Below are 115,343 nucleotides of genomic sequence, written 5' to 3'. Positions count from 1 at the left end.
GACCACTTCATGCCGCCGTCGCTGCTGCCGTCCCAGCTCGCGACGCTCGAGCCGCTGGAGGACGACGAGGACGGGGTCGTCGTGCCGATCGGTGCGCCGCCCGCGCAGGTCGTCGACGACGCGTTGCGCGCGCTGGGGCTCGCCGCCGACCGCTGACGCCGCGGGCTCAGTGTGCGGGCGGTGCCGTGCTCTCGCGCACGACCAGCTCGGTCGCGAGGTCGATCCGCAGGTTCGCCGGCGTGGACCCGCCCGCGATCTGCAGGAGCATCCGTGCGGCGGTCGCCGCCATCTCCTGCAGCGGCTGGCACACCGTGGTCAGCCCGGGCTGGACCCACTCGGTCACGGGCAGGTCGTCGTACCCGACGACCGACAGGTCGCGCGGCACGGACAGCCCGAGCTCGCGCGCGGCGCGCACGACGCCGAGCGCCTGGAAGTCGGCGCCCGCGAAGATCGCGGTCGGCCGGTCCTCGCGGCTGAGCAGCTCGCGGCCATGCTTGTAACCGCCGTCGACGAAGAAGTTGCCGTAGCGGACCAGGTCCGGGTCGAATGGCAGGCCGGCCTCGTCGAGCGCGGAGCGGTAGCCGTCGATGCGCGCGCGCGAGCACAGGACGTCGCGCGGGCCGGAGATCACGGCGATGCGGCGGTGACCCAGGCCGAGCAGGTGGCGCGTCGCGGCGAGGCCGCCCGCCCAGTTGGCGGAGCCGACGACGGGCACGCCCGGGGCTGCTCGCCCGCGGTGTCGACGACGACGAACGGGATCGAGCGCGACTTGAGCTGCGCGTGCTGCGCGGGGTCGAGCTCCGACTGCACGAAGATGACGCCCCGCGGCCGGCGCGCGAGCACGTCGTCGAGCCACTCCTGCGGCGGACGGTGCTCGCCGCCGAGCTCGGACAGCACGACGCCGATGCGCGCGGGCCCGGCGACGGTCTCGACTCCCTTGATGATCTGCAGCGCCCACGGCGAGTCGAGCTCGTGGAAGACGAGCTCGATGAGGCCGGAGCCGGTGCCCGACGAGGAACGCCGGCGCCGGTAGCCGTGGCGCTCGATGACCTCCTCGACGCGTGCGCGCGTCGCCGCGGCCACGTCGGCCCGCCCGTTGAGCACCTTCGACACGGTGGGCACGGAGACGCCGGCCTCGGCGGCGATCGCCGCGATCGTCGTCCCGCCCCGTCCGCCAGCGGCGCCGTCGCCGGCAGCGGTGCCGGGCGTGGGCGTCGTCGCCTCGTCCGGCTCGGTGGTCGTCATCTCGGGTTGCCCTTCCGCTGGTCCGACACTTTCGAGCGCGACGTTAGCACCGTGCGCCCCGCCGCCGTACCGGGCTCGCGGGACGACTCGGACGCGTCGTCGCGCGGGTCCCGGCCTGCGAGGATGGGCGCGTGCTCCACCTCGCCTACTTCGAGCCGCGCATCCCGGGCAACACCGGCAGCGCCATCCGTCTCGCCGCGGGGACGGGCGCCACGTTGCACCTGGTCGAGCCGCTCGGCTTCGACCTCAGCGAGGCCAAGCTCAAGCGGGCGGGATTGGACTACCACGACCTCGCGCACGTCGTCGTGCACCCCGACCTGGAGGCGTTGCTGGACGCGCTGCCGGGCCGCGTGCTCGCGTTCACGACGCGCGCCACCCGCTGGTACACGGACGTGGAGTACCGCGACGACGACGTGCTGCTGTTCGGTCCGGAGCCGACGGGTCTGCCCGACGAGGTGCTCGCGCACCCGCGGGTCGATGACGAGGTGCGCATCCCGATGCTGGCGGGCCGCCGCTCGATGAACCTCACGAACGCGGCGGCGGTCGCGACGTACGAGGCGTGGCGCCAGCTCGGCTTCCCGGGTGGCGCGTGATGACGCAGCCGCAGGAGCAGGGCTCGCCCATCGAGAGCGTGGACCGCGCGCTGCAGGTGCTGACTACGCTCGCGGAGGCCGGGCCGCGCGGGCTCGTCCTGGCGGACCTCGCGGCGCGTCTGGGGGTGCACAAGACGACGGTGCACCGCACGCTCGCGGCGCTGCGGCACCGGGACTTCGTGACGCAGGACCCCGGCGGTGCGTACGCGCTCGGGGGGGCGTCGGTCGCGCTGGGGGAGACGTACCTCGCGGGCGACAACCTCGCGGTGCTGCTGCACCCGGCGCTCGTCGCGCTGTCGAAGGACGTCGCGGAGCTCGTGCACCTCGGCGTGCTGGTGGGCACCGAGGTCGTGTACCTCGACAAGGTCGAGCCGGACCGTCCGGTGCGTGTGTGGTCGCAGGTGGGGCGCACGATCCCCGCGGCGCGCACCGCGCTGGGGCGGGCGCTGCTCGCATTCCGGGGCACGGACCGGGTGGCGCTCGCGGGGTACGCGGGGCCGGGGGACGCGGCGCGGGTGTGGGACGCGCTCGAGAGCGCGCGGGCGACGGGCCGTGCGGTCGAGAACCAGGAGAACGAGCCGGGCATCGGGTGCGTCGCGGTGCCGGTGCTGCGCGGCGGGGTGCCGGTCGCGGCGGTGAGCGTCACGGCGCCGGTGGAGCGGCTGGACGACGAGCGTGTGGTCGAGGTGCACGAGCGCATGCGCGCGGTGCTGCCCCCGCTCCTGCCGGCCGGGCTGCACCTGCCCGCCTGACGTCCGGCGTCGTCGTCGGAGCGTCCGCCGGGTTCCACGCGGCCTGGTGACGTCGCGCGCGCGAGATGGCAGGATGTTGCGCGTAGCGACACCAGTGTTTCGCCTAGCGCAACGGAGCCTTTGTGGACGTCCTCGCCGAGCTCGCCCGACACCGCCTCGTCCCCGTCGTCGTGATCGACGACGCCGCCGACGCCCCCGCGCTCGGCGACGCGCTCGTCGCCGGCGGGCTGCCGGTCGCCGAGGTCACGTTCCGCACCGCAGCCGCGCCCGACGCGATCCGCGCGCTCGCGGACCGGGGCGACGTGCTCGTCGGCGCGGGGACCGTGCTGACGCCCGCGCAGGTCGACGCCGCCGTCGCGGCCGGCGCGCGGTACGTCGTCTCGCCCGGCACGAGCCGCGCCGTCGTCGAGCGGTGCGCCGAGCACGGCGTGCTCGCGCTGCCCGGTGCCGTGACAGCCACCGAGGTGCAGGCCGCCCTCGAGCTCGGCATCTCGACCGTGAAGTTCTTCCCCGCGGGGACGAGCGGAGGCGCACCCGCGATCGCCGCGCTCGCGGCCCCGTTCCGCGACGTGCGCTTCGTCCCCACCGGCGGGATCGGCCGGACGAACCTGCACGACTACCTCGCCCTGGAGTGCGTCGCGGCCGTCGGCGGGTCCTGGATGGTGCCGCGCGACCTCGTCGCCGCCCACGCGCACGACGCGCTGCGCACGCTCGCCGCGGACGCCGTCGCGCTCGCCGACGCTCTGCGCCCGCTCACCCCCGCCTGACCCCGCCCACCACCCGAAGGACCGACAGTGACGCACACCCGCCTGACCCTGCGCCCCGCCGACAGCGTGCGCTACGACGTCGTCGCGCTCGGGGAGGTGATGCTGCGGCTCGACCCCGGCGAGGGGCGCGTGCGCACCGCGCGCCAGTTCCGCGTGTGGGAGGGCGGCGGGGAGTACAACGTCGCGCGCGGGCTGCGCCGCGCGTTCGACCAGCGCGCCGCGGTCGTCACGGCGCTCGCCGACAACGAGGTCGGCCGCCTGGTCGAGGACCTGGTCCTGACGGGCGGGGTCGACACCGCGTTCGTCCGGTGGGTGCCGTACGACGGCGTCGGCCGCGCGGTTCGCAACGGCCTCAACTTCACCGAGCGCGGGTTCGGCGTGCGCGGCGCGGTCGGCGTGAGCGACCGCGGGCACACCGCCGCGTCGCAGCTGCGGGCCGACGACGTCGACTGGGACCACCTGTTCGGCGAGCTCGGTGTCCGGTGGCTGCACACCGGCGGCATCTACGCCGCGCTCTCCGAGACCTCCGCGGACACCGTGCTCGCCGCCGTCCAGGCCGCGCGCCGCCACGGCACGGTGGTCTCGTACGACCTCAACTACCGGCCCTCGCTGTGGAAGGCGATCGGCGGGCAGGCCCGTGCGCAGGAGGTCAACCGCGCGGTCGCGCCGTTCGTCGACGTCATGATCGGCAACGAGGAGGACTTCACCGCGGCCCTCGGGTTCGAGGTCGAGGGCGTCGACGAGTCCCTGTCGCACCTCGAGGTCGACGCGTTCGCCGCGATGATCGACTCCGTCGCCCGCGCCTACCCGAGCTTCCAGGTCATCGCGACGACGCTGCGCACGGTGCGGTCGGCGACCGTGAACGACTGGGGTGCGCTCGCGTGGTCCCGCGCCGAGGGCCTCGTGCAGGCCACGCACCGGGAGCGCCTGGAGATCCTCGACCGCGTGGGCGGTGGCGACTCGTTCGCGTCCGGGCTGGTGTACGGGCTGCTCGAGGGGCTGCCGCTCGCGACCGCGGTGGAGTACGGCGCCGCGCACGGCGCGCTCGCCATGACCACGCCCGGCGACACGACGATGGTCACCAAGGCCGAGGTGCTCAAGCTCGCGGGTGGCGGCTCGGCCCGCGTCGACCGCTGAGCCGACCGCGACGGAACCGGAACGACGAAGCCGGGCACGACGAGCCGGGCACGACGAAGGGGCCCCGCCTGACGGCGGGGCCCCTTCCTTCGCAGGCAGTGGCCGGGAATCACTGCCCGATGGCGGAGCTCACCTCGCTCGTGAACTGCTCGGCGGCCTTCTGCGGTGTGAGCCGCTCGAACAGCACCTCCTGGTTGATGCGCTTGGTGATCGCGGCGACCTCGCCGGCACCGTTCGGCGGGACGGGCGGGCCGTCGACGATGTCGTCCGCGATGTCCGCGAGGAACGCGGCGGCCTGCTTGTCGGTCTCGTTGAACAGCGGCTCGACGGCGGCGCGCACGTCGGTGTTCGCGGGCAGTCCGCGGTCCGACAGCAGGAGCTCGCCCGCGGCCTGCGAGTTGACGAGGAAGTCGACGAACAGCGCGGCCTCCTCCGGGTGCTGCGACTTGGCGGACACCGAGTAGAACATCGCGGGCTTGAAGTACATCCCGGTGCGCTCGCCCTCGGTCTCGCCGGGCACGCGCAGCAGCTCGAGCGGGTGTCCCGCGGCGCTCGTGATGGCGGTGAGCTGGTTGGTCCAGAACCACGCCATCGCGCCCTTGCCGGTCGCGACGACGGACTGCTCCGGGCCGCCCGCGTCGATCTCGACGCTCTGGGCCGCGCTGGGGGTGCCGCCGGCGGCCTGCATGTCGAGCGAGTACTGCCACCACTGCGCGAGCGTCGCGTCGTCGTACCCGAGCGTGCCGTCCGGCGCGTACAGCGACTGCCCGCGCTGCCGCGCGAAGATCGAGAACCCGGGCTCGTTGAACCCGTAGTCCTGCGCGCCGACCACGGAGCCGCCGGACTTCTCGGTGATCTCGTTGGCGAGGTCCACGTAGTCCTGCCACGTCCACGTCTCGTCGTCGGGCAGCTCCACGCCCGCCTTCTCGAAGGCGGTGGGGTCCGCGACGACGACGTACGCGTTGACGCCGGTCGCGACGCCGTAGAGCTTGCCGTCGATCGTGCCGGAGCCGAGGATCGACTCGTCGATCTTCGCGGTGTCCAGGCCGAGCGAGCCGAGGTCGGCGAGGACGCCGCGCGACGCGTAGTCGGTGAGGAAGCGCTCCTCCTGCGTGATGACGTCGGGTGCGTCGCCGCCCGCGACGGACGTGCTGAGCTTGTCGAAGTACGAGTCCCAGTCGGTGTAGTCGGGTTCGACGTGGATGTTCGGGTGCTCGGCCTCGAACGCGTCGATGACCTGCTGGGTGAGCTCGTGGCGGGTGTCGGAGCCCCACCAGGAGAAGCGGATCGTGACCTGCTCCTCGTCGGTGGAGCCGCCGGTCTGTGCGGAGCTGCCGGGACCGTCGTCGCTCCCGCAGGCGGTCAGCGCGAGCGCGCCTGCGGCAGCGAACGCGGCCACCTTGAGAAGGGTCGGGCGTGGGTGTCGCATGGTTCTCCTTCGTGACGAGACGCCGTCGTGCTGGTCACCCCGAGCGAGGCTCGGGTGGTGCCGCGCCGAGGGCGGTGGCAGTGCGGGTGCCGCCGACCCCGGCGCGAGTTCGGAGTGCTACTTGATCCCGGTCGTGGCGATGCCCTTGACCAGGTACTTCTGGCCGAACAGGAACGCGAGGAACACCGGTACGAGCGTCACGATCGACATCGCGAACATCGGCCCCCACGAGCTCTGCCCGCTGGAGTCGAGGAACGTGCGCAGCGCGACGGGTGCGGTGTACATCGAGGGTTTGGTGAGGAAGATCAGCTGGCTGAAGAAGTCGTTCCAGGTCCAGATGAACGTGAAGATCGCGGTGGTCGCGAGCGCCGGCATCGACAGCGGCAGCATGATCCGCGCGTAGATCCGCAGGTGGCCGCAGCCGTCGAGGCGGGCGGCCTCGTCCAGCTCGCGCGGGATGCCACGGAAGAACTGGACCATGAGGAAGATGAAGAACGCGTCGGTCGCGAGCAGCTTCGGGACGATCAGCGGCAGGAACGTGTTGATCCACTCGAGCCGGGAGAACATCACGTACTGCGGGACGATGATCACGTGGATCGGCAGCATGATCGACATGAGCATGATCGCGAACCACAGCCGCCGACCCCGGAACTCGAGCCGCGCGAACGCGTACGCGGCCATCGAGCATGCGACGAGGTTGCCGAGCAGCGAGCCGAGCACGATCACCGCGGAGTTCAGCAGGTAGCGCCCGAACGGGTACGTCAGCGCGTTCCAGCCGTCGGTGTAGTTCGACAGGTCCACGTCGGTCGGGATGACCGACAGGTCGCGGAAGATCAGGTCGTTCGGCTTGAGCGAGCTCGCGAGCAGCCAGATCAGCGGGTAGAGCATGACGAGCGCGAGCGCGATCAGCCCGGCGTGCTTGAGCGTCGAGCGCACCGCGCCGCGCCAGCGGGGGTGCCGCCGGACGCGCGGCGCGGGGGCCGTCGAGGTGCGGGAGTCGGCGCGCGACGCGTGGACGCCGGCGGCGGGGTCGGGTCGCATGTCGAGGTCAGTCACCGTAGAACACCCAGTACTTGGAGGCGAGGAAGTTGAGGGCGGTCATGGCGCCGACGATGAGCAGCAGCAGCCACGCCATGGCGGACGCGTAGCCCATGTCGAGGGACGCGAAGCCCTTCTGGTACAGGTAGAGCGTGTAGAAGAGGGTCGAGTCCGCGGGGCCGCCCGTGCCGCCGGAGACGACGAACGCCTGCGTGAAGCTCTGGAACGCGCCGATCACCTGCAGCACGAGGTTGAAGAAGATGATCGGCGTGAGGAGCGGCACCGTGATGGAGAAGAACTGGCGCACCTTGCCGGCGCCGTCGATCGACGCGGCCTCGTAGTACATCTCGGGGATCTGCCGCAGCCCGGCGAGGAAGATGATCATGGGCGCGCCGAACGTCCACACGTGCAGGATCACGAGCGTGCCGAGCGCGGTGTCGGGGGACGACACCCAGCCCTGTCCCTCGATGCCGAACAGGGCGAGGAACGCGTTGACGAGCCCGTCGACGCCGAACACCTCGCGCCACAGGATCGCCACGGCGACCGAGCCGCCGAGCAGCGACGGCAGGTAGAACACGGAGCGGTAGAACGCGAGCCCGCGCATCCCGCGGTCGAGCAGCATCGCGAGCCCGAGGGCGACGACGAGCTGCAGCGGCACCGCGGTGAGCACGTACGTGAACGTGACGACGAGCGCCTTGTGCAGCCGGGGGTCGTCGAGCATGCGCGTGTAGTTGTCCAGGCCGATCCACTCCGGGGGCTGGAGCAGGTTGTAGTCGGTGAACGACAGGTACGCCGAGGCGGCCATCGGCCCGATGGTGATGAGCACCAGGCCGAGGAACCACGGCGCGAGGAAGACCGCGGCCATCCTCCCGTCGCCTCGTCGGCGCGGCCGCGCGGCAGGCGCGCCGTCGCCGGCGGACGTGCCGGACGTCCCGGGAGGGCCGCCGCGACGCGGTCCTGAGACGCGTCGCAACTCGGACACCACGGACATCGTCGATCACCTCTTCGTGAGTCGCGCATATCGGGGAAACCGGTTCCTTGGCGGGTACCGTAGCACCGTGCCAGAGTGTTGGGAACCGGTTTCCCGTCGTGTATGTTCGGGTTCGAGCCGACCACCGGTGGCGGCCCGGGGCGAGGGTGCTCCGCGGCCCACGCGCTCCCGGAGGTCGACGCGACGAGCCCTTCCCAGGAGGCTGCAGTGACGCAGAACGCGTGGGCCAGACCGGCGCCCACGATCGCCGAGGTGGCGCGAGCCGCGGGTGTCTCGCGCGCGACCGTCTCGCGCGTCATGAACGGCCGGGTCACGGTCGACGAAGAGCTCGCGCAGCGCGTCCGCGAGGTCGCCGAGCGTCTGCACTACCGCCCGAGCACGGTCGCGCGGAGCCTGTCGCTCGGGCGCACCAACACCGTGGCGGTCGTCGTGCCGGACCTCGCGAACCCCATGTTCCAGCAGGTGCTGCGCGGGGTGTCCGCCGCCGCCGGCGAGGACGGGTACCGCGTGCTCGTCGCCGACACGTCCGAGACCGCGTCCGACGAGCGCCAGGTCGCGCTCGACGCCCGGCTGCGCTGCGACGCGCTCGTGCTCGTCTCGCCGCGCATGCCCGAGGCGGAGCTGCGCGCGGTGCTGCCCGAGGTCGGGCCCGTCGTCGTGATCAACCGGGAGCCCGACGGCACCACGCCGACCCTCGCAATCGACTACGCCAGCGGCATCGAGGAGATCGTCGAGCACCTCGTCGGGCTCGGGCACCGCCACCTGCTCTACCTCGCGGGACCGCCGCAGAGCGCGTCGCACGCGGCACGCCTCGGCGCGCTGCGCGTGGCCGCGGCACGCCGCGCGGAGGTCCGGCTGTCCGAGCGGGCCGCGGGCTCGTCGGTCGAGAGCGGCTACGCCGCCGCGGGCGACGTGCTCGCGTCGCGTGCGACCGCCGTCGTCGCCTACAACGACCTCGTCGCGTTCGGCCTCCTCGCGCGCCTCAACGAGCTGGGCGTCGCGGTGCCCGGGGACGTGTCCGTCACCGGGTTCGACGACATCGAGCTCGCGCGGTTCTCGGTCCCGTCGCTCACGACCGCGACCGTCCCGCAGGTCGACCTCGGCCGCGCCGCGTGGGCCCGCCTGGGCGCGCTCGTCGGCCTCGGCTCGGGCGTCTCCCCGCTGCCCGACGAGCCCATCCGCCCGCGGCTCGCGGTGCGCGCGAGCACGGGACCCGTACCGCCGGCCGTGCGCTCGTCGGTGACCGACCACGCACCCGCCCGCACGACCTCGGAGGTGACCCACGTGCGTTGGCGGAACGACGGCGACGTCCTGCGGCTCGACGGCCGCACCGGCGAGGGCGACGGCCTGCCCCTCGCACGGTACGAGACGGGTGAACGCGTGCCGCAGGTGCACGCGCCGCGCCCGTACCTGCACCCCGTGCGGTCCGCCGCGGGCGTCGACCTCACCGAGACGAGCCCCGTCGACCACCGGCACCACTACGGCGTGTCCATGGCGGTGCCGGTCGTCAACGGGACGTCCTACTGGGGCGGACGCACGTACGTGCGCGACGAGGGTCCGACGCTGCTGCCGAACCACGGCCGGCAGGTGGGGCTGGGCGCGCGCGTCTCGTCCGACGGGCGGTCCGCGCTCGACGACGTGGCCTGGTACGACGAGCACGGCGACGTGCTGCTGCGTGAGACGCGCACGCTCGAGGCGGCGCCCGCGGCGGGTGGCTGGACGCTGCGCTGGACGTCGGTGCTGCGCGCGAGCGAGCGCGACCTGCTGATCGAGAGCCCCGGCACCAACGGGCGCGCGAACGCCGGGTACGGCGGCCTGTTCTGGCGGCTGCCGGGCGCGCACTCGACGCTCGCGCTCGGCCGCGGGCTCGTCGGCGAGGCGTCCGTGCACGGCAGCGACTCGCCGTGGCTCGCGTTCGTGCAGCGTCGCGACACCGCGGCCACCACGCTGCTGCTCGTGCAGGACCCCGGCACCGTGCGCCCCTGGTTCGCGCGCGTCGCCGAGTACGTGGGCGCCGGACCGGCGCTCGCGTGGGACACACCGCTGCACGTCGCGCACGGCGACGAGCTCGTCGTGCGGATGGCGGCCGTGGTGCTCGACCGGGCGGTCGACGCCGACGAGGCGGACGCGCTCGCGGCGGGGGCGTGGTCATGACGGACGTCCCCGCGGTCGCGGTCGTCGGCGTCCACGGCCACGGCCACACGCACGTGCGCCACGTGCTGCGGCTCGCCGAGAAGGGCGCTGCACGGCTCGCGGCCGTCGTCGACCCGCGGCCCGTCGACGACCTCACGTACGTCCCGGCCGGCACGCGGTGGGTGTCGGCGCTCGACGACCTGCTCGCCGGGCCGGACCGGCCCGACGTCGTCGTCCTCGCGACGCCCATCCACACGCACCTGCCGCTCGCGCGGGCCGCGCTGCGGGCCGGGTGCGACGTGCTGCTCGAGAAGCCGACGACCGCGTCCCTCGCGGAGCACGCCGAGCTCGTCGCGTTCGTCGAGGAGACGGGGCGCCGCTGCCAGGTCGGGTTCCAGTCGTTCGGGTCGGCCGCGGTCGACGAGCTCGAGCGGCTCGTCGCGTCGGGTGCGCTCGGCGAGGTGCGGGTCGTCGGCGCGGTCGGGACGTGGGTCCGCACGGCCGCGTACTACGCGCGCGCCCGGTGGGCGGGGAAGCGCCGGCTGGACGGCGTGGACGTGGTCGACGGCGTCGTGACGAACCCGCTCGCGCACGCCGTCGCGACCGCGCTGCGCGTCGCGGGGGCCCGGACCGCGGCGGACGTGCTCGACGTGCGCCTCGACCAGTTCCACGCGCACCCGATCGAGGCGGACGACACGTCCTCGCTCGTCGTGCGGACCGCGGGCGGGGTCACGGTCGGCGCCGGGCTCACGCTCGCCGCCGCGGAGCGGACGCCCGCGCGCGTCGTCGTGCGCGGCACCGCGGGCGAGGCGACGCTGCTGTACGAGCACGACGAGCTCGAGGTGCACACCCGCACGCAGTCCTGGCGGCGGACGTTCGCGCGCGTCGACCTGCTCGACGACCTGCTCGCCGCGCGCGTCGACCCGTCGGCGCGGCTGCGCTGCGACGTCGCGTCGACCGGTGCGTTCATGCGCGTGCTCGAGGCCGTGCGGCTCGCGCCCGACCCGCGTCAGGTCCCCGCCGCGCACCTGCGCTGGCGCGGGGTCGGGCAGGACCGGCACCCCGTGGTCGGCAGCATCGCCGCGTGGTGCGAGCGAGCCGCGCTCGAACCCGCGACGTTCACCGAGCTGGGCGCGCCGTTCGCGCTCGCGGCGGCGCAGGCCGAGCCCGCGGCCGTGACCGCGCCCCTCGCCCGCCCGTAGGCCGGCAGGCCGTCAGGAGGAACCGTGCACGAGCCGAGCGACCAGAACCCGACCGCGCCGCGCCCGGCGTCGCACCGCGCGACCGTCCCCGGGGCGGGCGTCGTGCCCGACTACGCGCCCGCACCGCCGGGCGAGCGGCTGCGGTACGCGGTCGCGGGGACCGGGCACCGCGCCGGGATGTACGTCGACGCGATCACGGGCGAGCACGCGGACGTCGCGCAGCTCGTCGCGTGGCTCGACCCCAACCCGGGGCGGATCGACCACTACGACGCGCACGCCGCGCGGCGCCTGGGCCGCGACGAGCCGCTCGGCCTGCCGCGGTACACGCCCGACGGCCTGGAGCGGATGGTGGCCGACGAGCGGGTCGACGTCGTCGTCGTGACCTCGCCCGACCGCACGCACGCGGACCTCGTCGCGCGTGCGCTCGACGCGGGCGCGCACGTCGTCGTCGAGAAGCCGCTGACGACGACGGTCGAGGGCTGCCGCACGATCGCGGACGCGGTGCACCGCAGCGGCAACGACGTCGTCATGACGTTCAACTACCGCTACTCGCCGCGGAACTCGACGCTGCGCCAGGTGGTCGCGTCGGGCGAGATCGGCACGGTGACGTCGGTGCACTTCGAGTGGGTGCTCGACACCGTGCACGGCGCGGACTACTTCCGGCGCTGGCACCGGGACAAGGAGTGGTCCGGCGGGCTGCTGGTGCACAAGTCGAGCCACCACTTCGACCTGGTCAACTGGTGGCTGGGCGACGTGCCCGCGCGCGTGTTCGCGTCGGGCGGGCTGCGGTTCTACGGCGACGAGAACGCCCGCGCGCGCGGGCTCGGCCCGCGGCCCGAGCGCGGGACGGGAGTGCAGGGCGACCCGTTCGCGCTCGACCTCACGCGCGACGCGCGCCTGAAGGCGCTGTACCTGGATGCCGAGCACCACGACGGGTACCTGCGGGACCGTGACGTGTTCGGGCCGGGCATCACGATCGAGGACAACGCCTCGCTCGTCGTCGACTACCGCGGCGGGGCGTCGATGACGTACGCGCTCAACGCGCACAGCCCGTGGGAGGGGTACCGGGTCGCGGTCAACGGGACGGCGGGTCGCGCCGAGCTCGAGGTGGTCGAGCGCGGGGCGATCGCGGTGGACGACGAGGGGCGCGCGGTGCTCGACCCGTCGGCGACGCCCGTGGCCGCCGGCGGGCAGCGGGTGCGCCCCGAGGGGGAGCGGCTCGTGGTGCAGCGGCACTGGGAGGCGCCGCGCGAGGTGCCGATCCCCGCGGGGATCGGCGGGCACGGGGGCGGGGACGCGATCCTGCTCAAGGACGTGTTCCGCCGGCACCTGCGCGTGTCCGACGACCCGTTGGGGCGCAGCGCGGGGATGACGGACGGGCTGCGCGCGGTCGCGGTGGGGATCGCGGCGAACCGGTCGCTCTCGACCGGGCAGGCGGTGCTGGTCGACGAGCTGGGCCTCGGTCTCGGCTAGCGGAAAGCGCTTGCCGAACCGGGCGCCCTCTGCCACGATCGGGACGCGGGGCGCGGTCGCGTCCCGCTCTCCGACGGCTCGACGACGAGCCCGACGACGAGCCCGACGACAGAGGGGACGGCCCGTGGCGCGCGTCGCACTCATCACCGGCGGCAACCGGGGCATCGGGCTCGGCATCAGCCGACGACTCGTCACCGACGGGTACGCCGTCTCGATCCTCGCGACGCGCGAGGAACCCACCGACGTGCTCGCCGAGCTGCGCGAGGTCGCCGGGTCCGACGACGCCGTGCGCTACGTCCGCGGCTCGGTCGCCGACCCCGCCGACCACGTCCGCTACGTGCAGGACGCGCTCGACGCGTGGGGCCGGCTCGACGTGCTCGTCAACAACGCGGGCGTCGCGCCCGCGCAGCGCGCCGACCTGCTCGAGGCGACCACCGAGTCGTTCGACCGCGTGCTCGGCATCAACCTGCGCGGGCCGTACTTCCTCACGCAGGAGTTCGCGCGCCGCGTCATCGCGCTGCGGGGCGAGCTCACCGCGCCGCAGCAGGAGCCGGTCGCGACGATCGTCAACGTCTCGTCGATCTCCGCGACGACCGTCTCGACCGACCGCGGCGACTACTGCGTGTCCAAGGCGGGCGTCGCGATGGCCACGCAGCTGTGGGCCGTGCGGCTCGCGTCCGAGGGCATCGTCGTGCACGAGGTGCGGCCGGGCGTGATCGCGACCGACATGACCGCGGGTGTCGCGGGCAAGTACGACGCGCTGCTCGCCGACGGCCTCGCGCCCATCGCGCGCTGGGGCCGACCCGCCGACGTCGCGGGCGCGGTCGCGCTGCTCGCGTCCGGTGCGACGCCGTACTCGACGGGCGAGGTCTTCCACGTCGACGGCGGCATGCACGTCCCGGTCCTGTGACCGACCCCATGACCAGCGAGGTACCCGACCGCAGGAGCCGACGATGCCCCACCGCCACGACCCCGTGCTCGTCCGCATCGGTGAGACCGACGTGCCGGTCGTCACGGCGAACACCGTCGTCGTCGGGACCGGCTCGGCCGGGTTCTGCGCCGCCGACCGCCTGTGGGAGCTCGGCCAGGACGACGTCGTCATGGTCGCGGACAAGGTCAACGCGGGCGCGTCCCGCAACGCGGGCTCCGACAAGCAGACGTACTACAAGCTCACACTCAGCGGCGGCGACGGCGACTCCGTGCGCGAGATGGCGCAGACGCTGTTCGCGGGCGGCGCGATGGACGGCGACAACGCGCTCGCGGAGGCGGCGCTGTCCGCGCGCGGGTTCCTGCGGCTGTGCGACCTGGGCGTCCCGTTCCCGCAGAACCGGTACGGCGAGTTCATCGGCTACAAGACCGACCACGACCCGCGCCGACGAGCCACGTCCGTCGGTCCGTACACGAGCCGCACCATGGTGGAGCGGCTCGAGGCGAAGGTGCACCGCAACGGCACGCGCGTCTTCGACGAGTGCCGCGTGGTCGACCTCGTGACGGTCCCCGCGGACGGCGGGGGCCGCGCGGTCGTCGGGCTGCTCGTCCTGCGGACCGACGTCCGGCACGACGGCGAGCAGTCGCCGTTCCTGCTGTTCCGCTGCACCAACGTGGTCTACGCGACCGGCGGCCCCGCGGGGATGTACGCGACGCGCGTGTTCCCGCACGGGCAGTGGGGCGCCTCCGGCGCGGCGTACCGCGCGGGCGTGCACGGCAAGAACCTCACCGAGTGGCAGTTCGGGCTCGCCTCGACGCACCCGCGGTGGAACGTGTCCGGCACGTACATGCAGGTCATCCCGCGGTTCGTGTCGACCGACGCGGACGGCGGCGACGAGCGCGAGTTCCTCACCGAGGCGATCGGGGACTACGGGCGGCTGCTGTCCCTGGTGTTCCTCAAGGGCTACCAGTGGCCGTTCGACGTGCGCAAGGCGCGCGACGGCTCGTCGCTCGTCGACCTGCTCGTGTACCGCGAGACCGTGCTGCGCGGGCGGCGCGTGTTCCTCGACTTCCGCCGCAACCCCATGCGCGACGAGCTCGACCCCGCGGCGCTCAGCCCCGAGGCCCGCGACTACCTGGAGCGCGCGGGCGTGCTGTTCGGCACCCCGGTGCAGCGGCTGCGGCGCATGAACGAGCCCGCGTACCAGTTCTACCTGCCCAAGAACCCGTACGTGGACCTCGAGACCGACCTGCTCGAGGTCGACGTGTGCGCGCAGCACAACAACGGCGGGCTCGTGGTCGACGCGTGGTGGGAGTCGAACGTGCGCGGGCTGTTCCCCGTGGGCGAGGCCGGCGGCGCGCACGGCGTGTACCGCCCCGGCGGCGCGGCGCTGAACAGCGGGCAGGTCGGGGCGACGCGGGCCGCGCAGATGATCGTCGCACGCCGCACGGACCCGCCCGTCGCGCTCGACCGGTACGCCGCGGCTGCCGCGCCGGTCCAGGCGGCCGCGACCGGGCTCGTCGCCGCCGCGGCGGGGCGGGCCGCGGACGGGTGGGACGAGGACACGGGCGACCTGCTGCGCCGCGTCCAGGAGCTCATGAGCGCCAAGGCCGGGCCCGTGCGCTCCGAGAAGTCCATCCACGAGGCGCTCGACCAGGTGCACGCCTGGCTCGCCGAGTACGAGCGGACCGTGAGCGCCGACCCGTCGTCGCGTCGCTCGGTCAACCGCGTGTTCCTGGTCCGCGACACCCTCACCGCCGCGTACGTGTACCTGTCCGCGATGGCGGACTACGTCGCGCACGGCGGCCGTTCACGCGGGTCGGTCCTGTACTCCGACCCGGCGGGCGAGCTGCCGCGCGTCGGGTACGGCCCCCGGTCCGACGACGAGCTCGACCTGCCCGAGGTGTTCCGCTTCCGTCTCGACGAGGGCGCGCTCGACGACGAGGTGCAGGAGGCCGCGTGGCGGCCGCCGACGGCCGCGGGATCGTCGTCGCCCGCCGAACCCGGCGAGGGCTGGCGCGGGGTCGTCCGACGCGCGCCCGACGACCCCGCCGGCGAGCCGGTGCTCCGGTGGCGGCCGCGCCGCCCGCTGCCCGAGGACGACGACTTCTTCGAGAACGTCTGGCGCGAGTTCCGCGACCACGGCAACGTCCACTGACGGACCCGCCGCCGGCACGGTGACGGCGCGCATCCGAGGGGTGGACAGGGGTGGGGGCGAAGGGGGCAGACCGGACTACGGTGGGCCCGTTCCGTGACACGGGGTGCCGCACAGCGCGGCTGAGATCACACCCGTCGAACCTGATCTAGGTAGCACTAGCGAAGGGATGTCGCGCATGACCCGCATGCGTCCGCACCGCACGCCTCTCTCCCCGAGACCGCCCCGCGAGCACCTGCGCGCGTAGCCGCCGCGCGCTCCTCGCCCGCGCGAGCCGGACGTCCACGCCGGTCCGCGCCACCCGCCGCTCCGTCCGCGGCGACGGATGCAGCGACGAGTGCAGCATGCCCCGCCTTCCCGGCGACGGATGCCGCACCCGTCCCTGCACCGACAGCGCATCCGGCTGCGGATGCGGCCTTCGCGCGCGCTCGTCGCGGGCTGCTGCGCCGTGCGCGCGACCGCCGCGGCGTGCTCGGTCCTTCTGCTGAACGAGGTCCTCGATGTCTCGCACCACCGTCCGGGCGCGGGTTGCCGCGCTGCTCGTCGTCGCGTCGCTCGCCACCGGGTGCGCCGGTCCGTCGTCGGGCGACGACGACGGGCTCACCCGCGTGCGGTTCGCGCTCGACTGGACGCCCAACACCAACCACACCGGCCTGTACGTGGCGCTCGCGCAGGGCTGGTTCGCCGACGCGGGGCTGGACGTGCAGGTGCTGCCGTACAGCGACACCGCGCCGGACCAGCTGGTCGACGCGGGCGCCGCCGAGGCGGGGATCAGCACGCACGACTCGTCGCTCATCGCGCAGGCCGCCGGCGCGGACGTCGTCGCGGTGCTCGCGGTCCTGCAGCACTGGGCGACCGCGATCGGCGTGCGCGCCGACGACGAGCGCATCACCAGCCCGCGCGACCTGGACGGCCTGATCTACGCGGGCTTCGGCGCGCCCGGTGAGGTCCCGCTGCTGCAGGAGGTCATCCGCGCGGACGGCGGGACGGGCGAGTTCACGACCGTCGTGCTCGGCTCGTCGGCGTACGAGGCGCTGTACGCCGGCGAGGCGGACTTCACGATCCCGTACGTCGCGTGGGAGGGCATCGAGGCGGAGCGCGCGGGCACGCCCATGCGCTACCTGGAGTACACGGACCACGGCTTCCCGGACGCGTACGCCGTGGTGGTGGACGCCTCGCGGCAGTGGGTCGCCGACGAGCCCGAGGCGGCGCGCGCGTTCGTCGGGGCTCTGCAGCGCGGGTACGCGTGGGCGGCGGAGCATCCCGACGAGGCCGCGGCGCTGCTCGTCGAGCAGAACCCGGACGCGTTCGCCGACCCAGACCTGGTGACGCAGAGCCAGCGGATGCTGTCCGCCGACTGGCTGCGCGCCGACGACGGCTCGGTCGGCACCATGACGCTCGACCAGGTCTCCGGCTACGGGGACTTCCTGTTCGACGCGGGCATCCTCGCGGGGCCGGACGGCGAGCCGCTCGCCGAGCGTCCGGACTGGTCGACCACGTTCACGACGAGCCTGCTGGGGGAGCCGTGACCCGCGGCGCCGCGCGGGCGCTGCCGGTGCTGCTCGTGCTGACGGTGCTCGGGGCGGTGTGGCAGGTCGCGGCGCTCAGCGTCGCGAACCCGCGGCTCCTGCCGACGCCCGGTCGGGTGGCCGAGCAGGCGTGGGCGCACCGCGACGTCCTGGCAGAGCACACCACGGCGACGCTCGGGGTGACCGCCGCGGGCTTCGGGGTGTCGGTCCTGGTCGCGTGGGCGCTCGCGCTGCTGGTCGACCTGGTGCCCGCGGTCGGGCGCGGGATCGTTCCCGTGCTCGTCGCGTCGCAGACGATCCCCGTGGTCGCGCTCGCGCCGCTGGTGGTGCTGTGGTTCGGGTTCGGGCTGCTGCCCAAGGTGCTCGTCGTGACGCTCGTGACGTTCTTCCCGCTCGTCGTCGGGCTGGTCGAGGGCCTGCGCGCGGCCGGCCCGGGCGCGACCGCGCTGCTCACGAGCATGGGCGCCTCGCGGTGGCAGCAGCTGCGCTGGGTCCGCCTGCCCGGGGCGCTGCCGCGGTTCTTCACGGCGCTGCGCATCGCGGTCACGTACGCGGTCGTCGGGGCGGTGTTCGCCGAGTACGTCGGCGCCGTGCGGGGGCTCGGCACGTACATGAACATGCAGCGCGCGGCGTTCCGCACCGACCTGGTGCTCGCGGCCGTCGCGCTGTGCGCGCTCGTCAGCGTCACCCTGTACGGGCTGACGTGGCTGCTCGAGCGCGTGACCGTGCCGTGGGCGCACCCCCGGGCGGTGGCCCGTGCGTGAGCTCGAGGTCCGCGACGTGCACGTCGCGCGCCCCGGCGCGCGCGGACCGCTGCCGGTGCTCGGCGGCGTCGACCTGCGCGTGCGACCGGGCGAGCTCGTGTGCGTCGTCGGGCCCAGCGGGTGCGGCAAGAGCACGCTGCTGTCGGTCGTCGCGGGACTGCTGCGACCCGACCGGGGCCGCGTGCTCGTCGGCGGGCTCGACGTGACCGGCACGCCCGCGCGCACCGCCTTCATGCCGCAGCAGGACCACCTGTTCGCCTGGCACACCGTGTGCGACAACGTCGCGCTCGGCCTGCGCGTGCAGGGCGTGCGACGACGCGACGCGCGCGCCCGCGCCCGCGACGTGCTCGCCGAGTTCGGGTTGGAGTCCTTCGCGGACGCGCGGCCCGACGAGCTGTCCGGCGGGATGCGGCAGCGCGCCGCGCTCGCCCGCACCGTGCTGCAGGGCCGGGACGTCGTGCTCCTCGACGAGCCGTTCGGCGCGCTCGACGCGCTCACCCGTCTCGACGCGCAGCGCTGGCTCGCCGCGACGTGGGCCGCGCACGGGTGGACCGGGCTGCTCGTCACGCACGACGTGGGCGAGGCCGTCACGCTCGGCGACCGCGTGGTGCGCCTGTCCGGCCGCCCCGCGGTCGTCGCGCACGAGATCGCGGTCGACGACCCGCGCCCGCGAACGCCCGGCGTCCCCGACGCGCGCGTCACGCGCGCGGTCCTCGCCGGCCTCGGCGTGGGCGACGAGCGCGTGCCCGACGAGCGCGTGCCCGACGAGCGTGCGGTCGACGAGCGCGTGCCCGACGAGCGCGTGGCGCTCTCGTGACGCGGCTCCCGCGCGCGTGGCGGCCGTGGCTCAGCACGGTCGGTCTGCTCGCCGCCTGGGCGGCCGCCGGTGCGAGCGGGCGGCTCGACCCGCACGTCCTGCCAGCGCCGGGTGCGGTGCTCCGGGCCGCGCGGGACCTGGTCGCGGACGGTTCGCTGCCCGCCGCGCTCGCGGTGAGCGGCACGCGCGTGGCCGTCGGTGCGGGAGCAGGTGTCGCGGTCGGGTTGCTGCTCGGGCTGCTCGCGGGGCTGTCGAGGGTCGCGCACGACGTCGTCGACCGGCCCCTGCAGGCCGTCCGGGCCGTGCCGTTCACGGCGGTCACGCCGCTGCTCGTCGTCTGGGTCGGTCTCGGTGAGCCGCCCAAGGTGCTGCTCGTCGCGGTCGCCGCGCTCGTCCCGACGTACCTCGCGACCGTCGGCGGTGTGCGCGGCGTCGACCCGCGGCTGCGCGAGCTCGCCGCGGCCTACGGCCTGGGCCGGCGTCGCACCGCGACGCGCGTGCTGCTCCCCGCGGCGCTGCCCGCCGTGCTCGTCGGGCTGCGCCTCGCGCTCGGCACCGCGTGGGTCGCCCTCGTCGTCGCCGAGAGCGTCAACGCCGCCGAGGGCGTGGGTGCGCTGCTCACCGACGCGCGGACGTATGCGCGCACGGACGTCGTCCTGCTGTGCGTGCTCGTCTACGCGGCGCTCGGCCTGGTCACCGACGCCCTGGTCCGCGCGCTCGAACGCCTCCTGCAGCCGCCGCCCGTCGTCGGGCGCCATCCGTCCGCCACGCCCACGACCCCGACCACGTCCACCCCGACCCTCGCGTCCGTCACCCCTGGAGCCCAGCACCCATGACCCGAGCACGCCTGACCCGATCCCCCCTGACCCGCGTCCGACCTCGCGCCCTCGCCGCGCTCGCGCTCGCGGCCGCCCTCGCCGGGTGCGCCGCGACCGCGGACGGCACCACGACGACCGCGCCGCCCGACGTGCCCGTGCGCGTGGGCGTCCTCACGACGCAGAACCTCCTGACGCTCGCGGCCGGCGACCGCACGCTCGACGAGGCCGTCGCGAGCGTCGGCGCGCGGGCCGAGACCACCGAGCCGTTCGCGGCGTTCGCCCCCGCGGCCGAGGCGATGGCCGCGGGCCGGGTCGACGTCACGTCGGGCTCGACCACGGCCGTCGTCGCGGCGCTCGCGGGCGACCCGGACCTCGTCGTCGTCGCGGTGGAGCGCACCGACGGCGACACGCAGGGCATCGTCGCGACGCCCGCCAGCGGCATCGCGGACGTCGGCGACCTCGCGGGGCACTCCGTCGCGGTCAACCAGGGCGGCACGGGGGAGTACCTGCTGCGCCTCGCTCTGCGCCGCGCGGGCCTCACGCCGGACGACGTCGAGACCGTCTACCTGGCCCCGCCGGACGCGGCGGCGGCGTTCGCGGCGGGCAAGGTCGACGCGTGGGCGACGTGGGACCAGTACCTCGTGGGTGCGCAGGTCGACGGCGCGCGCACGGTCGCGCTCGCGCGGGACCTGGGCTCCGACAACGCGAGCGTGCACGTCGCGCGGCGGGACTTCGTCGACGCGCACCCGGACGTGGTGCGCGCGGTCGTGGACGCGCTCGCGGCCGAGGCCGACGCGCTCGCCGCCGACCCCGCGCCGCTCGCGGACGCCTACCGGGACGCGGGCGCGTCGGACGCGGTCGTCGCGGGGCTCACCGCGCTGGCGACGCCGCGGCTCGCGTACGCCGACGAGGACCTCGCGGCCGAGCTCGCGCGCGTCGCCGAGCTGTACGTCGAGGAGGGGCTGCTCGCGGAGCCGGTCGACGTGTCGCGCGCGTGGCACGACGTGCGCGGGTGACCGTGCCGACCCGGGACCGGGCCGTGTCGCGGGCGCCTGCGGCGGTCCGGGTACGGGGGCTGCACCGCGTGTTCGCGGACGGCGCGCCGCCCGTGCTCGCGGGGCTGGACCTCGACGTCGGCGCCGACGAGCTCGTGGCGGTCGTCGGGCGCAGCGGGTGCGGCAAGTCGACGCTGCTGCGGGTGCTCGCCGGGCTGGACGGTGCTGCGCACGCCGACGTCCTCGTGCGCCCCGAGCGGGTCGGCGTGGTGTTCCAGGAGCCGCGCCTGCTGCCGTGGGAGCGCACGTGGCGCACGGTGCTGCTCGCGGACGCACCCGTGCGCCGCGCCGACCGCCCGCGTGCGGTGGCGGCGCTCGCGCGGGTCGGTCTCGCGGACGTGGCGGACCAGCGTGCGGGCACGCTCAGCGGGGGTCAGGCGCAGCGCGTCGCGCTGGCCCGCGCGCTCGCGCGCGACCCGGACCTGCTGCTGCTCGACGAGCCGTTCGCGGCGCTCGACGCGTTGACCCGCCGCGAGGCGCACGCGCTCGTGCGCGAGGTGCGCGCGGCCCGCCCGGTCGCGACGGTCCTGGTCACGCACGACGTCGACGAGGCCCTCGCGCTGGCGGACCGCGTCGTCGTGCTCACCGACGGACGGCTGGTGTGCGACACGGGACCGCACCGTGGAGCCCGGGAGCGAATCCTCGCGAGCCTTGGCGTCTAGCGGGTCGTCTCTGAAGTCGTCCGACGGTGGCTCTTGTGAGGATGTCGTCGGCGGTCTTGCTCGTCCGGGCCGTCGATGACGAGATCACGTCGGACCGCCAGGACGCCTGTACTGACTGCGGTGTTCGGTGTTCGGGTCTTTCCGAACACCGAACACCTGGCTAGACTGTGGCAATGCCTGCTCGTGCGGACGAAGCCGCGGCACTGTTGCAGGACGCCTTCGAGACGACGGGAGTCCGTGTATCGCGGCGGTCCGACGCGGCGAGCGATCTTGAGCTGCTCGTCGGAGGCGCGCGCGTCCCGGTGCAGGTCAAGCGGTGGTCCGTGTTTCCGGAGCACGCGGTCCGGACCAACCCCGCCTTCCGTCCAGGCGCGACGTCGCCGGGTGTACGCGTCGTCGTCGCGGACAGAATCGGTGTCGACGCCCGTCGAGCGCTCGAGGCAGCGGGCTGGGGATGGCTGGACCTGCGCGGGATGCTCCACGTCGAAGGTCAGGACTTGTTCATCCATGCCGAGGTTCCGGCGGTGCGAGACCGACCGCGGCCGCGCGATCCCCTCGGCGCGCCCGCCGGGCTCGAGATTGCCTGCGCCCTGTTGTCCTCCCCAGCCGAGGATCACGCTGTTCGCGGCCTCGCGCGTCGCTTGGGACGCTCGCCGAGCACGGTCTCGGAACTCCTCAGCGCGCTCAGAGACGCGTCGCTGGTGGAGGGATCGACGTTCCGGCCGGCCCCTGAGCTCTTCTGGAGCGTCGTGGACGTGTGGCCCGGGAACCGTGTCGGCCTTGCCAGCGCCCCCGGTCCTGGGATGGGCGCCGCCTACGAGGTGCTCGGGCTGGGGTTCGAGGACGTCGCGGCGACAACCGGATGGGCTCTCACTGACACGCTCGCCGCCGCCGCTTACGGCGCGCCCGTGGCCGCGCGTGCTGACCGGCCGGCGGACTTCTTCGTGCCGACCGAGGTGTCGCTGCGGCGCGCTCGCAGTCTCCTCGGCGTCGCGAGGTCGCCCGCCGAGGTGCGATGTACGGTGCGCGTCGCCCCCGTTCCCGAAGTCTGCCGCGTCCGAGTGGATGCTGCGGATCTGTCTGTCGAGGCTGATGCACTCGCTGCGCCGGTCTTCGTCGCGCTGGACCTCGCTCAGGACGCCGGGCGTGGCCGGGAGATCCTCGATGACTGGACACCCCCGGAACCGTGGACCCGTGTCTGGTGACGTGCCACATGTCGTGCTCGTGGGCGACGAGACGCGGCGCCTCGTCGATGCGATCGGGGTAGTCGCCGGCGTGCTCGGCGAGCCGCCGACCATTGTGGGTGGCGTCGCCGTGCTCTGCCGGGTACAGCGAGCGCACCGCGCGACCTCCGACCTTGATGCGCTGGACCTGAGGCGCGTCGAGCGACCAGCAGACCACGACAGTCAGGCCGGTCACCCCACTCGGAGCATCCTTGAGCTCCTGCGCGCTTCCCCCGGTGCCAAGCCGGTAGCGCCAGCCGCTGCGTCGGTGATCACGCCGAGCGGCCCAGTGCGGGTAGATGTCATCGACGTCCTCGAGGTGCCGGACTCTGCCAACATCGAAGACCCGACCGACAGGCTCTACGAGATGGCACACGCCTGGGCCTTTCGGACGGCGACCGAGGTGCGCATCGACGCGTGGGGCTCGGATGGGTCCGTCTCAAGCTCCGTTGCGCGGGTGGCGGAGGCAGGTCCGCTCGTGGCCATGAAGCTGCAGTCCGTGCTCCTTCGCTCGACCGCCAAGGAGGGCACCGACCTGCATGACATCGTGACGATCCTGCTGGACCCTGTCGCCAGGGATGCGGCGCTCTCGCAGCTGGTGGACTGTGACCCGACCATTGCAGCCGATGCCGCTCTGCACGCCGAGAGGTGGTTCGTCGCACAGGTCGACCGAACGCTCCGGCTCATCCGTACCGCGGGAGCGTTCGACGTGGGTCGTGACGACCTCGACCTCGTCGCCGACCTGCTCAGGGTTGCCACGCGACGTTGAGCAGGTCGCCGGGGTCGGCCGTGGGAGCGCCGGAGTCTCAGTCGGCAGGTGAGATGGTCTACGAGTCTCCTTGGGGCTAGATACGGGCCGGGTCCGCTACACGTAGGGGAGCACGTGCCGCACGTAGCGCTCGACGAGCGTCGCGACGGTCTCGTCGCCGGGTGCGTCCCACACCGTCTCGGCGAAGATCTCGACCTCGACGTCGCCGGTGTACCCGGCGTCGCGTACCCAGGTCGTGATCGCGGCGAAGTCGACGTACCCGTCGCCCACGTGCCCGCGCGAGTGCAGCGCGGTCGGGGACAGCGGCAGCACCCAGTCGCACACCTGGTACCCCGCGAGCCGTCCGTGCGCCCCGGCGCGCGCGACCTGCCGCGCCAGGTCCGGGTCCCACCACACGTGGTAGGTGTCGACGACGACCCCGACGACCGCGGGGTCGAACGGTGCCGCGAGGTCGAGCGCCTGGCCGAGCGTGCTGACGACCGCGCGGTCCGCGGCGAACAGCGGGTGCAGGGGCTCGAGCACGAGCCGCACGCCGTGCTCGGCGGCGAACGGTGCGAGCTCGGCGATGCGGTCGGCGACGCGCGCGCGGGTCGCGACGAGGTCGCGCGCCGGGTCGGCGGCGGCCCCCGTGGGGTACGGGGACGCGGCGGCCTCGGGTCCGGGGGCGGCGGTCAGGCCGCCGACGACCATGACGAGCTCGCGCGTGCCGAGCGTCGCGGCCTGCTCGACGGCGCGGCGGTTGTCGTCGAGCGCCCCGCGTCGCCCGCGCTCGTCGTCGGCCGTGAGGAAGCCCCCGCGGCACAGCGACGAGACCCGCAGGCCCGCGTCGGCGACGATCTTCGCGGCGCGCTCCGCGCCGATCTCGTCGACGCGGTCGCGCCACAGCCCGACGGCCCCGAGCCCGGCGCGCGCGGCCCCGGCGACCGCCTCCGCGAGCGTCCACCGCTTCGTCGTCGCGGTGTTGAGGGACAGGCGCGAGAGGTCGGGAGCCGCGTCGGTGCTCACAGGACGATCTCCGGGACGTCGAGCCGGCGACCCTCGGCCGACGACCGCAGGCCGAGCGACGCGAGCTGTACGCCGCGCGCCGCGGACAGCAGGTCGTACCGGTGCGGGCGGCCCGACGCGACGTCCGCGAGGAACTCCTCCCACTGCAGCTTGAAGCCGTTGTCGATGTCGCCGTTGTCGGGCACGTCGAGCCACTGCTCGCGGAACGGCTCGGTGACGGGCAGGTCCGGGTTCCACACGGGCTTGGGGGTGTGCGCGCGGTGCTGCGCGACGCAGCGGCGCAGCCCCGCGACGGCGGAGCCGTGCGTGCCGTCGACCTGGAACTCGACGAGCTCGTCGCGGTGCACGCGCACGGCCCACGAGGAGTTGATCTGCGCGACGACCGGGTCGCCGCCGGGCGTGACGACGTCGAAGATCGCGTAGGCGGCGTCGTCGGCGGTCGCGTCGTACGCGCGGCCCTGCTCGTCCCAGCGTGCGGGGATGTGCGTGACGGTGGTGGCGGTGACGGTGCGGACCGTGCCGAGGATGCCTTCGAGAACGTAGTTCCAGTGGCAGAACATGTCGGTGGTCATGCCGCCGCCGTCCTCGGCGCGGTAGTTCCACGACGGGCGCTGCGCGCTCTGGTGGTCGCCCTCGAACACCCAGTACCCGAACTCGCCGCGCAGCGACAGGATCCGCCCGAAGAACCCCTCGTCGACGAGCCGGCGCAGCTTGACCAGGCCGGGCAGGTAGAGCTTGTCGTGCACGACGCCCGCGGTGACGCCGGTCTCCTCGCGCAGCCGGGCGAGGTCGACGGCCTCGGCGAGCGTCTCGGCGGTGGGCTTCTCGGTGTAGACGTGCTTGCCGGCCTTCATGGCGTGGGAGAGGGTCGCGGCGCGCAGGCTCGTCATGGACGCGTCGAACACGATGTCGATCTCCGGGTCGGCGATCAGTGCGTCGAGGTCGGTGCTCCAGCGCTCGACGCCGTGACGGCGCGCGATCTCGCCGACCTTGTCCGCGTTGCGGCCGACGAGGACGGGCTCGACCTGCACGCGCGTGCCGTCGGGGAGCGTGATGCCGCCCTGCTCGCGGATCGGCAGGATCGAGCGGACGAGGTGCTGGCGGTAGCCCATCCGGCCGGTGATGCCGTTCATGGCGATGCGCAGGGTGCGGGTGGTCACGTGGTCCTCCGGTGCGGTCGTGGAATGCGCTTTCCATCGTTCCGCACGACTGCCCGCCCGGTCAACGGGTCTCGTCCGGTCAGCCGGGTCGCCGGGTCAGCCGGTGCCGTCGGGTCAGCGGACGGGGAACGACCTCAGTGCCGAGGTCACGGCCGCCCGGAACGCCGCGTGCTCCGCGAGGTCCGCGCCGAACACCGCCTCGACCCGCAGCAGCCGGTCGGCCAGGCCCTCGACGGGTCCCTCGGCTGCGTCCGCCAGCGCGCCGGCCAGCGGGTCGTCGAGCGTCACCCCGCGTCCGGCGACGACGAGCGCGCCCGACGAGGCCGCGCGCACGTACGCCATCCACGCGGCGACGACGAGCGCCGCGTGCTCGGGCACCGCGCCGGCCGCCAGGCGGTCGCGCACCGTGCCCAGCAGCCGCTGCGGCAGCTTGACCGAACCGTCCATCGCGACCTGCACCGTCGTGTGCCCCGTCGCCGGGTTCGCGAACCGGTGCAGCAGCGAATCCCGGTACGCGACCAGGTCCGCACCGTCCGGCGCCTCGAGCGTCGGCAGCACGTCGGTGTCCGTGAACGCGGTCGCCCACGCGCGCAGCTCGTCGTCCTCGACGGCCTGCGCGATCGTCACGTGCTCCCGCAGCGCACCCGCGTACGCGAGCAGCGAGTGCGTCGCGTTGAGCAGCCGCAGCTTGGCGCGCTCGTACGGCTCGACGTCCGCGGTGAGCGTCGCACCCGCCTTCTCCCACGCGGGCCGCGGCCCGGCGAACGCGTCCTCGACCACCCACTGCGTGAACGGCTCACCCACGACGAGCGCCTCGTCGAGCAGCCCGAGCAGCCGCTGCGCGCGCTCGCGGTGCTCCGCGGTCGTCGCGGGGACGATCCGGTCGACCATCGTCGACGGGAAGCGCACCGACGCCGCGACCCACGCGCGCAGGTCGTCGTCGCCGGTCGCGGCGAGCAGGTCGTCGACCATGCGCGCGAGCACGCGGCCGTTGCCCGTGAGGTTGTCGCAGCACACGACCGTCAGCGGCCCGGCGTCCGCGCGCCGCCGCCGGTCGAGCGCCCGCACGAGCAGCCCCGTGGCCGAGCGGGCCGGGGCGTCGCTGCGGCCGCGCAGGGCCGCGAGGTCGGCGAGCACGCCCTCGTCGGACAGGTCCGCGCGCCCGTCCGCACCCAGCCGGTAGCCCTTCTCCGTGACGGTCAGCGTCACGACGTGCACGTCCGGCGACGCGACCGTCGCGAGCACGCGCGCCGTCCCGGACCCGGGCGGACCCGGGAAGGCCGCCTCGCGCAGCGCGGCGACCACGCGCAGGTCCTCGCGGTCGCGGTCGAGCGTCAGCACCCCGTACAGCCCGTCCTGCGGCGCGACCTGGTCGACGACGCGCGCCGAGCGCTGCGTGACCCCGAGGATCCCCCAGCGGTCGTCGTCCGCCGCGGCCGCGGCGTCCTCGGTGAGCACGGCCTGGTGCGCGCGGTGGAACGCCCCGAGGCCCAGGTGGACGATGCCGGTGCGCGCGGGCACGAGCGGCGGGCCGCTGACGCCGGGCCGTGGGAGCGCGTCGGCGAGCGTGGCGCGGGACAGGCGTGCGGTCACGACAGGGCCTCTCGGGTGGGTGCGGTGGTCGGCGCGGTGGTCGGTGCCGTCGACGCGCGCACGACGAGCTCGACGGGCAGCGGGACGTCGGGGCCGGGGTCGTCGTCGAGCAGGCGGTCGACCGCCGCGCGGCCCAGGCGGGCGAGCGGCACGGCGACCGTCGTCAGGCGCGGGCTGCCGAGCACCGCGACCGTGTCGTCGTGCCCGACGACCGATACGTCCTCGGGGATCCGGACACCGCGCGTGCGCAGCCGGTCCAGCAGCGCGAGCGCGACGAGGTCGTTGTGCGCGAGCACCGCGGTCACCCCGGCCGCCGCGACGACGTCCGCCGCGGCGGTGCCGCCCCCGGTCGTCGCCGGGAAGGCGCCGAGGTCGACCACCTCGAGCCGGTGCAGCCCGTGCGCCGCGACCTCGAGCCCGTCGCGCCGCCGCGCGTCCGACCACGACCCGGCCGGCCCGCCCGCGAACCCGATGCGCCGGTGCCCGAGCGCGTGCAGGTGCCGCACGGCCTGGCGCATGCCGTCGGTGTTGTCGACGACCACCGACGCGTGCGCGTCGTGGCGGCGGTTGACCAGCACGAACGGCCGGTCGTCGGGCAGGCGCGCGACCTCGTCGTCGGACATCCGGGGCGAGGCGAGGATCGTGCCGTCCGCCTGCGCGCCGACCTGCGCGACGAGCTCGGCCTCGAGGCGCGGGTCGTCGTCGGCGTCCGCGACGAACACCCCGCACCCGAGCTCGCGCGCGCGGGCCTGCACGCCCTTGACGAGCCCCGCGAAGAACGGGTTGGCGATGTCGGGGACGACGACCGCGAGGTTGCCGGTGCGGCCGCTCGCGAGCTCGCGCGCGGCGCGGTTCGGCCGGTAGTCGAGAGCCGCGGCCGCGCGCTCGACGAGCACGCGGCGTCCGGGAGCGACGAGCTCGGGGTGCGTCAGGGCGCGCGAGGCGGTCGCGGGGGAGACCCCGGCGGCTCGCGCGACGTCGCGCAGCGTCGTGACCACGTGGACCTCCTCGGGGCGGTCGTCGTCGACCGGTGGATCAGGGGTGCCGGACGCCCTCGTCGGGCCCGGATGTCGATGAACGCGATTTCATCACGGCACACCCTAGCCGGGGAAGCGCTTGCCGTGTAGCGTCTGCCGTGCTTGAGACGCGCGGTCGACCACGTGAATGCGCGTTCAGGATGTTTCAGAGCCGCGATGTCCCGAGAGGCGCGAGCATGACGACGACGACCCGCACGCTGCACCCCGACCGCGCGCTCCCCGCAGACCCGACGCTGCGTCCCCTGGCCCGCGAGATCTTCGAGCAGACGCGCGACCTGCCGCTCGTCTCCATGCACGGGCACGTCGACGCCGCGCTGCTCGCGGACGACGAGCCGTTCCCCGACCCGGCCGCGCTCCTCGTCGTCCCCGACCACTACCTGGTCCGCATGCTGATCTCGCAGGGCGTCCCGCAGGACGCGCTCGGAGTGCCGCGCCGCGACGGCGTGCCGGTCGAGACCGACCCTCGCGCGATCTGGCGCACGTTCGCCTCGCGCTGGCACCTGTTCCGCGGCACGCCCACGCGGCTGTGGCTCGAGCACGAGCTCGTCGAGGTGTTCGGTGTCACCGAGCCGCTGTCCGCCGCGTCGGCCGACCGCGTCTACGACCACCTGGTCGACCGCCTCGCACAGCCCGAGTACCGGCCGCGCGCGCTGTTCGAGCGGTTCAACCTCGAGATCCTGTCCACCACCGACCCCGCCGACTCGGGCCTCGAGGACCATGCGCGCCTCGCCGCCGACGGCTGGGGCGACCGCGTCGTGCCCACGTTCCGCCCCGACGCCGTCGTGCACCTCGACCGGCCCGGCTGGCGGGCCGCCCTGCGCGCGCTCGAGGCCCGCGTGGGCTACGAGATCTCGTCGTACCGCCTGCTGGTCCAGGCGCTCGAGGAGCGGCGCCGCGCGTTCAAGGCCGCCGGCGCACGCTCGTCGGACCACGGCCACCTGCGCGCCGACGCGACCCCGCTGACCGACGCCGAGGCCGAGCGCATCGTCACCGCCGCGCTGCGCGGGCAGGTCGAGCCCGCCGCCGCCGCCGCGTTCGCCGGCCACATGCTCCACGAGACGGCGCGCATGGCCGGCGAGGACGGCCTCGTCCTGCAGCTGCACGCGGGCGTCCTGCGCGACCACGACCCCGCGGTCCACGCCGCGCGCGGACCCGACGTCGGCTACGACATCCCCGTCCCCACCGAGTTCACGCGCGCCCTGCGCCCGCTGCTCGAGTCGTTCGGGCACCACCCGAACCTGCGCATGGTCCTGTTCACCGTCGACGAGGACGCGTTCTCCCGCGAGCTCGCGCCGCTCGCCGGCGTCTACCCGGCCGTCCGGCTCGGCGCGCCGTGGTGGTTCCTCGACACCCCCGACGGCATGCGTCGCTTCCGCGAGGCCGTCACCGACACCGCGGGCTTCTACAACACCACGGGCTTCGTCGACGACACGCGTGCGTTCTGCTCCATCCCCGCTCGCCACGACCTGGCGCGTCGCATCGACGCCGGCTTCCTCGCCCGGCTCGTCGCCGAGCACCGCCTCGACCTCGACGAGGCCGTCGAGACCGCGGTCGACCTGGCCCTGCACCTGCCCCGCGAGTCCTACGCCCCCTGTTGAGACGCGCGCCCGGTGCCGACCGGGCGCGCGGCCGCGCGGGCGGGCTCGTCGCACTTCCTCCTCTGGCACGACGAGCCCGCCCGCACCCTTGCCGCCGTCGAGGGCCTCGGCTCAGGTGACTGCGCCGAGCTGCCAGGGGACGAACTCGTCGGCGCCGAGGTCGAGCTCCTCGGAGACCGTCTGCCGGCCGGACGCGACCTCGACGACGAGGTCGAAGATCTCCTGGCCGACCTGCTCCAGGGTCGCGGTCCCGTCGACGATCCGTCCCGCGTTCAGGTCCATGTCCTCGGTCATGCGCAGGTACGTCGCGGTGTTCGTCGCCACCTTGATGGACGGGGTCGGCTTGCAGCCGAGCACCGAGCCGCGGCCCGTGGTGAACACGACGACCGTCGCGCCGCCCGCGACGAGCCCGGTGACGGACACCGGGTCGTAGCCGGGGGTGTCCATGAACGCGAGGCCGCGGGTGGTGACGCGCTCGGCGTACTCGTAGACCGCGGTGAGGTCCGCGGTGCCGCCCTTGGCGACCGCGCCGAGCGACTTCTCGAGGATCGTCGTGAGCCCGCCTGCCTTGTTGCCGGGGGAGGGGTTGTTGTCGAGGGTGCCGCCGCCCGCGGCGGTGTACTGCTTCCACCAGTCGATGCGGTCGAGCAGGCGCTGTGCGACGTCGCGGGACACCGCACGGCGCAGGAGCAGGTGCTCGGCGCCGAACACCTCGGGCGTCTCGGCGAGGACGCTCGTGCCGCCGTGCGCGACGAGCAGGTCGGACGCGCGGCCGAGCGCGGGGTTGGCGGTGATGCCGGAGTAGCCGTCGGAGCCGCCGCAGTTGAGGCCGAGGACGAGCTCGGAGACGGGCGCGGGTTCGCGGCGCAGCGCGTCGATGCCGGGGAGCATCTCCTCGATCGCGGCGACGCCCGCGCGCACGGTGCGTCGGATGCCGCCGGTCTCCTGGATGGACAGGACGCGCACGGGCTTGTCGGCGGGCAGGTCGAGGCCGTCGAGGACCGCGGCGGGCGGGAGCATCTCGCAGCCGAGGCCGAGCACCAGGAGCGCGGCGATGTTGGGGTGGTCGGCGTAGCCGCGCAGCGTGCGCAGCGTGAGCTGCGCGCCCTCGCTCGTCGGGACCAGGCCGCAGCCCGTGTCGTGCGTGAGCGCGACGACGCCGTCGACGTGCGGGTACGCGTCGAGGACCCGGCCGCGGAACTGGTCGGCGACGAGGCGTGCGGTCGACGCGGAGCAGTTGACCGAGGTCACGATGCCGACGTAGTTGCGCGTGCCCCAGCGGCCGTCGGCGCGGCGGTACCCGTCGAACGTGCGGGGCTGCGCGGGCACGGGCAGCGGGGTGCGCGCGGTGCCGACCTCGTAGGTGCGCTCGTCGTCGGCCATGCCGAGGTTGTGCGTGTGGACGTGGTCGCCGGGTGCGATGTCGCGTGTCGCGCGGCCGATCGACTGCCCGTACTTGTGCACGGGACCGCCCGTGGGGACCGCGCGCAGCGCGACCTTGTGCCCGCGGGGGATGCCGTGGCGGACGACGAGCGTCGTACCGCCCGGCAGCGGCACGGCGGTGCCGGCGGGCAGGTCGCGCGTCGCGACGCCCACGTGGTCGTCGTCGCGCAGCACGAGCACGCCGGCGGAACGTTCGGTCATCGTCATCCTCGGGGGTGAGCCGTGCCGAGTGGGATCGCCCGAAGGATACCGCTTTCCCGTCGGGCGGTCCCCTAGTCTCGTGCGCATGGCCGGACCCGTGACGCTGAGCGACGTCGCCCGCGAGGCAGGCGTCTCGCTCGCCACCGCCTCCCGCGCGATCAACGGCAGCCCCACCCGCACCGTCGGGCCGGAGCTGCGTGCGCGGGTGCTCGCCGCCGCCGAGCGCCTGCGCTACTCGCCGGACGCCAACGCGCAGGCCATGGCGCGCGGCCGCACCACGTCCGTCGGGCTCGTCGTGCACGACATCGCCGACCCGTACTTCTCGACGATCGCCCGCGGCGTCGCGCACGCCGCGGGCCGGGCCGGGCTGCAGGTCATCCTCGCGAGCACCGAGCAGGACCCGTCGCGTGAGGTCGACATCGTCGGCCTGCTGCGGCGTCAGCGGGCCCGCGCGATCGTCATCGCCGGGTCCCGGTACGACGACGAGGGCGCGACGACCGCGCTGCGCGACGCGCTCGACGGGTACATGACGTCGGGCGGTGCCGCAGCGGTCATCGGCCAGCCCGTGCTCGGCACCGACGCGGTGCACATCGCCAACGTCGAGGGTGCCCGCGCGCTCGCCCGCGCCGTGCACGAGCGCGGCTACCGCGACGTCGCGGTGCTCGGCGGGCCCACGAACCACCTGACCGCACGCGAGCGCCGCGACGCCTTCACCGCCGAGCTCGCCGCGCTCGGCGCACCCGTCCCCGACGAGCGGGTGCTCGTCGGCCGGTTCGACCACGAGGGCGGTGGGCGGGCCATGACCCACCTGCTCGAGTCGGGCGAGCGCCCGCAGCTGGTGTTCGCCGTCAACGACGTCATGGCGCTCGGCGCGCTCGCCGCGGTCCGTGCCGCGGGCCTCGTCGTACCCGACGACCTCGCGCTCGCGGGGTTCGACGACATCACGACGCTGCGCGACGTGGTGCCCGGCCTGACCACGGTGCGCATCCCGCTCGAGGACGTCGGGGCCGAGGCGATGCGGCTCGTGCTCGAGGCGGGCCACGGTGCGCCGCGCGTCGTCGAGGTGCCCACGCACGTGGTGCTGCGCGAGTCCACACCGTCGCGCACCTGAGGTCCGGGCCCGCGCTCGGCGTCGGATAGCGTGCTGAGGCACCGCCCGACGAGAGGACCCACCCCCATGGCCACCGAGCCCGCCTACCGTGCCGACGAGACGCGCTACGACGCGATGACGTACCGCCGGGTCGGGCGCAGCGGGCTGCGGCTGCCGGGCCTGTCGCTGGGGCTGTGGCACAACTTCGGGCACGGCACGCCGCTGGACACGCAGCGCGCGGTGCTGCGCCGCGCGTTCGACCTGGGCGTCACGCACATCGACCTCGCGAACAACTACGGCCCGCCGTACGGCTCGGCGGAGGAGAGCTTCGGGCGCGTGCTCGCCGCCGACCTGCGGCCCTACCGCGACGAGCTCGTCATCTCGAGCAAGGCCGGCTACGACATGTGGCCCGGTCCGTACGGCGACGGCGGCTCGCGCAAGTACCTGCTCGCATCGCTCGACCAGTCCCTCGCGCGGACGGGCCTGGACTACGTCGACATCTTCTACTCGCACCGCATGGACCCCGACACGCCGCTCGAGGAGACCATGGGCGCGCTGCACACCGCTGTCACGTCGGGCCGGGCGCTGTACGCGGGCATCTCCAACTACACGCCGTCGGCCACCCGCGAGGCCGCGCGGATCCTCGCGGACCTGGGCACGCCGCTGCTCATCCACCAGCCCAGCTACTCGATGTTCAACCGGCACGTCGAGCAGGTAGGCGACGGGCAGAGCGAGACGCTGCTGGACGCCGTGGGCGACCTGGGCGTCGGGATGATCGTGTTCTCGCCGCTCCAGCAGGGTCTGCTGACCAGCCGGTACCTGTCGGGGTCGGTGCCCGCCGGGTCGCGCGCGTCGGTCGGGCACTTCCTGACGCCCGACGCGATCTCGCCCACCTACCTGGAGCGGGCGCGCGCGCTCGCCGAGATCGCCGCGGGGCGCGGGCAGTCGCTCGCGCAGCTCGCGCTGTCCTGGGTCCTGCGGGACGCGCGCGTCACGTCCGCGCTCGTCGGCGCGTCGTCGGTCGCGCAGCTCGAGGACAACGTCGCGGCGCTCGCGGCCCCGCCCCTGACCGACGACGAGGTCGCGGCGATCGAGCCGTACGCGGTCGACGGCACGCACGCGGGTGCCTGAGTGGCGACGCCGGACTTCATCCTCGCGCTGCGGGACAAGATCGGCACCGACCCGCTGTGGCTCACGGGCGTCACCGCGGTCGTCGTGCGCGACGTGCCCGGCTCGTCGTCCCGCGAGGTGCTGCTGGTGCGCCGCGCCGACAACGGTGCGTGGACTCCCGTGACGGGCATCGTCGACCCGGGTGAGGAACCCGCGGTCGCGGCGGCGCGCGAGGTGCTCGAGGAGGCTGCGGTGCACGCGCGCGCGGTGCGTCTCGCACTGGTCGAGGTCGTCGCGCCCATGACGTACGCGAACGGCGACCAGGCGCAGTACCTCGACCTCGTGTTCCTGCTGGAGTGGACGGGCGGCGAGCCGCACCCGGCCGACGGCGAGAACCTCGAGGCCGCGTGGTTCGCGCTCGACGCGCTGCCGCCGCTGTCGGCGTCGATGCGCGACCGCCTCGACGCGGCGCTGGCGGACGAGGTGGCGACCCGGTTCCGCACCGCTCCCGCGGCCGTGCTGCCGCAGTCCGCGGGCGGTGACCACCGCGAGGCGCGCCCCGCGTCCGACGAGCGCGTGCTCACGCGCGTGGCGGTGCGCCGCGCGGACCCGCGGGACGCCGTCGCCCTCACGCGGCTGCGCCGCGTCATGCTCGCCGCGATGGACGTGCCGGGCGCCGACGAGAGGGCGTGGCAGGACGCGTGCACGCGGTGGTTCGCGCAGCGCCTCGCGGCGGGGACCGTCGTGGCGTTCGTCGTCGACGGGGAGGCGACCGACGGGAGCAGCGGCCCGGTCGCGTGCGCCGTCGGTGACTTCCAGGACCACGCGCCCGAGCCGTGGAACCCGTCGGGCCGGCGGGGGCACGTGTTCAACGTGTCGACCGAGCCCGCGCACCGGCGCCGCGGCTACGCGCGCGCGTGCGTCATGACGCTGATGCGGTGGTTCCACGACGAGACCGAGGTGACGCGGGTCGGACTGTCCGCGACACCCGACGGACGCGCGATGTACGAGCACCTGGGGTTCGCCGAGCCGTTCGGGCGCGAGCTGGTCTGGCGCATCGCGCGCTGACCGGCCCGACGAGGCACCCCGACCCGCGTCACGAGCCGAGCAGCACGTCGCCCCCGTCGACGGTCACGCGGTAGACCCGCAGGTCCTGCGGGTCCTTGCCGACCGGGTCCAGGCACTGCCCGGTCTCGAGGTCCCACACCTGCTTGTGCATGGGCGAGGTGAGCGTGGGCCGCCCACCGCGGTCCCCGACGATGCCGCGGGACAGGACGTTCGCGCCGCTGAACGGGTCACGCTGCTGCACCGCGAGCACGCGGTCGTCGGCCAGACGGAACACCGCGACGGGCACGGACCCGCCCACCAGCACGCCCGCGCCCCGCTCCGGCGTGAGGGCGTCGAGCGTGCACACCCGCTCGGCCACGGCGGTCGTCGCCCGGCCCTCCGGCGGCGCGGCCACGACCTCGAGCGGCAGCGGCACCCGCTGCCCGCGGCGCGGGACGTACGCGAGGTCGGGGTCCGTGCGCTCGGGCGCGTTGAGGTAGGGCGTGAACTGCGCGACCTTCGCGGGGTCGTCGAGGGTCGCGCGCCACTCGTCGACGTACCCGGCGACGTGCCGCTCGATCTCGGCCTCGAGCTCGGCCGCGACGCCGTCGCGGTCCTCGACGACGACGGCGCGCAGCGCCGCCATGCCGCCCGGGTACGCCGCGACCCACGGCGCGGTGCGCTGGAGGCGGTCGGCGGAGCGGATGTACAGGGCGAGGAACCGGTCGATCACGCGCACGAGCGTGTCGTCGTCGAGGTCCTCCGCGAGGAGCTCGGCGTGCCGGGGCGTGAACCCGCCGTTGCCGCCCACGTACACGTTCCAGCCCTGCGCGGTCGCGATGACGCCCACGTCCTTGCCGCGCGCCTCGGCGCACTCGCGCGCGCAGCCCGAGACGCCGACCTTGAACTTGTGCGGGCTGCGCAGCCCGCGGTAGCGCAGCTCGAGCCGCACGGCCATGGACGACGAGTCCTGCACGCCGAACCGGCACCACGTCGAGCCCACGCACGTCTTGACCGCTCGCAGCGACTTGCCGTACGCCTGCCCGGACTCGAAGCCCGCCTCCACCAGCCGCCGCCAGATCTCCGGGAGCTGGTCCTGGCGCGCGCCGAACATGCCGAGCCGCTGCGCGCCGGTGACGCGCGTGAACAGCCCGAAGTCCGCGGCGACCTGCGCGAACGCGAGCAGCTTGTCGGGCGTGACCTCACCGCCCGGCATGCGCGGCACCACGGAGTACGTGCCGTCCTTCTGGAGGTTCGCCAGCAGGTGGTCGTTGGTGTCCTGCAGCGCCGCCTGGTCGGGCTGCAGCACGTGCCCCACGCCGAGCGAGGACAGGATCGAGGCGACCACGGGCCGGCAGATCGCGCAGCCGCGGCCCGTGCCGTGCGCCGCCACGATCTCGCTGAAGGTCCGCTCCGCGCCCGCGCGCACCAGCGCGAACAGCTCGGCGCGCGGCATCGCGAAGTGCTCGCACATCGCGTTCGACACCGCGACGCCCGCCTGCTCGAGCGAGCGGTTGACGATCGTCGTCACCATCGGCACGCACGAGCCGCAGACCGTGCCGGCACGCGTGCACGTCTTGACCTCGCCGACCGAGCGGCAGCCGTGCTCGGTGACCGCGCCGCGGATCGTGCCGGCGGTGACGTTGGCGCACGAGCAGACCACGACGTCGTCGGGCACGTCGAGCGTCGCGGGCGCACCGCCCTCGGGCGCGAGGAACGCGGACGGGTCGGCGCCGAGCGCGCGGCCCAGCAGTGGGCGCAGCGACGAGTACAGCGCGATGTCGCCGACGAACACGCCGCCGAGCAGCGTGCGCGCGTCGTCGGACACCACGAGCTTGCGGTACGTGCGCGCGACGGGGTCCGCGAACGTCACCTCGAGCGCGCCGGGGGTCAGGGCGAGCACGTCGCCGAAGCTCGCGGCCTCGACGCCCACACCCTTGAGCTTGGTGCCGTCCGCGGGCCGCTCGTACGTCGTCGTGCCGCCGAACAGCTGGTCGACGACCACGTCCGCCATCGTGTTGCCCGGCGCGACGAGGCCCGCGCACTCGCCGTCGTGCGACGCGCACTCGCCGATCGCCCACACGCGCGGGTCGGACGAGCGGCACGTCGGGCCGACGAGCACGCCACCGCGCTCGCCGATGCCCAGCCCCGACTCGCGCGCGAGGCGGTCGCGCGGGCGGATGCCGGTGGAGAACACCACGACGTCCGCGTCCAGCACCTCGCCGGTCGACAGCTCGAGCGAGGCGACCGTGCCGTCCGGCCCGGCGAGCACACGGGACGCCGCGGTCGTCGTGCGCACGTCGATGCCCGTGTCCCGGACCAGGACGCGCAGCGCCTCGCCGCCGCCCGCGTCGAGCTGCACCGCCATGAGCCGGTCCGCGAACTCGACGACCGTCGCGCTCGCGCCCAGGTTCTGCAGCGCGGCGGCGGCCTCGAGCCCGAGCACCCCACCGCCCACGACGACGCCCCGGACCGGGCGGCCGAGCTCCGCGCGGCGGCGCGCGACCCAACCGGTGATGGCGTTGATGTCGTCGAGCGTGCGGTACGCCAGGACGCCGGGCAGGTCGGCGCCGTCGGTGCGCGGCACCCACGGCCACGAGCCGGTCGCGAGCACCAGGTCGTCGTACGCGACGACCCGGCCCGAGCGCGTCGTGACGGTCTGCGCGTCGCGGTCGAGGGTCGCGACCGCGTCGCCCGTGACGAGCTCGACGCGCTCGTCGTCCCACACCGACGGGTCGAGCGTGAGGTCCTCGACGCTCGCGCCCGTGATCGCGTCGGACAGGTGGACGCGGTCGTACGGCGCGTACGGCTCGTCGCCGACGACCGTCAGCTGCCACCCCCCGCCGCGCGCGACCATCTGCTCCGCGAACCGGTGCGCCACCATCCCGGCCCCGACGACGACCACGCGCCCGGGCTCCTGCTGCTCCCTCATGCGGCCATTTTCGACGACGGGGGTCGTGCTTATCGGGCCGTACGGCCCACGTGGACGCACAGCGCCCACGGGCCTGCTGTGAGGTCGCCGGACGCGGTGCGCGGCCGGGTCCTGGACCACCACGTCCGGACGCCGCCCGGGTTGTCTAGGCTCGTCCCGGGCTCGACGACCAGCGCACCCGGCGCGGCGGCCCGGCAGAGCGGGGAGATCATGGGTTTCTTCACCAAGGACGTCACGGGACCGCAGGAGGGCCTCGCGCCGCTCAGCCGCGACCGGATCACCGCGAGCCTCGACGCGCGCGAGCTGAACTACGGCATCGACGACGACGGTGACGTCGGCGGCGTCTGGGACGGCCACCTGTTCTACTTCTTCGTCCTGGGCCAGAAGGGCGAGTACCTGCAGACCCGCGGCCGCTGGAACCGGGTGATCGGCGTCGAGCACCTCGACGAGGTCACGCGCGTCGTCAACGCGTGGAACGCGGACCGGCTGTGGCCCAAGGGGTACGTGCGCGTCGAGGACGACGTGCTCGGCGTCTACGCGGAGCACACCGTCGACTACGAGCACGGCGTGAGCGACGCGCAGGTCGACCTGCACCTCGCGTGCGCGATCTCGACGAGCCTGCAGCTGTTCGAGCACCTCGACGAGAAGTACCCCGAGCAGGCCGCGGCCGCGCGGGCCCAGCAGGAGGCGGCCGAGCAGGAGCAGGGCGGCGCGTGAGCGAGGACCTCACCGCCGCGGGTCGTGCCTTCCAGGTCGACCTGCGCGGCGTGGTCGACCTGCTCGCCCGGCACCTGTACTCCGGCCCGCGCGTCTACGTGCGCGAGCTGCTGCAGAACGGCGTCGACGCGATCACGGCCCGGCGCCTGCACGACGCGGACGCCCCGGCCCGGGTGCGGCTGCGCCCCGGGCCGGGCGGCACGCTCGAGGTCACGGACACCGGGATCGGGCTCACGCCCGCGCAGGCGACCGAGCTGCTGGCGACCGTCGGCCGCTCGTCGAAGCGTGACCTCGACCTCGGGCTGGGCCGCGAGGAGTTCCTCGGGCAGTTCGGCATCGGCCTGCTGTCCGCGTTCATGGTGGCCGACGAGATCGAGCTCGTCTCCCGCTCCGCGGTCGAGACCGACGAGCCGCCCGTGCGCTGGGTGGGGTACGCCGGCGGCCGCTACGACCTGACGGTGCTGCCGCGCGACGCGGACGTGCCCGCCGGGTCGACCGTGCGGCTGCGCGCGCGCCGCGACGCCGAGCACTGGCTGTCGGCCGACACGGTGGTCGCCCTCGCCCAGGAGTTCGGCAGCCTGCTGCCCGTGGACGTCGCGGTCGAGGTGCCGTTGCCCGACGTCACGGGCGGCGCGCCCGCCACCGCGTGGCGGCGGGTCTCCGAGCCGTCCCTGCCGTGGCTCGCGACCTACCCCGACGAGGCCGCGCGCACCGCCGCGCTCGCGGCGTACTGCGAGCGGACGCTGGGCTTCACGCCGCTCGCGCACATCGACCTGTCGGTGCCCCTGGCCGGGCTCACCGGGGTCGCGTTCGTGCTGCCCACCGCGGTCCCGCCCGGGGCCGGCAGCCGCCACCGCGTCTACCTCAAGCGCATGCTGCTCGGCACGCACGTCGACGACCTGCTGCCCGAGTGGGCGTTCTTCGTCCGGTGCGTGGTCGACACGAGCGTGCTGCGCCCCACCGCGTCACGCGAGCAGCTCTACGGCGACGAGCTGCTGCTCGCGACCCAGGAGGCGCTCGCCGCCCAGGTGCGCGCGTGGACCGTCGCGGCCCTGACGGCGTCGTCGACCGGCCTCGCGGGCTCGTCGGACCCCTACCTCACCGCCGCCGCGGGCATGCCGCCCGCGACGACCCGACGCATCGTCTCCACCCACCACCTCGCGCTGCGCTCGCTCGCGACCACGGACGACGAGGTGCTGGACCTCGTCGCGCAGGTCCTGCCGTTCGAGACCACCGACGGCGCGACGACCCTCGCGCAGGTCCGCACGGACGTCGGCGAGGTGCTGCACACCACGCGCGTCGAGGACTTCCGCCGCGTCGCCCCCGTCGCGCGCGCACAGGGCATGACGGTCGTCAACGCGGGCTACGTGTACGACGACGAGCTGCTCGCCCGGCTCGCGCTGCGCCCCGGCTGGCAGGTCCGTGAGCTGCGCGCGCAGGACGTCGCGCAGGTGCTCGGCGCCGTCGAGCCGCACCGAGAGCTCGAGGTGCTCGACCAGGTGCAGGCCGCCGCCGCGGTGGTCCGGCCGCTCGACTGCGCGCTCGTCCTGCGCAGCTTCGAGCCCGCCGAGGTCCCCGCGGTGCTCCTGCAGGACCGCGACGGCGAGCACCAGCAGGACGTGCGTCGCACCGTCGCCGCGCAGGACGACCTGTGGGGCGGCGTCCTCGCGGGCTTCGTCAGCGGCGAGGACGAGCCCGCCCGCCGGCTCGTCGTGAACGACGCGAACCCCACCGTGCGGCGGCTGCTCGCCGCCGACCCGGCCGACCCGGTGCTCGCCGCGGGCGTCCGGTCGATGTACGTCACCGCCGTGCTGCTCGCGGGCGAGCCGCTGCGCGCGCGTGAGGCCGAGCTGATGAACGACGCCATGAGCGTGCTGCTCGAGGCGGGGCTGACGCGGCCCGGTGCCGCCCTGCCCGACGAGACCCAGGAGGACGTGTGACGCGCTCGACCGACGAGGCGAACCGGGAGATCTCCCGCGTGCGCAAGATGCCGTACGGCATCGCCCGCACGCAGGCCGCCGAGCAGCAGGTGCGGCTGGTCGAGGCCGAGGGGCCCGACGAGGTCCGCGCGTACGCGCTCAACGTGCTCGTCGAGTCGTTCGTCTGGGGCGGCGAGGTCGAGCGCGCGTACCTGCCGTTCACCAAGGCCGTGCGCTGGTACGACGAGCACCCGGAGCACTTCGACGCCGAGGACACCCACGGGTTGTTCTGGTCGTTCAAGTGGATGGTCGGGCACCTGTCGGACTTCCCCGACATCCCCGCGGAGCAGATCGAGGCGACGCTCGCCGACATGGAGCGCCGCTACGCGCTCGCGGGCCTCGGGAGGGACGCCGTCGCGTTCGAGGCGTTCGGGTGGGCGCGCCTGCGCGGCTCCGACGACGTCGACGCGCTCTACGAGGAGTGGGTCCGCACACCGCGCGACGACTACTCGCAGTGCCGCGCGTGCGACCCCGGTGACCGCGCGTCGTACCTCGTCGCGCGCGGCGACCACGACGAGGCCGTGCGGCTCATCCAGCAGACCCTGGACTCGGGTGTCACGTGCGCGACCGAGCCGGCCGACATGCTCTCGACGCTCGCGCTCGTGCACCTCGACGCGGGCAGGGCCGACGAGGCCGTCGCCGCGCACCGGCGCGCCGTCGCGGCGCTCGCGGGCTCGCCGTCCGACATGACCGGCGCCCGCGGCGCACGGTTCGTCCTGCTGGCGCGCGGCGGCCAGACCCGCCGCGCGCTGCGTGCCCTGACCGAGGACGCGCACCTGCTGCTCGCGGCGGACACCCCGAACGCCCGGTTCGACTTCCTCACCGACGTCGTGGCCGGCACCGCGGCCCTGCTGCCCGGGGCCGGTGCGGAGCCGGTCGCGTTCGAGGGCGTGGCCGCGTCCGACGTCGCCGGGCTGCACGCGTGGTGCGTCACGGAGGCGGCCGCGCTCGCGGCGGCGTTCGACGCGCGCAACGGCACCGACCGGTTCGCCCGGCGGCTCGCCGAGGCCCGCGAGACCCGACCCGCCGACGTGACGCTCGACCTCGCGGTCATCCCGACGGGCGCGGCGGCGCGGCCCGTCCGGCCCGCCCCCGAGGTCGTCCTGACCGACGCGGGCGCCGGTCCGCTCGGCGCCGACCCCACGTCGCTGCCCGGCGGTCTGCTCGACGGCTCCGGGCTCGTCACCGCCGTCGAGTCCGGCCCGGACCGTGCCGAGCGGCTCGTCCGCGAGGGCGACCTCGTCGCGGCCGCCGCCGTGTGGCTCGAGGAGTCCGCGTCCGCCGAGGCCGCCGGCCGTCTGGCCGACTCGGGGCTCGCGCTGGCCGAGGCCGCGCGCTGCGCGCAGGAGGCGGGCGACGACGAGGGCGCCGCCGCCACCTACCCCGCCGCGGTGGCCCGGATGCGTGCCGGGGGAGTGGGCGTCGAGGTGGTCACGACCGTTGTCGTCGCGTGGGCGCCCGTCGCGGCCGCGACCGGCGACGCGCAGGCCGTCCTCGCGGCCGTCGACGCGCTGCTCGCGGAGCTCGACGCGTCGGACGTGGCCGGCGCCGACACGGGCGCGCCCGCGGACACCGGTGCCGAGGTCGCCGGGGCGGGCCTGGCCGAGCGCCGCGAGGCGGTCCGGCGCCGGGCGCGCGCCGACCTCGACGACACGGCGGCCCGGGTCCTGGCGTCCACGGGCCCCGAGCGCGCCGCCGAGGCCGCCGCACGCGCCACCCGCGCCGCGGAGGCGTACGCCGGTGCCGGGCACGTCGCCGACGCCGCGCACGCGTTCTGGCTCGCGGGCCGCCTGCACGACGGCCTGGGCCAGGTCGACGACGCGGTGTGGAACCTGGAGTCCGCGGTCGAGGGCTTCTCGATCGCGCACCAGGCCGCTCCTCGCGGCGAGGCGGCCTCGGCCCTCGTCTCGGTGCTCCGCGCCGCGGGCCGCGACGACCGCGCCGAAGAGGTCCTCCGCACCCTCACCCGCTGACCCCGCCGCTTCCGCCCCGCCGGGTCGCGCGTTCCTCGCTAGGTCGTGCGTTTCTCGGTCAGTCGTGCGTTCATCTGCACGGCCTACCGAGAAACGCACGACTCCGCGAGAGACGCGCGACTTTCGCGGTGGGGATGTGGGTGGGGGGCGGGAGGGTTGGGGGGTGGCTGACGAACTCCCTGTGCTGCTGCTCCCCGATGCCGTCGCCTGGCGGGCGTGGCTCGCCGAGCACCACACGCAGACGACCGGCGTCTGGCTCGTGACGCACAAGAAGGGCGGCACGGTCACCGAGCTGACGTACGACCAGGCCGTCGACGAGGCGCTGTGCTTCGGCTGGATCGACGGGCAGCGACGCAGCCGCGACGAGCAGAGCAGCCTCCTGCGCATGACCCCGCGCCGCCCCCGCAGCGTCTGGTCGGCGGTGAACGTCGAGCGCATCGCGCGGCTCGAGCGCGAGGGACGCATGCGCGACGCGGGCCGCGCCCAGGTCGCGGCCGCGCAGGCGGACGGCCGCTGGGACGCCGCCTACCACGGCCCGGCCCGCATCGAGGTGCCCGACGACCTCGCGGCGGCTCTCGAGGGCGTGCCCGCCGCGCGCGCCTGGTTCGACGCGCTGACCTCGGCGAACCGCTTCGCGGTCCTGCTGCGCGTCACCCAGGCCAAGCGGCCCGAGACCCGGGCCCGGCGCATCGAGGCGTTCGTCGCCGACCTCGCCGAGGGCCGCACCGTCTACCCCCAGAAGCGCCGCCCCGACGGCATGTGACCCGGCTTCACGCCGCTCGTCGTCGGCTACCGCTCGACCGGGTCGGTCACCGGGAGGCCGAGCTCGGCCGCGACGGACCTCATGGTCGCGTCGTGGCTCGCCACCGTGACGGGCTCGCCGATCAGCAGCGCGGTCGCGAGGTGCAGGGCGTCGAGGGTCTTGATGTGCGACTGGATGGACTCGGCGACGACGAAGGTCTGAGCGGTCATCTCCAGGATGCCGACCCGGTCGAGCAGCGGAGCGCCCTCGACGAGCGGGCGACGTTCGCGGCGCAGCACCCGGACCACCTCGGTGCGCAGCAACCGCGACGAGACGAACGTGTACCCGGGGGTGTCGAGCCATGACCGCAGGCGGGCGCGCTCGGGTACTCCCAGGATGGTCCGCAGCGCGACCGAGGAGTCCAGGTACACGAGCGACACGTCAGTGTTCGCCCTTCAGCTCGTCGAGCAGAGCGTCCACCTGCGCGTGCGTGTATTCGGGGCCACCGTCGTGCCAAGGAGCGGGTGACGCCGACGGCGGCGTGTACCGGCCCTCGCGGATGAGCCGGGACAGTCCCGCGGCGGGCTCGGTGTAGGCGGTGACACGCCAGCGGGGCTCGCCGCGCTCGGTCACGACGACCTCGTGGGTGGGCGTGACCTGCTCGAGCACCTGCGCGGTGTGCTGGTTGAGCTCGCGCTTGGTGACGGTCGACACGAAGCAAATGTACTACGCATGTCTGACGTGGTGCCGGGCGCAGGTGATCCGACAGATCACCGCGGGCGGTGTCCCGGTCTCGTCGTCCTTCCCCGCGCCACCTGCGGCCCCGGACCGACCGGGGCGTGCGTCTCTCGCGGAGTCGTGCGTCTCTCGCGGAGTCGCGCGGTTGACTGCGCGACCTGACGAGAGACGCACGACCTCGCGAGTTGCCGTGGTGCGTGCGGGTCAGCGGATGATGCAGCTGGCTCCGTTGAGGGTCGCCGCCTTGACCGGGGCGGGCGTGCCCGAGCCGATGAAGCCGAACGACACCGCGTTGTGGTGCGCGATCGTCGCGTTCCACGCGACGTTCTTGGCGGTGACGACCGAGCCCGACTGGGTGGCGTTCGCGTTCCACGCCTGCTGCACGGTCTCACCGTTGGCGAACGTCCACGTCACCGTCCAGCCGTTGACGGGCTGCATCGTCGCGTTGAACGCGGTGACCGTGCCCTGGAACCCGCCCGGCCACGCGTTGGAGACGTCGACCTCGATCTCGCACTGGCCGTCGGTCGGCGCGGGCGTCGTGACGGTCGGGGTCGGGGTGGGCGACGGGCTCGTGTTCGGCGTGCCGGTCGGACCCGGCGTCGGGGTCAGGGTGGGCGTGGGGGTCGGCGTCGGCGTCGGGGTGGGCGTCGGAGTAGGCGTCGGCGTGGAGGTCGTGCCGCTGAAGTCGACGTCGACGCAGTTGTAGAACGACTCCGGGCTGTCCGTGCGCTCCCAGATGTTGAACAGCACGTGCTTGCCGGTCTTGTTCGTCGGCAGCTTCACGTCCCAGTAGTACTCGGGTCCGGCGACCCCGCCCTCGCGCAGCGGCGGGTTGAGCACGCGGTCGAACGGCGCAGGCTCGAGGTCGTCCCAGCCGATCGGCTCGGACGGGTTCCAGCCGTCCTTCGTCACCCAGGTCGTGAAGTAGCCGGGGTGCCGGGCGACGGCCGCGTACTTGAAGGTGAGCTGCTGGCCGGGCTTCACGCTCGTCGTCGGCCACGCGGAGGACGGCGTGTTGTAGGAGGCGAACTTCGCGTCCGGGCCGCACAGCTTGCCGTCGGGGATCGTCTCGTGGCGGCCCGCGATGGTGCCGAGCAGGTTGCCGTACCAGTTGTAGAACGAGTAGTTGCCCTCGTTGGTGAAGGCGTTGACGCACGCGGCGTTGCGCGGCTTGATGTTGCCGGCCTCGCCGGCCGCGGCGCCGCCGGCCAGGCCGTCCTGGTAGCAGGCCCACGTGCGGGTCGGCGGGTCGGTGAGGCCGCCGTGCGCCTGCGCGGCGCTCGGGATGACGGCCAGTGCGATGGCTCCGGCGACGACCGCGGCGAGGCCGCGCCCGGTCCGGAGGATGGTGCGGTGCCGTGTCATGTCGGATCACCCTCGTTCGTGTGCGCGGCGTCCTCGCCGCAGGGTCAGCTACACCGGCTGGGGCGGTGTCCGTACAGGCTGCGGAGCCGACGAGTGTGCGACAACGGGCCGAATCGTTTCGGAAACTCAGCTCAGGCGCACCGTCCGGTCGCGCGTGACCAAGCCTGCGCTGACGAACCGGTCGATGCACGTCGGGCGGCGCCGGTTCGTCTCGACCACCTCGACCATGAAGTCCACGAACTCATCACGAAGGCCCGCGTCCTGAGCCGCGGTGCGCATCGCGACGAGCAGCCGCGCCGCCGCGGCGTAGCTCTTCGGGCCTGTCGTGCTCAGGACCTCGGTGACGATCCTGCGGTAGTGGGGCAGCGTCTCACCGGGATGCGTCCGCGCGCGCAGGCGGCACAGCTGCGGCCAGTCGTGCCGTGCGGCGTGCGGATCCGCGGTGGCGAGCGCCCACGCCTCGTCGTCGCGGCCGTCACGAAGCAGGACCGACAGCAACCCTGCGGGGTCGGCGCCGCGCAGCAGCTCCTCGGCCTCGGACTCATGCGCCGCCCACGTCCCTGCGGCTCGAGCCTGGTCCCGCAGCGCCAGGAACGTCGTCGCGCTCGGTTGCCGCTGCAGGTGTGCCGCGCGCATCTCGACCGCCTCGCTCACGGCGCCCGCCTCGAGCGCGCCGCGCACGGCCCGGTCGACGAGCCGCGCGTGCAGGTGGCCGGCGGGCATCGCCAGGCCCCGCCGAGCGTGTGCGACTGCCTCCGCGGAGAATCCGGCGTCGTCGAGACCCCTGACCACCTCCACCGCGGCCGCCTGCCCGGGCAGCCCGCGCCCGAAGGTCGCGACGATCGCGTCGACGTCCCGGTCCAGCACCGCGAGCCTCTGGCGCGCGTGCAGCACCGCGAACTCGTCGGTGCCGGATGCGTCCGCGCCGTCGACCAACCGGCGGTACTCGGACACGCCGTCAGCGCCCAGGGCGTCGGCGTACCGGTCGACCTCCGGGTCGAAGTCGTCCTGCTTCCCGTCGAACCGGAATCGGAACAACCAGGTCGCCACACGTTTGCGGTCCTTGGCCGACACCATCACGCCCGGCGCGTTCGCCACCCGCGCATGGACCGCCAGCAACCGGTCGACCACCATTCCGTGGCCGCCCGACGACGTGTCGCTGCGCAACGCCGCCCGCGTCACGAGCGTCAACGCGCGCTCCACGGCCTTCAGCAGCTCAGGCGTCGCTGAACGCTCCGCGACGTCTTCGATGGTCTCGACGAGGTCCAGCGCCGCGTCGGCGTACGCCTGAGCGGCGCCGTACTCGTAGAACGACCGACGCGGCGTCAGGACCGCGTCGACCTCCGCGGCGAGCCGTGCGACGTCGGCGCTGATCGTCACGTAAGCGCGCGAGAGCAGGTCCGCCACCTCCGGCAGCTGGTCGCGCGCCGCGTCGAGCAGAGCACGCAGCGCGGGTGCGTCGAGCGCGTCGAGCCAGCCCGTGATCTCGTCGGACTCCGCCGGCTCGTGGGCCCCCTGCCCGTCGTCCGCGAGCACGACCACGACGGCCGCCACATGCTTGCACAGTGCCCCCGACCCGCCGACAGGGCAGGTGCACGCGTAGTCCTGCAGGTCAGGGCGGATGTGGACCCGGTACAGATCGCTGCCCTGGACGTCGGCCTCCACCCGACCGCGGCCCGAGCGCAGCACCGTGACGCGCCCGCTGCGGGCGTACGCGCGGCCCCGCGACGCGGTGACCGCGTCCCACGCGGCGATGTCGTCGATGGTCAGCACGTGCACATCCTGCCGCGCGAGGCATGGCTCATAGCCGGGCGAACGGGTCGTGACGCGACGAGCCAGGGCCACCGTTCTCCAAGTTTGGTCCAAGCAGCACCAGATGTTTGGAGCAGTTCAGTCGGCGGGGTGCAGGCGATCCGGTAGGTCGCCGGGGGCCGACCAGGCAAAGTGCTTGCCCTCGCGGCGTCGGACCATGAGCCCCGCGTCCTCGAGTGCGTGCAGGTCCTGGCGGGCCGTCTCGATCGTCACGGCGTGACTCGTGGCGTGCGAGGTCGTCGTGTACGTGCCGCCCGGCGAACGCAGAGCGTGCTCGAGCAGGGCCAGCTGTCGGTGGTTGAACCGACCCTGCATCGTCCGGATGTCGCGTCGGGCCACCTGCATCTCCTCGGCCTTCGTGGCGAGGTAACGGTGCAGGTTGTCGATGGCGCGGTGCAGGACCTCCAGTTGGTGGAGGGCGAAGTAGGTGAGATCGCCTCCGTCCTGCTCGGTCAGCAGGAACGAACGCGCGTACTGCGCCGGCGCAGCCTTGAGGATCTGCGAGATCGTCAGGAACTCCGCGAGCCAGAACCCCTGGCGCAGCATGCTCCAGTAGAAGATGGCTCGGGCCGTGCGCCCGTTGCCGTCCTCGAAGTAGTGGTCGTAGCCCATCATGAAGTGCAGGACCACGGCCCGCAGGACCGGGGGGAGGTACGCGGTCCCGCTGTCGTCGTTCGCAAACGCGCACAGTGCGTCGAGGCGGGCGGGAAGCTGCTCGACCGGTGGCGGCCGGTGCAGGAGCTGGTCGCCGTCCCCCCACACGGACACCCGACGGTCCTGGTCGTCCTGGACCCGCCCCGCGGCCTCGGGGTCGTCCAGCGTCCCATCGGTCACGATGCGGTGGATCTCGAGCACCAGCTCGGGCGTCAGCTCGGTACCGCGCAGCTCGGTGACGCGTTGCATCGCGCGGTAGTTGTTCAGGATCATCCGCTCGCTGCGGTCCACCGGCGGGCGCCCCGAGCGGATCATCTCCTTCGCCACCCGGCGGCTCGTCGCGGCACCCTCGAGCTGGCTCGAGGTGATGGCCTCCTCGATGAGCGAGGACACCACATAGCGGTTGCGCGTGGCGGGGTTGGTGACCTGTGCGCTGACGCTGATCGAGCCCGAGGCGTTCCGGTTCACGACGTCGACCAGGCGCAGCACCTCGTCGGGCAGTGCATAGACGAACGGTCGGCCGGAGACGTCGCGCAGCGTCGGCAGCTCGCGCTGGACCTGGTGCCGGGCCAGCCTGACGGCGAGCCACCACTCGTCGTGCGTGAGCCCGTCAGGTGGTGTGCGGAAGCGCAGTTTGTCCCACGGGGCGTACTCGTCCGTGAGAGGCCGCGGGTCGGCGTCGAGCACGGCGGGGAGCCGTCCGGTGCGGGCCCCGTGCTCGAGGAGCACGTTGAGCGGCGGGGGAACCGCGGGCACCTTCATTGAAGCCTCCCGTGGTTGAGTGCGCTGCCAGTCGGCAGACTAGCCGTGCTCGGAAGTTTGCTCCAAGTGCTTGGAGTTGTTTGGAGCAAACCTGGAGCAGTCGCGGCCGACGCTGCCGACGAGGCCCCAGTAGCCGCCGACCACCCGGCGACGCGATGTCGAGCGGGCGGACCAAGGCGGGCAGGTGACGGGCCGTGCGAGGCGGGATGGGCGCCGTGCGCAGTCCCGGGCGGACGGCGACGCGCCGGTCAGCGGGCCGGATGCACCAGCGAGCCCAGGAGGTCGCGTGTCTCCGCATCCGTGGAGTGGATGAGGGTGCCGCGCATGCCTCGCGTGAGCAGGACCTTGTAGACGTTGCGGACCAGGTGTGCGAACTCGTCGTCGGACACGGTGGTGCGGCTACGGAAGTCCGGGTCGCGGTTGTGCTCACGCCGCGCGAACCAACCTCCCTGCGCACCGCGCCAGACGAGGTCTGGCCCCAGGATCACCCCGTTCCAGTCGTACTCCAAGCCCTGTGCGGTGTAGACGCAGCCGACCTGCCCGAACCCCGCCGGGTCGCTGGCCCACAGCGTGGCGGGCGGCGCACCGCCGACCGCCCGGTCACCGCGCAGGTTCCACGGCCGCGACCAGCCGTCGACGCGCACGTCGGACCAGTGAGCCGTCCGAGCGGGGGTCGGACCACGGCCAGCAGTACCCGACGGTCATGCGTGCCCCGTACCCGGCGTCGCGGTACGCGCCGAGCCGCCCCTCGAGCTCGTCGGGGGAGTCCACCACGTCGACGACGAAACCCGCGTCACCCACCCACGGCACGGGACCGACGCCCGGCTCGCGAAGCCCCAGCAGCCGCAGCACCCAGTCGATGTACGCCTGCGAACCACCCGCGCGGAACTGGGCGTCCAGGTGCACCTCGTGCACCGGCAGCGCGCGCCGCGCGGCCGCGGCCCGGATGTCCGCGGGTGACCCGAGCTCACCCGGGCGCACCACCTGGTGCTGGTCGAGCAGGAACACGGGCACGCGGGCGGCGTCGAGCAGCTCGTCGACCTGCGGCCGGGCGCGCTCGCGCAGCCGCGCTGGCGTGAACCGCTGAACGGACTTCTCCCGGATGCGGTGCGCCTCGTCGAGGATCAGCACGTCGAGCCCGTTGCGGTCCGCCTCCATGAACGCGTTGAAGTAGGTGAACAGCTTCGCGGTGCGCGGTGAACCGCGACCCGCGACCTTGCGCAGCGTCTGGGTGAACGAGCGGGAACCGGTCGCGTGCAGCACCGTGCGGCCCTCGCGAGCGAGCTCGCCGAGCAGCGACAACGCGATCACGGACTTGCCGGTCCCCGGCCCGCCGGTCACGAGCACCACCGACTTGCTGTCCGCCCGGCGCGCCTGGGCGACCTCCCGCAGCACCAGCTCGAACGCGACACGTTGCGCGTCGACGAGGACGAACTGCTCACGGTCGCGGATCTCGTCGGCGGCCACCCCGAGGAGCTGACGTGACGGGCCGACAGCCGAGGACAGGAACGCGTCTGCGACCTGCGCCGACTGTGCCCCGGTCGCGTCGACCGACAGCACGCTGCGCAGGTGCTCGTGCAGCCGCCCGCGGCGCTGACCGGTGAAGACGGGTGCGGGGCTCGGACCGGTCAACAGGTCCGCGACGGGCGCGTCGGACGCGTTGTGCAGGTAGGCGAGCCCGGTAATCGTGTGCGGCGCGTCCTCGAGTGCCCGCACGAAGTCTGCGAGGTACCGCACATAGTCCTCGACCTGCACGGCCGGGTGCAGCACCGGGCAGTACGGCGCACCGGCGACGTCGACGAGCGTCGTGGACTCCTCCCAGCGCCGCGCCTGCGTCCACTGCTTGAGCTCGACGACGACGTACGACGGCTCGCCAGTACGCGGGTGCACCCCCGCGAGCACGGCATCCGTGCGCTTCGAGCTGAGCGGCAGCCGGTGCTCGAGCAGCACCTCCACGTTGACCAGGCCCGCATCGGTCAGGTCCCGCGCGAGCGCGGGCACCGAACGGCGCCACGAGCGCCGCTCCGAGGGGCCGGGCGGGACGCCCTGCGCTGTCAGCAGGCTCGCGAGGTGGCGTTCCACGGCGGAGTCGTCGTCGGCGGTGGCGCGGGCGATGGCATCGCCGCGATAGCGGGCGGTCGGCACGGGAAGTCCCCTGGGCAGCACGAGGGTCGTGCGGCGGGGACATGTCCCGGCGCGTCGTCATCAAGACGAGCGGGGAGGTCCGTCGGTTACCGCTGGTCGAGCCCGACGATAGTGGCGAGCACCCCGATCGTCCCGCAGGCACGAGGAGCAGCCACCCTGCGTGTGAGAGGAAATGGCCAGGAGCCGTGGCCGATTCTTCTCACACGCGCGGCCCGGGAGGGCGCGGGTCGTACTCGATCTCGTCGACGCCGGAGAACAGGTCGACGACGCTGACGTCCAGGGCGTCGCACATCGCGAGGAGCACCGACAGGTGGGGGTTCCACGGTGTGCGGCTCCGGCGGTCGGAGAGACCCGCCTAGATAAGCCGGACGTGGTTGCGGCTGATGCCCGCGGCCTGCGCGACCTTCTCCTGCGAGTGGCCCGCTGCTTCGCGCAACTCACGCAGGCGGTGACCCAGGGCCCGCGACAGGTCGGCGTCGGCGGGTGGAACTGAGGGCACGCGGACCACCGTGTCTGCGGCCAGCGATAGTGTCAGCCATGTCAACATGGCCATGCCGACATGGCCTCACCGCGACGCTGGAGCCCGCTCGATGACGCCGCCCGACCTCCTTGAACTGGGTCACCGCCGCACGACGTCGAGCCACACCATCTCGCTGCCGTATCTGTCCGACCTCCTCCGCTTCGTCCCTGCTGGGTCGTCGTACGACGAGTACGCGCACGCGATCGTCGAGCTCAACATCCTCGGTCGCCCCACCCACACGGGCCGGCTGCGTGTGCTCCGGCATCTGCGCGAGCTGTACGGCCTCGACGACGAGCCGGGATTCCGGTTGCTGCGCGAGCTGTACGGTTCCGCGCCGGACGAGCTGCCTCTGCTCGCAGGGCTGCTCGCTCTGACGCAGGACGAGTTCTTGCGTGCCTCATGGCCGGCCGTCGAAAGCGCGGACCGGGGTGCGCGCGTCGCATCGTCCGACCTCGCCGCTGCGATCGAGTCGGCGTTCGGCCGTGACGTCGCGGAAGACACCTACGCCAAGGCGGGTCGCAATGTCGCGGCCTCGTGGACGCAGACCGGCCACCTGGCGGGTGCGCGGGTCAAGACCCGTGCACGCGCGACGAACGGGCCAGCGGCAACGGCGTTCGCGGTCTGCCTCGGATATGTCGCGGGGCGCCGGGGACCGGGCCTGCTCGACACGCCTTGGTTCGCCGTCCTCGACCTGCCCGACGAGGAGCGGCGCGACGCACTTGATGGCGCGCACCGGGCCGGCCTCATCGACGTGCGGTCCGCCGGATCGGTCTTGGAGATCGACCCGACGGTGCTGCTCGTGCGTGCGCGAGCAGGGAAGGACAAGGAATGAGTGATGCGTCCCAGCGGGTCGACGCGTACTCCCGCGAGCTGACGCTGCCGTGGCGCCAGGGCATCTCGCCCGCGGAGCGCGTCTGGATGCTGCCGTATCCGCCGGGAGACGAGCGCCGGATGCGCGCGCAGGTCGGACGGCTCGATCTCGCGACTCGGCAGTCCGGTCGGTCGTGGGTGCTTCACGACGTGACCGACGCGTTCGGCCGATGGCTTGCGCATCACGAGTACGCCGAGGCGTTCGTCACTGATCCGACGGACCTGACCTCGTCGGTGCTCGAGGAGTTCGAGGCGCACGTCGCCACCGGCCTGCGCGCGGAGCTCACCGACCCCGGGACCGGCGAGGACACGGTCGTCGCGCTCGTCGGCGTCGGGGCGCTCTACCCGTTCGTGCGCGTGAGCCGCCTGGTGCAGGCCGTCGCCGACGACATCCGCGGCCGGCTCCTCGTGCTCTTCCCCGGCCGGTTCGACCCGGCCGGCCACACCTACCGGCTGCTCGACGCGCGGGACGGCTTCAACTACCGCGCCCTGGCGATCCTCCCGACGAAGGACTGACGTGACCCTCAACCACGAGCTGTTCACCAAGGACCCCCTCGACTACACGATCCCCAACGACGGGGTGTCGAAGGTCGGGCGGCCGGACGACGAGAAGCAGTGGGACGTCCTTCGCTACGAGCTGGAGAGCTTCGTCTGCGACGGCGAGTACGCGATCGGGCTGCAGCGGATCCTGTCGTCGTTCGCCACGCACGTCGGCGAGGGCGACCAGCCCGCCGCCTGGGTCTCGGGGTTCTACGGCAGCGGCAAGTCCCACCTGGTGCGCGTGCTCGAGCACCTGTGGGCGGACACCCGGTTCCCGGACGGCGCGAGCGCTCGCGGGCTGGCGAACCTGAGCGTGCCTGTGCAGGACGCCCTGCTCGAGCTCAAGAACGTGGCGGCGCGCGCCGGCGGCCACCCGTGGGCCGCCGCGGGCAGTCTCGACACCGCGCACGTCGACCAGCTCAACGCGGCGTTCCTCGCGGTGGTGCTGGGTGCGGCGGGTCTGCCGGACAAGATCGCGCCCGCGAGCCTCGCGCTGTGGTTGCACGACGAAGGGCTGTACGACGAGGTCGTCTCGCGCGTGCAGGCCGCGGGCAAGGACCCGATCGTGGCGCTCAAGACGTTCCACCTCTCGCAGGAGCTGGCGCAGGCCGTCCTGGCGGTGCGCCCCGACCTGGCCGAGTCGCCGGTCGGGCTGCGGCAGGCGTTCAAGGCGCAGTTCCCCGACCTCACGCACATCTCCACGGGCGACTCCGTCGAGCTGCTGCGGCGGGTCCTGCTCCGCGTCGGCGACGGCGTGGTGCCGCCGACGCTCGTCGTGCTCGACGAGGTGCAGCAGTACGTCAACGACGACGCCGACCGCGCGATGGCGGTCCAGCACCTGGTCGAGGCGGTGTCCAAGGGCTTCGGCGGTCGTGTGCTGATCGTCGCGACCGGGCAGGCCGAGCTCGTCGGGAACCCGACGCTCGAGAAGATCAAGGACCGGTTCAGCGTCCAGGTGCACCTGAAGAACCAGGACGTCGACGTCGTCGTGCGGCGTGTGCTCCTCTCCAAGGAGCCGGCGCGGCGCGGCGAGCTGCAGTCGACGCTCGACCGCGCTCAGGGCGAGATCCGCCGGCACCTCTCGGGCTCGAAGCTGCAGCACCAGAGCACGGACGACGAGACGCTCGTCGACGACTACCCGCTGCTGCCGAACCGCCGTCGGCTGTGGGAGGACGTGCTGCGCCAGGCCGGCCGCACGGGCCAGCTCCGCTCCCAGCTGCGCGTGGTGCAGGAGGCGAACGCCAAGGTCGCGCGCCGCGCAGAAGGGACCGTCGTCGGAGCGGACTTCCTGTTCGAGTTCCAGCAGGACGCGTTCAACCAGACCGGGCGTCTGCTCAAAGAAGTGCAGACGCTGATCAACGACCAGCTCACCCAGCCGGACGGCGAGCTGCGGTTCCGCCTGCTCGGGCTTGTGTTCCTGGTCAACCAGCTGCCGAGGGACGGTGCGAATGACCGCGGCGTGCGGACCACGCAGGAGCACCTGGCGGACCTGCTGGTCGAGGACCTCGCGTCGGACGGGGCCGCGATGCGTCAGCGTGTCCCCGTCCTGCTCGAGACGCTCGCGCGCGAAGGCGTCCTCCAGGAGCGCGACCACGAGTACTTCCTGCAGACCAAGGCCGGCCAGGAGTGGACGCAGGACTTCGAGCGGCGACGCTCGTCGATCGCGGTCGACGCGGTTGTCGTAGCGACCGAGCGCGAGAAGGCGCTGCGCGAGGCGGTGACGAAGGCCCTTACCCCGTTCGTGATGCAGGACAAGCAGCGGCGCAACCTGGCGCTGCAGTTCGGCGACGTCGAGCCGCAGATCCTCGACACCATCCCCGTCTGGGTGCGAAGTGGGTGGAGCGTCAAGCCCAAGCAGTTCCGCGAGCTGGCTCGCGGTGCGGGCCAGGACTCACCGCTGGTGTTCGTCCATCTGCCTCAGGTCGCGTCCGACGAGCTCAAGGACGCGCTCGCGGACCAGACGGCCGCGCAGCAGGTGCTCGACACTCGTGCGGCGCCGACGACCGACGACGGCCGGGAGGCGCGGCAGGCGATGGTGTCGCGCCGCGACGCGGCGAAGCGCCGCGTCGACCGGCTCGTCCACGACGTCCTGGCCCAGGCGACGGTCGAGCTCGCCGGCGGCGGCATCCCGCAGGGCACCACGCTCGCGGACCAGGTGGCGTCTGCCGCCGGGCGTGCGGTCACCCGGCTCTACCCGCAGTACGAGCCCGCCGCGCACCAGGGATGGGCACAGGTCGTCGCGCGCCTCAAGCAGGGCAGCACCGAGGACGTGCTGCGGCCCGTCGGGCACGAGGGTGCCGTCGACCAGCACGACGCGACCAAGCTCGTCCTCAGCCTCGTCGGGCCTTCGGGTGCGGACGGTCGCAAGGTCGAGGACGCGCTCGCGGCCCGTCCGTACGGCTGGGGTGGCGACGCGATCAAGGGTGCGATCGGCGCGCTCGTCGCGACCGACCACCTCACCGCCACGATCAACGGAGCCCCCGCGACGGCGAAGGCGGTCGCGACCCTCACGAGGTTCGGGGCCTGCATCTGCGGCGTGAGTCGGTGGTCATCACGACCGTCGACCAGATCCGCGCCCGCAAGCTCGTGCAGGCACTCGGGACCGTGGGTCAGCAGCCGTCGGCCGCGCCGCTCCCGGAACAGGTGCGTGACGCGGTCGCGTCGCTGGTACGGCGCGCAGGTGCCGTCTCCGGGGACGCCCCGCTCCCGCAGATTGCGGTGCCTGCGGCGATCCAGACACTCGCGCAGGGCTCGGGCAACGCGCTCGTGCTCGACGCCCTCGCCGCCGAGACCGAGCTCGCGGACTTCGCGGACCAGGTGACCTCGCTCGAGTCGCGGCGCCCCGCGCGGCTGCGTGCCCTCGACCGAGCGCGGTCGTTGGCGGCGAGCGCGGCCCCGCTGCCTGCCGCGACCACCGTGTGCGAGCGCCTCGCGGCGTTCGAGCAGGGCCGCGAGCTGTTGGCCGCCGACGACCAGATCACGACGATCGAGCGCGACCTGGCCGATGCGGTCCGCACCGGCTTGGCGGACGCGTGGCAGGAGTACACGGCGACCTACACCGAGGCCTTGGCCGCCCTCGAGAACGCCGCGGCGTGGCAGTCGCTCGACGAGTCCAAGCGGTCCGCGCTCCGCCGCACGCATCAGCTCGAACCGCTCGCGCCCCTCGACCTTCCCGACACCGATGCGGTGCTCACCGCGGTGCGCGCGCGCCCGTTCGCGGGCTGGCGCGACCTGCGCGACGCGCTTCCCGCCCGAGTGTCTGCCGCCCTGACCGCCGCGGTGCGCGAGGCTCAGCCGCGCGCGGTCGTCGTCGGGACGCCCGGAGCGACGCTCGCCACCGACGCGGATCTCGACGCCTACGTGGACAAGGTCCGCGAACACCTTGCTGCCCAGCTCGCACGGCACGGCACGATCGTGGTGAAGCCGTCATGAGCGACGTGCTGAGCACCGCGCAGCGCAACGCGCTCGACAAGGCCGTGCAGCGTGCGCGGCAGGTGGCAGAGGCCGCTGCGGGGGAGGAGCTCGGGCGGCTGGCTGTGGCGGTCAAGGAGAAGCCGTCGTACCTGACCGACGATGACGCGGCGCTGCGGCGCGGGCTCCGGGCAAAGGCCCGTCAGCTCGGTGACGAGCTGGACAAGCCTGATGCGGACGTGGGGCTCCTTCGGGCCGATGTGGCCTACGAGCAGTGGCACCGGTTGCTGTTCGCGCGCTTCCTCGCCGAGAACGGGCTCCTGCGCCACCCCGAGCACGACGTCGCGGTCACCCTGGCGGAGTGCGCCGAGCTCGCGGCCCACGAGGGTGAGCCGGACGGCTGGATGCTCGCGGCCCGTTACGCGTCGCACATCCTCCCCGGAGTCTTCCGGCTCACCGACCCGGCGGTGCAGGTGCGGTACTCGCCCGAACGCCGTGCGGAGCTGGAGCGGATCGTCGAGGACCTGGACGCCGACGTGTTCCGCACCGAGGACGCGCTGGGCTGGGTGTACCAGTTCTGGCAGACCGCCGAGAAGAAGCGCGTCAACGAGGCGGGCGACAAGATCGGTGGCGCCGACCTATCTCCGGTGACGCAGCTGTTCACCGAGAACTACATGGTCCGCTTCCTGCTCGAGAACTCCCTCGGTGCGTGGTGGGCCGCACGCCATCCGGACTCGCCGCTCGTCGAGGGCTGGGAGTACCTGCGCCGGCTGGACGACGGCACCCCCGCGGCCGGCACGTTCGAGGAGTGGCCGACCACCGCAGCTGCGGTCACCGTCATGGATCCGTGCTGCGGCTCGGGCCACTTCCTGGTCGCCGCGTTCGGGATGCTCTGGCGCATGCGCGCCGAGGAAGAGGGTTTGTCCCCGGCCGACGCCCAGGACGCCGTCCTCCGTGACAACCTCTTCGGCCTCGAGCTCGACCCGCGCTGCACCCAGATCGCCACGTTCAATCTCGTCTTCGAGGCGTGGAAGCAAGGCGGCTTCCGGGGCTCGCCAGTGCCCCAGATCGCGTGCTCAGGCGTCCCGGTCCACGCGGCACGGGACGAATGGATCGCCCTTGCAGGGGCGAACGAAGAGTTACGATCCGCACTCGGAAGGTTGCACACGCAGTTTCGGCACGCCGACACGCTCGGGTCACTGATTCAGCCTCGTGGCGACCGCGAGGAGGGAGTCCTCCTCGGCCGCGACTTGCGAGGCGACGACTGGGACATTGTCCAGCGGACCCTCCGAGTGGCTTTGACTGGCGAAGGCGTCGAGCAGGCTGTTCTCGGTATGGCATCGAAGGGAATTGCGGAGGCCGCAGCGCTCCTTTCCAGAGAGTACGTACTGGTCGTCACAAACCCACCATTTCTTGGGCGGCCAAAGCACGCGAGCGTCCTGGCCGACTACTGCGCGGCCGTCTATCCGGCCTCACAGCACGACATTGCCTTCGCGATCGTCGAACGGTCGTTCGCGATGGTGTCACAGCAGTCCGGCAGCGTTGCTGTTGTGACCCCGCAGTCGTGGCTGTTTAAGTCGAGGCTCGAGGGCTTCAGGCGGAAGGTGCTCGTTGAGCACACGCTAAATGCAGTCGCTTGGCTTGGCGAGGGCGGCTTCTGGTCGGGTGCAGCTGCGGGCGCTCTCGTGAGCTTGGGCATTTTCTCGGCTCGGCGGCCGAACAGTGACTCTTACACGGCGCTCTCGGCAGAGGCATTACGAGGTCCGGACACGAAGGCTGAAGCTCTCCGCTCATGCGAGCTTTCGCGCGTCTCGCAGGCTACGCAGCTCGACAACCCTGGCGCGGCAATCATGGAGAAGCCGCTACGTGGTCGACGCTTGGGTGAAGTCGCGTCGAGCAATCAGGGGATCAAGACTGCGGACAACCCCCGCTTCTGGCGGGAGTTCTGGGAGCTGGCCGATCCCGACACCGGCGGCTGGAGGCGCGTGCAGTCGTCCAGTAAGGAGACGGTCGCCTACGGCGGTCGCTCGGGGGTTGCCTTCTGGGAAGACGGTTTCGGGGCGATGTCTGAAGTGACTCAAGATGGTGCAACATTCAGAGGTAAGGCCGCATGGGGCCGAAGCGGCGTAGCCGTCGCGGTCATGCGGAACGTGTACGCGACTATCTACACGGGCGAGATATTCGATGGTTCTGCTACGGTCCTCATTCCGCATGAGGCCAGCGACCTTCCGGCCGTCTGGCGTTTCTGTTCCTCGCCCGAGTTCAAGGCTGCTCTCAATCTGGTTGATAAAGACATCGCCAAGTCCACGGCGAGCGTGGAGGCAGTGCCGTTCGACGTGGAGCGGTGGAGGCAGGTCGCGGACGAGACGGGCGGCATTCCACAGCCGGAGTCGCACGATCCGACGCAGTGGCTGTTCGATGGCGGGCCAGCGGCGTCGTCCTTCCCGCTCCAGGTCGCTGCAGCTCGGCTCCTCGGATATCGCTGGCCCGACCAGCAAACCGACGCGCTAGACGATCTGCTCGACGATGACGGGATCGTGGCACTGTCCGCGCTGAGCGGGGAGTTGGATGCGGCGTCGCGGCTGCGGGCGCTCCTTGCCCGGGCACACGGATTGACGTGGTCGGCTGCGCTGGAGCAGAGAGTGGTGCGAGACGCCGGTGGTTCGTCCGGGAGCATCGAAGAGTGGCTGCGCGACAGATTCTTCGAGGACCACTGCAGGGTGTTCCAACAGCGGCCGTTCCTGTGGCAGATCTGGGACGGGCGCAAGGACGGGTTCTCGGTGATCGTGAACTACCACCGCCTGGATCACGCTACGTTGAGCAAGCTGACGTTCTCGACGCTGGGGGCGTGGATCGAGAGGCAGAAGAACGAGGCCGCTGAGGAGCGTCCGGGCGCCGCGGAGCGGCTTGGCGCGGCGCTGGAGCTGCAGCGCAAGCTCACGCTGATCCTGGACGGTGAGGCGCCGTACGACGTGTATGTCCGCTGGAAGGAGATGCACGAGCAGCCGATTGGGTGGCACCCAGACCTGGACGACGGCGTGCGGCTCAACATCCGCCCGTTCGTCGAGGCGGGCGTGCTCCGGTCCAAGGTGAACGTGCACTGGCGCAAGGACCGCGGGAGGAACCCCGACGGGTCGGAGCGGATCAACGACCTGCACCCCACGCTCGAGGAGCGGCGCGCGGCTCGTCGTGCCGCCGGAGTACCGTTGTGACGACGGTTCGCGCCGAGATCGGGGCGGCGCTGCGTGCACTCGCGTCGCGGTTCGACGAGAGCTCGCAGGTGGCACCCGCCGCCGTGCTGTGGGCCGATCCCGAGCGGGTGTGGGAGCGGGTGATGGGGCGGGTGCAGGAGTCCGTTCCCGTGCTCGTCCTCGCGGAGAGCCACGAGGCCGGGACCGCGGCGGGTCCCGCGATCTGGATCCGTGCCGTGCTCGCCACGGCCGAGGACGCGCCCGCGGGAGCCGCTGACGCGGTGGTCGGGCTGCCGGACACGCTCGCGGCGCGCGGGGAGGGCAACCCCTGGGTCGTCTACCTGCCGGGGGTGTCGCCCGGCGACGTGGTGGGGGACGGGCCGGCGTCGTCCGAACTCGCGCCGCTCGTCGAGCTGGCGCACCGGTCGCGGTGGTGGCTGCAGTCCAACCAGCAGCCGTGGACGCCGCAGGCGTTCCTGCGCAGCCAGGACGGGCTGCGGCTCAAGGTCGCGCAGGACGGGGCCACGCGTCAGGCGATCACCGACGTGCTGGACGTGCTGCTCGACCAGGACGTCGAGCGGCTACGCGAGCACACGGTCGACGCGTCGCGGCTGCTCTCGCTCGTCGTGCCCGACGACGTGCGCGAGCTGCTCGCCTGGATGAACGACCCCGATGCCGCTCGCGCGCGGATGCAGGCAGCGGGCACGTGGACCGCCCTCGTCGGGACCGTGCGTTCCGCCTACGGCCTGGATCTCGCGAAGGACACGGTCATCACGGCGGCCGGCGCGCTCGGGCGGCGCGACGGGCGCTGGGCGCTGGCGTGGCAGCGGTACGCGGAGACCGCCGCGCAGTACCCCGCGATCCCCGACCTGCTCGACAAGGCACGTCCCGCCGACCTCCTGTTCGGTGGGGCCGACCCGCACCCGGACTCGTGGCCGTCGGCGGACGCCGAACGCGAGGACGCCCTGCGCGTCGCGCTCGCGCAGGTGGCGAACAGGGGGACGCGCGACGAGGCCGCGGCGCGGCTCGTCGCGCTCGATGACGAGCACGTGGGCCGGAGGGGGAACGTCTGGCACCGGCTCGGGCGGGCGCCGCTGCTCGATGCGCTCGGCGCGCTCGCCCAGGTGGCGCGCACGACGGCCGAGCCATTGCCGCACGGCGCGGTCGCGGCGTGGGCGCAGTGGTACTCCGAGGGTGCGTTCCGCGCCGACGACGCCGCGCTGCGCGCGCTGGCTGCGGCGTCCAGCGGCGCTGATCGAGATGCCGTCGTGAGGGCCCTGGGTGCGGTGTACGACCCGTGGGTCGACCTCGTTGCCGGTCGGTTCCAGGAGGCTGCGCTCAGCAGCGGGTACGACGGTTCGGTCGGAGTCGAGGCCGCCCAGGGGACGTGCGTGCTGTTCGTCGACGCGCTGCGGCTCGACGCCGCGCACCGGCTCGCCGACGTCCTGACCGCGCGCGGCTCGACGCCGACGTCGACCACCCGGCTCGCGGCGTTCCCGAGCGTCACGCCGACGGGACAGCCTGCGGTGGCGCCGCTCGACGAGCGGCCCGGACCCGGACCGGACTTCGCGGCGGGCGACGCGCAGGGACGCGCACTGAAGGGCGACGTGCTCAAGCAGGCGCTCGCCGCCGGCGGCGTGCAGTACCTCGGCGCCGGCGAGACCGGCGACCCGGCGGGGCGCGCCTGGACCCAGACCACGGCGATCGACGTCATCGGGCACGCGCAGCACCACGCGCTCGCGAGCTACCTCGATGCCGAGCTGGCGAAGGTCGCAGACCGCATCGAGTCCCTGCTCGCCGCCGGGTGGCGGCGCGTGCTCGTCGTGACGGACCACGGCTGGCTGCTGCCCGCCCGGCCAGCGCGCAAGGTCGAGCTCCCGCAGCACCTCACGCACGGTGAGGCCGCGCGCAAGCCGCGTGCCGCGCGGCTCAAGGCCGGGCAGGACGTCGACGTGCCGACGCTGCCGTGGACGCACGACCCGACGGTTCGGTTCGCGAGCCCGCCCGGATCCGCGGCGTTCCAGGCGGGCGTGCTGTACGAGCACGGCGGGCTCAGCCCGCAGGAGTGCGTGACGCCTGTGCTGACGGTCGAGGCGGGCGGCGGGCCGACAAGCGTCGAGGCGCACATCGAGGCGGTGAAGTGGACGAACGCCCGGTGCCGTGTCGATGTCGTCCCGCCGGGCGACGGGCTCGTCGTCGAGGTCCGGCTCACACCCGGGGACTCGTCGACCTGTGTCGCCGGTCCGGCCGCGGTCCGTGACGGCGAGGCGAAGGCGCTGGTGCAGGACGACGAGGCGCTCGGGCGGCCGGCGTTCGTCGTGCTGCTGTCCGCCGACCGTGTGGTCGACCAGCGTAGGACGACCGTGGGAGGCGACGCATGACCGACCGGCTCGCACTCGACGAGGTCGACGAGCTCGCTGCCCGCGCGTTCGAGGGGTTCGTCGTCAAGAAGGACCTCGCGCACCGGTTCAAGGGCGCGTACCCGGTCCCCACCTACGTGGGGGAGTTCCTGCTCGGCCGCTACTGCGCGACCACGGACCCCGACGAGATCGAGGAGGGGCTCGCCGTGGTCCGGCGGCTCCTCGCCGACCGAACCGTGCGCGCAGGCGAGGAGGAGCTGTTCAAGTCCCGCGCGCGCGAGCGCATGACGATCAAGCTCATCGACCTCGTCAAGGCGCGCCTGGACGCGAAGTCCAACAGCTACCTCGCGGAGCTGCCGAGCCTGCAGCTCAAGGACGTCCGGATCTCCGATGCGCTCGTGCGTGCCAACGAGCGCATGCTGACCGGTGGCTTCTACGCGGAGATCGACCTGGACTACGACGCGGTGATCGCGGAGGAGTCCGGGGGACGGCCGTTCGGGATCGCGACGCTGCGGCCCATCCAGCTCTCGACGCGCGAGTCCGTGGAGCGGCTGGCGGCGGGACGGGCCGCGTTCAGCACCGCGCAGTGGAAGCACCTGCTGCTGCGCTCGATCGGGTTCGAGCCCGCGCGCCTCACGCCGCGCCAGCAGGACGTGCTGCTCCTGCGGATGGTGCCGTTCGTGATGCGCAACTACAACCTCGTCGAGCTCGGCCCCCGCGGCACCGGCAAGTCGCACCTCTTTCAGCAGGTCTCCCCGTACGCCCACTTGATCTCCGGCGGCAAGGCCACCGTGGCGCGGATGTTCGTCAACAACGCGACCGGGCAGCGCGGGCTCGTCGCGCAGTACGACGTCGTCTGCTTCGACGAGGTCTCGGGCGTCTCCTTCGACCAGAAGGACGGCGTCAACATCATGAAGGGCTACATGGAGTCCGGGGAGTTCTCGCGGGGTCGGGAGTCCATCCGCGCGGACGGGTCGATCGTGCTCGTCGGGAACTTCGACGTCGACGTCTCCCACCAGCAGCGGGTCGGTCACCTGCTGTCGCCGCTGCCGCCCGAGATGCGCGACGACACCGCGTTCATGGACCGCCTCCACGCGTACGTCCCCGGCTGGGACGTCCCCAAGCTCGATCCGTCCTACTTCACCGCGAACTTCGGGCTCGTCTCCGACTTCCTCTCTGAGTGCTGGTCGCGCCTGCGCACGCAGTCCCGGCTCACCGCTGTGCAGGGCCGGGTGAACTACTCCGACGCCTTGTCCGGGCGTGACCTCGCCGCCGTCAACAAGACTGTCGACGGTCTCCTCAAGCTCCTGTATCCGGACCCGGAGTCCGAGGTGCCCGACGAGGAGCTCGAGTGGGCCGTGCGGCTTGCGCTCGAGGTGCGGCGGCGGGTCAAGGAGCAGCAGCGGCGCATCGGCGCGGCGGAGTTCCGCAACACGCAGTTCGGATACCGCATCGGGGAGGGCGTCGAGCAGTTCGTCGCGACCCCCGAGCTCCAGAGCCCGGACACCATCGGCCTCGACCCGCTGCCGCCGGGGCAGGTCTGGGGGCTGTCCGAGGCAGGTGGCGACGCCGGGCCGGGGCTGTATCGGATCGAGGTCAACGACGCGCCTGGCAGCGGGGTTCGACTCGTCAACCAGGCGGCGCCCGCGGCGTTGCGCGAGAGCGTCAAGCTCGCCGAGCAAAACCTTGTCTCCGGCGCGCGAGGTCTCATAGGCGATCGCGACGCTCGCGAGCACGAGCTCACAGCACAGGTGCGTGCGCTCGACGCTGCCAAGTCCGGCGCGGGGCTCGCGATGCCGATTCTGCTCGCCATGGCAGGCGCCTTGCTGCAACGGCCGCTGCGGGGAGGGCTCGTCGTCGTCGGGAACCTCACGCTGGGAGGCGGCGTCGAGACGCTGCTGAACCCCGCGGCCCTGGCGGAGCTGGCCATGGAGAAGGGCGCGACTGCACTGCTACTACCCGTGTCTGCACGGCGCGCGTTGGTCGACGTGTCCGACGAGGTTGCGACGAAGGTCGCGTTCGTCTACTACACCGACGCGCGCGACGCCCTCCTCAAGGCTCTCGACGAGTGACCATGCTCCGTGGCTTGACCGTTTGACGTGAATCGCTCGCCGTTCGACTGCGGCGAGCCCGCGCTCGACAGCCGCCTCGTGCTCATGGAGCTGCGCGTGATGGTTCGCGTGCGAGCCCGAGCAGATTGACGAGACGCTGAGGTGCGAGCCTCAAACGATCCCCGAAATTGCGGCGCTCGTCTCCGAACACGCTTGCCGCGCGTCGGCGGCCGCGCCGCTGTCGTCGGGACCTCGGCGACTGTCCCGTCCGGCTGCCTCTTCGTCGAGCCGCGGTGAGGCCCGCTCCGGGTTCGACCGGACGGCCTGCGCATGGTTGAGGGTCTCAGTCGAGTGGTCTCGGGTCGTGTCAGTGACGACTCGTAGGATCAGCGCCATGTCTTCGCAGGTCAGGACCTCCAACTGCAGCCTCGAGCTGCCCGTGGACGTCTACTGGCACGGCTGCCCGGAGATCCGCACTCAGGATGAGCACCTCGACGTGATCGCGGCCGAGCTCATGGCCGTCGTGAAGGCGCGTCCTGAACGGCGGTGGAGCCCGTATGCCGCGATCATGCTCGAGCGTGAGTTCCGGCAGCGTCTGGCGGCCGCGAGCCGCGGCGAGCTCAAGCCGATCGAGCACGTGAAGTCGTTGGATCACCCGCTCGCGGCGGAGATGTTCGAGATCCGGTGGCAGCACGTGCCCGTGACCGAAGTGACGCACGACGGGGGTGTCCGGCACGGCGTCGTCCAGGTCCGGCTCCTGCACGCGGAGCCAGCTGCGCTGGGGGTGGTCGCCATCGGTCTCGTTCCGCACGAGAAGCTCGTCATCGAGGGAGACGCGCGGGCGACGCGTGACCTCCAGGATGCGCAGATCATGCAGGCTGTCGGCATCTACGCGGCGGCATTGCCAGGCTGGTTGGCACGATCGCCCGCTGCGGACTTGCGCCGGGACGACCGAGACGCCATAGGATAGAACCTATGGCTGACGAGGATGTGGATCTGATCGTCCGGCGCGCCGACTTCCTCATCGAGGATCATGCTGCGATGCGTGCCGCGCTCGTGGCGCTCCGCAAGAAGCACGGTCTGTCCCAGTCGGTCGTCGCGGAGCGGATGGGCGTGAGCCAGCCGACGGTCGCCGGGTTCGAGCACTACGACGCGAACCCCACCCTCGCGACGCTTCGCCGCTACGCGCTCGCGGTCGGCGGTCGCGTTCGCAGCGAGGTGGTCGACGACTGCGCCGCGGCGCAGACGCACATCGGCGTCGTGCAGGGCGAGGTGCTGCCACGGGCGATCGCCGCGGGGTCGTCGCCCCGGGTCACGTGGGAGTCGGGAACGCGGGTCCTGGTGCGCGCTCATGGCTGAGCCGTCGGCCGACGTCCGGGCGCTCGTCCCTCTGGCACTGCTCGACGAGCTGACCTTCGTCGAGCTGCACGCGGTGCGGCGTCTCGACGTCGCCGCACCGGACGACGTCGAGATCACGCCGCAGTACACGCTCGATGCAGGGACGAGCGATGACGCAACCCGATTCCGGATCGTGCTCTCCGTCGCACTCGACCTCGGGGTGGGCGACGTGCGTGTCGCCGTCGCGGCCTACTACACCGCCCAGGACGGTGCGCCGACGCTGAGCCAGGCGCTCGTCGTCGAGTACGCCAACGAAGTGGGCGTCATGACGATGCTCCCGTTCCTGCGCCAAGGCATCGCCGACGTCACGCAGCGAGTCTTCGGAACCCCGCTCCTCATGCCGGTGATGCCCCGAGGTTCGCTGGCCTTCCCGGTTCCGGTGTGAGGGCCCGGGAAGGCCGCAGGTGACGACGGGTACCGCCCCGTCGCCGGAGCAGCCGTGTCAGAGCGCCGGGCTAGGTACGCCGCGTGGACCGCGCGCCGCGTTCTTGGTGGCCGGTCCGTGGGCCATGGTCGTGGTCGGCTTCACAGTCGCCGCGGTTCTCGGGTGGTTCGCGCCACCGGCTCGAGCAGATCGCCGTCCTGACTGCCGCGGTCATTCGCACGCGTGCGCACATCGACGGGTCCGCGTGGCTCGCGACCGACGACGGCAACACCTATATGGACGCCGATGGCGGCATCCCGGTGCTGCGCTTCGTCGACCCTTTCGCGCGCTGGCGGCTGGACGTGGAGGCCGACGAGCTGACTGATCCTCCTGCCGAGATGGTGGCGACGTGCTGGGCCATCGAAGCGGCGGGTGAACCGGAGGGCCGTACGAGGCGCTCGGCGCGGCGCGACGCAGTTGTCGAACTCCTCGAGGACTGGGGTGTCGACGACGCGGGTGGCCGGCTCGACGAGGCGATCGCGCGCAGGCTGGTCCGCAGGGCACGCCGTGCCGGACGCCTGGTCCTGACGCCGGCAGGCACCCTCAACGTCGTGGTCGCGCTCGAGCAGGAGCGCGAGCTCGAGAGGCGCGGGTTCGACGACAGCGCACCAGACGGTGTGGCGCACCGCCCCGAGACGAGCGAGGCGTTCGCACTCTGGCTACGGGATGCGCTCGGCGAGATCGCTCGTCTCGTCCGCGAGACTGCAGCGGTGCAAGCGCTGTGGGTCAGGGGCGAGCACGTCTCGGAGCGTCAGGTCCAGGCCTTCGTGTTCGGCATGCTGTCGAAGTACGCGAGTGCGGCCGGCTTGGACTGTCGCCACGCTGTCCTGCTGGCCGTGGCCTTCGACGACAGCGACCTCGCCGAGGGCCGCATCGAGCGAGTCCGCGGGTCGTGCGAGAAGTGGACGGCCGGGCACATCGAGCTGGTGCTGCTCGACGCGCGCGTACGACGATCGGCGTCGAAGGACACGCCGCCTCGGCCCGCCACCTGGAGCGCTGCCTGACCTGCGACGGCTGTCGCTCAGCCGGCCAGCGTGGCGAGTACGCCGTCGCCGTAGCGCTCCAGCTTCGTCGCCCCGACGCCGCCGATCGTCGCGAGCTCGTCGATCGACGAAGGGCGACGCAGCGCGATGTCGCGCAGCGTCGCGTCGTGGAACACGACATACGCGGGCACGCCCTGCTCCTTCGCGGCGCCGGCCCGCCACGCGCGCAGCTTCTCGAACAGCTCGAGGGTCTCGCCGTCCAGGTCGGCGGCCGCCTTCGACGACGAGCCCGACGAGCCGGAGCCGCCGGACCCCGACGAGCGCCGACGCGTGAGCTCCGGCTCGCGCCGCACCAGGACCGTGCGCTCGCCCTTGAGCACCTCGCCCGACGCCTCGACGAGCTGCAGCGTCCCGTACCCCTCGGTGTCCACGGCCAGGAGCTCCGCCGCGATGAGCTGGCGCACCACACCACGCCACTCGGTGTCGGACAGGTCCGCCCCGATCCCGAACGTCGACAACGACTCGTGACCGAGCTGGGTGACGCGTGCGGTGCGCTTGCCGCGCAGCACGTCGACCACGTGGCCGACCCCGTAGCGCTGCCCGCGCTGCGCCATCCGGACGATCGTCGACAGGAGCTTCTGGGCCGCGACGGTGCCGTCCCACGTGGACGGCGGGGTCAGGCACGTGTCGCAGTTGCCGCACGGCTGCGCCTGCTGGCCGAAGTAGTTGAGCAGCTGCACGCGCCGGCAGAACGCGGTCTCGCACAGGGCGAGCATCGCGTCGAGGTGCTGCGTGAGGCGGCGGCGGTGGGCGGCGTCGCCCTCGGACGTGTCGATCAGGCGGCGCTGCTGGACCACGTCCTGCAGGCCGTACGCCATCCACGCGGTCGACGGCAGGCCGTCCCGCCCGGCGCGGCCGGTCTCCTGGTAGTACCCCTCGACGGACTTCGGCAGGTCGAGGTGCGCGACGAACCGCACGTCGGGCTTGTCGATGCCCATGCCGAACGCGATGGTCGCGACCATCACGATGCCGTCCTCGCGCAGGAACCGGGCCTGGTTGTGCGCGCGGACCTGCCGGTCGAGTCCCGCGTGGTACGGCAGGGCCGGCACGCCGTTCGCGACGAGGTGCTCGGCGGTCTGCTCGACCGACGCGCGCGACAGGCAGTAGACGATCCCGGCGTCGCCCGCGTGCTCGGTGCGCAGCAGGTCGAGCAGCTGGGCGCGCGGGTTGTCCTTGCCGACGATCCGGTACTGGATGTTGGGCCGGTCGAAGCTCGCGACGAAGTGCCGCGCGTCCTCGAGCTGGAGCCGCTGCGCGATCTCGGCGTGCGTGACCTTGGTGGCGGTCGCGGTGAGCGCGACGCGCGGCACGTCCGGCCACCGCTCGTGCAGCATCGACAGCCGCAGGTAGTCGGGGCGGAAGTCGTGGCCCCACTGCGACACGCAGTGCGCCTCGTCGATCGCGAACAGCGCGACGGTCCCGCGGTCCAGCAGGTCGATCGTGTCCGGGACGTTCAGCCGCTCGGGCGCGAGGTAGAGCAGGTCGAGCTCGCCCGCGAGGTACGCGTCCTCGACCTCGCGACGCTGCCACGCCTGCTGGGTCGAGTTGAGGAAGCCCGCACGTACGCCCAGCGCCGACAGCGCGTCGACCTGGTCCTGCATCAGCGCGATCAGGGGTGAGACGACGACGCCCGTGCCCTCGCGCACCAGCGCCGGCACCTGGTAGCAGAGCGACTTGCCGCCACCGGTCGGCATGAGGACGAGCGCGTCCCCGCCCGCGACGACCGTGTCGATGATCTCGGCCTGGTCACCGCGGAACTCGTCGTACCCCCAGACCCGGCGCAGCACCTCCAGCGGTGTCCCGGACGCGGCCGCCGCCGCACGTGCAGGGACGTCCGACGCGCGTGCGGGCCGTCGCGCACCTCCGGCCGTGCCGCGGGTCGTCGCGGCGACCGCGGCCGCCAGCTCGCCCGACGCAGCGTCGTGCGGGACGCCGTGCGCCCACGCGTCGAGGTCCGGCGGTGCGTCGTCGTAGAACGGGTCGAACGGCGGCTCGTCCGGCCAGGGCTCGGCGCCGGCGGGCGCGTCGAGGAGGGGCGAGTCGTCGGGGTGCACGCGACCACCCTACGAGCCGCGGCCGACACGTCCGCGACCGCGTCCACAGGTCCCGTCGCACCGGTCACGCGCGCGCGTGGCGGGAGTTGCCCGCCGCGCCCCGGTCCGTAGGGTGGGCGCGTGGGAACCGCACTCGTCACCGGCGCGTCCGCCGGACTGGGCCTGGAGTTCGCGTGGCAGCTCGCGACGGCCAGGCACGACCTCGTCCTCGTCGCGCGCGACGAGGCCCGGCTGACCCGGCTCGCGCACCAGCTCGAGGCGGGTGCGGGCGTGCGCGCGGAGGTGCTCGTCGCGGACCTGGCCGACCGGGGCCAGGTCGAGCGCGTCGCGGACCGGCTGCGCGACGACGAGCACCCGGTGGGGCTCCTGGTGAACAACGCGGGCCTGGGGCTCAACCAGCGCTTCGTCGGGGGCGACCTCGAGCGTGAGGAGCGCGCGCTGGACCTCATGGTCCGCACGCCCATGGTCCTGTCGCACGCCGCCGCGGGGTCGATGGTCCGACGAGGCCGCGGTGCGGTCCTCAACGTCGCGTCGATCGCGGCGCTGCTCGCGTCGGGCACGTACTCGGCGCACAAGGCGTGGGTGCGCTCGTTCACCGAGGGGCTCGCGGTCGAGCTCAAGGGCACGGGCGTGACGGCGACCGCGCTGTGCCCCGGGTTCGTGCGGACGGAGTTCCACGAGCGCGGTGCGATCGACGTCTCGTCGTACCCGGACTTCGCGTGGCTCGACGCCGAGGACGTCGTCGCGCGTGCGCTCGCCGACGTCCGGCGCGGGGTCGTCATCTCCACGCCGAGCCTGCGGTACCGCTCCGTCGCCGCGGCCGCGCGGCTCGCCCCGCGCGGTGCGGTGCGCGCGGTCGGTCGCTACCGCAAGGCCCTCGAGCTGCCGGGTGACGCGGGGCCCGTGGACGACGCCCGCTGAGCCCTGCCGCCCGGCGGTAACCTTCCCGCGTGACCGACGCCACCCTCGCCGCCAGCCCTCGGGACCAGCTCCGCACGCTCATCAAGGACCTCGCCGTCGTGCACGGCAGGGTGACGCTCTCGTCGGGCCGCGAGGCCGACTACTACGTCGACCTGCGTCGCGTCACGCTGCACCACCGTGCCGCCCCGCTGATCGGCCACCTCATGCTCGACCTGCTGGAGGAGTCCGGTCTGGGCACCGCCGAGGTCGACGCGGTCGGCGGGCTCACGCTCGGCGCGGACCCCGTCGCGACGTCCGTGCTGCACGCCGCGGCGAGCCGCGGTCAGGACGTCGACGCGTTCGTGGTCCGCAAGGCCGGCAAGGCCCACGGCCTGCAGCGCCGCATCGAGGGCCCGGACGTGACGGGCCGCCGCGTCGTCGTGCTCGAGGACACCTCCACCACGGGCGGCTCCGCGATCACCGCGGTCGAGGCCGTGCGCGAGGCGGGGGGCGAGGTCGCGGGGGTCGCGGTGATCGTCGACCGCGGCACGGGCGCCCGCGAGGCGGTCGAGGCGCTCGGCGTCCCGTACCACTTCCTGTTCGACCTCTCCGACCTCGGCCTGGCCTGACCGCCGGCAGGACGCCGGGACGGAGGTGCGCAGTGGTGGGCGTTGACTCAGGGCTCGGACCCGCGTTCAACCCGATCTGGCTGCTGGTGGTCGGCGGCGCCCTGATGGTGCTGCTGGTGGTGTGGTCGACGATCTCGAACCGCAAGCACCAGGCGGCCCTCGACGCGTGGCTCGCGGCTCGCGGCTGGCGCCGCCGGCCCGCGGACCGCTCGCTCGTGAGCCGATGGCGCGGGTCCCCGTTCGGCACCGGTGACAACCGCAAGGTCGCGGACGTCGTGGCGGGCACGTTCCAGGGCCGCCGGCTCATGTCGTTCGCGTACTCCTACGAGACGTCGAGCACGGACTCGGACGGCCGGCGCAGCACCACGACCCACACGTTCCACGTCGTCACCCTCGAGCTGCCGGCGTTCCTGCCGGACCTCGAGGTCACGCCGGAGTCGATCGGCTCCCGGATCGCGAGCGCGTTCGGCAGGACGGACCTCGGCGTCGAGTCCGACGAGTTCAACAAGCGCTTCGCGGTGCGGGCGACGGACCTCGCGGTGGGGCACGCGATCCTGCACCCGCGGCTCGTCGAGCGGTTGCTGCGCGAGGACCGCGTGGCGTGGCGGATCGAGGGCACCACGGTGCTCACCTGGTCCGCGGGCCGCACGGACCTGCAGCGGCTCGACGCGAGGATCGCGCTGCTCGTGGCGATCGCGGACGCCGTCCCTCGTCACGTCTGGCTGGACCACGGGCACGACCCGCTGGCCCGCTAGGCTCACCGGTACCCCTGGAGAAGGAGCTCTCGTGCCTGCTGGAGCCATCGTCGCGATCGTCGTGGTCGCGCTGGTCGTCATCGTCCTGCTGTGGGCCGTCGCGCAGTACAACGCGCTCGTGCGCCTGCGGAACCTGGTGCAGGAGTCGTGGCGCCAGATCGACGTCGAGCTGCACCGCCGGCACGACCTGATCCCGAACCTCGTCGAGACGGTCAAGGGCTACGCGGCCCACGAGCGCGCGGTGTTCGACGAGGTCACGCGCGCCCGCGCCGCCGCAGCCGGGACGGGTGCGTCCGTCGCCGAGCAGGCCGTGCAGGAGAACCAGCTGACGCAGGCGCTCGGTCGCCTCTTCGCGGTCGCGGAGAACTACCCCGTGCTGCGCGCGAGCGAGAACTTCCAGCAGCTGCAGAACGAGCTGTCGACGACCGAGGACCGGATCGCCGCCGCGCGCCGCTTCTACAACGCGAACGTCCGCAGCCTCAACACCAAGATCGAGACGTTCCCGACGAACGTCATCGCGGGCATGTTCCACTTCGAGCGCGCCGAGTACTTCGAGGTGCAGGACCCGCAGGTCCGTCAGGCGCCGACGGTCCAGTTCTGACCTGAGCAGCCGAAGGCCGGTCGCCCGAGCGACCGGCCTTCGTCATGCCCGCCACCCCACCCGCCATCCCGCCCGCCCTGCCACCCCACCCGCCGACTGCGCACGTTCCTGCGCGAGTGCGCGCGGCGGACGTCAGCACTCGGGCCGGGACGTGCGCAGTCGGCGGTGGGGGTGCCGCCGGGGCGAGGGCGCCGGAGCGAGGGCGCCGGGGTGGGGATGGCGGGGGCGTGGTCAGCCGACGAGGGACGGCGCCGCGAGCGCGGGCACGGCGAGCGCGACCGCGGTCACCGCGAGCGTCGCCGCGATCTCGCCGAACCCGATCGCCCTCGGGCTCGGCCATGGGCGGCGGCGCGGGACGAGGACCGCGCGCGCGAGCAGGCCCGCGGCGACGACGACGAGGGCGACCGCGACCGCGATGCTCCCCGCGGCCCGCTCGTGCGTGACCTGCACGGCCAGGACGGCGACGGCCGCCACCACGAGCAGCGCGTGCCAGGCCACCGACACCGAGAGCACCGCGCGGTTCCCGCGCTCGCGCAGGAGCGTCTTGACGTACGGCACGGTCCCGAAGAAGTATCCGGCGAGCACGGCGGTGACGGCCCAGGCCGCCGGGTCGTCGGCGCCCGGCGGCACCCACGTGCCCGTGAGTGCGGTCGCGGGCGGCGTGCCGTCGTGGCCGAGCCCGGCCGACACCACGGTCATGAGCACCGCGGCACCCACCGTCACACCGTCGTTGAGCCAGGACCGGTCCGCGCGCCGCAGCGAGCACACGAGGCTCGTCGCGAGCAGCGCGCCGTACACCGGCGCCCAACGCAGCAGACCGGGCGCGGTCGCGAGCAGCGTGCCGCCGAGCAGGACGAGCGCGGTGGCGTAGGCGCGCACCGGGGGCAGGTAGCGCGGTCGTCGGGACGCGCGCAGCCACAGCCCGGTCGCGTGGAACGCGAGGTACGCGGTGAGCCAGGTGACCAGCAGGAGCGCGGTGCGCCAGGTGGGGGACGTCAGGACACCGCCGACGAGCACGGGGACGACGAGCATCGCCCACGCGCCGTGCTCACGGGGCACCCACCCGGGCCCGCGTCGCCGCGACGCGGGCCGTGCACCGGCGGTGCGCGGCGTGGTCGGTCGAGCCGGTGCGCGGGAGGTGGGCATGCGCGCAGGATCGCCCGCACGCGCCCGGTTCCTCCCGGGACCAAGGTCCCGGTGGGCGTCGTCCCGCCCCGAGACGGCCGCGGCGAACTCCTCGGGCCGTCAGACGCGCTCGACGAGGTCCGCGACGGACTCCACGATCTCGGACGGCCGGAACGGGAAGCGCTCGACCTCCTCGCGCCGGGTCGAGCCGGTGAGCACCAGGTAGGTGCGCAGGCCGGCCTCGATGCCGGCGACGACGTCGGTGTCCATGCGGTCCCCGACCATCGCGGTCGTCTCCGAGTGCGCGCCGAGCCGGTTGAGGGCCGTGCGCATCATGATCGGGTTCGGCTTGCCGACGAAGTACGGCTGACGTCCGGTGGCGGCCTGGATCATCGCGGCGACGGCGCCCGTCGCGGGCAGGTCGCCCTCGATCGACGGACCCGTGACGTCCGGGTTGGTGCAGATGAACCGCGCACCGCCCTGGATCAGCCGGATCGCCTTGGTGATGGCCTCGAACGAGTAGGTGCGCGTCTCGCCCAGCACGACGAAGTCGGGCTCGGCGGCGGTGAGCGTGTAGCCCGCCTCGTACAGCGCGGTGGTCAGGCCGGCCTCGCCGATGACGTACGCCGACCCGGTGGGCATCTGGTCGACGAGGAACCGCGCGGTCGCGAGGGCGGAGGTCCAGATCGCGCCCTCGGGCAGGTCGATGCCCGAGGTGGCGAGACGCGCCCGCAGGTCGCGCGGCGTGAAGATCGAGTTGTTGGTCAGGACCAGGAACGGGCGTTCGGCGTCCCGCAGCGCGCGCACGAACTCGGCCGCGCCGGGCACGGCGATGCCCTCGTGCACGAGCACGCCGTCCATGTCGGACAGCCAGGCACGGATCTCGCGGGTCACTCGAACACCTTCCGCTCGACCTCGGCCCGCTCGGCCGGCTCGTCGTACCGGGTGTCGCGCGCCCGACGCCTCGCCCGCCAGACCTCCCACACCATCGGCAGCACCGAGATGAGGACGAGGACGACGAGCAGCACCTCGATGTTGTCCTTGACGAACGAGACGTTGCCGAGCGCGTAGCCGAGCATGGTCACGCCGACGCCCCACAGCAGGGCACCGATCACGTTGTAGGACACGAAGTGCCGGTAACTCATCTTGCCGACACCCGCGGCGACCGGGGCGTACGTGCGCACGATGGGCACGAAGCGCGCGACGATGATGGTGCGGCCGCCGTACTTGTCGAAGTAGGCGTACGTCTGGTCGATGTACGACTGCTTGAAGAACCGCGAGTCGGGCCGCCGGAACACCCGGGGACCGAGCTTGCGCCCGATGAGGAACGCCGTCTGGTCGCCCAGGAACGCCGCGAGGAAGATCAGCAGGCACAGCAGCCACAGCGGGAAGTCGAGGAACTGCTGCGCGACGAGCGCGCCCGCGGTGAACAGCAGCGAGTCGCCGGGCAGGAACGGGAACAGCAGCCCGGTCTCGATGAACACGACGACGACGATGCCGATGAGCGCCGCACCGCCGAACGACTGGATGAGATGGTCGGCGTTGAGGAAGTCGGGCCCGAGAGCGGGGATCGGCCCCGCGGCGTGGAGCGCGGTCGTCAGCGCGGTCGTCGTGAGCATACGGTCCAGCCTACGGGGCGGTGTGTGTGGGCCTTGCGTCCGGACTGCGAGGTTCGCACGGACGTCCGGACGGAGCCCGCGCGCCGGTCGACGCGCTCGCTAGGCTCGCGGTCGGCCAGATGGCCGCGCCGCGACGTGAGGGTGACGTGAGGGGGACACGACATGACCGGCCGCCTGGAGGCTCTGCTCGGCATCGACGTCCCGGTCGTGCTCGGGCCGTTCGGCGGGCTGTCGTCGGTGGAGCTGACCGCGACGGTCAGCCGGCTCGGCGGGCTCGGGTCCTACGGGCTGTACGGCTACGCGCCGGACCGCGTCGCGCGCACGGCGGCCGAGCTGCGGGCCGCGACGGACCGGCCGTTCGCGCTCAACGTGTGGCTCGCGACGGGCGACGAGGTGCGCCCCGGCCAGGTCGACCTGACGGGTCCGCGCGCCGCGGTGGACGCGTTCTTCGCCGAGCTCGGCCTGGCGCAGCCCGACGAGCCCGCGGCCTTCCTGCCGGACGTCGACGAGCAGCTCGCGGCGGTCCTCGACGCGCGTCCGGCCGTGCTGAGCGTGGTGTACGGCGTCCCCGCGCCCTGGGTCGTCCAGACCGCGCACGAGCGCGGCACGTGCGTCGTCGGGACCGCGACGACCGTCGACGAGGCGCGTGCGCTCGCCGACGCGGGGGTCGACGCGGTGGTGGCATCCGGCGCGGAGGCGGCCGGGCACCGCGTGTCGTTCCTGCACGACCCGGCCGACGCCCTCGTCGGGACGTTCGCGCTGGTCCCGCAGGTCGTGGACGCCGTGCGCGTGCCCGTGCTCGCGGCCGGGGGAGTCGCGGACCGGCGGGGTGTGGCCGCCGCCCGCGCGCTCGGCGCGCACGGCGTGGTCGTCGGCACGGCGTTCCTGCGCACGCGTCAGTCGGCCGCGAGCGAGGCGTACCGGGCGGCGATCGCGGCGAGCCCCGCGCACGGCACGGTCCTCACGCGGGCGATGAGCGGGCGGCTCGCGCGCGGCGTGCCGAACCGTGCGGTGCGCACCATCGAGGCGTCCGGTGCGATCGCCCCGTTCCCGGCGCAGAACTGGCTCACGGGGCGGTTCCGCGCGCCGGCCGCGGGCCGCGACGATGCCGGGCTGCTCTCGCTGTGGGCCGGGCAGTCCGCCGCGCTCGCCACGTGGGACGACGCGGGGGCGGTGTTCGCCGAGCTCGTCGCGGGTCTGCGCGACGGTTGACCGACACACCGGTCCTCGACGGGAGCGCACGCGGGTCCGGGGCTACTTTGGAGCGCGTGGAGGAGTCCGAGATCGGTGTCCCCCCGTGGCCGGGCGGACCGGAGGCATGGCCCGACGCGCCGCACTACGACCCGGAGCTGCTCGCGCACGGGGACCGGCGCAACGTCGCGGACCGGTACCGCTACTGGACGCTCGAGGCGATCGTCGCCGACCTCGACGCGCGTCGGCACACGTTCCACGTGGCGATCGAGAACTGGCAGCACGACCTCAACATCGGGTCCGTCGTGCGGACCGCGAACGCGTTCCTCGCGGCGCGCGTGCACATCGTCGGACGGCGCCGCTGGAACCGGCGGGGTGCGATGGTGACGGACCGGTACCAGCACGTGCAGCACCACGCGAGCGTCGGTGAGCTCATCGACTGGGCCAACGACGAGGACCTGCCGGTGCTCGGGGTCGACAACCTGCCGGGGTCGGTGCCGATCGAGGGCTACCCCCTGCCGCGCGCGTGCGTGCTGCTGTTCGGCCAGGAGTCCGTGGGCCTGTCCGACGAGGCGCGCGCGGCGGCGGTCGACGTGCTGCACATCGCGCAGTTCGGCTCGACGCGGTCGATCAACGCCGGCGCCGCGGCGGCGATCGCGATGCACGCGTGGGTCGAGCAGCACGCCGACCTCCCCGCGCCCGCGGAGGCGTGAGCGCCGCCCCGGACGTACGACGCCGCAGGTGACGTCCATGGGAAGGACGTCCCGGCCACCGAGACGGCGGGTAGTGGCAGACTCGGTGCCGACACCACCCCCATCCAGCCACAGGAGTTGTGAGCGCATGGCCATCGCCACCCCCGAGGTGTACGCGGAGATGATCGACCGGGCGAAGGCAGGCAAGTTCGCCTACCCGGCCGTCAACATCACGTCGTCCCAGACCGTCACCGCCGCCATCCAGGGCTTCGCGGAGGCCGAGTCGGACGGCATCATCCAGGTCTCCGTCGGCGGTGCGGAGTACGCGTCCGGCTCGACGATCAAGGACCGCATCGCCGGTTCGCTCGCGCTCGCGGCGTACGCGCGTGAGGTCGCCAAGAACTACGACGTGACCATCGCGCTGCACACCGACCACTGCGTCAAGAAGAACCTCGACTCCTGGGTCCGCCCGCTGCTCGCGCTCGAGGCCGAGCAGGTCAAGCGCGGCGAGGACCCCACGTTCCAGTCGCACATGTTCGACGGCTCGGACATCCCGCTCGAGGAGAACCTCGTCATCGCCGCGGAGCTCCTCGAGCTGTCGCAGGCCGCGCGCACGATCCTCGAGATCGAGGTCGGCGTCGTCGGTGGCGAGGAGGACGGCCACGAGGCCGAGATCAACGAGAAGCTCTACACGACGGCCGAGGACGGCCTCGCCACGGTCCGCGCGCTCGGCGCCGGCGAGAAGGGCCGCTACCTGACGGCCCTCACGTTCGGCAACGTGCACGGCGTGTACAAGCCGGGTGCGGTCAAGCTGCGCCCGTCGATCCTCGCGGACATCCAGAAGGCCGTCGGCGCCGAGATCGGCAAGGAGAACCCGTTCGACCTCGTGTTCCACGGCGGTTCGGGCTCGACGGCCGCGGAGATCGCCGAGGCGGTCGACAACGGCGTCATCAAGATGAACATCGACACGGACACGCAGTACGCGTTCACGCGTCCCGTGGTCGGTCACATCTTCACGAACTACGACGGCGTCCTGAAGGTCGACGGCGAGGTCGGCAACAAGAAGGCGTACGACCCGCGTGCGTGGGGCAAGCTGGCCGAGGCCGGCATGGCTGCGCGCATCGTCGAGGCGTGCCAGCAGCTGCGCTCGGCGGGCCAGAAGATCCGCTGACGCGAGCGCACCACGCGTGCGACGCGCGAGCCGCCGCGGTCCTTCGTCGGACCGCGGCGGCTCGTCGTGCACCCGGGACCTACGGGGTGGGCGTCACGTCGGGCGCGACGGGCTGGAACTCCCGCTCGTCGGACTCCTCGACGACGTCCAGGAGCTCGCCGATCCGCGTGACCTCCAGCAGGAAGCGCACGGTCGGCGGGACGCGCAGCAACCGCACGCGGTGCTGCGACCGGATCGACAGCCGGGCGAGGAACGCCACGCCCGACGAGTCCATGAACGTGACGTGGTGCGCGTCCACCTCGATCGGCAGACCCGCGTTCTCGGCCTCGGTGGTGGCCTCGTGCAGCTCGGGGCCGAGGTCGGCGTCGACCTCCCCGGACAGGACGATCCTCGTCGTGTCCGCCCCGACGATCACGTGGACGCCCCCCTGCTCCCCGCCACCTGGTGACGAGGAGCGCGTCGGGCCGGCCGTCGGCTGGACGGGCCCGCCCTCCATCGTGCTGTTACCGTCGCGCACGGTGCTCCTTCCGCGAGTGGCGACGACCAGACGACGTCGCACCCGTTCGGCACGCTAGACGATCGGAGGTGGTGGTGGTCAACACCCCGGGCACGACCCGTACGTCCGGATCTGTCGAGGAGGCCCCGACCGACCCACCGATCGGCCCGTCGGCGGGCCCGTCGACAGCCCCCGTGACGGACGTCGTCGAGCCCCCGTCGACCACCCTGCTGGCGCGTGCGCTCGAGGCGACGATCGTGCCGTACGCGATGTGCGAGGCCGGCGACCTGCGCATCGTGTGGGCCAACGCGGCGTTCGAGCAGACGATGGGCTACGACGCTGCGGGGGCACGCGAGCGGCAGCGGCACCCGATCCCGGAGGGTGCCCGACGGCACGGCGAGATGGCCGCGCTGCGCGCGCGGCTCGCGCAGGGTGAGCCGACCACGGCCGAGCTGTCCATCCCGCGCGCGGACGGGTCGCTGTTCCCGTGCCGGGTGCACTTCGCGCCGGTCGACGAGCCCGACGACCGGCCCGCCGACGCGCCCGGCACCCCGGCGCGGGGGCCCGCGCACTGGATCGTCGCGTTCGAGGACCGGTCCGAACGGGTCTCGCACGACGAGCAGCAGGCGGCCCTCGTCGAGGCGGAGCGTCGCGAGCGACGCAGCGTCGGCATCATCGTGCAGGTCTCGGACCTGCTGATGGACGTCACGGACCGGGCGACGCCGCTGCACGAGATCGCGACGCTCCTGCGCCGCTCGGTCGTGTCGTGGGCGGCGTTCTACGTCAACGACGGCGGCCTGCGGCCCGTGGACGCGACGAGCGACGTCCGGCCCCCGTCCGGCCGCGGGAGCCGGCACGGCGAGCACCGCCGCCCGGACGGCGGCGACGTCGAGCACGCGCCGCAGGACGCCGTGCAGCAGCTGCTCGACGGTGACCGGGACCGGCCCGTGGAGCTCGCGCTGGACCGCGAGTACCCGCGAGCGAGCGCGTCGCACTGGTTGGTCGAGCGGGTCGCGCTCGAGTCGGGCGTCGACGGGCCGGACTCCGCGTTCGTCGTCCCGGTGCCCGGCCGGCGCCGGGTCATCGGCGTGCTCGTCGTCGTGCCGCGGCCCGAGGCGGGCGGTCGTCTGGAGGAGTCGACGACGACCGTGCTCGAGCTCATCGCGCGCCGCGTCGGGCTCGTGCTCGACAACGCGCGCCTGTACGACCGCGAGCACCGCCTCGCGGAGACCCTGCAGCGCGCGATGCTCCCGCAGCAGGCCGAGGTCGACGGCCTCGACGTGTGGACCTACTACGCCCCCAACTCCGAGAACGCGCAGGTCGGCGGCGACTGGTACGACGTGCTGCAGATCGAGCAGGACGTCGTCGGTGTCGTGATCGGCGACGTGGTCGGGCACGACGTCGAGGCCGCAGCGGCCATGGGTCAGCTGCGCTCCGTGGTGCGGTCCTACGCGTACGACGTGACGCTGCCGGGGCCGGTGCTGGAGCGGGTCGACCAGCTCGTCGCGGGCATGCGGATCCCCCGCGCCGCCGGGCTCGTGCTGTCCACGCTGCACCGTCTGGGCGAGCGCTGGCTGCTGCGCTGGTCGCGTGCGGGGCACCTGCCGGTGCTGCACGTGCGCGGCGGTGAGGTCGCGCAGCTGCTGGGCGCGGGCGGGCCGCTCGTCGGGTTCGGCAACGGCCGGCGGGCCACGGCCGAGCTCGAGCTCGAACCCGGTGACGTGCTCGTCTACCACACGGACGGGCTCGTCGAGCGGCGCGACCGCGACCTGCGCGAGGGCCTCGACGCGCTGTCCCGCGTCGTGTCCGGTGTCACCGCGCGCGACTCCGCGGGTATCGGCGAGGAGCTGCTGTCCCGGCTCGCGGACCATCCCGAGGACGACGTCGCCGTCGTCGTCGTGCGCGTGCCCGACCCGCGGGACGTCGCGGCGCGTGGCCGCAGCCCGCGCCGCCGGCGCTGGTCGCTGCCGAGCGAGGCCGCGTCCGTGGGACGCGCGCGGCACGCGGTCGTGCGCACGTGCCACGCGTGGGAGATGCCCGACGCGTCCAACGCGGAGCTGGTCGTCTCCGAGCTCGTCGCGAACGCCGTCCTGCACGGTTACGGGCACGTCTCGCTGCAGCTGTACGACACGGGCGACGGCCTGCGCATCGAGGTCGAGGACGGCAACCCCGCCCCGCCCGTGACGACCGACGGCCACCCCGGCCGTGTCGGCGGGTTCGGCATGCAGATCGTCGAGCGCCTGGCCGACTGGGGCTGGCGGCAGTCGAGCCGCGGCAAGGTGGTGTGGGCCAAGGTGCGCCCGGGCGCGCTGCCGCCGACGGGTCGCTGACGAGCGTCAACGGCAGGGTTCGTCGGCAGGGTTCGTCGGCAGGCGTCGCCGGAGGCCCTCGCCGCCGGGGTGGGCGTCCGACGGGCGTGACGAGGCGTCAGGTGGTCGCGGGCGCCGAGAAGTCCGACGTGGGCCGCGCGCCCTCACAGCGGTGGTCCGCGTCGATGCGGAACAGCTCGAGCGCCCCGCACACCTCGAGCACGAACAGGTCGCGCGGGTCCGCCCCGCGCAGCGCCGCGGCGCCGCCGCGCTTGCGCGCCGAGTCGGCGAGGGAGATCAGGAAAGCCGCACCCGTGGAGTCCATGAACGTGACGCGGCACATGTCGATCACGACGAGCTGACGCCGCAGGCCGACGACGCGCGCGGCGACCTCGGGGAACTGGTCGCGCTCGGCGAGGTCGAGGTCGCCGGCGATCACGAGGGTCGTGCTCGTCGGCGACGTGGAGATCTCGATCATGTGTGCTGTCCGTCCCCGGGGGTGTGGTGGCTCGGCGGGACGACAGTAGTTGCGCCCGCGGCGGTCCGCACGCCGAACCGCTCGTGTGCCGGACGGTTGTCCGATTAGGCCCCGGTCGTCCCCTGACGCGTCCGGGGGGGCGGGCGAGAGGCCGACGAAGGCGCGCGGGTGCGGTGCCGCGGCGCGTGACGCGCCAGACTGGTGCCATGACCCACGAGAACCTGCTCGGCGGCCCCGAGCCGACCCTGCTGCCCGTCGACGGCGCCGACGCCGACGCCCGCGCCGCGCTCGCCGCGGGCGAGGACGCCCGGGGCGCGGTGCGCCTCGCGCCCGCCGCGTCGCTGGTGTGGGCGCTGCTCGCGGAGCAGGCGCTGCAGGACACGGGCGACCCGGTCGCGGCCTACGCGTACGCGCGCACCGGCTACCACCGCGGTCTGGACGCGCTGCGCCGTGCGGGCTGGCGCGGGCGCGGTCCGATCCCCGCGGACCACGAGCCGAACCAGGGCTTCCTGCGCGCGCTGCTGGCGCTGGCGGAGGCGGCGGACGCGATCGGCGAGTCGCAGGAGGCGGAGCGCTGCGAGCAGCTCCTCGTCGACTCCGGCACGTCGGCGCAGGAGGTCGCGGCGCTGCGCTGACGCCCGTACGCCCGCCCGTACCCCCGCGCGCCCGCCCGGTGGACCGGTCCTGACCGTTTCTTGACCGTCGGGTACCCTCTCGGAGGTACCGGGTCCTGTCGCCCTGTGCCCGCCGCCGCCCGACGACGCGGCTCGGCGAAAGCCTCAGGCAGGTGGGAGTGGTGATCAGATGCCCGCCGTCGTGGTGCTCGGCGTCCAGTGGGGCGACGAGGGCAAGGGCAAGGCGACCGACCAGCTCGGCTCGCGCATCGAGTACGTCGTGAAGTTCAACGGCGGCAACAACGCCGGCCACACGGTCGTCGTCGGCGGCGAGAAGTACGCGCTGCACCTGCTGCCGTCGGGCATCCTCTCCCCGGGCGTCGTCCCCGTGATCGGCAACGGCGTCGTGATCGACCTCGAGGTCCTGTTCCAGGAGATCGACGGGCTCGAGGGGCGCGGCGTGGACACCTCGCGCCTGCTGGTCTCGTCGGCCGCGCACGTCATCGCGCCCTACAACCGCACGGTCGACAAGGTCACGGAGCGGTTCCTCGGCAAGCGTCGCATCGGCACGACGGGTCGCGGCATCGGGCCGACGTACGCGGACAAGATCAACCGCGTCGGCATCCGCGTGCAGGACCTGTTCGACGAGAAGATCCTGAGCCAGAAGGTCGAGGGGGCCCTCGACCAGAAGAACCACCTGCTCGTGAAGGTCTACAACCGGCGCGCGATCACGGTCGAGGAGACGGTCGAGGACCTGCTGCGCCACGCCGAGCGCCTGCGCCCGTACGTCGCGGACACCCCGCTCGAGCTGAACCGCGCGCTCGACGCCGGCAAGACGCTCGTGTTCGAGGCGGGCCAGGCGACGATGCTCGACGTGGACCACGGCACGTACCCGTTCGTGACGTCGTCGTCGGCGACGGCGGGCGGCGCGTGCACCGGCTCGGGCGTGGGCCCGACCCGCATCGACCGGGTCGTCGGCGTCGCGAAGGCGTACACGACGCGCGTCGGCGAGGGTCCGTTCCCCACCGAGCTGCTGGACGACGACGGCGAGTGGCTGCGGCAGACCGGCGGCGAGTTCGGCACCACGACGGGCCGCCCGCGCCGCACCGGCTGGTACGACTCGGTGGTCTCGCGCTACGCGTCGCGCGTGAACGGCCTGACGGACATCGTCCTGACGAAGCTCGACGTGCTGACCGGCCGCGACCGCATCCCGGTGTGCGTCGCGTACGAGGTGGACGGCGAGCGCGTGGACGAGATGCCGCTGGACCAGTCGGACTTCCACCACGCGAAGCCGGTCTACGAGCTGCTCGACGGCTGGGACGAGGACATCACGGGCGCGCGGGAGTGGGACGACCTGCCGCCGGCCGCGCAGCGGTACCTCGAGTTCCTCGAGTCGGTCTCGGGGACGCGGATCAGCGCGATCGGCGTCGGCCCGGGCCGTGAGGCGACGATCATCAAGCACGACCTGCTCGACTGAGCGCACGCCGGGAGCCGGCGACGCGGGCCGCCGCCCGGTCGCCGGCTCTCGCCGTCCCTGGAGGGGCTCAGGCCGCGGCGGTCGGCGTCGCGGCATGCGCGGCCGCCTCGGCACGCTCGACGGTGCCGCGCCGGACGGTGAGCATGGGGTACGCGATCGCGAGCGCGGTCACGGCGGTCGCGCCGACGAAGACCGTGGGCAGCCCGGCGTGCTCCGCGACGACCCCGCCGAGCACCGCGCCCACGGGCATGAGACCGAACCCGATGGTGCGCCCGGCGCCCGTGGTGCGGCCGAGCAGCGCGCGCGGCACGATCCGCTGGCGCAGCGACTGCGAGAGGGTGTTGCCGACCGTGTTGGTCAGGCCGACGAGGAACATGGCGGCGGCCAGCGCGGGCACGTTCGGGAACAGCACCGGCACGAGCATGAGCGGCACGCACGCGAGCCAGCAGGCGTACATGACGCCGAGCTCGGGGAGCCGCGCGACGAGCCGCTCGGTGAGCAGCGAGCCGACGACCGCGCCCACGGCGAGCACCGCGGTGACGAGCGGGAAGTGCTCGGGTCGCATCTCGAGGCGTGACCCGGGCCCGACGACCCACAGCACGAACACCGCGAAGTAGGCCGTGCTGGCCATGTTCATGATGCCGCCGCCGATGACGAACGGTCGCAGCACGGGGTGGTGCACGACGTAGCGCAGGCCCTCCCGGACGTCGTCGACGGGCTTGCTCGGGGTGGTGCGCTCGGGCTTGTAGCGTCCGGGGACGCCGCGCAGCAGCACGGCGACGGCGACCACGGCGAGCGCCGCGGGCAGCCCGAACACCCAGCCGGTGCCGAGCGCGAGCAGCCCGCCCGCGACGGGTCCGCCGACGAACGTGTTGGTCACCTGCTGGACGGCGATGAGGCGTCCGTTGGCGGCCTGCAGACGGTCGCGGGGGACGACGTCCGGGACGAGCGAGGTCTGCGCGAGGTCGGCGAACACCTCGGTCACGCCGTAGAGCAGGACGAGCACGACGAGCGCGGGCATGGACAGCGCGTCCGTCAGGGCGAGCCACGCGCCCACGCCGAGCAGCGCGGCGCGTGCGGTGAGCGCGACCACCTGCGCGACGCGGCGGTCGGTGCGGTCGATCGCGACGCCGCCCGCGAGGCCGAGCAGGAGCCAGGGCAGCCAGGCGGCCGCCGACAGCAGCGCGATCTGGCCGGGGGAGCGCGTGAGCGTGAGGGCGACGAGGGGCGCGCCCATCTGCACGATGCCGTCGCCGAGGTTGGCGAGGCCGGTGGTGGTGAGCAGCGCCGTGAACCGCGAGCCGAGCGGCCCGGGGGTCGGGGTGTCGGCGGCGAGCGTGCCGGCGACCTCGCGCGCAGGCGCCGCGGGGGTGACGTCCTGGGCCGTCTGCGTGGTGCTCATGGGTGCTCCCGGTACGCTCGCCGTAGTGCAGAGAACTTGATGCAAAGAACTCTCTGCAAAGGAACGAGTGCAAAGGTATCTCTGCATATGGCCGAGCGCAAGACCCCCGCGTCTGCCGACGTGCCTTCCGACGACGTGCCTTCCGGCGACGTGCGTTCCGACGACACGCCTTCCGACGACGACGCCGCGCCGGACGCGGCCGCCGCGGCGCAGGAGGGGGCAGCAGGCTCGTCGGGACTGGGGGAGCTGCGCGACGCGCCCCGCGCGCTGGGCGCCGAGGCGCTCAAGTCGTTCGCGCACCCGCTGCGCATCGCGATGTACCGCTACCTGACGGCGCACGGCCGCGGCACCGCGAGCCAGGTCGCGCGGCACCTGGGGGAGAGCACGGGTCAGACCAGCTACCACCTGCGCCAGCTCGAGCGGCACGGCCTGATCGAGGACGACCCGACGGCACCCACCGGTGGGCGCGAGCGGTGGTGGCGGCCGGTCGGCTTCACGCTCGACAGCCGGCACCTCGAGGACCCCGCGGCACGCCTCGCGGCGGACACCGCGCTGCGCGCCGTCATCGCCGAGCGCGCCGAGACCCTGCAGACGTGGTTCGACTCGATCACCACCGCGGCGCCCTGGGACGACGCTGCCGTGCACACCACGTCCTCCAGCGACCTCACGCTCGACGAGGCGGCGGCGCTCTCGCGCGAGCTCATCGCGGTCGTCGACCGGCACACCGACGCGGCCAAGGCCCGCAAGGACGCCGGTGAGACCGAGGGTCGCCGCCGCGTGCGGGTCTACGTCGACGTCTTCCCGCTCCCGCAGGACTGACCCCACCCCACCCGCCGACCGCGCACGCTGCTGCGCGAAGGCTCACGCCGCGCGTGCGCGCTGCGGCCGGACCGTGCGCGCTCGGCGGTGGGCTGGTCGGGCTGGGCGGGGTGGGACGCGGGGGCGTCGGCCGGGGCGTCGCGGGTACTCTCGCCGCCGTGAAGATCCTCGTCGTCGGCACCGGCGCCCGTGAGCACGCGATCACCCGAGCCCTCGCGCTCGACCCGTCCGTCACCGGGCTGCACGCGGCCCCCGGCAACCCGGGGATCGGTGCGGTGGCGACGCTGCACCCGGTCGACCCGCTCGACGGCACCGCGGTCGCGGACCTCGCGCGCGAGCTCGGCGCGGACCTCGTCGTCGTGGGTCCCGAGGCGCCGCTCGTCGCGGGCGTCGCCGACGCGGTGCGCGCCGCGGGCATCCCGGTGTTCGGACCCTCCGCGCAGGCCGCGCGGCTCGAGGGCTCCAAGGCGTTCGCCAAGGAGGTCATGGCCGCCGCGGGCGTGCCGACGGCCGAGCCGCGCGTCGCGCGCACGGTCGACGAGGCCGTCGCCGCGATCGACGAGCTCGGGGCGCCGCACGTCGTCAAGGAGGACGGGCTCGCGGCGGGCAAGGGCGTCGTCGTCACCGAGGACCGGCAGGTCGCGGTCGACCACGCGCGTGCGTGCCTCGCCAAGGAGGGCGGCGCGGTCGTCGTCGAGGAGTACCTCGACGGTCCGGAGGTCTCGCTGTTCGTGCTCGCGGACGGCACGGACGTCGTCCCGCTGGTCCCCGCGCAGGACTTCAAGCGTGCGCTCGACGACGACAAGGGCCCCAACACCGGCGGCATGGGCGCGTACACGCCGCTGCCGTGGGCGCCCGAGGGCCTGGTCGAGGAGGTCCTCGAGACCGTCGCGCGCCCGACGGTCGCCGAGATGGCCCGCCGCGGCACGCCGTTCGTCGGCGTCCTGTACTGCGGCCTGGCGCTCACGTCGAAGGGCGTGCGCGTCGTGGAGTTCAACGCGCGGTTCGGCGACCCGGAGACGCAGGTCGTGCTCGCGCGGCTGCGCACCCCGCTCGCGGGCGTGCTGCACGCCGCCGCGACGGGCGGGCTGGGTGCGCTCGCGCCGCTCGAGTGGTCCGACGAGGCCGCGGTCACGGTGGTCGTCGCGTCCGAGGGCTACCCCGCCGCGCCGCGCACGGGCGACGTCATCACGGGTCTGGACGTCGCGGAGAGCGTCGAGGGCGTGCACGTGCTGCACGCGGGCACCGCGCTCGACGACGAGGGGCACGTGGTCAGTGCGGGCGGTCGCGTGCTGTCGGTGACGGCCACCGGCGCGGACCTCGCGCAGGCGCGCGAGCGTGCGTACGTCGCGGTCGCGAGCATCGGCCTCGCGGGCTCGCACCACCGCGCCGACATCGCCGCGAAGGCCTCCGCCGCGTCCTGATCTCGCGGGTCGCCGGGCGCGAGAGCGGCGACCTGGGGACAGCCCACGGGCTGACCAGGATGTGACCTCGCGGCCCGCGCCCGCCACACTGGGCCCCGTGACCCACGACGCCACGGATCCCTCGGCAGCGACGATCCCCGGTTGGACGCACACGTACTCAGGCAAGGTGCGGGACCTGTACGTGCCCGACGAGGGCGTCGAGGGCCGCGCCGTGCGCGAGCAGCACGGCGACGTGGTGCTCGTCGTCGCGAGCGACCGGGTCTCGGCGTACGACCACGTGCTCTCGCCGGGCATCCCGGACAAGGGTGTGGTGCTCACGCAGCTGTCGCTGTGGTGGTTCGAGCAGCTCGCGGACCTCGTGCCCAGCCACGTCGTGTCGACCGACGTGCCGGCCGCGGTCGCCGGGCGCGCGATGATCTGCCGGCGTCTGCAGATGTTCCCGGTCGAGTGCGTCGTGCGCGGCTACCTCACCGGCTCGGGGCTCGCGGAGTACCGCGCGTCGGGCGAGGTGACCGGGATCGAGCTGCCCGCGGGGCTCGTCGACGGCTCGCGGCTGCCCGAGCCGATCTTCACGCCCGCCACCAAGGCCGAGCTGGGCGACCACGACGAGAACGTCCCGTTCCCCGTGGTCGCGGCCATGGTCGGCGACGAGACCGCCGCCGCGCTGCGTGACCTCACGCTCGCGGTCTACGGCCGCGCCGAGGCGATCGCGCGCGAGCGCGGCGTGCTGCTCGCGGACACCAAGCTCGAGTTCGGCACCGACCCGGCCACGGGTGCGATCACGCTCGGCGACGAGGTGCTCACGCCGGACTCGTCGCGGTTCTGGCCCGCCGAGGCGTGGCAGCCGGGGCACCCGCAGCCGAGCTTCGACAAGCAGTTCGTGCGGGACTGGCTGACGTCGGCGGCGTCCGGGTGGGAGCGCGCGTCGGACGCGCCGCCGCCGCCCCTGCCCCTGGACGTGGTCGAGCGCACGCGAGCGCGTTACCTCGAGGCGTACGAGCGTCTCACCGGGGTGCCGCTGGCCCTGTGACCGCGACGGGAGCCCGTTCGACAGGCCGGTTCGCGCGGCGTGTGGCACGGTGTGCCGCGTGACCCGCCAGCTCCTGAACCGCGTCCGGCGCACCCCGCGCCCGGTCGACCCCGCGCGCGCCGCGCACGGTGCCCGCGGCCTCGCGTTCGCGGTCCTGACCGGCGTCGGGACCGGTGTGCTCGTCGTCGCGGTCGCCCTGCTCGTGCGCGGCCAGTGGTCGCCGCTCGTCCGCCTCGACGAAGGAGCGGTGCAGGCCGGCACACGGCTCGCGGCCGCCGAGCCGGGGCTGCTGCGCACGCTCGTCGTGTGGCAGACCGTCTTCCTGGCGCGCAACCTCGTCGTGCCCGTGCTCGCGCTGTGCGCCTGGTACTGGTGGCGCACGCGGGACACGGCGCGTGCCTGCTGGGCCGGCGCCACGGTGCTGGTGGGCTGGGCGCTGTCCAACCTCCTCAAGGAGCTGGTGCGCCGCGCCCGGCCCGTGCTGGACGAGCCCGTCGAGGTCGCGCACGGGTACTCGTTCCCGTCCGGTCACGCGACGAACACCGCGCTCATGACGACCGTGCTGGTCCTGCTGGTGTGGCCCGCGCTGCGATCGCGTGGGCTGCGGGTCGCGGCCGTGAGCACCGCCGCGGTGCTCACGCTGCTCACCGCGCTCGACCGCGTCATGCTCGGCGTCCACTACCCGAGCGACGTGGTCGCGGGGATGCTCCTCGGCGTGGGGTTCGCTCTCGCGTCGTACCTCGGGTTCCGGCACTGGTACCAGCCGCAGTCCCGCCCGCACGACGAGAAGGGTGCCGCCTGATGCTCGACCTGCACCGTTGGGACCCCGACGTCGTGACCCGGCCCACGCCACGCGAGGCGGCGCGCGACCTCGCCCTGCGGGTGCTCGTGCCCGCCGTGCTGTGGGGCGCGGTCGTCGTGGGCCTCGGCCTCCTGCTGGGCGGCCCGCTCAGCGGCGTCGCCGACGCCGAGGACGGGGTGAACCGCTGGTTCGTCGACCAGCGCACCGCGGCGCTGGACTCGCTCACCGCGTTCGCGTCGCACGTCGGGAACACCGGCGCGATCATCGCCGTGTGCCTCGTCGTCGTGGCCGCGGTCTGGTGGCGCACGCGCCGGTGGTGGTACGCCGTGGTGCCCGGCGTGGCGCTCGGCGCGCAGGTCATGGTGTTCCTCGCGTCGTCGAGCCTCGTCGGGCGCAGCCGCCCCGACGTGCCGAAGCTCGACCACGCACCGCCCACGTCGAGCTTCCCGAGCGGCCACTCGGGGGCCTCGACCGCGCTGTACGTGACGCTCGCGCTCATGGCGCAGCGCATCGAGCGCACGTGGCTGCGCGTCTCGCTCACGGTGGTGCTGCTCCTCGTGCCGCTGTTCGTCATGACCTCGCGGCTGTACCGCGGGATGCATCACCCGACCGACGTCCTCGTCGGGTGCGCCAACGGCGTGCTGTGCGCGCTGCTGGGCTGGTACTGGCTCCGGCCGACCCGCGAGCGGGCGCCGCAGGAGCCTCAGGAGCCGCAGACCGTGGAGGGCCGGCGATGACGCGCGTGGCGATCGTGGCGAACCCCGCCAAGCAGGAGGTCGTCGAGGCGCGACCGCGGCTCGACGCGGTGTGCGAGCGGCACGGCCTCGAGCGGCCGCTGTGGTTCGAGACGACCCCCGAGGACCCCGGGTCGGGCCAGACGCGCGAGGCGCTCGAGCAGGGCGCGGACCTCGTGTGCGCGTTCGGCGGCGACGGGACGGTGCGCGCGGTCGCCGAGGTGCTCGCCGGGGGCGACGTCCCGCTCGGGCTGCTGCCCGGTGGGACGGGCAACCTGCTCGCACGTGCCCTGAGCCTGACGTCCGACGACGTCGAGGACGCGATGCAGGTGGTGCTCGACGGGCGCGACGAGCGCATCGACGTCGGGACGCTGCGGTTCGACGGCGACGACGAGGAGCACGTCTTCCTGGTCATGGCCGGGGTGGGGCTGGACGCGGAGACGATGGTGCGCACCGACGAGCGCCTCAAGGCGGTCGTCGGGTGGCCGGCGTACATGCTCGGCGGGCTGCGGGCCGTGGTCGGGCGGGGGTTCACGGCGCGCGTCCAGGTGCAGGGCGGGTCGCCGGTGCGACGCACGACGCGGGCCGTGGTGATCGGCAACAGCGGGCGGTTGCAGGGTGGTGTCGAGCTCATGCCGGACGCGCGGCTCGACGACGGCCTGCTCGACGTCGCGGTCGTCGCGCCGCGCGGCCTGGTCGGCTGGGTGCGCGCGCTCGCGACGGTCGTCACGTCGGGGCGTGGGCACCGGCACCTCGACCGGCACCAGGGCGCGGCGGTACGCGTGCGCACGGACCGGCCGGTCGCGACGCAGCTCGACGGCGACCCCGTCGGCGACCATCGCGAGGTGGAGGCGCGCGTGCGAGCGGGTGCGCTCACCGTGCGGGTGGCGCGTGAGGCGCACGAGGTGCGCGGGCGCGACTGACGGCCCTTGTCCTATGTATCGATCAGCGATATATATCGAGCATGGCGACAGGGATCAGCGAGCAGACGTACCTCGTCATGCTCGCGCTCGCGGACGAGCCGCGGCACGGGTACGGCGTGCTGCGCGAGGTGAAAGCGCTCTCGGGCGGCCGGGTCGCGCTCGGCGCGGGCACGCTCTACGGCGTCCTCGACCGGCTCGTCGAGCGCGGCTGGGCGCAGATGTCCGACGAGGTGGTCGTCGACGGACGCCTGCGGCGCTACTACCGCCTGACCGACGAGGGGCTCGCCCAGGTCACCGCGGAGACCGAACGGCTGCGTGAGCTCGCGGCCCGCGCACGGCGCGTGCTCGCCGCACGTCCCGCGCTCGGTGGCGCGTGATGGCGCGCCGGGGCGTCCCGCTGCGCTGGTGCCTCGCGGCGTACCCGCCGCGGTGGCGTGCCGCGCGCGAGCACGAGGTGGCCGGCCTGCTCGCCGACCTCGCCGACGACGAGCAGGCCGGAGGCGACCCCGGGCGCGTGAGCGTCCCCGAGGCGCTCGGCCTCGTCCGTGCGGGGCTCGCGACGCGCGTGCGCACCGGCCCTCCGCTGCGGACCCGCGCCGCCTACCGGATGCTCGACGCCCGGATCCCCGCGCGCCACCGCGGGTGGGCGCACGACGAGCAGCACTCCGTCGCCGGCGCGGTCGGCGACCTGGTCTGGTCGGCGATGCCGTTCGCGATCGCCGCCGCCCTGATGCGCGAGCTCTCGTTCACGGTCGTCGCCGCGCTCATGCTCCCCGTCGTCCTGCTGCGCCGCGAGCTGCACGGTGAGCGTCGCCGCGCCAAGCACCTCGTCGCGCAACCCGGTGAGCCGCCCACGCCGTGGGACCTCGCCTGGTCGTGGGTCCCGCGGCGGCGCGTGGCGGCCCGCCCCGCGCTGCGCCGCGTCGCCGTCGGGGCGCTCGTCGCGACCGCCGCGGCCCTGGGCGTGGTGCTCACCGCACCCGGCCACCTCGCGGTGACCCCGTGCGGTCGGGCGTGCGTCGAGGTCGACGCGGTCGCACCGGGCGGACCCGGAGCACTGGGGGTGGGGATCCTCGTCGGCGCCGTGCTCCTCGGCCTCGTCCTCGCGGTCGTCGTCGTGGCCGGGCTGCGGGGCCGGCGGCGCCGGGCGCTGCCGGACCAGCCGCACCGCATCGTCGTCCCGGCCGGGCGCGCGACGGGGCTCGCCGCCCTGCTCGTCGTCGGCCTGCTGGTCTGGCTCGTCGCGCTCGAGCGCTCCGCGGCGCCCGGCCTGTCCTACCTCGTCGCGTCGTGCGGCCTCGTCGTGCTCCTGGTGTCGGCCGCGGCGCTCGCTGCGCTGCACGATGCGGGGCACGGTGCGGTGGACGGCGCGGTGGACGGTGCCGCGTCGCCCGGGGGCGGGCAGGAGCTCGCGCTCGTCGACGTCGTCGCGCTCGCCGTCGGGCGCGTGCCCGCGGCGGACACCCCCCGTGCGGCGGTCGTGCCCGACGCCGTGCCCGACGCCGTGCCCGGCGCCGTGTCCGACCGGCGGTCGGCGCGGTCGGCCGTGCGGGACGGGTCGTAGACTCGCGGCGAACCCCGCCACCGCGCAACCAGGAGCAGACCTGTGGGACGAGTTGTCGTCGACGTCATGCCGAAGCCGGAGATCCTCGACCCGCAGGGCAAGGCCGTCGCCGCCGCGCTGAGCCGGCTCGGGTTCGGTCAGTTCGCGGGCGTGCGCCAGGGCAAGCGGTTCGAGCTCGAGGTCGACGGCGACGTCACCGACGAGGTGCTCGCCGCGGCCCGTGAGGCCGGCGAGCAGGTCCTGTCGAACCCCGTGATCGAGGACGTCGTCGCGGTCTACGCCGACGAGCAGGTCCCGGCGTGACCCGCATCGGCGTCGTCACCTTCCCGGGGACGCTCGACGACCGCGACGCCGCGCGGGCGGTGCGCCTCGCGGGGCCGAGCCCGTCGCGCTGTGGCACGCGGACGCGGACCTGCACGGCGTGGACGCCGTGGTGCTGCCCGGCGGGTTCTCGTACGGCGACTACCTGCGCGCCGGTGCGATCAGCCGGTTCGCACCGGTCATGACCGAGATCGTCGACGCGGCGCACGGCGGGCTGCCGGTGCTCGGCATCTGCAACGGCTTCCAGGTCCTCACCGAGGCGCACCTGCTGCCCGGGTCGATGATCAAGAACGACCACCTGCACTTCGTGTGCCGCGAGCAGGTGCTGTCGGTCGACAACGTCGATACCGCCTGGACCCGCGACTACACGCTCGGCGAGCGGATCACGATCCCGCTGAAGAACCAGGACGGCCAGTACGTCGCCGACGAGCGCACGCTCGACGAGCTCGAGGGCGAGGGTCGGGTGGTGTTCCGCTACCAGGACCACAACCCGAACGGGTCGCGGCGCGGCATCGCGGGCATCAGCAACGCGCGCGGCAACGTCGTCGGGCTCATGCCGCACCCCGAGCACGCCGTCGAGGCGGGCTTCGGGCCGGACGGTGCGAAGGGGCCGCGCAGCGGCACGGACGGCCTGCGGTTCTTCACCTCGGTGCTGCACGCGCTCGTCGGCTGACGCATGACGGTCGCGCTCGACCTCGTCCACTGGGACGACCCGGCCGCCGCCACGCTGCGCACCGCCCAGCAGGCCGAGCTGCGCGACCGGTACGGCGACGACGACACCGGCCACACGATGACCGGTGACGGGATCGTCGCGATGGTCGTCCTGCGGGACGGCGACGAGCCGGTCGCGTGCGTCGCGCTGCGCGACGCGTCCGGAGACCTCGGCGCGGGCGTGGGCGAGGTCAAGCGCCTGTACACCGCGCCGCGGGCACGCGGGCGTGGCCACGCGCGGCGGGTCATGCTCGAGCTCGAGCGGCTCGCACCCGCGCACGGCTGCACGCGGCTGGTCCTCGAGACCGGCGTCCTGCAGCCCGAGGCGATCGGCCTGTACCTCTCGCTGGGGTACCGCTCGATCCCGAACTACGCCGAGTACGCCGACGAGCCGCTCTCGCGCTGCTTCGCCAAGGACGTCCCCGCGGGCCCCCGCACCTCGTCGCGGCGCTCCACCGGTGCCGCGGACGTCGCGCTCGAGACCGTGCCCTGGGACCACGACGAGGCGCGGGGGTTGCGGCGCGCGATGTGGGCGTTCAACGTCGAGCGCTACCCGGAGCTGGTCCCCGACGCGCCCGACCTCGGCTTCGCGTCCGACGACGCCCGCCAGGGCGTCCGCGTGCTCACCACCTGGCTGGCGCGGGTCGCGGGGGTGCCGGTGGGCTGCCTGTCCCTGCGGGCGCCGCGCCCCGGTCAGCCGGACGGGAGCGCCGAGCTCAAGAAGATGTTCGTGAGCGACGCGGCGCGCGGGGCCGGCGTGGCGCGGACGCTGCTCGCCGCCGCGCACGACGACGCGCTCGCCCGCGGGTTCACGAGCACCGTGCTCGCGACCGGCATCCGTCAGCCCGAGGCCGTGACCCTGTACCTGTCCGCGGGCTACCGGCCCGTGCCCCCGTACACCGACCACGCCGACGACTTCCTGACCCTCTGGTTCGGGCGCGCGCTCCGCTGAGCTCGACGCGGCGGTGGTGACGTCCCGGGGTGACGGCTGCCGGATCGTGGACGCGGGGTGGTCACAGCCGCGCCGCCGTGGTTACCCTGTCCGCCATGTTCTCGGTCCGGGTGTGTTGTCGCTGAGCTGACGCTCGCGCGCGCCCGCGGCCCCGTGGCCCTCGTCGCGCACCCCGTCCGACCCGAGGACCTCCTCCCGTGGCTCAGCCCCTCGCGCACGTGCGCACCCCTGACCTGACGTCCCCGCGCGGCCCGCCGCCGTCGCGCTCGCCGCCGCCACCCCGCGGCACGTCACCGAGTTCGTCATCGACGACTCGACGCTCGTACCCACGACGCTCGCCCTCGCGGCCGCCCGCGCCGAGGTGATCCGCGTCCGCCACGGTGCGGGTCTGCCGACGCACGCGGCGGTGCGCGCGCTCGTCGCGATGCTCGACGGTGAGATGGCCGCGCTGGGCCGCCCGCGCAGCGACGTCACCGTCGTGCTCGAGGTCGAGACGGTCGTCGCCGACGACGCGCACGACGCGGCTCGTCGTCGCGGCCACCTCGCCTACGCGGCGGCGTTCAGCCACCTCGCGTGGCACGTGGACGCGACGATGCTCGTCGCGCCGCTCGACGCGCTCGCCGCCGAGGCGGCGCACGTCGCGCGCCGCGCGGGCGTCGACCGGGTCGAGCTCGCGCTCGTCGGCGGCTCGCGCCGCCACGCCGCCGCCCTGGCCCGCACGCTCACCTGACCACCCCGCGGTTGCTCCGGTTCTGGGACGTCGGAGCCGGAGCAACCCCGGCGCCGGCCCGGTGGGGTGGTGGGGTCCGCAGCGGGGGTGTGGCGGCGGGGGTGTGGCGGCGGGCGGCGGAGGGTCAGCGCAGCGTGCTGAGGGCCTGGTCGAGGTCGTCGCGCAGGTCGTCGACGTCCTCCAGACCCACCGAGAAACGGACCGTGGCCTCACCGATGCCGACCCTGGCGCGCCCGTCGGGGCCGAGCTTGCGGTGCGTGGTCGTGGCCGGGTGCGTGACGATCGACTTCGCGTCACCCAGGTTGTTCGAGATGTCGACCACGCGCAGGGCATCGAGCACACCGAACGTCGTCTTCTTCGCGAGCTCCGGCGTCGCGCCCTCGGGCGTGCGCAGCGTGAACGTCACGACCGTCCCGCCGCCGGTCTGCTGCCGCCGCGCGAGGTCGTGCTGCGGGTGCGACTCGAGGAACGGGTAGCGGACGGACTCGACCGCCGGGTGCTCCTCGAGCCAGCGCGCGAGCGTCAGCGCGGACGCGGCCTGGTGCCGCACGCGGATCGACAGCGTCTCGAGGCCCTTGAGCAGGACCCACGCGTTGAACGGCGAGAGCGACGGCCCGGTGTTGCGGATGAGCGTCTGCACCGGCCCGCCCACGAAGTCCGCCGAGCCGAGGATCGCGCCGCCCAGCACTCGGCCCTGCCCGTCGATGTGCTTGGTCGCGGAGTACACGACCACGTCGGCGCCCAGGTCGAGGGGGCGGGAGAACACGGGGGTCGCGAACACGTTGTCGACGACGACGACCGCGCCGGCCGCGTGCGCGAGGCGCGAGACCGCCTCGACGTCGACGAGGTCCTGCATCGGGTTCGACGGCGTCTCGAAGAACACGACGTCGGCCGGGGTGGCGAGCGCCGCCTCCCACTGCGTGAGCTCGTGCCCGTCGACGTACTCGGTGCGCACGCCCCACTTCGCGAGGATCTCGTCGAAGATGACGACGCTCGACCCGAACAGCGCACGGGCCGCGACGATCCGCGAGCCCGAGCCGACGAGCGCGGCGAGCGCCGTGAACACCGCGCTCATGCCGGACGCGGTGGCGTAGCAAGCCTGCGCGCCGTCGAGCAGGCGCAGGCGCTCCTCGAAGGTGGACACGGTCGGGTTGTTGTAGCGGGAGTACAGGAACCGGTCGACCTCGCCCGCGAACGCGGCCTCGGCCTGCCCCGCGGAGTCGTAGGTGAAGCCCTGCGTGAGGAACAGCCCCTCGCCGAACTCGCCGAACTGCGAGCGGACGTGCCCGCCCCGCACCGCGAGCGTGTCCGGGCGCAGCGTCGAGCGGTCGACCCGCCGGGCGTCCCAGTCGCCGGGGCCGGGGGCGTGTGCGCTCACGCCTGCCGCCAGGGCAGGCCCTCGGCGCGCCAGCCCCAGTGACCGCGCTGCCCGTCGGGCCCGACGTCGCCCTCGAACCCGCGCAGCACGTTGTAGGCCGGGCCGTAGCCCGCGGCGGTCGCGGCCTGCGCGGCGGCGACCGAGCGGACGCCCGACCGGCACAGGAACACGACGGGGCGGCCGTCGCCGGGCTCGAGCCCGGTCGCCGCGAGCTCGTCGAGGAACCTGGGGTTGGGGCCGGCCGGGGTCAGCCACTGCACGAACGCGGCGCGCTCGCCAGCGTCGGCGGCGTCGGGGACGCCGATCTGCTGCCACTCGGCCTCGGTGCGCACGTCGACGAGCAGTGCACGCTCGTCGGACGCCACGAGGTCCCAGGCCTGCTGCGGGGTGAGGTCGCCTGCGTAAGGTCCGGCCATGTCGCTCCTCCATCGGTCCTGGCGGTAGCACCCTCGGCCAGGCGCGGGGCCTGCGGGTTGCTGCGGCGTCGTCGAGCCAGATCTCTCGGCCGCTCTGGATGGTGCGAGGAGCGTAACGCCGTTTCGTCGACCACATCCACCTCGTGGACACGCGTTCCGCGTGGCGAGACAGACGGCTGTCCGCGTTGACAGCCGCTCGCCCGGCTCGCCACCCTTTCGGTCAGGTCATGAGCGCCAGCGCGAAGCCCCGGCTCGCTGGCCGGCAACCCTCCTCCGCGGTGGGGTGCCCCGGGTGACGACCAGGCCGAGCACCGACCGGTGCCGGCAAGCGCGGGATGCCCGGACCCGGGGTCCCCGGATCCACGGAGGTACCCCCGTGACCGCACTGGCCGAGACCACGTCCTGTCCGACGACGGCCCCGACGTCGGCTCCGACGACCGGCACGACGACGGGCGCGACCGCGGCGACCGCTGCGCCCGCCGTTCAGCCGCTCCTGCCCGTGGTCGGGGGCAGCACCACGGTGCCGCTCGTCGACGGCACGCAGCGCGTCTACGCGAACCTCGACTACGCCGCCAGCGCACCGGCGCTCCAGGCCGTCGCCGACCGGGTCGCGGAGGTGCTGCCGCTGTACGCGTCGGTGCACCGCGGGGCGGGGTACCTCTCGCAGGTGTCGACCGCGCTGTACGAGTCCGCGCGGCAGGCGGTCGCGCGGTTCGTCGACGCGCGCGAGGACGACGTCGCGATCATCACCCGCAACACCACCGACTCGCTCAACCTGCTCGCCGGCGTCGTCCCGACCGGTGAGCGGGTGCTGGTGCTCGACCTGGAGCACCACGCGAACCTGCTCCCGTGGCTGCGCTCGAGCGACCCGCACGGCCGTCGCACGACGATCCTGCCGATCGCCGAGACCGTCGCCGCGACCCTCGAGTCGCTGCGCGCGGAGCTCACCGCGCGCGCGTACGCCCTGGTCACGGTGTCGGGCGCGTCCAACGTCACCGGTGAGGCGCTGCCGGTCGAGCGGGTCGTCGAGATTGCGCACGCCGCGGGTGCGCGGGTCGCGGTCGACGGTGCGCAGCTCGTGCCGCACCGCGGCTTCTCGCTCGCGCGCACGGGCGCCGACTACGTCGCGTTCTCGGGCCACAAGACGTACGCGCCGTTCGGTGCGGGCGCGCTCGTCGGCCGTCGCGACTGGCTCGACACGGGCACGCCGTACCTCGCAGGGGGAGGTGCGGTGCGCGACGTGCGGGCCGACCGGACCGTGTGGCAGCCGGCCCCGGCGCGCCACGAGGCCGGGTCGCCGAACGTCATCGGTGCGATCGCGCTGGCGGAGGCGTGCGACGCGCTCGCGGCGCTGCCGGCCGGGGCGCTCGTCGAGCACGAGCGGGCGTTGCGGGACCGGCTCGTCGCGGGGCTCGAGCGGGTCCCGGGTGTGCGCGTCGCGAGCATCTGGCCGGACTCGGCGGAGCCCGTGGGGGTCGTGACGTTCACGGTGGAGGACCACGACCCCGGCCTGGTCGCCGCGTACCTCGCGGCCGAGCACGGCATCGGTGTGCGTGACGGCCGGTTCTGCGCGCACCCGCTGCTGTCCCGCCTGGGGGCGAGCGGCGGTGCGATCCGCGCGTCGGTGGGGGTCGGGACGCCGAGCGAGGCCGTCGACCGGCTGGTCGCGGCGCTGCACGCGTACGTGACGGACGGGCCGCGCTCGCGGTACGCGGTCGAGGACGGCTGCTGGGCGGTCGTCGACGACACGCGTCCGCTGCTCGCGGTGCACGGCCTGGACCACCTGGCCGCGACCGCCGCGGCGGCGTGCGGTCCTGCGCTCGACTGAGCCGAGCGGCGCCGCAGAGGTCAGGGAGTCAGGACGCGCGCGGCGCGCGCGAGCATGCTCCGCACGACGTGCGGGTGCAGCGCACGCACGGGCAGCAGGTAGAGGCGGCCGCGCCGGTTGTGCAGGCGCACGTTCGTCGTGACCGCGACGAGGCCCGCGCGGGAGTCGACGGCGACGGCCGCGGCGACGCCCGGGACCGCGTCGAGGCCCTGTTCACGGCCGTCGCGAGCCGGCGCCGCGACTGCGCGCGCCTGTACGTCGAGGCCGCCGCCGAGGGCGTCTCAGACGTCGTCGCACGGGTGTCCCAGCGGCGCGTCGACTACCTCGCCGACCTGCTCGTCGAGCTCGGGCAGGACCCCGACGAGGCCCGCCGCCGCTCGTCCGTCGCGCTCGCGGCCGTCGTCGGGCTCGGCCAGCTCGCGGCCGTGGGCGTGCGCCCCGACGACCCCGCCGCACTCACCGCGACCGCGCTGGCCATGACGCTCGCCTGACGCGCCCGCGCGCGGTCCGTCACCGGACGCGCAGACCCATGTGCTCGGCCAGCGCCGGCGCGAGCTCGACGAGCTGCTCGGACGTGATCGTCGCACCCGCGAGCCCCGCGACGCCGTCCAGGTGCTGCAGGTCGCGCACGCCACGCAGGTCCGCGTCGGTCAGGGTCGCGCCGGTGACGTCGAGTCGCCGCACGCGGCAGTCCTCGAGCACGAGCCGCCGTGCGCGCACCCGCGCCAGGTCGAGCTCGTCCACCACGACCCCCGTCAGCCGCACCTCCTCCAGCGTCGCGTCGCGCAGGTTGAGGTAGTCGAGCTTGCCGCCGGACACGTGCACGCGCGTCCACCGCGACCCGTACGCCTGCACCGCCCCGAGCCGGCAGTCCGTCCACCCACCGTCCTGCCACGCGGTGCTCGACAGGTCGAGCGCACTCGCCCGCACGCCCGTCCACGTGGTGTCGACGAACCGCGCGTGCGCCAGCTCCGCGTCGTCGAGCACGCAGCCGACGAACGTGCAGTCGAGGAAGCGCGCCTCGCGACCGTCCTGCCCGGACAACCGCTCGTCGGTGAACGTCAGCCCGTCGTAGTCGCCTCCGGCGTCCAGCAGCATGGGCCCACCCTGCCACCCGCGGCCGTCCCCGGCCGTCCACGGGGCGCAAAGGGCTCGAACCGCCGGTGCGCCGGATGGCACGATGCGGCCCGTGCAGCACGACCTGACGCTCGACGCCCCCGGGGTCAACCTCGTCCCGCTCGGTCCGGAGCACGCGGCGGCGCTCGTCGCGTTCGTCGACGACCGGGTCTGGCGCGGCATGACGACGCCCGTGCCCCGCACGCCCGACGACATGCTCGAGGACGTCGAGCGCGCGCTCGCGACGCCCGGGCGGTACGCGTTCGCGGTGCTCGACGCCGAGTCCGGCGCGGTGCTCGGGTCGACCTCGTTCTACGACGTCGACCTGCGCATGGGCCGGCTCGAGGTCGGGCACACGTTCTACGACCCCGCGGTGTGGGGCACGCACGTCAACCCCGCGTGCAAGCTCGCCCTGCTGACGCACGCGTTCGAGACGTGGGGCGTGCACCGCGTGGCGCTGCGCGTGGACGCGCGCAACGCGCGCTCGCTCGCGGCCGTCGCACGGCTCGGCGCGGTCGAGGAGGGGCGGCTGCGCGGTCACCGGCTCGCGCCCGACGGCTCACGCGGGGACTCCGTGTACTTCTCGGTCCTGGCCGACGAGTGGCCCGCCGCGCGGGCGCGGCTGCGCGCGCGGCTGGGACTGCTGGGCTCCGACGAGCACCTAGCGTCCGACGAGCACGCGTCCGACGAGCACGCAGCGTCCGACGAGCGTGCGGGAGCCGTCCGGGACGACGAGCGCGCGCGGCCCGGCGACGACGGCCCCGGCGAGCGGTCGCACGTCGTGCTGATCGGCGGGCGCTCCGGGGTCGGCAAGACCAGCGTGGCCCACGCGCTGCACGCGCTGCTCCGCGACGCCGACGTCCCGCACGCCGTGATCGAGGGCGACTACCTGGACCTCGCGCACCCCGCACCGCACGCCGACCGCCTGGCCGAGCGCAACCTGCGCGCGGTATGGTCCGCCTACCGCGACCTCGGCCACCGCCGCCTGGTCTACACGAACACCGTGAGCCCGCAGTACGCCGACGACCTGGCCGCCGCGATGGGCGACTCCCCGCGCGTCACCGCCGTGCTGCTCACGGCCGACGACGACACCGCGCGCGAGCGGCTCGCGCAGCGCGAGCACGGCGCCGAGCTCGCCGCGCACGTCGCGCGCAGCGACGCGGCGGCCCGCGCGCTCGAGCGTGGCTGCCCCCCGTCGGTGCACCGTGTCGGCACCGCGGGCCGCACTCCCGACGAGGTGGCCCGCGGCATCGCCGCCCTCGCAGGCTGGCTCCTCACCTGACCCCCCCACCTGACCCACCCGACCCCTCAGACCCCCGAGCGCCGCGCCGCACAGCCCGTCCGCACCCCGTCGTGCGCGCCGAGCTCCGCGACCCCGCGCTTCCTCCGGCTCCGGTAGCGAATACCCGGAGCAACGACGGTCTCGCGGCTGGATGGCCTGTCGACCCGCGGCCGGATGGCCGGTCGACCCCGGCTGGATGGTCGATCGAGCCCGCGGCTGGATGGTCGACGAGGCCGGGGTTGCTCCGGCTCTCGTCGCGCATACCCGGAGCAACGGCGGGGTCGCGGCTGGACGGTCGGTCGACCCGCGCGGGGGAGGGCCGTTCGGGCCTGCGGTTGGGTGGGTGACGAGGCCGGGGTTGCTCCGGGTCACGTCGCGCATACCCGGAGCAACGGCGGGGTCGCGGCTGGATGGTCGGTCGACCCGCGCGGGGGAGGGCCGTTCGGGCCTGCGGTTGGGTGGGTGACGAGGCCGGGGTTGCTCCGGGGTCTCGTCACGGATAGCCGGAGCAACGGCGGGGTCGCGGCTGGATGGTCGGTCGACCCGCGCGGCGGATCGTCGACCGACTCCGCGGCTGGATGGTCGACGAGCCCGGGGTTGCTCCGGGTCTTGTCGCGGATAGCCGGAGTAACGGCGGGGTCGCGGGTGGAGGGGCGGTCGACCACGCGGCGGATGGTCGGTCCGGCCTGCGGTTGGGTGGGGTCAGGGGAGGGGGGCGACCGAGGCGAGGGCGTGGGGCTGGCCCGAGCGCGGGTGCCACGCCGCGAGGTCGAACCCACCGCCAGGGCGGTGGCGCACGGAGGTCGCGACGGTCGCGGGCAGCAGCACCGGCTTGACGAAGTCGACCGACCAGACGAACGCGTCGCCCCGACCCCGGCCCGCGTCGGCGAGCAGACGCGCGGCGGTGTACATCCCGTGCGCGATGGTCCGCGGGAAGCCGAACGCCTTGGCCGTGAGCGCGCTGAGGTGGATCGGGTTGCGGTCGCCCGAGACGGCGGCGTACCGGCGGCCCGTGTCGGCCGCGAGCCGCCACTGACCGGTGGGGAGCGGGGGTTCGAACGGTGCGCGCTCGTCGTCGGACACGCGCTCGTCGGACACGCGCTCGTCGGACGGCAGGTGCACGCCCTTGGCGAGGTACGTCGAGACGCCGCGCCAGACGACCTCGTCGTCGACGGCGGCCTCGACCACCAGGTCGACCTGCGTGCCCGTGCGGTGGGGCCGCAGCCGGTCCGCGGACGCGGTGACGTCGAGCGTCTCGTCGTAGCCGACGGCGCGACGCTGCTCGACGAGGTTCGCGAGGTGCACCATCCCGAGCATCGGCAGCGGGAAGTCGGTGCGCGCCATGAGCGCGATGGCGAGGGGGAACCCGAGCACGTGCACGAGCCCGGGCGGCAGGGTGTCGCTCGCCTCCTCGCCGACGAGCCGCTGGTAGGCCGCCAGGCGATCGAGCGAGGCGCGCACGCCCCGGACCCGGTAGGCGGTGGTGGGCAGCTCGACGGGCGCCGAGCCGGAGCGCCGGGCGAGCGCGAGGCGGCCGGTGGACGCCGCGCCGCGCGCGTACAGCCCACCCAGCCCGGGGACGGCGGGCAGGTCGACGAGCGTCACGCGCCCACCACGTTCTGCCCGCACACCCGCAGCGTGCGCCCGACCACCCCGCCGGCCTGCGGCGACGCGAGGAACGACACCGCCTCGGCGACGTCGACCGGGAGGCCGCCCTGCTGCAGCGAGTTCAGCTGCCGCGCGACCTGCCGTGTCACGGCGGGCATCCGCGCGGTCATCTCGGTCTCGATGAAGCCGGGCGCGACGGCGTTCGCGGTGCCGCCGAACGGCTCGAGCAGCGGCGCGGTGGCGCGGACCATGCCGATCACGCCGCCCTTGGTGGCCGCGTAGTTGGCCTGGCCGCGGTTGCCCGCGAGGCCGGTGGTCGACGAGATCGAGACGATGCGCGGCGCGTCGGTGAAGTCGCCGGACGTGAGCAGCGCCTCGTTGATCGCGAGCTGCGCGGCGATGTTCACGGCGATCACCGAGTCCCACTGCGCCTCGGTCATGTTGGCGAACAGCTTGTCGCGCGTGATGCCGGCGTTGTGCACGACGACGTCGAGGTGCCCGTGCCGTGCGAGCGCGTGCTCGAGGATCGTGGCGCCCGCGTCGGGGGCGGTGATGTCGAGCTGGAGCGCGGTGCCGCGGACCTCGTTGGCGACCGCGGCGAGCTGCTCACCCGCGGCGGGCACGTCGACCGCGACGACGGTCGCGCCGTCCCGGGCGAGCGTGCGCGCGATCGCCGCGCCGATGCCGCGCGCGGCGCCCGTGACGACCGCGACGCGGCCGGCGAGCGGGGCGTCCCAGTCGGCGGGCAGGGCGCCCGCGGTGGAGTCGACCGCGAGGAGCTGGCCGTGCACGAAGGCGGAGCGGGTGGACAGCAGGAACCGCAGCGCGCCGACCGCGGACGCGGCGGTGACCGGGACCCCGTCACCGAGCACGATGCCGTTCGCGGTCGCGCCGCCGCGCGACTCCTTGGCGACGGTCCGCACGACGGCGTCGACGCCCTGGCGGGCCGCGGCGACCGCGGGCGCGTCGGACGCGCTCGCGGCGCGCGAGATGGTCACGACCCGGCCGCCGCGCGCGAGCTTCTTGAGGGTCGAGGCGGCCGCGAGCAGCGGCTCGTGCAGCGCGTCGGGGTGCTCGACGCCCGTGAGGACGAGGACGACCGCGGCGTACCGCTCGTCGGGCACGGGGTGGCGGTACACGTCCAGGCCCCAGCCGTCGAGCACCTCGGTGCCCGCGGAGTCGGGCGTCGCGGACGGCTGCGCGGGCGAGCCCGACAGGAGGGCCGCGACGGCGTCCGCGTCGGCGTCGGGCCCGGTGCCCGAGCCGAGCACGAGGACCTTGCCGTCGACGAGCGGCTGACCGGCCGACCAGCGGCGCAGCGGGACCGCGGGGGAGAACCCCAGCAGGCCCGACAGCTTGGCCGACAGGGTCGTCGTGATCGGGTTCGCCATGTCAGGCCGCCTCGAGGATCGCGGTGAGGCCGAGCCCGCCGGCCGCACAGATGGACACGAGCGCGCGCGGCGTGCCGCCGTCGCGCTGCTTGCGCAGGTGGAGCTCCTTGGCGATGGTCGCGACGATGCGGCCGCCGGTCGCGGCGAACGGGTGGCCGGCCGCGAGGGACGACCCGTGCACGTTGAGCCGCGCGCGGTCGACGGTTCCGAACGCGCCGTCGAGGCCCAGGCGGGTGCGGCCGAACTCGTCGGACTCCCACGCGGCGAGCGTGGCGAGCACGGTCGAGGCGAACGCCTCGTGGATCTCGACGTACTCCAGGTCCGCGAGCGTGAGCCCGTTGCGCGCCAGCAGCCGCGGCACCGCGAAGACGGGCGCCATGAGCAGGCCGTCCTCGCCGTGCACGAAGTCGACGGCCCCGGCCTCCGCGTCGACGACCGCGGCGAGCGGAGCGAGCCCGCGGGTGGCGGCCCACTCCTCGGAGCCGAGCAGCACGGTCGACGCGCCGTCGGTGAGCGGCGTGGAGTTGCCGGCGGTCATGGTCGCGGGCGCGTCGAGACGCGTGCCGAACGTGGGCTTGAGCCCCGCGAGCTTCTCGAGCGAGGTGTCCTTGCGCAGGTTCCCGTCGACCGTCTGCCCGCGGTACGGCGTGACGAGGTCGTCGAAGAACCCGGCGTCCCACGCGGCGGCGAGCCGCTGGTGCGAGGCGAGCGCGAGCTCGTCCTGCGCCTCGCGCGTGATGCCCCACTGCGCGGTCGTCAGCGCCTGGTGCTCGCCCATGGACAGGTGCGTGCGCGGCTCGCCGGTGGAGGGTGCGACGGGAGCGAGGTCCTTGGGGCGGATGCGGCCGAGCGCGGCGAGCTTCTGGCCGGCGGTCCGGGCGCGCGAGAGGTCGAGCAGCGCGCGGCGCAGGCGGTCGGTAACGACGATCGGCGCGTCCGAGGTGGAGTCCACGCCGCCCGCGATCGCGGACTCGAGCTGCCCGAGCCGGATCTTGTTCGACAGCCCGACGAGCGTCTCGAGCCCGGTCGCGCATGCCTGCTGGACGTCGTACGCGGGCGTGGTCGCGTCGAGCGACGAGCCGAGCACGGCTTCGCGCGTGAGGTTGAAGTCGCGGCTGTGCTTGAGCACGGCGCCTGCGGCGACCTCGCCGATGCGTTCGCCCTGGAGCCCGTAGCGGGCGACGAGCCCTTCGAGCGCGGCGGTGAGCATGTCCTGGTTCGAGGCGTGGGCGTAGGCGCCGCCGGAGCGGGCGAACGGGATCCGGTTGCCGCCGAGGACCAGGGCGCGGCGGGGCGCGCTCGGGGTGGCTGTGTTCTTGAGTGCCATCTGCGTGGCGCTCCTCTCGCGTCGTCGCGATCAGCGTCGGACCCGCAGGTCCAGGGACGTTCGTCCCGAAGTGGTGTCCGCAACCCACAGTACCTGATACCGTCGGTTTCGTGAGTCCGATCACACCGGGCCCGTCGACGACGACGGCCCCCAGCGCACCGGCCGGCACCCCAGGGGGCAGTGCGGCAGGGTCCTCCACGTCCGCCACACCCCCCGTCCCCTCCGTGCGCGACGTGCGGCGCGACGACCCGTTCGTCGTCGACGGCCGCTCCGCCCGCTGGGCCGACCACCGCGAGGCGCGCCGCGCCGAGCTCGTCCGCATCGCGCGCCGCACGGTCCATCACAAGGGGCCGGACGTCTCCATGGAGGAGATCGCGAACGCCGCGGGCACGTCGAAGTCGATCGTCTACCGGTACTTCTCCGACAAGACCGGGCTGCAGATCGCCGTCGCCGAGGCCGTCGTCCTGCAGATCCAGGGCGCGCTCGAGGGCGTGCTGCGCGTCGCGCCGACGCCGCGTGACGGGTTGCGCGCGATGGTCGCGGTGTACCTCGAGATGATCGAGTCCTCGCCGCACGTGTACGCGTTCGTCACGCGCGACGGCTCGGTCGAGTCCGGCGGCCCGCTCGGGCACTTCCTCGACTCCGTGACGCACCTCGTCGCGCTGCCGTTCGCGCGCGAGCTGTCCGACCACCACGACCAGCGCGGCGAGCTCGCCACGCCGAACCCCGCGCGGGACAGCGCGCCGGACACCGCGCCGGACGCCGCCACCGCGGCCCGCGACTCGCTCGCCGAGGTCTGGGCCGCCGGCGCCGTCGGCTTCGTGCGCGGCGCCGGCGAGTGGTGGATGGCCCACCGCGGCGAGCCGGGCGTGCCCGACCGCGAGACCCTCACCGCCCAGGTCGCCGCGTGGCTGTGGGCCGGCCCCGTCGGCCTGCTCGCCCGCGAGCGATTCCCGCACACCTCCACCCGCCCATGGGAGATCCGATGACCCGGGAGACCCGATGACCGCCACGACGACCGCACCCTCCGGTCCCACCACCCCGTCCCCGCAGCGCGGCACCAGCCTCGCGTCCACCGCCGAGCCGCGCGTCGACGTCGCCGCGCTGACGGAGCAGCTCCTCGGGCGGTACGCGACGCTGCGCCGGGAGGCCCGTGCCCTCACCGGCAGGCCCGAGTTCCAGAAGATCGAAGGCCTCCCGATGGCGGAGCACCGCGAGCGCGTGCTGCACCAGCTGCGCGAGCTCGCGGCGCACCACGACGTGCTGCGCGCCTTCCCCGCGCGGCTCGGCGGCGCCGACGACCACGGCGGCAGCCTCGCCCGGTTCGAGGAGCTCGTCGCCGGCGACCCGTCGCTGCAGATCAAGGCGGGCGTGCAGTGGGGGCTGTTCGCGTCCGCGATCCTGCACCTGGGCACCGAGCACCACCACGACACGTTCCTCCCGGCCGCGATGTCGGTCGACGTGCCGGGCGCGTTCGCGATGACCGAGACGGGCCACGGGTCCGACGTCGCGTCGATCGGCACCACGGCCGAGTACGACCGCGAGACGCAGGAGTTCGTCATCCACACGCCGTTCCGTGCGGCGTGGAAGGACTACCTGGGCAACGCCGCGCTGCACGGCCGCGCCGCGGTCGTGTTCGCGCAGCTCGTCACCGCGCCCGAGGGCAAGCCGCGCGTCAACCACGGCGTGCACGCGTTCTACGTGCCGATCCGCGACGAGGACGGCGCGTTCCTGCCCGGCGTCGGCGGCGAGGACGACGGGTTCAAGGGCGGCCTGAACGGCATCGACAACGGCCGCCTGCACTTCGACCACGTCCGCGTGCCGCGCACCCACCTGCTCAACCGGTACGGCGACGTCGCCGAGGACGGCACGTACACCTCACCGATCGCCAGCCCCGGCCGCCGGTTCTTCACGATGCTCGGCACCCTCGTGCAGGGCCGCGTGTCGCTCGACGGCGCCGCGGTGAACGCGTCGAAGATCGCGCTCGCCATCGCCGTGCGGTACGCGAACGAGCGTCGCCAGTTCGCCGGTGCGGGCGAGGACGAGGTCGTCCTGCTCGACTACCAGCGCCACCAGCGCCGCCTGCTGCCGCTGCTCGCCGAGACGTACGCCTCGACGTTCGCGCACGAGGAGCTGCTCGCCGCGTTCGACGAGGTGTTCTCGGGCCGCAACGACACGCCGGAGACCCGGGAGGACCTCGAGACCCTCGCGGCGGCCCTCAAGTCGACGTCCACGTGGCTCGCGATGCGCACCGTGCAGGAGTGTCGCGAGGCGTGCGGCGGCGCCGGCTACCTCGCGGAGAACCGGCTCGTCGGCCTGCACCAGGACCTGGACGTGTACGTGACGTTCGAGGGCGACAACACCGTCCTGTCGCAGCTCGTCGGCAAGCGGCTCCTCGGCGACTTCGCGAAGGCGCTCAAGGCCGGCGGCGCGGGTGACGTCGCGCGGCTCGTCGCCGACAAGGCCGTGCACCGCACGCTGCTCGTGCGCGCCGCGCAGACCATCGCCGACGTGGGCGACGCGCGTCGCTCCGCCGGTCAGCTGCGCGACGAGGAGACGCAGCGCGAGCTGCTCACCGAGCGCGTCGAGGTCATGGTGGCGGAGCTCGCCACCGCGCTGCGCCCCGCGACGAAGCTGCCGCCCGCCGAGGCCGCCGCGCTCGTCAACTCCCACCAGCACGAGCTGATCGAGGCCGCGCGCGCCCACGCCGAGCGCGTGCAGTGGGAGGCGTTCACGCGCGGCGTGCACGCCGCCACCGACCCGGGCACCCGGCAGGTGCTCACGTGGCTGCGCGACCTGTTCGGCCTCACGCTCGTCGAGCGCCACCTCGCGTGGTACCTCGTCAACGGTCGCCTGTCCGCCGGCCGGGCCCGCACCGTCTCGTCCTACATCGACCGGCTGCTCGTGCGCCTGCGGCCCTACGCGCAGGACCTCGTCGACGGGTTCGGCTTCGCGCCCGAGCAGCTGCGCGCCCCCATCGCCTCGGGTGCCGAGAAGGAGCGGCAGGACGAGGCGCGCGCGTACTTCCGGACCGAGCGCGCCGCGGGGCGGCTCGCCGTGCCCGAGAAGCACGTGCGCTGACCCCTGCGACCTCGGCCGCCCTCGTCCCACCTCACCCGGGGGAGGCGGGGGCGGCCGCGGTCTGCTGGTCACGTCGGGCGACGACGCGAGCGTGCTCGCCGACAGGTCGTCCGTCGTCCTGTGCGTCGTGATCCTGCTGCTCGTCGCGCTCGGCATCCACCTGGGGCGCGACGCGCGCCTCAACTGGTGGAACGTGCGGCACCCCGTCCTCGCTCGTGCGCAGGGTCGCCTTGCACGTGCGGCGTCGCGGTCGGTCCCGTCATCGCCGGGCCGGCCCGGCGCCGGTCAGGTGGGGTTGCAGCGCGTCGCCACCAGCTCGAGCGCCGAGACCCGCGGACGCCACGGCTCGATGTTCCACACGTCCTTGCGCCGCGCCCCGCGCTGGTGGCACGCGAGCTGGTCCAGCATCGTCGGCGCCCCCGCCTCGGGCGCGGCCGCGACGACCTGCGCGGGCACCAGCGCGTCGGCCGCGAGCCCGCCGCCGCGCGCCCAGTCCGCGGGCGTCACCGCGAGTGACCGCCCGCCCTCCCGTTCGCCCCACGCCACGTCGAGCACCGCGCGCGCCGTGAACCACACGCTGGTCGGCTCGTCCCCCGCGCGCAGCACCGCGACGTCGCTGCGAGCGCCGCCCACCTCGGTGCGGGCGAGCGTGCGCAGCCGCCCGTCCGGCTGCGCGCGGACGCCCGCGACGGGCACCTCGCCGCGCAGGACGAGCGCGGTCCCGTCCGGGAGCACGTCCAGCCGCCAGGGTGCGGGTGCGACGACGACGACGGCGCCCGTGCCCGCCGCGAGCGGGACCCGCACCGAGCCGTCGTCGAGCAGGCGGGCCGGGGCGTCGGCGAGCACGCGCAGCGCGACCGGGCCGGTCGACGGACCGGACGAGCGGACGGTCACACCGTCGCGGAGCGCGCGGGCGAGGAGCGCGGCGTCCGCCGCCGACGTACCGGCTGTGCTCAGGGGGTCCGCCGTGCTCGTGGGGCCGACCGTGCTCGTGTCACCGGGTGTGCGCGTGGGAGCGGGCGTCGCGGTCGGTCCGACCGTCGGCGAGGGTGCGCTCGTCGTCGGCGCGCCGTCGTCCGACGCCCATGGCCCACAGGCGCCGACCAGGGCGAGGACCAGCGCGGCGAGCGTGACGGCGCTCGTGCGTCGGGTCGCTGCGGTGGGCACGCGCCGAACCTAGCGCGCGCATGCCGGAGCCCGGCGGGCCGAGCGTGCGGCTCGTGCCCGCCGGGCCCGCGCCCGGCCGCTCAGGGGGAGGGGGTGCGGCCGGACGTCGGCGCCGACGGGCCGGGGCCCGCACCCGGAGGCGCGGTCACCGGCCCGTCGGTCGCGTCAGCGACGGTGCGCGGGGCGGTACCCCTTGCGGGCGCGGACGGCGAGGAGTCCCGCACCGGCGGCGAGTGCGCCGAGCCCGGCGGCGAGGCCGGGGACGAGCGAGTCGGAACCCGTGCTCGCGAGCGGCGGGGTGTCGTCGGGGTTCTCGTCGGCGAGCACCGCGGACGGGTAGCTCGGCGTCGGGCTCGGTCCGGCGACGACGACCTCCTCGTCGTCACCCGGCGCGACGGGGCTCGACAGCGAGGGGACCGGGGTCGGGGTGACGTCGTCCGACGGCGGGGTCGACTCGCCGGGCGTGGGGGCCGGCGTCGTCTCGTCCGCGGTGGGCGTCGGCGTCGGCGCCTCGACCGAGGGCTCCGGGCTGGGCAGCGGCTCCTCGACGGGCGGGAGCGGCGGGACGGTCGGGCCCGGGGTGGGCTCCTCGACCGGCGGCGTCGGCGTCACGGTCGGCTTCGGCGTCGGGGTCGGACGCGGCGGGTAGGTCGGGTACGACGTCGGCTGCGGCGAGGGGGACGGCTGCGGCGGGGAGCTCGGCTGCGGGGTGGGGCGGCACGTCGTCGAGCAGACCGGCTTCTGGCCGCCCTCACCGAAGTGCTCCTCGTACTTGCTCACCTGGACCCAGGTGATGCAGGAGTTCGCGGGGATGCCGACCGTGTCCCAGCGCACCGCGCTCTTGCCGATCAGGCCGCCGGTCGAGCGCGTGCCCTCGATGTGCAGGTTGGCCGAGCCGGTGCGTCCGTGGTGCGTGTACTGCACGTTCACGTGGTCGTGGTTCGCGAACGTGTCGCCCGGTGCCAGCGTCAGGCCCTCGGCGGTCACGGCGTAGGGCACGGGGCCGTCCGACGTGCCCGCCCACGCGCCCGATGACGACGCGACGAGGAGCAGACCGGTGACGATCGGGAGGGCTGTGGCGGCAGCGGCACGGGGGAGCATCGGACCTCGGCTCGGGAGAGTGCGTCGAAAACGGTCGAATCGGACATCCGACCAAGCCGAGACAGTAGGGGTGATCAGGCATAACGCACAATTCCCCCATCGGCGTGTCGCGCGCGGCGCGCCGGGGTGTGCGCACGTGTCACCCGTTGAGCGCACGCCGGGCTCGCCCGTCCGGGCGAGCGTCACCTGGACGCACGTCCGACGAGCCTGCGCCGCGCGGGGCCGGGAGGGCTCCGCGCCGGGGAGTGGACGCGCGTCGGACGGCCCCGTGGGCGTCGGTATCCTGTCGCCGTCCGCCGACGACGGCCGTGTCCCCGCGGGCCGGCCGGCACGGCCCGGAACTCGCCCAAGGGAACCGATGACCTCCGCACCCGCGCGCAGCGACCAGCACTACGACACCGTCGAGGACGCCGCGGCGACTCCCGACCTCGCCCAGCCCTACGCCGAGCTCGGTCTCAAGCCCGACGAGTACCAGCGCATCCGCGACATCCTCGGCCGCCGGCCCACCGCCGCCGAGCTCGCGATGTACTCCGTCATGTGGTCCGAGCACTGCTCGTACAAGTCCTCCAAGACGCACCTGCGCCAGTTCGGCGACAAGACCACCCCGGCGATGAAGGAGCACCTGCTCGTCGGCATCGGTGAGAACGCGGGCGTCGTCGACATCGGCGACGGCTGGGCCGTGACGTTCAAGGTCGAGTCCCACAACCACCCGTCGTACGTCGAGCCGTACCAGGGCGCGGCCACGGGCGTCGGTGGCATCGTGCGCGACATCATCTCCATGGGTGCCCGCCCCGTCGCCGTGATGGACCAGCTGCGGTTCGGTGCGGTCGACCACCCGGACACGGCCCGCGTCGTGCACGGCGTGGTCGCGGGCGTCGGCGGCTACGGCAACTCGCTCGGCCTGCCGAACATCGGCGGCGAGCTCGTGTTCGACGCCTCGTACCAGGGCAACCCGCTCGTCAACGCCCTGTGCCTGGGCGTGCTGCGGCACGAGGACATCCACCTCGCGAACGCGTCCGGCGCGGGTAACAAGGTCGTCCTGTTCGGCGCGCGCACGGGTGGCGACGGCATCGGCGGGGCCTCGATCCTCGCGAGCGAGACGTTCGACGACACCAAGCCGTCCAAGCGGCCGTCGGTGCAGGTCGGCGACCCGTTCATGGAGAAGGTGCTCATCGAGTGCTGCCTCGAGCTGTACGCCGCACGCGTCGTCGAGGGCATCCAGGACCTGGGCGCGGCCGGCATCTCGTGCGCGACGAGCGAGCTCGCCTCGAACGGCGACGGCGGCATGCACGTCGACCTCGAGAACGTCCTGCTGCGCGACCCCACCCTGACGGCCGGCGAGATCCTGATGTCGGAGTCGCAGGAGCGCATGATGGCGGTCGTCACCCCCGCCAAGCTCGAGGAGTTCCTCGCGATCACGCGCAAGTGGGACGTCGAGACCGCGATCATCGGCGAGGTCACCGGCTCGGGCCGGCTCACGATCGACCACCACGGGCACCGCATCGTCGACGTCGACCCCAAGACGGTCGCGCACGACGGCCCGGTCTACGACCGCCCGTACGCGCGTCCCGCGTGGCAGGACGGGCTGAACGCCGACACGTCCGCGTCGCTCGCGCGTCCGACGAGCCCCGACGAGCTGCGCGCGACCGCGCTGCGCCTGCTCGGCTCGCCGAACCTCGCGTCCAAGGAGTGGGTCACCAAGCAGTACGACCGCTTCGTGCAGGGCAACACCGCCCTCGCGCAGCCCGACGACTCGGGCGTGGTCCGGGTCGACGAGGAGAGCGGCCTGGGTGTCGCGCTCGCGACCGACGCGAACGGCCGCTACGGCAAGCTCGACCCGTACACGGGTGCGCAGCTCGCGCTCGCGGAGGCGTACCGCAACGTCGCGACGACGGGCGCGCGCCCGCTCGCGGTGACCGACTGCCTCAACTTCGGCAGCCCCGAGCACCCCGGCTCGATGTGGCAGCTCGTCGAGGCGATCCGCGGCCTGGCCGACGCGTGCCAGACGCTCGAGGTCCCCGTCACGGGCGGCAACGTCTCGCTCTACAACGGCACGGGCGAGCCCGGGAAGATCGACTCGGCCATCCACCCGACGCCCGTCGTCGGTGTGCTGGGCGTGCTCGACGACGTCGCGTCCGCGGTGCCGTCCGGCTGGACCGCGCCGGGCGTCTCGGTCTACCTGCTCGGCACCACGCGCGCCGAGCTCGACGGGTCCGCGTGGGCGGACGTCGAGCACGGTCATCTGGGCGGCGTGCCGCCGCGGGTCGACCTGGCCGCCGAGCGTGCGCTGGCCGCGGTGCTGCAGCACGCCGCGCGCGACGGCCTCGTCGACGCGGCGCACGACCTGTCCGAGGGCGGCCTGGTCCAGGCGCTCCTCGAGTCGTCGCTGCGGTTCGGCGTGGGTGTGCGCGTGTCCCTCGACGCGCTGTGCGAGCGGGACGGCCTCACGCCGTTCGAGGCGCTGTTCTCCGAGTCCACGGCACGCGCGCTCGTCGCGGTGCCGCGCTCGGAGGAGGTGCGCTTCGCGGACCTGTGCGTCGCGCGCGGCGTCCCCGCGCTCAAGCTCGGTCAGACCGCGGACGTCGCGTCCGACGACGAGGAGGCCGGTCCGGCCGTCGAGGTCGAGGGCCTGTTCGCGATCCCGCTGGCCGAGGCCCGCGAGGTGTTCGAGGCCACCCTCCCGCGCCACTTCGGCTGACCCCGCACCACCCCGGAGCCCCCGCACCCATCCGGCGCGGGGGCTTCGTCGTCCCCGACACCCAGCCCCCCGCACCCGACACCCGATACCCGACCGCCCCACCCCGCCGACCTCGCGCTTCCTCCGGCTCGGCCCCTCCAGAGCCGGAGCAACGACGGGGTCAGCGGAGGGGGCCTCGGTTGAGACCGCGCTTGCTCCGGCTCAGCTCCTTCGGACCCGGAGGAACCGCGGGGTCGGCGGGCGGGGGCGTGGGCGAGGTGGGGCAGCGGGGGCTCACACGGGGAACGAGATGGTCCAGATCGTGGGATCGGGATGAGTGGTCGTTGACACCGGCTCCCCGGCCGGCAGCGCGGTCCAGCCGCCGGCCGCGAACCGGTCGATGCCGCTCGTCGCGAACCTGGCCGAGACGTCGTCCTGGTGGTCGGCGAGGAAGCTGAGGGCGAGGGTCGTCGCACGCGAGACCGCGGGCCACGAGGACGACGAGGACGCGAGCGAGAACGCGAGCAGCGGCGGCTCGGCGGAGACCGAGATGACGGACGTCGCGGTGAACCCGACGGGTCGGCCGTCCGCGTCGCGCAGCGTCACGACGACGACGCCCGCGGGGTGGCCGCGGAACACGGCCTTGTACTCGTCGGGTGACAGGCGCGACTCGTGCGGCGCGTCGGTGTGCGGGCGGGCGACCGGCTCGGCGGTCATCGGGCTGCCTCCGCGAGGTCGAGGTCCGCGGCCGGCTGACCGACGGCGCGGCGCAGCGCGCCGCCGCCGCGCGCGAGCCAGGCTGCCACGGCGCGGTCGAGGCCGGTCGGGTCGGCGAGGTCGGCCTCGGTGACCGTGAGGGCGCGGGTCGGGACGACCGCGCCGAGCTCGACGAGCACGGGCCGCAGGTGGACCTCGCCGACGAGCGCGTGCGCCGGGTTGCCGGACACGACGAGGGGCACGACGACGACGCCGGCGAGCCCGTCAGGCCCGTACAGGTCGAGGAACGACTTCAGCAGGCCCGTGTAGGAGGCCTTGTGGACCGGGGTCGCGATCACCGCGACATCGGAGTCCGCCAGCGCGCCGAGCGCGGCGTCGACCTGGGGTCGCTGCCCGGCGAAGAGCTCGCCGGCGACGGTCACCAGGTCGACCGTGGTGGTGACCGTCCCGCCGACGTGGGCGGCGACGGCAAGCGCCGCGGCCCGGGCGGCCGCCAGGGTGCGCGATCCCTCGCGCGGGTTGCCCGCGACCACCACGACGGTGGGCTCGGGGTGGGTGTCAGGTGCGTGCGTGCTCATGGTCCCTCGCAATCGTTCCGTCACGTTTGCCGGCCCGTGGGCCGGCCAGGTCGTCCCCCGGAGCACCCCGCGCGTGACCGGGGTTGCCGACCAGCGAGCCGGGGCTTGGCGCTGGTTCTCGTGACCTCGGGAGGGGTATAGCAGCGGGTGCGAAAAGGGATACCAGATTGGTCGGAAATCTCGTCTGGTGGACGTCGCGGGGCCCCGCGCGCCAGCGGCACGCCGACCGCGGGGCGACGAGCGCCGCGCCGCGCAGCGACCCGCGGATGTCCACGGGTCGGGAGTCCTGCGCCCGACTGCCGGACGGCGTCTAGCCTGGGGCGTCCTCACATCCAGGCCACGCGGAGCAGAGCGGAGCCGAAAGACATGCAGGTGCAGCTGGAGCGTGCCCTCGAGCAGGTGCTCGCGCGCAACGCCGGGGAGCACGAGTTCCACCAGGCCCTCCACGAGGTGTTCGACAGCCTCGGGCCGGTGCTCGACCGCCACCCCGAGTACGTCGACGCCGCCGTCCTCGAGCGGCTGTGCGAGCCCGAACGGCAGATCATCTTCCGTGTCCCCTGGGTCGACGACTCGGGGACCGTGCAGATCAACCGGGGCTTCCGCGTCGAGTTCAACTCCGCACTCGGCCCGTACAAGGGCGGCCTGCGGTTCCACCCCTCGGTGTACCTCGGGATCGTGAAGTTCCTGGGCTTCGAGCAGGTCTTCAAGAACGCGCTGACGGGCATGCCGATCGGCGGCGGCAAGGGCGGCTCGGACTTCGACCCGCGCGGCAAGTCCGACGGCGAGGTCATGCGCTTCTGCCAGTCGTTCATGACGGAGCTGTACCGCCACATCGGCGAGTACACGGACGTGCCGGCCGGTGACATCGGCGTCGGCGGCCGTGAGATCGGCTACCTGTTCGGGCAGTACAAGCGCATCACCAACCGCTACGAGTCGGGGGTGCTCACGGGCAAGGGCCTCACCTGGGGCGGCTCGCTCGTCCGCAAGGAGGCGACCGGCTACGGCACGGTGCTCTTCGCGGAGAGCATGCTCCGGACGATCGGTGAGTCCTTCGACGGGCAGCGCGTGGTCGTCTCCGGTGCGGGCAACGTCGCGCTGTACGCGATCGAGAAGGCCCAGCAGCTGGGCGCGCACGTGGTCGGGTGCTCGGACTCGTCGGGCTACGTGCTCGACGAGAAGGGCATCGACCTGGACCTGCTGCGGCAGGTGCGCGAGGTCGAGCGCGGGCGCGTCTCGGTGTACGCCGAGCGTCGCGGCGCCGTGTACGTCCCGGGCCGCCGCGTCTGGGAGGTCGGTGCGCAGGTCGCGCTGCCGTGCGCCACGCAGAACGAGCTCGACGAGGACGACGCGCGCGCGCTCGTCGGCTCCGGCGTCAAGGTCGTCGCCGAGGGCGCGAACATGCCCACGACGCCCAAGGCGATCACGCTGCTGACCGAGTCGGGCGTGCTGTACGCGCCCGGCAAGGCCGCGAACGCGGGCGGTGTCGCGACCTCCGCGCTCGAGATGCAGCAGAACGCGTCGCGGGACTCGTGGACGTTCGAGCACACCGAGGAGCGCCTCGCGGCGATCATGCGCGACATCCACGACCGGTGCCTGACGACGGCCGACGAGTACGGCGTGCCCGGCTCGTACGTCGCCGGTGCCAACATCTCGGGCTTCGTGCGCGTCGCGGACGCGATGCTCGCGCTCGGCCTGGTCTGACGGCCGTGCGGCCCCGGTCGCCTCACGCGAGGCGACCGGGGCCGCGGCCCGTCGCGAACGG

The 115,343-nt window shown here is 73.9% G+C and carries 100 protein-coding genes, 2 pseudogenes and 4 riboswitches (1 of these 106 cut by a window edge); of the genes and pseudogenes, 66 read left to right on the top strand and 36 right to left on the bottom strand.

Annotation, left to right across the window (positions count from 1 at the left end; genetic code table 11):
* Window positions 1-156, top strand: the final stretch of a protein-coding gene (locus CBP52_RS11270; protein ID WP_094182333.1) for a gluconokinase. 354 nt of this gene lie to the left of the window's left edge; only the last 156 of its 510 coding nucleotides appear in the window; its start codon lies beyond the left edge, outside the window; its stop codon occupies window positions 154-156.
* Window positions 157-166: 10 nt separating this feature from the next.
* Here the strand turns inward: CBP52_RS11270 and CBP52_RS11265 are convergent.
* Window positions 167-1,245 (bottom strand): annotated as a pseudogene (locus CBP52_RS11265) (LacI family DNA-binding transcriptional regulator).
* A 131-nt stretch (window positions 1,246-1,376) separates the two neighbouring features.
* Here CBP52_RS11265 and CBP52_RS11260 point away from each other — a divergent pair.
* The 4 genes from CBP52_RS11260 (at window position 1,377) to CBP52_RS11245 (ending at window position 4,494) form a co-directional block, all read left to right on the top strand.
* Window positions 1,377-1,838 (top strand): tRNA (cytidine(34)-2'-O)-methyltransferase, encoded by a 462-nt coding sequence (locus tag CBP52_RS11260; RefSeq protein ID WP_094181025.1) that lies wholly within the window; start codon window positions 1,377-1,379, stop codon window positions 1,836-1,838.
* Window positions 1,838-2,590: an IclR family transcriptional regulator gene (locus tag CBP52_RS11255; RefSeq protein ID WP_094182332.1), complete on the top strand. Its 753-nt coding sequence runs from the start codon at window positions 1,838-1,840 to the stop codon at window positions 2,588-2,590. The genes CBP52_RS11260 and CBP52_RS11255 overlap by 1 nt, the downstream gene beginning before the upstream one ends.
* Before the next feature lie 122 nt (window positions 2,591-2,712).
* Window positions 2,713-3,357 carry a bifunctional 4-hydroxy-2-oxoglutarate aldolase/2-dehydro-3-deoxy-phosphogluconate aldolase gene (gene eda, locus CBP52_RS11250; RefSeq protein WP_094181024.1) on the top strand — a complete coding sequence of 215 codons (645 nt, stop codon included), beginning with the start codon at window positions 2,713-2,715 and terminating at the stop codon, window positions 3,355-3,357.
* A gap of 27 nt (window positions 3,358-3,384) precedes the next feature.
* Window positions 3,385-4,494 (top strand): sugar kinase, encoded by a 1,110-nt coding sequence (locus CBP52_RS11245; RefSeq protein ID WP_094181023.1) that lies wholly within the window; start codon window positions 3,385-3,387, stop codon window positions 4,492-4,494.
* 109 nt (window positions 4,495-4,603) lie between these two features.
* On the opposite strand, the gene CBP52_RS11240 is transcribed toward CBP52_RS11245, so the two are convergent.
* The 3 genes from CBP52_RS11240 to CBP52_RS11230 all read right to left on the bottom strand — a co-directional run bounded on the left by CBP52_RS11240 (window position 4,604) and on the right by CBP52_RS11230 (window position 7,952).
* On the bottom strand, window positions 4,604-5,893 hold the full coding sequence (locus CBP52_RS11240) for an ABC transporter substrate-binding protein (RefSeq protein WP_232514456.1): 1,290 nt from the start codon (window positions 5,891-5,893) through the stop codon (window positions 4,604-4,606).
* Between the two features lie 147 nt (window positions 5,894-6,040).
* A complete protein-coding gene (locus CBP52_RS11235) occupies window positions 6,041-6,964 on the bottom strand; it encodes a carbohydrate ABC transporter permease (RefSeq protein WP_094181021.1) in 924 nt (307 codons plus the stop codon).
* A gap of 7 nt (window positions 6,965-6,971) precedes the next feature.
* Window positions 6,972-7,952 (bottom strand): carbohydrate ABC transporter permease, encoded by a 981-nt coding sequence (locus tag CBP52_RS11230; protein ID WP_094181020.1) that lies wholly within the window; start codon window positions 7,950-7,952, stop codon window positions 6,972-6,974.
* Between the two features lie 207 nt (window positions 7,953-8,159).
* Between CBP52_RS11230 and CBP52_RS11225 the strand changes: the two genes are divergently transcribed.
* The 13 genes from CBP52_RS11225 (at window position 8,160) to CBP52_RS11165 (ending at window position 23,480) form a co-directional block, all read left to right on the top strand.
* Window positions 8,160-10,106, top strand: coding sequence for a DUF6807 family protein (locus CBP52_RS11225; RefSeq protein ID WP_232514455.1), 1,947 nt, complete (start codon window positions 8,160-8,162; stop codon window positions 10,104-10,106).
* The gene (locus CBP52_RS11220) at window positions 10,103-11,287 is read left to right on the top strand and encodes a Gfo/Idh/MocA family protein (RefSeq protein ID WP_094182331.1); all 1,185 of its coding nucleotides are present in this window, start codon (window positions 10,103-10,105) and stop codon (window positions 11,285-11,287) included. Before CBP52_RS11225 ends, CBP52_RS11220 begins: the two co-directional genes overlap by 4 nt.
* 24 nt (window positions 11,288-11,311) lie before the next feature.
* Entirely contained in the window at window positions 11,312-12,760 is a 1,449-nt protein-coding gene (locus CBP52_RS11215; RefSeq protein ID WP_094181018.1) for a Gfo/Idh/MocA family protein, read from the top strand.
* 124 nt (window positions 12,761-12,884) lie between these two features.
* Window positions 12,885-13,670, top strand: a complete 786-nt coding sequence (locus tag CBP52_RS11210; RefSeq protein ID WP_094181017.1) for a 3-ketoacyl-ACP reductase — start codon at window positions 12,885-12,887, stop codon at window positions 13,668-13,670.
* 43 nt (window positions 13,671-13,713) lie between these two features.
* A complete protein-coding gene (locus tag CBP52_RS11205; protein WP_094181016.1) occupies window positions 13,714-15,846 on the top strand; it encodes an FAD-binding protein in 2,133 nt (710 codons plus the stop codon).
* Window positions 15,847-15,935: 89 nt separating this feature from the next.
* Window positions 15,936-16,030: riboswitch (TPP riboswitch) on the top strand.
* 313 nt (window positions 16,031-16,343) lie between these two features.
* Window positions 16,344-17,372, top strand: coding sequence for an ABC transporter substrate-binding protein (locus tag CBP52_RS11200; RefSeq protein ID WP_094181015.1), 1,029 nt, complete (start codon window positions 16,344-16,346; stop codon window positions 17,370-17,372).
* Complete coding sequence (locus CBP52_RS11195) at window positions 17,369-18,136, top strand: ABC transporter permease (protein ID WP_094181014.1); 768 nt, start codon at window positions 17,369-17,371, stop codon at window positions 18,134-18,136. Before CBP52_RS11200 ends, CBP52_RS11195 begins: the two co-directional genes overlap by 4 nt.
* Window positions 18,129-18,953, top strand: coding sequence for an ABC transporter ATP-binding protein (locus CBP52_RS11190; protein WP_094181013.1), 825 nt, complete (start codon window positions 18,129-18,131; stop codon window positions 18,951-18,953). The genes CBP52_RS11195 and CBP52_RS11190 overlap by 8 nt, the downstream gene beginning before the upstream one ends.
* Window positions 18,950-19,789 carry an ABC transporter permease gene (locus CBP52_RS11185; protein ID WP_094181012.1) on the top strand — a complete coding sequence of 280 codons (840 nt, stop codon included), beginning with the start codon at window positions 18,950-18,952 and terminating at the stop codon, window positions 19,787-19,789. The genes CBP52_RS11190 and CBP52_RS11185 overlap by 4 nt, the downstream gene beginning before the upstream one ends.
* On the top strand, window positions 19,786-20,787 hold the full coding sequence (locus CBP52_RS11180; protein ID WP_094181011.1) for an NrtA/SsuA/CpmA family ABC transporter substrate-binding protein: 1,002 nt from the start codon (window positions 19,786-19,788) through the stop codon (window positions 20,785-20,787). The genes CBP52_RS11185 and CBP52_RS11180 overlap by 4 nt, the downstream gene beginning before the upstream one ends.
* Window positions 20,784-21,488, top strand: coding sequence for an ABC transporter ATP-binding protein (locus CBP52_RS11175; protein WP_232514454.1), 705 nt, complete (start codon window positions 20,784-20,786; stop codon window positions 21,486-21,488). Before CBP52_RS11180 ends, CBP52_RS11175 begins: the two co-directional genes overlap by 4 nt.
* Window positions 21,489-21,661: 173 nt before the next feature.
* Window positions 21,662-22,693, top strand: a complete 1,032-nt coding sequence (locus CBP52_RS11170) for an ArsR family transcriptional regulator (RefSeq protein WP_157732584.1) — start codon at window positions 21,662-21,664, stop codon at window positions 22,691-22,693.
* Entirely contained in the window at window positions 22,683-23,480 is a 798-nt protein-coding gene (locus tag CBP52_RS11165) for a prevent-host-death protein (RefSeq protein ID WP_157732583.1), read from the top strand. The genes CBP52_RS11170 and CBP52_RS11165 overlap by 11 nt, the downstream gene beginning before the upstream one ends.
* 96 nt (window positions 23,481-23,576) lie before the next feature.
* Here the strand turns inward: CBP52_RS11165 and CBP52_RS11160 are convergent, their stop codons facing one another.
* The 4 genes from CBP52_RS11160 to CBP52_RS11145 all read right to left on the bottom strand — a co-directional run bounded on the left by CBP52_RS11160 (window position 23,577) and on the right by CBP52_RS11145 (window position 28,236).
* On the bottom strand, window positions 23,577-24,485 hold the full coding sequence (locus CBP52_RS11160; RefSeq protein ID WP_094181008.1) for a sugar phosphate isomerase/epimerase: 909 nt from the start codon (window positions 24,483-24,485) through the stop codon (window positions 23,577-23,579).
* On the bottom strand, window positions 24,482-25,618 hold the full coding sequence (locus CBP52_RS11155; RefSeq protein WP_094182329.1) for a Gfo/Idh/MocA family protein: 1,137 nt from the start codon (window positions 25,616-25,618) through the stop codon (window positions 24,482-24,484). The genes CBP52_RS11160 and CBP52_RS11155 overlap by 4 nt, the downstream gene beginning before the upstream one ends.
* Window positions 25,619-25,759: 141 nt before the next feature.
* Entirely contained in the window at window positions 25,760-27,238 is a 1,479-nt protein-coding gene (locus tag CBP52_RS11150) for a mannitol dehydrogenase family protein (RefSeq protein WP_094181007.1), read from the bottom strand.
* On the bottom strand, window positions 27,235-28,236 hold the full coding sequence (locus tag CBP52_RS11145) for a LacI family DNA-binding transcriptional regulator (protein ID WP_094181006.1): 1,002 nt from the start codon (window positions 28,234-28,236) through the stop codon (window positions 27,235-27,237). The genes CBP52_RS11150 and CBP52_RS11145 overlap by 4 nt, the downstream gene beginning before the upstream one ends.
* A gap of 215 nt (window positions 28,237-28,451) precedes the next feature.
* Between CBP52_RS11145 and uxaC the strand changes: the two genes are divergently transcribed.
* On the top strand, window positions 28,452-29,873 hold the full coding sequence (gene uxaC / locus CBP52_RS11140) for a glucuronate isomerase (RefSeq protein ID WP_094181005.1): 1,422 nt from the start codon (window positions 28,452-28,454) through the stop codon (window positions 29,871-29,873).
* A gap of 111 nt (window positions 29,874-29,984) precedes the next feature.
* On the opposite strand, the gene CBP52_RS11135 is transcribed toward uxaC, so the two are convergent.
* Window positions 29,985-31,517 carry a UxaA family hydrolase gene (locus CBP52_RS11135; protein ID WP_369826216.1) on the bottom strand — a complete coding sequence of 511 codons (1,533 nt, stop codon included), beginning with the start codon at window positions 31,515-31,517 and terminating at the stop codon, window positions 29,985-29,987.
* 85 nt (window positions 31,518-31,602) lie between these two features.
* Between CBP52_RS11135 and CBP52_RS11130 the strand changes: the two genes are divergently transcribed.
* From CBP52_RS11130 to CBP52_RS18730, 3 genes are all read left to right on the top strand, one after another.
* Window positions 31,603-32,628: a LacI family DNA-binding transcriptional regulator gene (locus CBP52_RS11130; RefSeq protein WP_094182328.1), complete on the top strand. Its 1,026-nt coding sequence runs from the start codon at window positions 31,603-31,605 to the stop codon at window positions 32,626-32,628.
* A gap of 66 nt (window positions 32,629-32,694) precedes the next feature.
* Entirely contained in the window at window positions 32,695-33,738 is a 1,044-nt protein-coding gene (locus tag CBP52_RS11125; protein ID WP_094181003.1) for an aldo/keto reductase, read from the top strand.
* Window positions 33,739-34,785, top strand: a complete 1,047-nt coding sequence (locus CBP52_RS18730; RefSeq protein WP_094181002.1) for a GNAT family N-acetyltransferase — start codon at window positions 33,739-33,741, stop codon at window positions 34,783-34,785. It abuts the gene before it with no gap.
* Window positions 34,786-34,813: 28 nt separating this feature from the next.
* Here the strand turns inward: CBP52_RS18730 and nirB are convergent, their stop codons facing one another.
* On the bottom strand, window positions 34,814-37,696 hold the full coding sequence (gene nirB / locus CBP52_RS11115; protein WP_094181001.1) for a nitrite reductase large subunit NirB: 2,883 nt from the start codon (window positions 37,694-37,696) through the stop codon (window positions 34,814-34,816).
* 141 nt (window positions 37,697-37,837) lie between these two features.
* Between nirB and CBP52_RS11110 the strand changes: the two genes are divergently transcribed.
* The 4 genes from CBP52_RS11110 (at window position 37,838) to CBP52_RS11095 (ending at window position 43,128) form a co-directional block, all read left to right on the top strand.
* Window positions 37,838-38,413, top strand: coding sequence for a YbjN domain-containing protein (locus tag CBP52_RS11110; protein WP_232514453.1), 576 nt, complete (start codon window positions 37,838-37,840; stop codon window positions 38,411-38,413).
* Window positions 38,410-40,353, top strand: coding sequence for an HSP90 family protein (locus CBP52_RS11105; protein WP_094180999.1), 1,944 nt, complete (start codon window positions 38,410-38,412; stop codon window positions 40,351-40,353). Before CBP52_RS11110 ends, CBP52_RS11105 begins: the two co-directional genes overlap by 4 nt.
* Entirely contained in the window at window positions 40,350-42,365 is a 2,016-nt protein-coding gene (locus tag CBP52_RS11100) for a hypothetical protein (protein WP_094180998.1), read from the top strand. The genes CBP52_RS11105 and CBP52_RS11100 overlap by 4 nt, the downstream gene beginning before the upstream one ends.
* A 163-nt stretch (window positions 42,366-42,528) precedes the next feature.
* Window positions 42,529-43,128: a YdeI family protein gene (locus tag CBP52_RS11095; RefSeq protein WP_094180997.1), complete on the top strand. Its 600-nt coding sequence runs from the start codon at window positions 42,529-42,531 to the stop codon at window positions 43,126-43,128.
* 26 nt (window positions 43,129-43,154) lie between these two features.
* Here the strand turns inward: CBP52_RS11095 and CBP52_RS11090 are convergent, their stop codons facing one another.
* The 8 genes from CBP52_RS11090 to CBP52_RS11060 all read right to left on the bottom strand — a co-directional run bounded on the left by CBP52_RS11090 (window position 43,155) and on the right by CBP52_RS11060 (window position 51,082).
* The gene (locus CBP52_RS11090) at window positions 43,155-43,547 is read right to left on the bottom strand and encodes a PIN domain-containing protein (RefSeq protein WP_094180996.1); all 393 of its coding nucleotides are present in this window, start codon (window positions 43,545-43,547) and stop codon (window positions 43,155-43,157) included.
* Between the two features lies 1 nt (window position 43,548).
* Complete coding sequence (locus CBP52_RS11085) at window positions 43,549-43,821, bottom strand: type II toxin-antitoxin system Phd/YefM family antitoxin (RefSeq protein WP_094180995.1); 273 nt, start codon at window positions 43,819-43,821, stop codon at window positions 43,549-43,551.
* Window positions 43,822-44,049: 228 nt separating this feature from the next.
* A complete protein-coding gene (locus CBP52_RS11080; protein WP_094180994.1) occupies window positions 44,050-45,210 on the bottom strand; it encodes a lytic polysaccharide monooxygenase in 1,161 nt (386 codons plus the stop codon).
* 126 nt (window positions 45,211-45,336) lie between these two features.
* Window positions 45,337-46,983, bottom strand: a complete 1,647-nt coding sequence (locus tag CBP52_RS11075) for an SWIM zinc finger domain-containing protein (RefSeq protein ID WP_157732582.1) — start codon at window positions 46,981-46,983, stop codon at window positions 45,337-45,339.
* 117 nt (window positions 46,984-47,100) lie between these two features.
* Complete coding sequence (locus tag CBP52_RS11070; protein WP_094180992.1) at window positions 47,101-48,438, bottom strand: Fic family protein; 1,338 nt, start codon at window positions 48,436-48,438, stop codon at window positions 47,101-47,103.
* A gap of 248 nt (window positions 48,439-48,686) precedes the next feature.
* Window positions 48,687-49,082 (bottom strand): DNA/RNA helicase domain-containing protein, encoded by a 396-nt coding sequence (locus CBP52_RS18510; protein ID WP_255407172.1) that lies wholly within the window; start codon window positions 49,080-49,082, stop codon window positions 48,687-48,689.
* Window positions 49,039-50,520, bottom strand: a complete 1,482-nt coding sequence (locus CBP52_RS18505) for a DNA/RNA helicase domain-containing protein (RefSeq protein ID WP_255407171.1) — start codon at window positions 50,518-50,520, stop codon at window positions 49,039-49,041. The genes CBP52_RS18510 and CBP52_RS18505 overlap by 44 nt, the downstream gene beginning before the upstream one ends.
* A gap of 418 nt (window positions 50,521-50,938) precedes the next feature.
* The gene (locus CBP52_RS11060) at window positions 50,939-51,082 is read right to left on the bottom strand and encodes a helix-turn-helix transcriptional regulator (RefSeq protein WP_198303436.1); all 144 of its coding nucleotides are present in this window, start codon (window positions 51,080-51,082) and stop codon (window positions 50,939-50,941) included.
* 91 nt (window positions 51,083-51,173) lie between these two features.
* Here CBP52_RS11060 and CBP52_RS11055 point away from each other — a divergent pair, with 91 nt between their 5' ends.
* From CBP52_RS11055 to CBP52_RS11005, 11 genes are all read left to right on the top strand, one after another.
* Window positions 51,174-51,935, top strand: coding sequence for a hypothetical protein (locus CBP52_RS11055; RefSeq protein ID WP_094180990.1), 762 nt, complete (start codon window positions 51,174-51,176; stop codon window positions 51,933-51,935).
* Window positions 51,932-52,489: a BREX protein BrxB domain-containing protein gene (locus CBP52_RS11050; RefSeq protein WP_094180989.1), complete on the top strand. Its 558-nt coding sequence runs from the start codon at window positions 51,932-51,934 to the stop codon at window positions 52,487-52,489. The genes CBP52_RS11055 and CBP52_RS11050 overlap by 4 nt, the downstream gene beginning before the upstream one ends.
* A gap of 1 nt (window position 52,490) precedes the next feature.
* Window positions 52,491-55,334 (top strand): BREX system P-loop protein BrxC, encoded by a 2,844-nt coding sequence (gene brxC / locus CBP52_RS11045; RefSeq protein ID WP_094180988.1) that lies wholly within the window; start codon window positions 52,491-52,493, stop codon window positions 55,332-55,334.
* Window positions 55,232-55,945 carry a hypothetical protein gene (locus CBP52_RS11040; protein WP_094180987.1) on the top strand — a complete coding sequence of 238 codons (714 nt, stop codon included), beginning with the start codon at window positions 55,232-55,234 and terminating at the stop codon, window positions 55,943-55,945. Before brxC ends, CBP52_RS11040 begins: the two co-directional genes overlap by 103 nt.
* The gene (locus CBP52_RS11035) at window positions 55,942-59,136 is read left to right on the top strand and encodes a hypothetical protein (protein ID WP_094180986.1); all 3,195 of its coding nucleotides are present in this window, start codon (window positions 55,942-55,944) and stop codon (window positions 59,134-59,136) included. The genes CBP52_RS11040 and CBP52_RS11035 overlap by 4 nt, the downstream gene beginning before the upstream one ends.
* On the top strand, window positions 59,133-61,496 hold the full coding sequence (gene pglZ / locus CBP52_RS11030) for a BREX-1 system phosphatase PglZ type B (protein WP_094180985.1): 2,364 nt from the start codon (window positions 59,133-59,135) through the stop codon (window positions 61,494-61,496). Before CBP52_RS11035 ends, pglZ begins: the two co-directional genes overlap by 4 nt.
* On the top strand, window positions 61,493-63,547 hold the full coding sequence (gene brxL / locus CBP52_RS11025) for a BREX system Lon protease-like protein BrxL (RefSeq protein ID WP_094180984.1): 2,055 nt from the start codon (window positions 61,493-61,495) through the stop codon (window positions 63,545-63,547). Before pglZ ends, brxL begins: the two co-directional genes overlap by 4 nt.
* Before the next feature lie 373 nt (window positions 63,548-63,920).
* Window positions 63,921-64,496, top strand: coding sequence for a hypothetical protein (locus tag CBP52_RS11020; RefSeq protein ID WP_094180983.1), 576 nt, complete (start codon window positions 63,921-63,923; stop codon window positions 64,494-64,496).
* 5 nt (window positions 64,497-64,501) lie between these two features.
* Window positions 64,502-64,885 carry a helix-turn-helix domain-containing protein gene (locus CBP52_RS11015; RefSeq protein ID WP_094180982.1) on the top strand — a complete coding sequence of 128 codons (384 nt, stop codon included), beginning with the start codon at window positions 64,502-64,504 and terminating at the stop codon, window positions 64,883-64,885.
* Window positions 64,878-65,309 (top strand): hypothetical protein, encoded by a 432-nt coding sequence (locus CBP52_RS11010; RefSeq protein WP_094180981.1) that lies wholly within the window; start codon window positions 64,878-64,880, stop codon window positions 65,307-65,309. The genes CBP52_RS11015 and CBP52_RS11010 overlap by 8 nt, the downstream gene beginning before the upstream one ends.
* An 83-nt stretch (window positions 65,310-65,392) precedes the next feature.
* Window positions 65,393-66,352 (top strand): hypothetical protein, encoded by a 960-nt coding sequence (locus CBP52_RS11005; protein WP_157732581.1) that lies wholly within the window; start codon window positions 65,393-65,395, stop codon window positions 66,350-66,352.
* 17 nt (window positions 66,353-66,369) lie between these two features.
* Here CBP52_RS11005 and recQ read toward each other — a convergent pair whose 3' ends face one another.
* Window positions 66,370-68,445: a DNA helicase RecQ gene (gene recQ, locus CBP52_RS11000; RefSeq protein ID WP_094180979.1), complete on the bottom strand. Its 2,076-nt coding sequence runs from the start codon at window positions 68,443-68,445 to the stop codon at window positions 66,370-66,372.
* 120 nt (window positions 68,446-68,565) lie between these two features.
* On the opposite strand from recQ, the gene CBP52_RS10995 reads away from it, so the two are divergent.
* Genes CBP52_RS10995 through CBP52_RS10980 form a run of 4 tightly spaced genes read left to right on the top strand, consistent with a single transcriptional unit; the run spans window position 68,566 to window position 71,330 of the window.
* Entirely contained in the window at window positions 68,566-69,366 is an 801-nt protein-coding gene (locus CBP52_RS10995) for an SDR family oxidoreductase (protein ID WP_094180978.1), read from the top strand.
* Window positions 69,367-69,395: 29 nt separating this feature from the next.
* Window positions 69,396-69,974, top strand: coding sequence for an orotate phosphoribosyltransferase (gene pyrE, locus CBP52_RS10990; RefSeq protein WP_094180977.1), 579 nt, complete (start codon window positions 69,396-69,398; stop codon window positions 69,972-69,974).
* Window positions 69,975-70,009: 35 nt separating this feature from the next.
* Window positions 70,010-70,729 carry a hypothetical protein gene (locus tag CBP52_RS10985; protein ID WP_157732580.1) on the top strand — a complete coding sequence of 240 codons (720 nt, stop codon included), beginning with the start codon at window positions 70,010-70,012 and terminating at the stop codon, window positions 70,727-70,729.
* Between the two features lie 31 nt (window positions 70,730-70,760).
* The gene (locus CBP52_RS10980; RefSeq protein WP_094180975.1) at window positions 70,761-71,330 is read left to right on the top strand and encodes a LemA family protein; all 570 of its coding nucleotides are present in this window, start codon (window positions 70,761-70,763) and stop codon (window positions 71,328-71,330) included.
* Window positions 71,331-71,561: 231 nt separating this feature from the next.
* Here CBP52_RS10980 and CBP52_RS10975 read toward each other — a convergent pair whose 3' ends face one another.
* From CBP52_RS10975 to CBP52_RS10965, 3 genes are all read right to left on the bottom strand, one after another.
* Complete coding sequence (locus CBP52_RS10975) at window positions 71,562-72,476, bottom strand: YwiC-like family protein (protein ID WP_094180974.1); 915 nt, start codon at window positions 72,474-72,476, stop codon at window positions 71,562-71,564.
* A 99-nt stretch (window positions 72,477-72,575) separates the two neighbouring features.
* Window positions 72,576-73,349, bottom strand: coding sequence for an HAD-IIA family hydrolase (locus CBP52_RS10970; protein WP_094180973.1), 774 nt, complete (start codon window positions 73,347-73,349; stop codon window positions 72,576-72,578).
* Complete coding sequence (locus CBP52_RS10965) at window positions 73,346-74,074, bottom strand: VTT domain-containing protein (RefSeq protein WP_094180972.1); 729 nt, start codon at window positions 74,072-74,074, stop codon at window positions 73,346-73,348. The genes CBP52_RS10970 and CBP52_RS10965 overlap by 4 nt, the downstream gene beginning before the upstream one ends.
* A gap of 162 nt (window positions 74,075-74,236) precedes the next feature.
* Here CBP52_RS10965 and CBP52_RS10960 point away from each other — a divergent pair, with 162 nt between their 5' ends.
* From CBP52_RS10960 to fbaA, 3 genes are all read left to right on the top strand, one after another.
* Window positions 74,237-75,286: a nitronate monooxygenase family protein gene (locus CBP52_RS10960; RefSeq protein WP_094180971.1), complete on the top strand. Its 1,050-nt coding sequence runs from the start codon at window positions 74,237-74,239 to the stop codon at window positions 75,284-75,286.
* 56 nt (window positions 75,287-75,342) lie between these two features.
* Window positions 75,343-75,978, top strand: a complete 636-nt coding sequence (locus CBP52_RS10955; RefSeq protein WP_369826214.1) for a TrmH family RNA methyltransferase — start codon at window positions 75,343-75,345, stop codon at window positions 75,976-75,978.
* Window positions 75,979-76,105: 127 nt separating this feature from the next.
* Window positions 76,106-77,128, top strand: coding sequence for a class II fructose-bisphosphate aldolase (gene fbaA / locus CBP52_RS10950; protein ID WP_094180969.1), 1,023 nt, complete (start codon window positions 76,106-76,108; stop codon window positions 77,126-77,128).
* Between the two features lie 79 nt (window positions 77,129-77,207).
* Here the strand turns inward: fbaA and CBP52_RS10945 are convergent, their stop codons facing one another.
* Window positions 77,208-77,645: an STAS domain-containing protein gene (locus CBP52_RS10945; RefSeq protein ID WP_232514452.1), complete on the bottom strand. Its 438-nt coding sequence runs from the start codon at window positions 77,643-77,645 to the stop codon at window positions 77,208-77,210.
* A gap of 173 nt (window positions 77,646-77,818) precedes the next feature.
* Between CBP52_RS10945 and CBP52_RS10940 the strand changes: the two genes are divergently transcribed.
* Entirely contained in the window at window positions 77,819-79,954 is a 2,136-nt protein-coding gene (locus CBP52_RS10940) for a SpoIIE family protein phosphatase (protein WP_232514451.1), read from the top strand.
* A 97-nt stretch (window positions 79,955-80,051) separates the two neighbouring features.
* On the opposite strand, the gene CBP52_RS10935 is transcribed toward CBP52_RS10940, so the two are convergent.
* Window positions 80,052-80,411, bottom strand: a complete 360-nt coding sequence (locus CBP52_RS10935; RefSeq protein WP_094180967.1) for an STAS domain-containing protein — start codon at window positions 80,409-80,411, stop codon at window positions 80,052-80,054.
* Window positions 80,412-80,617: 206 nt separating this feature from the next.
* Here CBP52_RS10935 and CBP52_RS10930 point away from each other — a divergent pair, with 206 nt between their 5' ends.
* Together CBP52_RS10930 and CBP52_RS10925 are read left to right on the top strand one after the other, a co-directional pair.
* Entirely contained in the window at window positions 80,618-81,046 is a 429-nt protein-coding gene (locus CBP52_RS10930; RefSeq protein WP_094180966.1) for a DUF3151 domain-containing protein, read from the top strand.
* Between the two features lie 169 nt (window positions 81,047-81,215).
* Window positions 81,216-82,502, top strand: coding sequence for an adenylosuccinate synthase (locus tag CBP52_RS10925; protein WP_094180965.1), 1,287 nt, complete (start codon window positions 81,216-81,218; stop codon window positions 82,500-82,502).
* 67 nt (window positions 82,503-82,569) lie between these two features.
* Here CBP52_RS10925 and CBP52_RS10920 read toward each other — a convergent pair whose 3' ends face one another.
* A complete protein-coding gene (locus CBP52_RS10920; RefSeq protein WP_094180964.1) occupies window positions 82,570-83,904 on the bottom strand; it encodes an MFS transporter in 1,335 nt (444 codons plus the stop codon).
* A 135-nt stretch (window positions 83,905-84,039) separates the two neighbouring features.
* Between CBP52_RS10920 and CBP52_RS10915 the strand changes: the two genes are divergently transcribed.
* The 12 genes and pseudogenes from CBP52_RS10915 (at window position 84,040) to CBP52_RS10860 (ending at window position 93,914) form a co-directional block, all read left to right on the top strand.
* Entirely contained in the window at window positions 84,040-84,723 is a 684-nt protein-coding gene (locus CBP52_RS10915) for a helix-turn-helix domain-containing protein (protein ID WP_232514450.1), read from the top strand.
* 158 nt (window positions 84,724-84,881) lie between these two features.
* Window positions 84,882-86,147: a phosphoribosylamine--glycine ligase gene (purD, locus tag CBP52_RS10910; protein WP_094182326.1), complete on the top strand. Its 1,266-nt coding sequence runs from the start codon at window positions 84,882-84,884 to the stop codon at window positions 86,145-86,147.
* Window positions 86,148-86,244: 97 nt separating this feature from the next.
* A complete protein-coding gene (locus tag CBP52_RS10905; RefSeq protein ID WP_198303434.1) occupies window positions 86,245-87,177 on the top strand; it encodes a phosphoribosylaminoimidazolesuccinocarboxamide synthase in 933 nt (310 codons plus the stop codon).
* Between the two features lie 58 nt (window positions 87,178-87,235).
* Complete coding sequence (locus CBP52_RS10900) at window positions 87,236-87,979, top strand: phosphatase PAP2 family protein (RefSeq protein WP_094180961.1); 744 nt, start codon at window positions 87,236-87,238, stop codon at window positions 87,977-87,979.
* On the top strand, window positions 87,979-88,716 hold the full coding sequence (locus tag CBP52_RS10895; RefSeq protein ID WP_094180960.1) for a phosphatase PAP2 family protein: 738 nt from the start codon (window positions 87,979-87,981) through the stop codon (window positions 88,714-88,716). Before CBP52_RS10900 ends, CBP52_RS10895 begins: the two co-directional genes overlap by 1 nt.
* A complete protein-coding gene (locus tag CBP52_RS10890; protein ID WP_094180959.1) occupies window positions 88,713-89,636 on the top strand; it encodes a diacylglycerol kinase family protein in 924 nt (307 codons plus the stop codon). Before CBP52_RS10895 ends, CBP52_RS10890 begins: the two co-directional genes overlap by 4 nt.
* Before the next feature lie 41 nt (window positions 89,637-89,677).
* Window positions 89,678-90,013 (top strand): PadR family transcriptional regulator, encoded by a 336-nt coding sequence (locus CBP52_RS10885; RefSeq protein ID WP_174773802.1) that lies wholly within the window; start codon window positions 89,678-89,680, stop codon window positions 90,011-90,013.
* Complete coding sequence (locus CBP52_RS10880; protein WP_094180958.1) at window positions 90,013-91,200, top strand: hypothetical protein; 1,188 nt, start codon at window positions 90,013-90,015, stop codon at window positions 91,198-91,200. Before CBP52_RS10885 ends, CBP52_RS10880 begins: the two co-directional genes overlap by 1 nt.
* A 42-nt stretch (window positions 91,201-91,242) precedes the next feature.
* A complete protein-coding gene (gene purS / locus CBP52_RS10875) occupies window positions 91,243-91,503 on the top strand; it encodes a phosphoribosylformylglycinamidine synthase subunit PurS (protein ID WP_094180957.1) in 261 nt (86 codons plus the stop codon).
* A pseudogene (gene purQ / locus CBP52_RS10870) lies at window positions 91,500-92,194 on the top strand (phosphoribosylformylglycinamidine synthase subunit PurQ). The gene purS and the pseudogene purQ overlap by 4 nt, the downstream one beginning before the upstream one ends.
* A gap of 3 nt (window positions 92,195-92,197) precedes the next feature.
* Window positions 92,198-93,184, top strand: a complete 987-nt coding sequence (locus CBP52_RS10865) for a GNAT family N-acetyltransferase (protein WP_094180956.1) — start codon at window positions 92,198-92,200, stop codon at window positions 93,182-93,184.
* A 361-nt stretch (window positions 93,185-93,545) separates the two neighbouring features.
* The gene (locus CBP52_RS10860; protein WP_094180955.1) at window positions 93,546-93,914 is read left to right on the top strand and encodes a hypothetical protein; all 369 of its coding nucleotides are present in this window, start codon (window positions 93,546-93,548) and stop codon (window positions 93,912-93,914) included.
* 124 nt (window positions 93,915-94,038) lie between these two features.
* Here the strand turns inward: CBP52_RS10860 and CBP52_RS10855 are convergent, their stop codons facing one another.
* Window positions 94,039-95,292, bottom strand: coding sequence for an O-succinylhomoserine sulfhydrylase (locus tag CBP52_RS10855; protein ID WP_232514449.1), 1,254 nt, complete (start codon window positions 95,290-95,292; stop codon window positions 94,039-94,041).
* Window positions 95,289-95,708, bottom strand: a complete 420-nt coding sequence (locus tag CBP52_RS10850) for a rhodanese-like domain-containing protein (protein WP_094180954.1) — start codon at window positions 95,706-95,708, stop codon at window positions 95,289-95,291. Before CBP52_RS10850 ends, CBP52_RS10855 begins: the two co-directional genes overlap by 4 nt.
* Before the next feature lie 6 nt (window positions 95,709-95,714).
* Window positions 95,715-95,813: riboswitch (SAM riboswitch) on the bottom strand.
* A gap of 118 nt (window positions 95,814-95,931) precedes the next feature.
* Window positions 95,932-96,045: riboswitch (SAM riboswitch) on the top strand.
* 39 nt (window positions 96,046-96,084) lie between these two features.
* Between CBP52_RS10850 and CBP52_RS10845 the strand changes: the two genes are divergently transcribed.
* Window positions 96,085-97,536 carry an aminotransferase class V-fold PLP-dependent enzyme gene (locus CBP52_RS10845; RefSeq protein ID WP_369826213.1) on the top strand — a complete coding sequence of 484 codons (1,452 nt, stop codon included), beginning with the start codon at window positions 96,085-96,087 and terminating at the stop codon, window positions 97,534-97,536.
* A gap of 20 nt (window positions 97,537-97,556) precedes the next feature.
* Here the strand turns inward: CBP52_RS10845 and CBP52_RS10840 are convergent, their stop codons facing one another.
* Window positions 97,557-97,667, bottom strand: coding sequence for a hypothetical protein (locus CBP52_RS10840; protein WP_094180953.1), 111 nt, complete (start codon window positions 97,665-97,667; stop codon window positions 97,557-97,559).
* On the opposite strand from CBP52_RS10840, the gene CBP52_RS17595 reads away from it, so the two are divergent.
* Complete coding sequence (locus CBP52_RS17595) at window positions 97,656-98,027, top strand: hypothetical protein (RefSeq protein WP_157732579.1); 372 nt, start codon at window positions 97,656-97,658, stop codon at window positions 98,025-98,027. The two genes, CBP52_RS10840 and CBP52_RS17595, sit on opposite strands and share 12 nt — an antisense overlap.
* Before the next feature lie 19 nt (window positions 98,028-98,046).
* Here the strand turns inward: CBP52_RS17595 and CBP52_RS10830 are convergent, their stop codons facing one another.
* A complete protein-coding gene (locus tag CBP52_RS10830) occupies window positions 98,047-98,634 on the bottom strand; it encodes a pentapeptide repeat-containing protein (RefSeq protein ID WP_094180951.1) in 588 nt (195 codons plus the stop codon).
* A gap of 91 nt (window positions 98,635-98,725) precedes the next feature.
* Here CBP52_RS10830 and CBP52_RS18255 point away from each other — a divergent pair, with 91 nt between their 5' ends.
* Entirely contained in the window at window positions 98,726-99,934 is a 1,209-nt protein-coding gene (locus tag CBP52_RS18255) for a GNAT family N-acetyltransferase (RefSeq protein ID WP_232514448.1), read from the top strand.
* Between the two features lie 702 nt (window positions 99,935-100,636).
* Here the strand turns inward: CBP52_RS18255 and CBP52_RS10815 are convergent.
* From CBP52_RS10815 to CBP52_RS10805, 3 genes are read right to left on the bottom strand one after another with little or no spacing between them, the layout of a single operon-like run.
* Window positions 100,637-101,539: a MaoC/PaaZ C-terminal domain-containing protein gene (locus tag CBP52_RS10815; protein ID WP_094180950.1), complete on the bottom strand. Its 903-nt coding sequence runs from the start codon at window positions 101,537-101,539 to the stop codon at window positions 100,637-100,639.
* Entirely contained in the window at window positions 101,536-102,933 is a 1,398-nt protein-coding gene (locus CBP52_RS10810; protein ID WP_094180949.1) for a 3-oxoacyl-ACP reductase, read from the bottom strand. The genes CBP52_RS10815 and CBP52_RS10810 overlap by 4 nt, the downstream gene beginning before the upstream one ends.
* 1 nt (window position 102,934) lies before the next feature.
* Window positions 102,935-104,260, bottom strand: a complete 1,326-nt coding sequence (locus CBP52_RS10805; RefSeq protein WP_094180948.1) for an acetyl-CoA C-acetyltransferase — start codon at window positions 104,258-104,260, stop codon at window positions 102,935-102,937.
* A gap of 224 nt (window positions 104,261-104,484) precedes the next feature.
* Between CBP52_RS10805 and CBP52_RS10800 the strand changes: the two genes are divergently transcribed.
* Entirely contained in the window at window positions 104,485-105,249 is a 765-nt protein-coding gene (locus CBP52_RS10800) for a TetR/AcrR family transcriptional regulator (RefSeq protein WP_232514447.1), read from the top strand.
* 13 nt (window positions 105,250-105,262) lie between these two features.
* Entirely contained in the window at window positions 105,263-107,341 is a 2,079-nt protein-coding gene (locus CBP52_RS10795; RefSeq protein ID WP_094180946.1) for an acyl-CoA dehydrogenase, read from the top strand.
* 285 nt (window positions 107,342-107,626) lie between these two features.
* Here the strand turns inward: CBP52_RS10795 and CBP52_RS10790 are convergent, their stop codons facing one another.
* Both CBP52_RS10790 and CBP52_RS10785 read right to left on the bottom strand, forming a co-directional pair.
* Window positions 107,627-108,508 carry a DUF2599 domain-containing protein gene (locus CBP52_RS10790; protein WP_094180945.1) on the bottom strand — a complete coding sequence of 294 codons (882 nt, stop codon included), beginning with the start codon at window positions 108,506-108,508 and terminating at the stop codon, window positions 107,627-107,629.
* A 165-nt stretch (window positions 108,509-108,673) separates the two neighbouring features.
* Window positions 108,674-109,609 (bottom strand): LPXTG cell wall anchor domain-containing protein, encoded by a 936-nt coding sequence (locus tag CBP52_RS10785; protein WP_094180944.1) that lies wholly within the window; start codon window positions 109,607-109,609, stop codon window positions 108,674-108,676.
* A gap of 358 nt (window positions 109,610-109,967) precedes the next feature.
* On the opposite strand from CBP52_RS10785, the gene purL reads away from it, so the two are divergent.
* Window positions 109,968-112,307, top strand: coding sequence for a phosphoribosylformylglycinamidine synthase subunit PurL (purL, locus tag CBP52_RS10780; protein ID WP_094180943.1), 2,340 nt, complete (start codon window positions 109,968-109,970; stop codon window positions 112,305-112,307).
* Between the two features lie 273 nt (window positions 112,308-112,580).
* On the opposite strand, the gene CBP52_RS10775 is transcribed toward purL, so the two are convergent.
* A complete protein-coding gene (locus tag CBP52_RS10775; protein ID WP_094180942.1) occupies window positions 112,581-113,003 on the bottom strand; it encodes a flavin reductase family protein in 423 nt (140 codons plus the stop codon).
* On the bottom strand, window positions 113,000-113,581 hold the full coding sequence (locus CBP52_RS10770; RefSeq protein ID WP_094180941.1) for an NADPH-dependent FMN reductase: 582 nt from the start codon (window positions 113,579-113,581) through the stop codon (window positions 113,000-113,002). Before CBP52_RS10770 ends, CBP52_RS10775 begins: the two co-directional genes overlap by 4 nt.
* Before the next feature lie 17 nt (window positions 113,582-113,598).
* Window positions 113,599-113,707: riboswitch (SAM riboswitch) on the bottom strand.
* Window positions 113,708-113,947: 240 nt separating this feature from the next.
* Between CBP52_RS10770 and gdhA the strand changes: the two genes are divergently transcribed.
* A complete protein-coding gene (gdhA, locus tag CBP52_RS10765) occupies window positions 113,948-115,282 on the top strand; it encodes an NADP-specific glutamate dehydrogenase (protein WP_094180940.1) in 1,335 nt (444 codons plus the stop codon).
* Window positions 115,283-115,343: the final 61 nt, after the last annotated feature.

It is taken from the genome of Cellulomonas sp. PSBB021, from assembly GCF_002240455.1.
Lineage (GTDB): Bacteria > Actinomycetota > Actinomycetes > Actinomycetales > Cellulomonadaceae > Cellulomonas > Cellulomonas uda.
This window is presented reverse-complemented; position numbering and strand designations above follow the sequence as displayed.

What these genes read in the sequence shown, in the direction of transcription:
- CBP52_RS11050 (WP_094180989.1), top strand. Translation starts at nt 51,932, where the DNA reads ATGAGTGATGCGTCCCAGCGGGTCGACGCGTACTCCCGCGAGCTGACG.
- CBP52_RS11155 (WP_094182329.1), bottom strand. Translation starts at nt 25,618, where the DNA reads ATGAACGGCATCACCGGCCGGATGGGCTACCGCCAGCACCTCGTCCGC.
- CBP52_RS10975 (WP_094180974.1), bottom strand. Translation starts at nt 72,476, where the DNA reads ATGCCCACCTCCCGCGCACCGGCTCGACCGACCACGCCGCGCACCGCC.
- CBP52_RS11070 (WP_094180992.1), bottom strand. Translation starts at nt 48,438, where the DNA reads ATGAAGGTGCCCGCGGTTCCCCCGCCGCTCAACGTGCTCCTCGAGCAC.
- CBP52_RS11080 (WP_094180994.1), bottom strand. Translation starts at nt 45,210, where the DNA reads ATGACACGGCACCGCACCATCCTCCGGACCGGGCGCGGCCTCGCCGCG.
- CBP52_RS11010 (WP_094180981.1), top strand. Translation starts at nt 64,878, where the DNA reads ATGGCTGAGCCGTCGGCCGACGTCCGGGCGCTCGTCCCTCTGGCACTG.
- CBP52_RS10930 (WP_094180966.1), top strand. Translation starts at nt 80,618, where the DNA reads ATGACCCACGAGAACCTGCTCGGCGGCCCCGAGCCGACCCTGCTGCCC.
- uxaC (WP_094181005.1), top strand. Translation starts at nt 28,452, where the DNA reads ATGACGACGACGACCCGCACGCTGCACCCCGACCGCGCGCTCCCCGCA.
- CBP52_RS11055 (WP_094180990.1), top strand. Translation starts at nt 51,174, where the DNA reads ATGACGCCGCCCGACCTCCTTGAACTGGGTCACCGCCGCACGACGTCG.
- CBP52_RS10810 (WP_094180949.1), bottom strand. Translation starts at nt 102,933, where the DNA reads ATGGCGAACCCGATCACGACGACCCTGTCGGCCAAGCTGTCGGGCCTG.
- CBP52_RS11170 (WP_157732584.1), top strand. Translation starts at nt 21,662, where the DNA reads ATGCCTGCTCGTGCGGACGAAGCCGCGGCACTGTTGCAGGACGCCTTC.
- CBP52_RS10965 (WP_094180972.1), bottom strand. Translation starts at nt 74,074, where the DNA reads ATGCTCACGACGACCGCGCTGACGACCGCGCTCCACGCCGCGGGGCCG.
- CBP52_RS11125 (WP_094181003.1), top strand. Translation starts at nt 32,695, where the DNA reads ATGGCCACCGAGCCCGCCTACCGTGCCGACGAGACGCGCTACGACGCG.
- CBP52_RS10960 (WP_094180971.1), top strand. Translation starts at nt 74,237, where the DNA reads ATGACCGGCCGCCTGGAGGCTCTGCTCGGCATCGACGTCCCGGTCGTG.
- CBP52_RS10775 (WP_094180942.1), bottom strand. Translation starts at nt 113,003, where the DNA reads ATGACCGCCGAGCCGGTCGCCCGCCCGCACACCGACGCGCCGCACGAG.
- CBP52_RS10805 (WP_094180948.1), bottom strand. Translation starts at nt 104,260, where the DNA reads ATGGCACTCAAGAACACAGCCACCCCGAGCGCGCCCCGCCGCGCCCTG.
- CBP52_RS10920 (WP_094180964.1), bottom strand. Translation starts at nt 83,904, where the DNA reads ATGAGCACCACGCAGACGGCCCAGGACGTCACCCCCGCGGCGCCTGCG.
- CBP52_RS11035 (WP_094180986.1), top strand. Translation starts at nt 55,942, where the DNA reads ATGAGCGACGTGCTGAGCACCGCGCAGCGCAACGCGCTCGACAAGGCC.
- CBP52_RS11200 (WP_094181015.1), top strand. Translation starts at nt 16,344, where the DNA reads ATGTCTCGCACCACCGTCCGGGCGCGGGTTGCCGCGCTGCTCGTCGTC.
- gdhA (WP_094180940.1), top strand. Translation starts at nt 113,948, where the DNA reads ATGCAGGTGCAGCTGGAGCGTGCCCTCGAGCAGGTGCTCGCGCGCAAC.
- CBP52_RS11130 (WP_094182328.1), top strand. Translation starts at nt 31,603, where the DNA reads ATGGCCGGACCCGTGACGCTGAGCGACGTCGCCCGCGAGGCAGGCGTC.
- CBP52_RS10785 (WP_094180944.1), bottom strand. Translation starts at nt 109,609, where the DNA reads ATGCTCCCCCGTGCCGCTGCCGCCACAGCCCTCCCGATCGTCACCGGT.
- CBP52_RS11205 (WP_094181016.1), top strand. Translation starts at nt 13,714, where the DNA reads ATGCCCCACCGCCACGACCCCGTGCTCGTCCGCATCGGTGAGACCGAC.
- CBP52_RS10895 (WP_094180960.1), top strand. Translation starts at nt 87,979, where the DNA reads ATGCTCGACCTGCACCGTTGGGACCCCGACGTCGTGACCCGGCCCACG.
- CBP52_RS10885 (WP_174773802.1), top strand. Translation starts at nt 89,678, where the DNA reads ATGGCGACAGGGATCAGCGAGCAGACGTACCTCGTCATGCTCGCGCTC.
- CBP52_RS11235 (WP_094181021.1), bottom strand. Translation starts at nt 6,964, where the DNA reads ATGCGACCCGACCCCGCCGCCGGCGTCCACGCGTCGCGCGCCGACTCC.
- CBP52_RS11180 (WP_094181011.1), top strand. Translation starts at nt 19,786, where the DNA reads ATGACCCGAGCACGCCTGACCCGATCCCCCCTGACCCGCGTCCGACCT.
- CBP52_RS10850 (WP_094180954.1), bottom strand. Translation starts at nt 95,708, where the DNA reads ATGGCCGGACCTTACGCAGGCGACCTCACCCCGCAGCAGGCCTGGGAC.
- CBP52_RS10770 (WP_094180941.1), bottom strand. Translation starts at nt 113,581, where the DNA reads ATGAGCACGCACGCACCTGACACCCACCCCGAGCCCACCGTCGTGGTG.
- CBP52_RS11135 (WP_369826216.1), bottom strand. Translation starts at nt 31,517, where the DNA reads ATGACCGAACGTTCCGCCGGCGTGCTCGTGCTGCGCGACGACGACCAC.
- CBP52_RS10890 (WP_094180959.1), top strand. Translation starts at nt 88,713, where the DNA reads ATGACGCGCGTGGCGATCGTGGCGAACCCCGCCAAGCAGGAGGTCGTC.
- CBP52_RS10880 (WP_094180958.1), top strand. Translation starts at nt 90,013, where the DNA reads ATGGCGCGCCGGGGCGTCCCGCTGCGCTGGTGCCTCGCGGCGTACCCG.
- CBP52_RS10935 (WP_094180967.1), bottom strand. Translation starts at nt 80,411, where the DNA reads ATGATCGAGATCTCCACGTCGCCGACGAGCACGACCCTCGTGATCGCC.
- CBP52_RS10865 (WP_094180956.1), top strand. Translation starts at nt 92,198, where the DNA reads ATGACGGTCGCGCTCGACCTCGTCCACTGGGACGACCCGGCCGCCGCC.
- CBP52_RS11015 (WP_094180982.1), top strand. Translation starts at nt 64,502, where the DNA reads ATGGCTGACGAGGATGTGGATCTGATCGTCCGGCGCGCCGACTTCCTC.
- CBP52_RS11230 (WP_094181020.1), bottom strand. Translation starts at nt 7,952, where the DNA reads ATGTCCGTGGTGTCCGAGTTGCGACGCGTCTCAGGACCGCGTCGCGGC.
- CBP52_RS11220 (WP_094182331.1), top strand. Translation starts at nt 10,103, where the DNA reads ATGACGGACGTCCCCGCGGTCGCGGTCGTCGGCGTCCACGGCCACGGC.
- CBP52_RS10795 (WP_094180946.1), top strand. Translation starts at nt 105,263, where the DNA reads ATGACCGCCACGACGACCGCACCCTCCGGTCCCACCACCCCGTCCCCG.
- CBP52_RS10925 (WP_094180965.1), top strand. Translation starts at nt 81,216, where the DNA reads ATGCCCGCCGTCGTGGTGCTCGGCGTCCAGTGGGGCGACGAGGGCAAG.
- purL (WP_094180943.1), top strand. Translation starts at nt 109,968, where the DNA reads ATGACCTCCGCACCCGCGCGCAGCGACCAGCACTACGACACCGTCGAG.
- CBP52_RS11255 (WP_094182332.1), top strand. Translation starts at nt 1,838, where the DNA reads ATGACGCAGCCGCAGGAGCAGGGCTCGCCCATCGAGAGCGTGGACCGC.
- nirB (WP_094181001.1), bottom strand. Translation starts at nt 37,696, where the DNA reads ATGAGGGAGCAGCAGGAGCCCGGGCGCGTGGTCGTCGTCGGGGCCGGG.
- CBP52_RS10830 (WP_094180951.1), bottom strand. Translation starts at nt 98,634, where the DNA reads ATGCTGCTGGACGCCGGAGGCGACTACGACGGGCTGACGTTCACCGAC.
- fbaA (WP_094180969.1), top strand. Translation starts at nt 76,106, where the DNA reads ATGGCCATCGCCACCCCCGAGGTGTACGCGGAGATGATCGACCGGGCG.
- brxL (WP_094180984.1), top strand. Translation starts at nt 61,493, where the DNA reads ATGACCGACCGGCTCGCACTCGACGAGGTCGACGAGCTCGCTGCCCGC.
- CBP52_RS11020 (WP_094180983.1), top strand. Translation starts at nt 63,921, where the DNA reads ATGTCTTCGCAGGTCAGGACCTCCAACTGCAGCCTCGAGCTGCCCGTG.